Below are 115,343 nucleotides of genomic sequence, written 5' to 3' on the forward strand. Positions count from 1 at the left end.
TAGTTTGCTCGATAGATTGAATCGAAGGAGTAGAAGCAGCGTAGGAAGACAATGTATTGTTAACCAATGTTTTTAATATTTGTTACTTATCTTTATTTTATTTAAGATATCACAACATATATCCCCCCCTGGGGCATTTTGATTGTAACTTATTTTATTTTCAATTGAGTCATCTTTGAATTGGACAAATCGTGAAAACAGTATAAATTTTAAGATTTCAGTAAATTTACTTAGGTAATTTCAACAACTTAGGGTAAAAGCAGGGGATTCTTGCTATCATGAGCCGTTAGGTATTTTCAACAAAAAGTGAACAGGGAACAGGTAGGAAGCTTAATCTACGGGTTATCTTCAAACCGAGAACCTGAGGTGTTAATTTGGTATAACTTGGCATTGAGGGCGAAGATTCTGGGTGCAAATTGTCCGTAATTTCGTTCAAAGTACAGACGCTTCAAACAGTGCGTCTCTACAAAAAACCAGGTTTTCACTCCGAAATTACGCTAATAGGAGACTCCAAGCCCAACAAAAAGACTTTATTACCGGAAGGTTTGTGTAGGGAACTGTTTTTGAAATTGTTTGTAGAAGCAGAGATAGCGAAAAGCAGGTAAACTGATGGCTTTATCAAAACGTCAATTATTTTTCATTTTAAGTGTTGCATCTGCGACTCTTGCGGTTGTAGCAGCACCGATAAAAGCTCTAAGCACCCAAACTCCAGCCGCCAGTGGTGTACAACAAATGAATATTTTCCAAGCCTTTGTCTTGGGCTTTGTTCAAGGTGCTACAGAATTTTTACCTATTAGTAGCACGGCACACTTAAAAGTGGTTCCAGTGGTACTTGGTTGGGGAGATCCGGGAGTCGCTTTTACCGCTGTGATTCAGTTGGGTAGTATTGCCGCAGTACTGTGGTATTTCTGGGGCGATTTAACACAACTTATTACGGGCGCAGTCAAAGCAATTAGTCGTTCTGATTATCAAGACAAAGACTTTCGTGTCAGCTTGGGAATTATTATAGGAACTTTACCAATTGTCGTTTTCGGACTTTTAATTAAAAAATTTATTCCCGATTTTGATAATTCACCCCTACGGAGTATGACAGCAATTGCGATCGCTTCCATAGTCATGTCATTGTTGTTGGGTGTAGCGGAAAAGGTAGGCAAGCGGAAACGGGAATTTAGCCAATTGGAAATGTCAGATGGTATATCAATGGGATTTGCTCAAGCTATGGCTTTGCTTCCTGGGGTTTCTCGCTCTGGTTCGACTCTCACCGCAGGGCTTTTTATCGGTTTAGAGAGAGCAACAGCAGCAAGATTTTCCTTTCTACTGGGTATTCCCGCTATTACCCTCGCCGGGTTAGTCGAGTTAAAGGGCGTTTTGGAAGCCGGAGTAGGGGATATGCTTCCCTTAATTGTTGGAACCATTTCATCTGCAGTCTTTTCTTATCTTGCGATCGCAGGACTGTTACGCTTTCTTAAAACCCGAAGCACTTGGGTATTTATTTGGTACCGTTTGGTCTTTGGTATCGTGATTTTAAGTGCAATTGGTACGGGTTTATTAAAGAATATTTAAAAGAAGGCAACAGGGAACAGGGAACACTAAGTCAGTCGGTAAGAAAAAACGTAACTGGTAAGGGTCGTCCTTAGTCATTTGTCATTGGTAATTAGTAAGAGTTTCCAAGTTTTACAAACGAATCTTGGCTCCGTCAAAATTTCCCTGTTCCCTTCCTTGATAATAAATGACCAAGTACAAATAACTAAGGACAAATCACTACTGAACAGCCAAAGCTACTTTAAGTTGCTGACAAGCTTTTTCAATGGCATCTATACTACCAGGATTGACAAGCCCATAATAGTCAAACTCGTAAACTCGATTGTTTTTTGTAGCTTTAAGTTGATTCCAAAAAGGCTCTGATTTGAAAGATTGTAATAGACCTGGTTGCGGGCTAACAACAATAAGAACTTCAGGATTTGCTTCTAGAACTTTCTCAGCAGACAAAGTTATATAACCGGGTATGAGAATTTTTCCTTGCAAATCGGCTGCCACGTTTTTTGCCTGAAACTTTTCCAGCAAATTGCCCGCCCAACTTTTTCGATTTGGTGCCAAAATTGGTTGCCGACTAACTAACACTAAAGTAGAAGGATTTTGGCTGGGCTTGTCGGATAAAAAAGTTTGATAGCGATTTAAGAGTGGTGTTGGATCGGCATCAACTATTGTTGCCAAGGTCTTAGTTAATTCCTGCAAACCTTCCCAACTGTCAATTTTTGTAAGCAAAGTTTGAATACCCAACTCTTTCAGCTTGTTAGTTGTTTGATTGGAAAAACCCTCTGCACCAATAACTAAGTCTGGTTTTAAAGCTAAGATTTTCTCTAAATTAGGAGGTGCCTGACCTTCACTAACACGGGGAATGTCTTGAAAACGCGGGTCATTTTTAAATAAATTGCTACCAGCTATACCCACTAATTTTTTGCTATCCAATTTGGAGATAATATCAGTGGAAAGAGATGTAAGAGTGACGACTCTTTGTGCTGATTCTATGGGAGGTTTCTCTACTAAAGAACTAGCAGATGCTTCCGGATTATTTGCCTGTTCGTTTGCTGATTTTCCACAGGCAAATGTACTTAATGTTAAGAATATTAATAGCAAAATTAATATTAAGTACCGTCTCATATGAAGTGTAAAGGATGAAGGATGAAGGAAATTTTATCAAGAAATTGATGGGATTTTAACAATCTATTAATTTCTTTTTCATACTTTATTCTTCTTTCTTTTTACTTCCTTCCCAGGGAAACTAAACTTGACGCTCTTGGCGGTTTTTAATAGATGCTGGTGGGCAGTGCCCACCCTACTTCTTCTCTTGGCGGTTTTTAATAGATGCTGGTGGGCAGTGCCCACCCTACGTTTATCCTTCATCCTTTATCCTTCATCCTTCATCCTTTATCCTGATGAACGGGGAATAAGGGACAAATTTGCAAACCTACGGGAGTTTCCAATACAGCAATTTCTACACCCAAAACATCAGCTAAATTCTCCGCTGTTAATACTATTTTGGGTTCTCCTATTGCCCAAATTTTGCCTTGGCAAATGAGTGCAATGCGAGAACTATATCTTGCAGCTAAATTCACGTCATGCAACACAGTAATAATCGATAACTTTTGTTCGCGGTTAAGTTTTTGGAGTAAATTGAGTAACTGCAATTGGTAGCGTATATCTAAGTAAGTTGTTGGTTCGTCCAACAGCAACACTTGCGGATCTTGAGCTAATGCCAAAGCCAAAAAAGCTCTTTGTCGTTCACCACCAGATAATTGTTCTACAGCACGATCGCGAAAATCTTGCATTTGTGCCAGCACCAGAGCGTGTTCTACCTTCTCTCTATCCTCTGCATCTAATTCCCATTGCCACCAAGGCTGATGGGGCGTGCGTCCTAAAGATACCAATTGCCGGACTGTCAAGCCAGGGGGTATTGTTTGCTGCTGTGGCAAAAATGCCAGTTTTTGAGCAACATCGGTCGCTGTTTGAGTATGAATGGCTAAACCATCGAGAAGTACAGTTCCGGTTTGCGGTTTTAGCAAGCGACTGATTAGTTTGAGTAGGGTGGATTTTCCCGAACCGTTTGCACCAATTAAACTCAACCATTCACCGGCCTGTAATGCGAGGGAAATTTCTTGGACAATGGGTTTGCCTGCGTATCCACCAGTAAGATTTTTAGTTTCTAAGAGCATTATTTGCGGTTATACAGCAACCAAATAAAAAAAGGCGAACCAAGCAGTGAGGTAACTGCACCCACTGGTAACTCTACAGCGCCCAAGCGAGAAAGCAAATCGGCTCCTGTCAGAACTAAAGCACCACCTACAGCACTTAATGGCAAGACAAAGCGATAATCCGTGCCAACAAACAAGCGGATACCGTGGGGAACAATTAAGCCCACAAAGCCAATCAATCCAGCTACACTCACAGCACCTGCGGCTAATAATGTAGCAATAGCGCCTATTATAATGCGCGATCGCGCCAAGGAAACTCCCAACCCAACTGCCAAATCATCTCCCAAATTCAATAAATTGAGACTGCGACCAAGCAGAGATCCCAGTAACAAAGCTATACAGATATAGGGTCCTGCGATCGCAACAAGATTCCACCCTCTTCCGTTTAAACTTCCAATTAACCAACTTAACGCAGCTTGTATCTGCCCATCTTCTGCTAGTAACAACAACACCGATTGAATCGCTCCAAACAACGAGCTCACAGCCACTCCACCCAAAATTAACCTTTCAATGGAAATACCATCACCAGTGCGAGCGAGAATATAAACGAACAGAGTCGTTAACAAGCTACCAACCCATGCAGCAAACGGAATCCAACTTTGCACTACCCCAAGAGCGAAGATTGGTACAGCAACTAAGCCCGCGCCAGCAGAAATACCAAGCAAGAATGGATCTGCCAGTCCATTGCGGAGCATTCCCTGAAGCAGTGCGCCAGACATTCCTAAGGCTGCACCCACCAGCATTGCTGCTAGTGTTCGGGGCAACCGCAAATCCCAAATAATGGTTTGAGCCAGTGTATCGCCTTGACGAAGTACTGCTTGCCATAATTGGAAAGGGCTGATTGCGACTGCTCCAAAAGATAAGGAAACCGCCATCAAGAGCAGAAGTACTGCACACAGTAGTAAAGTTGCTATCAAAACACGGTTGTTTGGGATGATTTTTCTCACTCAAATTAGAATTTGTTATTTTTAATACTTAGACTTGATAATAAAAAGTGAATTTTCTTTTTATTTTATAAGCCGATGCTCATTCACTGTCCAGTCTTTTGCATGACGGGTGTCCGTATTTATGAGTACAATGCTCACCAGTCAAGCCATCCAACCACCAACCACTAACCACTAACCGTTCTGAATGTCCAATGGCTACTATTCATCCTGCTCGAATTACCAAAGTCTTACCCGATTCCATTGCCGCAGAAATTGGCTTTGAACCGGGAGATGCAATTGTTAGTATCAATGGTATACAACCGAGAGATTTGATAGATTATCAATTTTTATGTGCTGATGAAGTGCTAGAACTAGAGGTTTTAGATGCTGCAGGCAAAACCCATCATCTGGAAATTGAAAAAGACTATGACGATGATTTGGGGCTGGAGTTTGAAACAGCGCTATTTGATGGTTTAATTCAGTGCAATAATCACTGCCCTTTTTGCTTTATTGACCAGCAACCGCCAGGGAAGCGTTCTAGTTTATATCTAAAGGATGATGACTATCGATTGAGTTTTCTCTATGGCTCCTACTTGACCCTAACTAATCTGCCAGAAAGGGAATGGCAGCGAATTGAAAGTATGCGCCTGTCTCCCCTATACGTTTCTGTCCATGCAACAGAACCAGAAGTCAGAATCAGATTGCTGAAAAATCCACGTGCCGGTCAAATTTTGCAGCAGATAAAATGGTTCCAAAAAAGAAGACTGCAAATTCACGCTCAGGTTGTGGTTTGTCCTGGTATAAATGATGGCATTCACTTGGAACGGACATTGAGAGATTTAGCATCTTTTCACACTGGAGAGACACCTGCTGTTGCCTCTGTGGCAGTGGTACCCGTGGGTTTGACAAAGTTCCGCCCACAATTTGACGAACTGACACCCGTAACCAAAGAAAAAGCACGCTCCACGATCGACCAAGTGCGATCGCTGCAACAGGAATTTTCCCAGAAACTCGGTCAAAACTGTGTTTGGTTAGCCGATGAGTGGTTTCTCATTGCTGGTGAAGAATTGCCAAGTGAATCTGAATATCTTGACTATCCCCAAATAGATAACGGTGTTGGTTCGATCCGTCTGTTTCTCAAACAATTTTTAGACGCCGCCAACAAGTTGCTACCACCAAAAGTTCAACCCAGAAAATTTGCTTGGGTCGTTGGCAATGCAGTAGAACAGGCATTCAGTCCAATTCTTCAGCGGTTGAACTCGGTTGAGGGTTTACAAGTTAATATGTACGCTTTGTCAAGCGATTATTGGGGACAGAGTATTACCGTAACTGGCTTGCTGACAGGGCACGATTTGCTTTTGAAGTTAAAGGGGCAGGATTTAGGGGATGGAATTTTGCTACCAAGTGTCATGCTCAAACATGGCGAATTAGTATTTTTAGATGATATAAGTGTTGAGGATGTGGCTCGAGATCTGGATACAAAGATATTTCCAGTTTCCGGTATCGAACAATTAATTCAAACTTGTATCAACAATAGATAGTAGTTAGGAGTTAGGAGTTAGTAGACAGTAGTTAAAATTACGTCCACCAACTACCAAGCACTAACTACTAGCTAAATTATGCTGTGGGGGGCTTATAGTGATAGAACAGAAAAAGCAGGTAAAGAAATTTAAATTGGAAATTCAAAGAGCAGGATTTTTAATTTTAAATTTTAAGTTTTTACTATTAAATTTGCTAATCTTACCAGTAAGTGCAACAACTCCAGAACCAGTCATTACCATTGTGCAAAGCGCAGAAAATGCAAATCAGTGGGCGGGGATCACAAACCGATTGCAAGCTGCTGGAGTTAAATATTGTGCGATTTCACTGTCTAACGTAAAGAGTGCAGCAGATTGGGGCGATCGCGTCGTTTTATTTTTACCTAATGTTGAGTCAATAACGCCAGCACAAGCCATTGCCTTAGAAGAATGGATGAGCAAAGGAGGGCGCTTGATTGCCAGTGGTCCAGTAGGGACTGTTTCTGCACCGGGAGTTAGGCAGCTTTTGCGAACATTGCTGGGAGGTTATTGGGGATTTACCCTGAATAGCCCACAACAATTGCAATTGCCACCAAAACAGAAGATCCAGACTTGGGCAGACAAACAAGAGCTTTTTGGCAAAGTTCGGGGTGGTGTTGTCGTTCCTGACGATTTGGCGACCACTCAAACTCCTGCTGTTTGGGATTCTAAAGACAATCCAGTTGCAGTGGTAGCGACCGATCGTTCCACATTTTTGGGCTGGCGTTGGGGAGTAGATGCGGCTTCATCACCAGAGTTAGATACTGCGTGGTTGCAAACCAGCATCAAGCGTTTTCTGAAAAAGCCCTCGACAACACCAAGTCGAGTTCAAGGAGGTTCTCAAAGCTGTAGTACAACAATAGCAGTCGCTCCCTCAGTTCCCAAAACCCCCCCAATTTCTAAGGAAACGGGGACAAGGGAACAAGGGGCAACAGCCTCATCTCCCACACCCCCCCTTGCCCCTCAACCCCCGTCTACCCCGTCTACTCCTCCTCTCCAAACCGCCACAGCACCTCAACCGAGACCTCTTCCCAATATCGCACCACCAAAGTCAGACGAAGCTATTGACCAATTAGAGCAAGCGGTGCGATTTAATGTCGATCCCAACTCTCAAGCACCGATCGGTCAAAATGAAGTGAAGATGCTGCAGTACGAGTTAGAAAACCTGATTGGTAGAGTGGAAAGCGCTCGTTTATCAGCTTCAATCATTGGTAGAAGTTCTGATACAGCCCAGGGTGTAAAGGAACAAACACAAGTCGCATCAACAAGACCGGGTGTAGTGGTTGCCAATCCAGAGCAAGTCTTAGATAGTGCTCGTGCAGTTGCCCAAAACCTACCCCAATTGGTTGCACAGAGAAATTATGCGCTTGCTCGTCAGCAGTGGCTGATGGCAAGGGCGAATTTATGGAACCAATTTCCTTTTGACCAAAGACTAGCTCAACCAGAAATTCGAGCAGTATGGCTTGACCGGGGAACCATTGTTCGTGCTAGGAACGAGCAAGGGCTAGCTCTCATTTTTGATAGAATAGCTCAAGCCGGAATTAACACTGTATTTTTTGAAACTGTAAACGCCAGCTACACTATTTACCCCAGTAAGATTGCACCACAGCAAAACCCTCTGACTAAAGGATGGGACCCACTTGCAGCTGCAGTTAAGCTAGCTCGCCAACGAGGTATAGAATTACACGCTTGGGTGTGGGCATTTGCTGCGGGCAACAGAAAACACAATACACTGCTTAACATTAACCCTGATTATCCAGGACCAGTTCTTGCGGCTCATCCTGATTGGGCAGGGTACGATAATCGCGGTCAAATGATTCCCCCAGGACAGGGTAAGCCATTTTTCGACCCAGCTAATCCCGAGTTACGGCAGTATCTGCTTAATCTATACGAGGAAATTGTCACTCGCTATGACGTAGATGGTCTGCAACTAGACTACATTCGTTATCCCTTTCAAGACCCGAACGCAAATCGGACTTATGGTTATGGAAAGGCAGCTAGAGAGCAGTTTTTACAACTCACTGGTGTAGATCCGGCAACGATTTCCCCAAGAAACAGGGAAATTTGGCAAAAGTGGACGGAATTTCGCACCCAGCAAATTAACAACTTTGTTGCCCAATTGTCACAGACACTGCGACAAAAGCGCCCTAATTTGATATTATCAGCTGCTGTCTTTCCCCTTCCAGAACAAGAACGGATTCAAAAACTTCAACAACATTGGGAAGTTTGGGCAAAGAAGGGGGATATAGATCTAATTGTCCCAATGACTTATGCTCAAGATACTACTCGCTTTGAGCGATTGGCACAGCCTTGGATAAGGTCTTCGCAACTGGGCTCAGCTCTATTAGTACCGGGAATCCGCTTGCTTTCATTGCCTACAGCTGGGGCATTTGACCAAATTCAATTGCTTAGGGATTTGCCTGTTATCGGTTACGCCCTCTTTGCTGCAGAGAATTTTAACAATGACCTACAGAAAATTTTTACTGCTACTCAAGGCAACATTCAACCCACACTAAAAGAACCAATTCCTCACCGTCAACCGTTTAAAACGGCTGCCGCTCGTTACACTGCTTTACAAAAGGAATGGAAGTTTGTGTTGGAAAATAATAAGTTGCAAACGTCATCTACAAAGCTTTCAAATTTTCATTCTCAAGCAGAAATTGTGCAAAGTGCTTTAGATCGCCTTGCAAGAGAGCCAAATTCCAGTAATTTGCTAGCAGCAAAAGCCGTACTAACTCGCTTTTTGTCACAATTTAGGGCATTGATGCGCTCTCCATCTCAAGAAAATTTTTATCAAGTTAAAGTCTGGGAAAATCGTTTGACTGCAATAGAAAGATTGCTCCGTTACGGGGAACGCGTTCAAGCAACTAAATAGGTACGGTCATAGCACACAAATTTATCAACATTAGGCTTAAGCCTACCGACTATTTGCATCAATCCGATCGCAGTTGCACCCAAGAAGTTGTTCTTGGCTCGGGGAAAAATTATGGCAACTGCTTTAATAAACTACTATAATACGAAAATTTTGCTACCGAGGCTATTGCAATTCTCTATGCACGCTTTAGCTCAACATATTTCACTACCATGCTTAGATTCTGTCATTGATTATGCTCCGTTAACCATCGCAGCAGAGGAAACTTTATCAGATGCAGTTGCTCTCATCAATGAGTTTCAACCACGGACAGGCTGTCTCTTAGTTTTAGACAATAGGCAGGTAGTAGGCTTGCTTACAGAACAAGACATAGTGCAGATTGCCTTTTCTGACGTTAACTTCAAAACAGTTAAGATTTTTGAAGTTATGAAGACTACAGTAGTTCTTCGGAAGCCATCCGAAATTTTAAACAATATAGTATCTGTACTGACCTTTTTACGCCTGCATCATTTACCTGTCCTCCCAGTTGTAGATGAAGAGGAGCGATTAATTGGAGTCATTTCACACGAAAGTATCTGTCAATCTCTAGAAAGAGAAGGGCAGAAGACTTGTGAATTAGACGAAATTCAAGCACAACTGAGTTTGCTGATTTCTGCTGTTGTCAACGCTAATGACGCTATTATCATTATTAAAAAAGTTCATGTATCGGATAAACCATTATGTTTGCAAAAAAATTACGTTATAGATTATGTTAATGAAGCTTTTACCGACATGAGCGGCATTTTAGGCAGTAACGTCATTGGCAAAACACTGGGTATTTTATATGGAGAAAAAACCTCTGGTAGTGAGCTAGAGAAAATTGAGGCGGCACTTGTCAGTGAATCTTCAATTAAAACTAAATTAATCAACTATCATAACAACGGCTCCACATACTGGGTTGAGGTAAATATAGCACCAATTCCAGACGTAGGGGGCAAAATTACTCATTTTGTTTGCATACAACGAGATATTAGCGAACACAAACAAGCGGAGGAAAATCTTTTAGAGGCCAAACAACAACTACAAGCCGTGATAGACGCAGTACCGGGTTTTGTTTCCTGGGTGAGTGAAGATGGACGCTACTTGGGGGTAAACAGACGGTTGGCTGAAAGTTTGAATTTAACCACTGATGAATTTGTCGATCGACCAGTGGGCTTTATGCAAACAAATCCAGAAATAGCAAATTTTATAAGAAACTTTTCGGCAACCCCAAATGTAGCTGCATCTCATATCTTTGATATGCAAGTTTACGGCACAACTCGCAATTATCTGATTGCAGCACACAAATACCAGCAAGGAAAGGCTGCGGTTTTAGTAGGAATTGATGTTACTGAAACCAAGCAGGTAGAAATAGAACTGCAACAAGCACGAGCAGATCTTGTAAAAGCAAATCTAGAACTAGAAACGCGAGTTGAGGAGCGCACAAAAGCTCTACGCGAAATGAATCGCCAGTTGGTATATGAGATTGCCGACCGCCAATTAGTAGAAGAGCAACTGCGGCAATCTCAGGAAATGCTCCAGCTCATCATGGACAACATACCCCAATGTGTATTTTGGAAAGATACGGCATCTGTTTTCTTGGGTTGCAACCGCAATTTCGCTAAACTAGCAGGTTTTGACAATCCAGAAGATATTATTGGCAAGACTGACTACGATTTAGTGTCCGTTATGGAGGAGGCTAATTCTTCCCGTGAAGCTGACACTAAAGTGATGGAGACTAACAAACCGGAATATCACTCAGTCATACCCCATCTGCAAAAGGATGGCACACAAGTTTGGCTTGAGGTCAATAGAGTGCCATTTCATGATGCTGAAGGCAAAGTCATGGGTGTTTTGGGCACCTTTGAAGATATCACTCCTCGCAAGCAAGCACAGGAAGCACTCGAAGAAAGCAAAGAGCGTTTCCGCTTTTTAGCAGAATCGATTCCTCAACAAGTTTGGCTGGCAAAACCAGATGGTAACTTGGAGTACGTTAACCAACGCATGCTGAATTACTTTGGCTGCACTCAAGAGGAATTTTTGCTCTCGGGATGGCAGCAATTTTTACATCCTGAAGATTTGCCACGATGTCTGGCACTCTGGAATAAATCTGTGACAACAGGCGAACCCTACGAATTTGAATTTCGCCTCCTGTCTGCAACAGATTTAACCTACCGATGGCATCTCTCACGGGGTATACCCCTGCGGGATGAGGAAGGACAAATTTTAAATTGGTTTGGTACAAATACAGATATTCACGACTATAAGCAGGCAGAAGAAAGCTTGCAACTGCGCGATCGCGCGATCGCAGCTAGCCGCAATGGTATAGTGATTGCTGATGTTACAATGCCTGGGTTTCCAGTGATCTATGCAAATCAAGCATTTGAACAAATCACTGGTTACTCGGTCGATGAAGTCATTGGCAAAAATTGTCAGTTTCTTCAAGGTGCTGATACCAACCAAGTAGGTTTAGTTGAATTACGCAATGCCATCAGCCAAGGAAAAGGCTGCACCGTAGTTTTACGTAATTACCGTAAAGATGGCTCTTTATTTTGGAATGAATTAAGTATTTCTCCGGTACACGACTGCAATCATAAACTAACACACTATATTGGTATTCAAACTGATATTACAGAGCGTCAGCGGGCAGAGGTAGCGCTGTTAGTATCGCAGGAACGTTTACAGTATTTACTTTACTCTACCCCAGGAGTGATTTACAGCTGCAAACCTTCTGGAGATTTTGGGACGACGTTTATCAGCGAAAATGTTACATCCATACTGGGGTATGAAGCACGAGAATTCTTGGAAGATTCCAGTTTTTGGATAAACCATATCCATCCAGACGACTTACAACGAGTCCTTGCTGATGCAGAAAAAGTTGACGAGCAAGCGCAAATTATTTATGAGTACCGCTATTTACACAAGGATGGTACTTATCGGTGGATGTACGATCGAGGCAAGCTGGTGCTAGATGACACTGGTAATCCTTTAGAAATCGTTGGTTACTGGATAGATATTACAAAACGCAAACTACTTGAAGAAGAACTCAAAATTGCACTGGAAAAAGAAAAAGAACTCAACGACCTCAAAACACGCTTTATTGCTATGACCTCCCATGAATTCCGCACACCCTTGAGTACTATTCTTTCTTCGTCAGAATTGCTGGAACACTACCGCCACAAATGGACAGAGGAAAAACAACTTTCTCACCTGCATCGCATTCAAAATGCCGTTCACCATATGACTGAAATGTTAAACAATGTGCTGTTAATTGGGAAGACAGAGGCAGGAAAACTCAGTTTTGTCGGAGAAAATTTTGATTTAGTCGAGTATTGCCAGTATTTGGTAGAAGAATTACAACTGAATGTAAACAGTTCCCATATCATTCATTTTTCCAGTTCAAAAGAATCTATAAGATGTTGCATGGATAAAAAATTGCTGGGTCACATTCTGAGTAATTTACTATCAAATGCAATTAAGTACTCTCCATCTAGTGGCGTTGTTCAATTTACTCTTAAATTTGAAAATGACCGAGCAATATTTGAAATTCAAGACCGGGGAATTGGGATACCTCCAGAAGACCAACCCCATATATTTGAATCATTTCATCGGGCTACAAATGTAGGCAACATTCAAGGCACGGGCTTGGGATTAGCGATTGTGAAAAAGTGCGTGGAGCTTTACAAAGGAGATATTACCTTGAGCAGCAATGTTGGTGTTGGAACAACGTTTAGTGTCAGTTTACCAATAAATAATCAATCGTAAAAAATCAACTATCGACCAATTTTGAAAATAAATCGATAATTTTCTAATATGAAATGGAGAGACATATGACGAGAATTTTAGTTATTGAAGACGAAGAATCAGTTAGAGAAAATATTTTGGATTTGCTGGAAGCAGAAGATTTTGATACCATTTCTGCTGCTGATGGACAAATTGGGTTAAATCTAGCGATTTCTGAAATCCCTGATTTAATTTTGTGCGATTTGATGATGCCAGAAGTTGATGGTTATGGGGTACTCACGGCATTGCGTGAAGAACCTATGACAGCAGCAATTCCATTTATTTTTCTGACGGCTCGGTCTGCTAGGGCAGATTTTCGTCAAGGTATGAATCTAGGCGCTGATGACTATTTGACTAAACCATTTACACGGGCTGAATTGTTAAGTGCGATCGCCAGCCGTCTCAGCAAACAAGCGACTTTGGCAAAGCAGACAAACCACAACTCAGAAACCAAAACCGTCTCCCCAGAACTACAGGTGCTGGAAACGACCCTGCGTCTTACCGTAGAACGACGAGATTTTCAACAATTCCAAATCTATTACCAGCCAATAGTTGATATCAGTTCAGGTAGAATTATAGCCGCTGAAAGTTTGATGCGTTGGCAACATCCCGAGCTAGGAATGGTTTCTCCAACAAAAGTCATTCCCTTAGCAGAGTCTACTGGTTTGATTGTCCCTATTGGTGAATGGATACTGCGTAATGTTTGCAAGCAAACCAAAATTTGGCATGACGCAGGATTTCCTTCATTGCATATAGCTGTTAATTTATCGGTACGAGAACTAGTTCAACCTGAATTTAGTCAAAAGATAATTAAATTTTTAGCAACTAATAACCTAGTAGCCAATTCCATAGGGCTAGAATTAACGGAAAGCATGATTATGCAAAATGTGGATAGCGTAATTCATAACATAAAGGAAGTTCAATCTTATGGTGTACAAATTGCTATAGATGACTTTGGAACGGGTTATTCTTCCTTAATCTATTTAAAACAATTACCAATTAATACATTGAAAATAGATCGTTACTTTATTCAGGACCTTGCTACCGATATACAAAAAGCAGCAATTACCACGGCGTTGATTCAAATGGCACATAATCTTAATTTAAAAGTTATTGCTGAGGGTGTCGAGACAGAGCAAGAACTTGAATTTTTACGCAAACATAACTGTGATTCTATTCAAGGTTTCCTTTTCAGCCCGCCGATACCAGCAGTAGAATTTGAACAAATGTTAATAGCTGATAAACGTTTAGTTGTTAAGATTTAAGTAAGTCGGCGTAAATAAACACAAATATGTTACAAAATGTAAATGCATTGAAAACCCTTACTAATGACCAATGACAAATGACTAAGGACGACCCTTACCAGTTTCGTTTTTTTACCGACCTACTTAACCTTCTGTGCCTGTCAAAAACGAGAATTTTTGCACGGCTTTTACTAAATCATCCGGTGTCCCGATATCTAAATAAGTTCCATCGGGAAATGCTTCTGCTTCTACATGAAAACCTTTCTCAATAGCAGATTGAATAATATCACCAATAGGTATTTCTGGTAGTTGTGACAAGAGATTGCTCTTTGTCTTGAGAGGAATGAGGTACTCGTGCAAAAACTGCGTGAAGGCTGGTGTCCAAACTGCAATACCCCACATATAACGCAAATCAGAGTGGCGGGGTTTTTCGACTATGAGGTGGACTCTACCTGTGTCATCAAAGTCAACCATTCCCGCTTTCTGGGGTTGATGAGTTGGGAATAATCCTAGAACGATATCGGCGTTACTCGTTTCTAGGCGTGAGAGTACACGTGCAAAAGCGTCCTCAGGTTGAAACAAAATATCAGGAAAGCCCAAGGCGACTATAGCATCTTGAACAAAGGGATATGCCTGATCCAAGGTGAAAGGTACACCATAAGGTAAACCCATAATTAGGTAACCCAGGTTCACAGACAGCATTGCACCATCCCCGTAATATGCTGGAATATCCCATTTGCCGGGACGCAATATGAAATATGCCTTATCAATGCCTGCTAGTTGCATTTTTTCTAGCAAGTACTGAGAAACCACTTTTGGTCGCCAGTGATATTTGTTGCCAAAATCTTGGAAGCCCACAGGATATAACTCTTTACTCAGTGGTAGAGGAGAAATCCTTGTTGCTTGTCCACCGGCTGGCAACAGTCCGATGATTTGGCGCTTGTTCATAGGCGATCGCATTTGATGGAATAGATCTCTTGCATCATGGTATGCTGCACAATGCTTTGCAGTCCAATATAACGATGGTAAACTCTAGCAAAAAAATTTCCCCCTCTAGGAAACGCACTTGGCAGATGGCGTTCAAAGGAGGGGGTAAAAGACTTTGAATTATGTTACAGTTACTTGACGGACACAGCATCAACATCAACGGTTTTTGCACTAGCACCAATGTTTTCTGTCGTGCTATCAGTTTGAACACCATCACTATTCTTACGTGCTTTAAAACCTTCAATCACTAGCTGAGATACCTCAGTGACTAGTAGTGTTAAAAGCACGACATCGTCTAATTCTCCCAAAACTGGTAAGAAGTCTGGTGCAATGTCAAATGGGCTAATTACGTAAACTATTGTTCCTAAAATGACCCACCAGCGGTATTTAGGGTTGCGAAGTGTATTGCGATACCAGGTATAAAGCGATTGAATAGAAAAATTCATGTGTTTATCCTCCAGTTACCTTTAATTTTGACAAGAGGTGCTCTAAACTTCCTGTGGGAATAACCGCCCTCATAGGTCTGGTATGTGCTACCAACAAGTTAACGCTGAATCCTAACCTTTGAAGGTGAAACAAGTATAGAAGTTGTGCATTAGTCTCTAAAATTAAAGTGCTTTGGGATAGATGCACTGTCTTTGGATGGAGGAACTGAAAACCGTGGATATCTTAGATTTGTTGAGAAGGGGCGGACCAGCAATGTGGCCATTGCTTGCCCTGTCGATTTTATCTTTAAGTGTCATTTTCGAGCGTTTGTGGTTCTGGTTGCGAATATTAAACCAGGAACGGCAAATAGTGGAACGCGTACTGGATGCTGCCCAAACCGATTGGATAGCAGCTCGCGATATTGCCAGACAGAGAACCGACCAGCCCATCGGACGGTTTCTTTATGCCCCCTTACGTCTGCCGAAAAGCGATCCGGAATCTTTTCGACTGGCACTTGAAGCAACAGCAGAAGATGAATTAGCTGGGATGCGACAGGGAGAAAAACTCTTAGAAGCTGTGATAGCCCTTGCCCCGTTGTTAGGATTATTAGGTACCGTCTTGGGGTTGATTCAATCTCTTGGTGATTTGCGAATTGGTGATTTGGGCACTGAAGCTACGGCAAATGTGCCAGCTGGTATTGGTCAAGCCCTCATTAGCACGGCATTTGGTCTCATTGTTGCCATAGCAACTTTAGTTTTTTACCGTCTATTTCAGGGGCTTGTTGTCAACCAAGTCAAAGTTTTTCGCAAGGCAGGGAATGAATTGGAATTGCTGTATCGGCAGTCTCCGCCTGTCTATACAGATAGTACACCTGACAGACCGGCACTACCCTCGAGTGTCATCCGAGATTCTCAAGATAACTCCAATTCATCCCGGAAGAAAGGTAGAAGTAGGTTTTCTGAAACTCCCGAACCACCGCCAGAGTCGGATTTGCCAAAACCAAGCGATCGTTGAGAAAAGCCCTCAATAGGTGCGAGATTGAGAAAATGAAAATAAACTTACATAGCCCTGTAGAAGAAGCTCAAATTCAAATCCTTCCCTTAATTGATGTCATTTTTTGTATCCTGACATTTTTTATTTTGGCTGCTTTGCAATTTACTCGACAACAGGCGATTAATATCGATTTACCTAAAGCTAACACGGGTACATCTGCTGCCAATGTGGTTTCACAAGCAGGACGCGATATATTACCTGTAACAATTGATGCTGTTGGTCAAACCTACGTAGAAAAACAGCCTATCAATCGGGAGCAACTAAAGACCGTGCTAGAGGATTATATCAAAAAGAACCCTAAAGGTGTTTTGGTTCTAAACGCTTCCCGCTCCGCTACTTATAATGATGTCATAGAAATGTTAGATTTGTTACGTCAAGTGGGGGGCGATCGCGTTTCTTTGGGCATTACTCCCGGCTCTTCAAATGGGTCCACAAACTTCCCCCAGCCTGCTTCTCCCTCTTTTCCTAATAATCCCAATACCTCAGAAGGAGCACCTTTACCAAATACCGCACCTCTAGATCCCTTCAATATTCCTCCTGCACCCAATCAGATTCCTTCCGGACAAGGAGTTACACCCGTAAATCCGTCTGGTTCTTTTCCCGCCTTACCTAAAGTACCTGCTTCCCAAGCGCCTGCAGGTGGGAAAACGAATTCCTCTCCTAATAGATGAGCTGTGGCAGCGGATTGTGTAGCGGATATAACTTTTACAAATAAGATATCCGTTACATCCGTTGGTCATCCATTGGTCATCCGTTGCTCCAAACCTAAAAATATGCAGAATAAATCCCAGTCTCAGAACAAATCTCTGCTAATTTACTTGTAAATTAGTTAGAGAGTGCGTTGTCTCTAACACTAGATCGAGTCCTTCGCCAGTAGAGAAGATTTCTCCCATAATTCCCCTCGGTTTCTGCCAAAGGAGTTTTGCATGAATATTGGGGCACTATTACTTGTTTGGGTGGTAACAGCCATTGGTTTATTTATTATTAGCAAACTGCCTTTAGGAGTCGAAATTGACTCCCCACAGAAAGCTTTCATCTCCGCAGCTGTTCTGGGAATTGTAACCGCAGTCGTCAGACCATTGTTACGTCTTGTATTTGCCGTACCCAACTTTCTAACTTTTAACTTGTTATCCGGCTTCTTCACTTTTGCGATCGCTGTTGTCAGTTTTGGGCTAGCGGCTTGGTTAGTGCAAGGGTTTCGCTTGCGCTATGGTGCTTGGAGCGCTATTTTAGGGGCTTTTGCGCTCTCGCTTCTTAGTAGCTTAATATACCATTTACTGGGTCTTTAAAAGTTAGCCAAGAGCCGTTAGTCATTAGCTTTTTGGCTATTCACCAGTGACCAATGACCAATGACCAATGACCAATGACTAATGACTATTCATTAGTAGTTGGGGGAGTAACTGTTGTACTAGATTGCTGACTGCGTTGTTCCCGTCGTTTTCGATCTGCTGAGAGCAAATCTGACATCACTGCCAGTGCTTGGGATATCTTATCTAAGTTAGAACGATAGATCTCCAAATCTTTACCCAGTTTGTCGTCTGACAAGTGCAAGCCCTCGGCAATTGTTGTCAATGCCTCAGTACGTTTCTTTTCGTCTTTAACCAGTTCTGAGTTGGAGAATTCTAATAAGGAGAAGACACCAATCGCGAATAAGCGATTGTACTTAAATTTAGGATTGTTGGAAATTGCTTGCAGCGAGGATTGCAAATCAGCATCTCTATCTAAATGAGTTTGCTGGCTTAACCACGCTATTAATTCTGAAGCGGGTAAGCTTTCTGCTAGAGCTTGCAACCTTTGAGCATCTTGTCTGTAACGTTGTGGATCTTCCTCTAGTGCCTGAACAAGGGCGTTAAAAATCGCCTCCTTATCCCGTTCTGGCTGATAGCCTTGCATGAAACGGTCAAAGGCAGTAACGACGCCCAAGGCATAAATTGGATCGTAGCTAAAATCTACGTTAACTGACAGCAGATGCATTTCCACCATTAACTCTTCCACATACCACCCTTTCCATAAACTGCTAGTTTCACTGTTGTTTGCCTCTTATAGTTTCTTATCAAACTCTTGGCTCAAACACTTGCCTTCACCTTATCTGGAATGGCGATTTATCAAGTATGTGAGTGCCATTATTGTGCAAATTTTTTAGAAAAGAAAGGGGGTGTTTAATTGAATTATGGTTCTAGAACTTGCATTTGGTTTCAATAAAACGAATGGTTCTTTTTATGACTTTAAAACCCTTATGAGTATTTATAATAGCCAAAATATATTTTTTTTAATATTAAATTAGGTAAATTAGTTACAATAAGCAAAAAATAAAATGAGTAATATTCTCTTGCTTTTCTAAAACGAGCAATTTTTGTAGGTGTTGCTGTGGTGCAGGTTAGATGTTGGTGGGTGGTGCCCACCCTACCCCTGTGTGGTGCAGGTTGGATGTTGGTGGGTAGTGTTGCCATTTTGGACTGTCGGTGAATTTGTAGCGCTTAACGATGTGTCTAAAATTTTCTATCTGTCTGATAAGCGCCCCAAGGGCAACGCGTCACCCGTTATAAATGAAAGAAACACTTCCCTCACTCCCTCACTCCCTCACTCCCTCACTCCCCCACTCCCTCACTCCCTCACTCTCTCACTCCCTCACTCCCTCACTCCCCCACTCCCTCACTCCTTCCCTCAAGAGTGTTTCTTAAGAGCTGCGATCGCTTGAAGAAAGCGAAGAATTATTACAATTTAAATTTGGACTAAAGCTTTTCAAAATTTTGCCCAGAAAGCCCTTGAGAGTAGCAAAATTTTGCCCAGAAAGCCCTTGAGAGTAGCTTGGGTTCAAAAATTCCTTACGAAACTTGCTCCAAAGAATCCATTTCCTGTAAAGATTGCCAGCCTGCTTGCCATTGAGAGTCATCTTGTAGTAACTTGGCGTTTATCCAGAAACGGACATTAGGGTCACAAGCAGCAACCATTTCCGCATACACCCATTTACCCTGGTTTTTGCGGTTGACAACTTGGAAGTGTCGCCAGCCGTCTACTTTTTTCTGTGCGGTCCATTTAGAACCCACTAGGTAAGGAAATTTTTGCTTCTTAGCCATATGGTCTTGACACTCCGTTTACGCTAAGCTTAATGGCACACCTTGGATAATTTTGCGCCGCGCATTTTTTATAAATAGTTAACTATTAGTTTACTTCACTAGCAGACCCCACTTATCTACCTAATTATCTTTGAGCAGAACTCAACGAAGGAATTCCACAGATAATGACTACAGTAATAGCCCAGTGGCATTTCGAGCATTGGGGTTGAAAGGTCAATAAACTCTAAAATACGCAAAAAGCGGTCAGCTTTTCTGGGTTGGGAAGGTGGTATATGTGTTAAAGTCACTTAATATTTTTCCAGTTATGCCCTGGCCTGCCGATAGACAACAAAAGACCCTCGAAAACCATTGTGCAAACAAAGGGAATGAAAACTTTTGGGGTCTTGGTAGCAAGAAGGAGTTGTCTGGGAACTTTCACACCCTCTATTATCGTCATTATACAACATCAATGCAGATATATAGCAGTTTGCCATTGCACGCAGAGGAGAGTCGCTTGCAGAAGATTAACCGTAGAGCTTGGGGATCGGTTAACACGGTAATCATTCATGTCAGAGGAGAGTGTGAAAAATCACAGATAATCTGTAGCTAACAAGTCCAATAGGTGGACACTGATGTTATTTCTGGCACGTCATTTTTATCTTCTATCACAGAAAATAACTGCTCGGTGTCTGTCCAGTGAGTCAGAAGTTGGTGAGTGCTGGATTGGGTTTGCTTTGTTACTGATAGCTAATAAATTTGAAAGTTATCATGTCAACGAGCATAACGAATTCAGCAATCCCAACTTTTTGATTTAAGTAGTTACTTTTTAACCAACAATATTAAGCAAGTTAACAATACTCAATGGAGCTGCAATCATATGGACTTGTATGGAGATGCCTTAAATATCCTAAAGGAAACGAGTCGGACATTTTACATCCCAATAGTTCGTTTACCACTTGGTTTGCAAGAAGCAGTGGCATCAGCTTATTTGTGTTTGCGAGCTATTGATGAAATTGAAGACCATTCAGAACTAGATAACCCCACTAAAGCAAAATTACTGCGATCGATTAGTTTGACATTACAAGCCGGGGTGGATGGTTTTGCAGTTGACGCTTTCCAAAAAGGATTGAGCACCCATGAAAATGTATTACCAGAGGTTTCCATTCGCATTCGCGAATGGGCAATACTTGCTCCTGCAACTATTGCACCTCGAATTTGGGATGCAACTGCTGCAATGGCAGACAGAATGGCTTACTGGGCAGAACGCAATTGGAAGATTCAGACTGAGTCCGATCTAGATCGTTACACATTTGGAGTTGCTGGTGCAGTAGGCTTGATGCTTTCCGATCTTTGGGCGTGGTATGATGGAACCCAGACAAACCGTACCCATGCCATTGGTTTTGGTCGGGGGTTACAAGCGGTTAACATCCTCCGCAATCACACTGAGGATTTGTCTCGTGGGGTAAATTTTTATCCTGATGCCTGGACTGAGGAGAAGATGCACCAGTATGCTCGTCAAAATCTAGCACTGGCAGATGCCTACATCAGCTCTCTTCCTGTGGGTCCAGCTTTGGACTTTTGCAACATTCCGTTAACTCTGGCTTATGGAACCCTTGAAGCCCTAATGAATGGTAAACAAAAACTGAGCCGCAGCGATGTGCTTGCACTCATTGACCAATTGACAAAAACAAGCAGGTAAAGTATACAAATCTTGTTGTGCTATCCAAAAGGAAACTGCACTACAGCGGTTTACATCCTCACACACTACAAACTATGTTTGTTTTCGTTTATTGTTAGGGTCTAAAATTTTGCTAAAAATTGCTCCTCGCACGCACTCACACATTGTTAAAGTAGTTTTTATGTCAAGTTCAGATGAGTAAGTTCTTGTTTTTAAATTTGTGAAAACAACTCTTTTCCTCAATCCTCCTTCCTTTGATGGGTTTGACGGTGGTGCAGGTTCCCGTTACCAAGCCAAACGTGAAATTACTTCCTATTGGTACCCTACATGGTTGGCGCAGCCAGCTGCCCTCGTTCCAGGAAGCAAGCTTGTAGATGCTCCTCCGCACAACCAAACGGTAGAAGATGTGCTGAAAATCGCCAAGGATTATGAATTGGTTATCATGCATACCAGCACACCCTCCTTGGCTAATGATGTAAAGTGTGCTTTGGCAATTAAGGAGCAAAACCCTCAGGTACAAATTGGTTTCGTGGGAGCGCATACGGCAGTTTTACCAGAGGAAACACTGAGAGAAAACTCAGTTATTGACTTTGTATGTCGCAACGAATTCGACTATACCTGTAAGGAATTGGCAGAAGGGAAACCTTTGGAGCAAATTCAAGGTCTGAGTTTTCGCGAGAGTAACGGTAATATAAGACACAATCAAGAACGCGAATTAATTCACGATTGGGATGTCATGCCCAGCGTACTACCGATTTATGCACGTGACTTGGACATTACCAAGTATTTCATCGGTTATTTATTGCATCCTTATGTTTCTTTTTATACAGGTAGGGGTTGCCCTGCTAAATGCACCTTCTGTCTCTGGCCTCAAACAATTGGCGGTCATCAATATCGTAGCAAAAGCCCGGAAGCAGTTGGGCGGGAAATGGAAGAAGCCAAAGCTATTTTTGGTGACAAGGTGCAGGAATATATGTTTGATGATGACACCTTCACTATAGACAAGCATCGGGCGATCGCCATTAGCGAGCACATGAAACGATTGAAGCTCACTTGGAGCTGCAATGCACGTGCCAATTTAGACTACGATACTCTCAAGCAGCTACGTAATAATGGTTTGCGACTGTTATTGGTAGGATTTGAATCGGGTAATCAACAAATTCTAGATGGCATTAAGAAAGGCATTAAATTAGAAGTGGCGCGAAAGTTTATGGAGAACTGCCACAAACTTGGTATCACCGTACACGGTACATTCATCATCGGCTTACCAAACGAAACCCGCGAGACAATTGAGGAAACAATTCGCTTTGCATGCGAGATGAATCCCCACACCATCCAAGTTTCCATCGCCGCCCCCTATCCTGGTACTGAACTCTACCGACAAGCACAAACTAACGGTTGGTTTAATGACAGTACCTTAGTCGCCAACTCTGGTATTCAAATGTCCACACTGCAATATCCGAACCTCTCCGGTGCTGAGATTGAAGATGCAGTAGAACAAATGTACCGTCGTTTTTATTTTAGACCCAAAGCCATCATTCCAATAGTGGGTGAAATGCTAACCAATCCTCAAATGTTAGTGCGTCGCTTGCGAGAAGGACGCGAATTTTTCTCTTACCTAAAAGACCGTCGTACCCAAGCAGCTACTAAAACACCATCAGTGGTTAGTGGTTAGTTGTTAGTAGGAAAAAAACAACACTCGACACATAAGGTATTTACAAATGAAACTTGGAAGTGAAACTCACAAAGAGCTTTTCTGTCGCAGCTTTATTGAGAGCCATATCAAGTTTGAACCCGAGCAACTTTCTTGGCCAACTGTAGACAGTGTAACTCTCGATCGCTTGCGCGGTATTCCTTTTTGGAAAGAAGCCATCAGTACAGAACAACGGGCAGGGGCTATGGTTCATGCTTTTGCAGAAACAATTAGCGATCCACTACTGCGAGAAGCGATCGCCTTACAAGGAATGGAAGAAACCCGCCACTTCCGACTTATTCAGTTTTTAGTAAACCATTACGATATTAAGATTTCTCCACCTCCAGAACCAGTACTCCCTAGCAATATTAAAACAGCCTTCCTTGACTTTGGCTTTGGAGAATGTCTTGACTCGTTCTTAGCTTTTGGACTATTTGGAATTGCCCGCCTAGCTCGCTATATGCCCGAGTCATTGTTTGAGATTTTCCATCCAATTCTTAACGAAGAAGCACGTCATATTATGTTCTTTGTAAATTGGGTAACGTACTTACAAATCAATGAAGGTAAAAGTAACTGGATGCGAGGAATTGATGCTCTTTGGCATTACGGGAGAGCATTTCAAGACAAAATCCAAGCTTTTCATGGCTCAACTGAAGATAAACAGGTTGGTTTCACTGCCACTGGAGCTAGTAACTTTATGGATAATTTAACCCTCGAACTATTTTTGTCTACTTGCCTTAAAGAAAATGCCAAACGCATGAGTGCCTTTGACAAACAGCTCCTCCAACCGCAACTATTACCTACACTTGCCAAGATTTCTCTCCCCATTATCAAGCTAATATCTCGGCGTCAATCCAAGCCAATCGCACAGTTTTCCAAACAATAAGGGATGTCCAAGAAATAAATTATCTTGTGGTACGGGCGTCCTCGCCCGTCACTTACAATTGACTGCCCTTAATCCCCCACCACAAGAGAAAGTTGGATATTTTTTTATCTGGAAGTCCCTTAGCACGAAAAGTACCATCCAACGTAGGTTGGGTTGAGGAACGAAACCCAACAAAATCAGTCATATCAAGTCCGGTTAATTAGTTATGATTAAACAATCTGTACAAAAACCAGAAAACTCGCTCCCCCTCTCCCCCTCTGCCTTAATGATAAGTCTTTACCCGGACATGATATCATTTGTTAGGTTGGGCTACAGCGAGACCCAACCAACAATTTATCTTAACTGAACCGTATTGCTCACCGCTTCTACTTAAACTGTTCTGGTTCAAGACGCGAAAATTGCAATTCCTTGACGTTGTATTCTACTCATTGCCACGGTCAAACTCCACTTTACCGTAGTCCAATTTTATAATCCGGTCAGCTACATGAAAATAGCGATCGTCGTGGGTAATTGCCAGTACAGTTTTGCCCTTATCCCTAAGTTGTGGTAGAAGTTGAGTGTAAAACGTTTTTTTAAATACTGGGTCTTGGTCAGCTGCCCATTCATCAAAAAGATAGATGGGTCTGTCTTCCAAAAATGCAGTAAGCAAAGCCACTCTTTTACGCTGTCCTTGTGAAAGATTTGTGGTAGAAAGCTTGCCATTTTCAACTGTGACCTTATGGTCTAATTGGAGTATCTTCAAATACTCTTGGGCTTGAGTATCAAGGTCAACATTTTCTAATCCCAAAAGTTCATCAAATAAATAAAAGTCAGAGAACACTACGGAAAAATGCTGGCGATACCACTCTCGATTGTTTTCCGTAATAGATTCCCCATCAAATTGAATTTCTCCTGCCTCAGGGACGTAGAGCCCGGTGATGATTTTGGCTAAAGTAGATTTACCACTCCCATTTCCCCCCACAATAAACACCAGTTGTTGGGGGTGAAGCGTCAGATCGATAGGACCGAGAATAAAGGTGCTATCTTCGCGATCTGTGCGATAAGTATGGATAACATCTACCAGTTGTAAACACTGCCAGGAAGACTTGCTTTCAGGTGGAACAGTTAAGACTTCCGCTTGACTGGTTAGGGATAAGCCCAGTGCTTCGATTTTTTGTAAGGCAATGCCAGCTTTGCTAAGCCGAGGAAAACTCTCCACTATGTTGTTCATCGGCATCATTAAGTAGGCAAAGATTAAGATGTAGCCAGAACGGGTTTGGGAACTTATGGTCAGCAGATGGGGAAGCGCAAACAAGACAAAACCAATCGCGAAAAAAAATAAAAGTCTTCCCCAGCTAGTGGTGGATGTAAAAAGGGTTAGACCTTGAGTGTTGTGACGGCGGAAGGTAGCAGCTGCTGAGTCCAGATGGTTGGCAAGGAAAAATTGACGCCGTCTGTAGTGCAGCTTGAGTTCTTTAACCCCTTCTGTAATGGTGCGGAAATGCTTAAACAATACATCTTGATCCTCACGGGCAAGGGCAAGGAATTTCTCTCCCCTTCTCAATAACCATTGGGAACTGCCAATTGCTACCACTGCAAGCGCTACAACCATCAGAAGTACCAACCATGAGAGCCAAGTTATATACAACAGGCAGCCGACAACAATTGCAACATCAATGCAGAGGTAAGGAATGAGATGAACAGCGTCAGTAACCGCTTGCACATCCTCCGTAAGAGTTGCCAAGAGACGGGGGCTTCCTATTTGTTCTAAATGACTCAACCCAGAAGAGAGAATCTGGCGACTCAAACGCGTCCGCAATTGGAACACAGCATGCTGAGATAAGCGAATCAGCATGACCTGAGAAATGATACTCGTTATAAGAGCAACTAATGAGAGCCCCACAAAACTCCAAGCCAGGAGTGTGAGGCGGTCAGTTGTGCCTTGGCTGCCAGCAGTGCTAATGAGGGCAATGAGGCTAGCGCTACTGCTGCCGCTTAATAATCCAGTGACAATCGCAATCGCCACCATCCTCCAAGAAGAACGCAGGAGAAAGTAAATCAGGTTCATGACGGTAGACTGCAAACCAATTGAGATCGCACTTTTGGAAAAGACAAAAATTGTATATATAAAAGTCTCTTATAGTATCGCCTGAAAGTGGTAATTTTACATCCCAAAATTATAGGTTGTGTAGACATAAAATCGTACACTGGTTCCGGTAACTTATAAAACGCGCACGCTGTTTGCGCTCTAGGTAGTCAATGCATATTTCGGTGTTTTCAACGGCTTCCCTCAGTCAGGCGATCGCAATTTGCTTTTTATTCATCCTTTGTATATCAGCCGTATTGTTTTACTGCTACGGCATCTACGCGGCAATAGAGTTTTTTTCACATTCCATGAAGATAGACCCGGACTTCCACCCACCCATTACTATCTTGAAGCCAATATGCGGTTTAGACATTGATACCTATGAAAACTTTGTCTCGTTCTGCCAACAGGACTACCCGAAGTACCAAATTATTTTTAGTGTACGTGACGAAGGCGACCCCAGTGTGGAAGTCGTTAAGAAAATCATCAATGAGTTCCCAGAAGTTGATATTCGTCTGGTGGTAAGCAATCGCACGATTGGCACAAACCTAAAAGTCAGCAATTTAGCAAATGCACAAGCGGAAGCCAAGTATTCTATCCTGTTGCTTGCAGATAGCGACGTTCGTGTTGGTTCAGACTATTTGAGACGCGTTGTTCAGCCAATGAGAGACCCATCTGTGGGTGTCGTGACCTGTTTGTACCGTCCCCTAGTGCGGGGGTGGGTGGCGATGTTTGAAGCTGTGGGAATTTCGACAGAATACCATGCTGGCATTCTAGTCGCTCGAAAACTAGAGGGAATGAAGTTTGCCCTCGGCCCAACCATTGCTATCCGGAAAACAACTTTAGAAGCAGTTGGAGGATTTGTGGCAATTGCCGATTATCTGGCAGATGACTTTCAACTGGGCTACTTGCCTGCCCGAGCTGGTTATAAAGTCGTGCTTTCTGACTATATAATTGACCATGCGATCGCAACAGAAAGCTGGAGCGATCTTATCGACCGTCAAACACGGTGGAATTGTTGTACGCGAGTTTCCCGTCCTTGGGGTTATCTAGGGCTAATCTTTACCCACGGCACATCGACTAGCTTATTATTTTTGATTGCAACATCCGGGTCAATGTTTGGCTGGGCTGTGCTGTTGTTAACTTGGAGTACAAGATTGCTCTTGGCTTGGGTCGTTGGAGTTAATAGCCTCAAAGATTCAGTTGCCAAAAATTGTTTGTGGCTGGTACCTTTACGCGACCTCATCAGCTTTGGATTGTGGTGCTACAGCTTTGTTGGTGACACCTTCGAGTGGCGCGGTCAGCGACTGCGGTTGACAAGAGGTGGCAAACTCGTCCCACTGACACCGGACTCGTAAGCCAAAAACAGCAACCGTGGCTTGTGAAAAACGGTAAGCTAGTGGCAATACCATCTGAATCTAATAATCTACTGTTCAATTAGGTACTCAGTTTTCTGGAGAGAACTTTGGGGATGAGTGTTAATCTAAATTCTTTAGAAAATCCGACAGATTTGGTAACTGCTCCTGCCACTACAAAAACTCGCTACATTCCGCGCCATCATCGTCGCATTCTCTGCATTTTTCCTAAGTACAGTCGCTCGTTTGGTACCCTCCACCATGCTTACCCTTTGATAAGCCGTGTCAAGGCTTTTATGCCACCCCAAGGGATTTTAGTTGTAGCGTCCTATTTACCTAAAGAGTGGGAAATCCGGTTTATTGATGAGAATGTGTGTCCTTGCAAAAGGAGTGATTACCAATGGGCTGATGTGGTGATTGCGAGTGGAATGCACATCCAAAGACCACAAATCAATCAAATTAACGAACTAGCCCATAGAGAAGGCAAAATTACAGTTGTCGGTGGTCCCTCAGTCTCTGGTTGCCCGGAGTATTACCCTGAGTTTGATATTTTACATTTAGGTGAATTAGGGGATGCAACTGATAAGATGATTGAGTATTTGGATGCAAATCACACGCGCCCCCAAAAGCAAATTCGCTTTGAAACAAAAGAACGGTTACCTCTTAATGAGTTCCCGATTCCGGCATATCACCTGATTAATCTCAAACAATATTTTCTGGCAAACGTTCAGTTTTCCAGTGGTTGCCCTTACAATTGTGAGTTTTGTGATATACCCGAACTCTACGGGCGCAACCCCCGCCTGAAAGAACCAAAGCAAGTTCTGGCTGAACTTGATGCCATGCTGGAATCTGGGAATCCGGGGGCAGTGTACTTTGTTGATGATAACTTTGTGGGCGATCGCCGTGCCGTCATGAAGTTGCTTCCTCATCTCATTGAATGGCAAAAAAGCAACGGCTACCCCATTCAATTTGCCTGTGAAGCCACGCTAAATTTGGCTCAAAGCCCAAAATTGTTGGAAATGATGCGAGAAGCTTATTTTTGTACGGTTTTTTGCGGTATTGAAACACCGGAAACGAATGCTCTTCAAGCCATTTCCAAAACCCACAACCTAAGTATGCCGATTCTGGAAGCGGTTAAAGTTTTGAACAGTTATGGCATGGAGGTGGTATCGGGAATAATTATCGGGTTGGATACGGATACACCAGACACCGCAGATAGAATTCTGGAATTTATTCGTTTATCCCAAATTCCCATGTTGACAATTAACCTGCTTCATGCATTGCCAAAAACTCCACTATGGCGCAGGTTAGAACAAGAAGGGCGACTCGTGTTGGATGAAAATCGGGAGTCAAATATCGAATTTTTAATGCCTTACGAACAAGTTATTCAGATGTGGCGACGCTGCATTACAACTGCGTATGAACCGGAATTTTTATACCAACGATATGCTTACAATATGGAGCACACATACCCCAACCGCATTAAGGTTCCCAATAGCCCAGCCCGTACTTCTTGGGCAAATATCAAAAAAGGTTTGACGATTTTAAGTAATATCATGCTCAGGGTAGGTGTCTTCGGCAACTACCGCGAAACCTTTTGGAATATGGCACTACCCGCACTAAAAGCTGGCAGAATAGAAAGTTTAATTCATGTGGGACTTGTGGGGCACCATCTGATTAAGTTTGCACACGAGTGTGCCCAGGGAGATGAATCTGCTTCCTTCTACTCGCAGAAGTTGCGCGATCGCAAACTGATTACTCCCTTCCCGCTAGAAGATTACCAAAAACGTAACATAAAAAATACATTGTGATTACAAAACAAGCTCTGGTTTCTACAACGCTTGAGTGGGTCAAAGGGCTGGAAATTGCGTGCTCGCTGATTTACGGGCCAAATATTTCTTGCTTATTGGTACGCAATTACGTACTATAATAGCTATAAGATCGTTTATCTAAGGTGGAAATGTTATGAATTGCTTATTAGCTTCTGAAGCTCGTGAAAATTTATACAAATTAATCGATCAGGTCGCTGAGACACACGACCCAGTAATGATAAAAGGCAAAAGAACTGAAGCTATCTTAGTCTCTAGAGAAGATTGGGAGGCCATACAAGAAACCCTTTATCTAGCCTCCCTTCCTAGCTTTGTCGAATCAGTAAAAGGTATCGAAAACAATCCTATTGAAGAATGGACAAATGCTAAAGATCTCGGACTGCTATAAGTGCTATGTGGGAGATTTTTCTTAGTAAAAAAGCGGTAGCAGATTTAGAGAAAATTAAGAACGCTGGATTGGAAGAAAAGGTAATATCTCTTCTGAAAATATTGCAAGAGAACCCTTTTACCAACCCTCCACCTTATGAAAAGTTGGTAGGAGACTTATCAGGTTACTATTCACGTAGAATTAATATCAAGCATCGCCTTGTATACAAAGTAATGAAAGAAGAACAAATCGTACAGGTGTTTAGAATGTGGACGCACTATGAGTAGTTTGTTGCCGAATCTTGAGTAGTGCAGTTTAAAACGGCGATAAGTAAAGGTTTTGAAGGAATTGAGCATAGTACATATAAATTAGTTGCTTGAAGTAACCGATTATTTGGAGTCATGTTAACTGGATGTAGAATTTTATTTGGCTCTCGGTAGTCTTTGAAACATGCCGCCTAATCTCTATGCTTTCTGTCATTCTTCCCCAAAGATTTGGGGAAGAATGACAAGCAGAAGAACAAGTTCAAAAGTTGTTACTGCATATTGGGATAAAAATGTGATACAATGCTAATTTAAACGTTAAGTACCAGTAATGCGAGTTCTAAGGCTGTAAATCAGGGTCAAAATATTTACATCAATAGCTATGTCAACAAGAACGCTCGATCTTCAACAATTACAAATCAGTGTTAGTGAGTTGCTCTCCTTGATTCAAGATGATAAAGAAATAGTCATTACTAATGGTAGTACTCCTGTTGCTAAATTGACTCTACTTAATCCTGTTGCTCAAGCCATCAGTGAATCAGAAAAAAACCTCTACCCGGATTAAATTTAGGTGCAATGGAAATGAGCAATGATTTCGATCAACCTTTATCCGATGAATTTTGGTTGCAAAATTCATGAATTTACTATTAGATACACATACCTTTATTTGGTGGGATAGCGAGCCAACAAAACTTTCTAAGTGAGCATTAGACTTATTAGCAGATAAGAATAATATTAGGTTATTAAGTGTTGTAAGTCTCTGGGAAATCCAAATTAAAGACCAGTTAGGTAAACTAACACTAAATAAACCTTTAGGCGAAATTATTGCTAGTCAACAAAAAAAATTATATCGAAATCTTACCAATAACCGTTGCTCATGTTTTAGCTTTAGACGGTTTGCCTCTTTATCATAAAGATCCTTTTGACCGATTACTAATTGCTCAAGCTAATATAGAAAATGCTGTGCTAATTAGTTGTGATGCTGTTTTTACTAATTATTCAGTTCAGGTAAAATGGTAGCTCATGCTATACAATGAGAAGATTTCTGAGAAGGCAATCATGAATACTAGCCTTGGCGATGTGGTTATTTATAGTCGATGATGACATTTCTCATAGAACTGTTTTGCTTCTTCAGAAATCGCGTTGCGCCCGATGTACCCGGATATTAATTGTTACATCCCGAATTTGATTTTCGGTTGCCGCAGAATGAGGTTTCATCAATAGAAATCCTTTAACGTTTACACATTGAGTCTACAAATATTGTATACTCAAGCCCACCAAATCTAAGCTGTAGTGGACAGTACCAATCCTACGTGTATTTCAAAAATTAAATAGTAATCCTATATTAGAGTAAAAACAAAATGAGTAACAGTAGAGACAAAAAGGCATTTCATTTGTCGTATTCATAGTTCCAAAAATTATTAAAACCTTTTGCCATAATCTTCTTGTCCCTTCTCTCAAGGACAATCAATGGGACAGGCAGAAGTATCATCTGTAGCACAGTTATGCAGTTTTTCCATAGTGTTAGAAACGGAAAACTTAGCTGATGCTAACCTCAACGCATTTTTTGATTCCTTAGCTTCTCTAGAAAACCAAGATATCTCACCCACCTTTGCCAACGAAGTTTTACTGATAGATAGCGGCGATGTTCCCCCGGCAAATCTTGAAAAACTTCAAGGAAAATATCCTTGGATTACAGTTCATCAAGCAGCCTTAGGAACAAGTTATTACAAAGCCAAGATGGTAGGCGCGGCATTGGCTACAGGAGATATCGTTGTCTATTGCGATTCAGATTGTATTTATGAAAAACACTGGCTGAGAAATCTCCTGACCCCCTTTACTCAAGACAATAACATCCAAATCGTAGCTGGAGAAACGACAACAAGAGGTCGAGGTTCATACGGTACTGCAATGGCATTGACCTACATATTTCCCCAATTTTCAGGGCAAAAAAACTTAACAAAAACCTGTCAATATTTTCTAAATAACGTAGCTTTTCGACGGGATTTTCTCCTAAAATACCCTATTTCTACCGACCTTCCCCTTTACCGAGGTAACTGCGTCATTCATGCCCAAAATATACGCTCTTTAGGTTACTCTATTTGGAGACAACCACAGGCTAGGGCAACCCATGCTCCACCTAATGGATTATCCCACTTTTTCTGGCGCTTTCTACTCATTGGTCATGATTATTACTGGCAAAAATGTCTTTTAGAACAGGCTAAATCCAAAGGAAACTATCAAGAACCCATATCTGGATTCAAAGGGAAATTACAAATTTTCTGTGAAAGATTGGGGAAAATGTTATCTTATAACCTCAGTCACTTAATTTACTTGCCCTTTGCAATTCCAATCATTATAACTGCAGCGTTTCTCATTTTTGTGGGGTATGCCGTGACTCGCTTTCAACCACAATATTTGCTAACTACATATAACAAAAAACTCTTTGAACGCTCCTGATGACCCTTCAACGCCACCACCGCGCTACATCTTGAATGGCAGTAATGACTTCTGTAACTGCTTCCAAGTTACCTAATTTAAAAATTATTGGAGCCAAAGGACTTATGTCTTATAGCAAATTTTTGCGATTGTGTAAAGCTAGCTTGTGGAGCGTAGCTTGCCAGAGAGGGAAAAGTTGAGTGACTGGCATTTCTAATAGACGAAAAACTAAAGCACTTAGGGCATTGGCACGAGCACCAAAGCAATCAGGGCTCCTTCCTCTGCGCGTCGTTGATAAAGTTCAAGCAAGGTAGTATGAGCCTCTGCCATGTTTAAGCCCAATCCAGGCAAATCGTCTTTCCGTTCCGGCTTAACTGGAGATGTTAACAGACGACGAGAAAGGTCGTGAACTAGGTCATGTAGACGATAAGTGCAAGTGTCATTGGCAAAAGAAACACTCTCTGACAGCAAAGCATAGTCCCGTAAGTAACGTAGAATTTCCCGTGCCTTCCGTGCATCAGTTTCCCACAGTGTTGCCACCATCTCTTGAGTCAATATCGCATCCTCAGGCACAACACCCAGCCATGCAAATTGTTGAAGTCTCTCTGGAGGTAATCGTTGTAAGCTCAGGTTGAATGAAGCTAATAAACTTAAGTGTTTGCGAGCTGCTTCATCTCCTACTTCTTCTGCCCCAGGTAAGTCTAATATCTCTAGTCGGGCTATTTCATTCTGTAAATCAGTAAGCAACTCGGTCCAAGAAATACCGTCTATAATTTGAGATGCTGCCAATTCCAGTGCTAATGGTAAATATTCTACCGCTTTAGCTAATGCTAGAACCTTCTCTTCTTCTATGCCCTTAAAGTTAAATTGGTTGTTATTACGCTTTTTAATATAATCTGCCAATAATTTCAATGCTTGCTCTTCCGTCATTACCTTTAAGGGGTAAAGAGTTGCATCCAAGTATCTTGCTATTTCAGCGTTACGAGTTGTGATTAAGACTCGACACTCAGAACCACCGACTCGGAAGGGCAGGGCATGAGTATAATCCCAAACATCATCCACGACTAGCAACGCCGCCTTTTTATGCAACAAACTACGCAAGTGATGGGAAACTGCATGAAGATTAGTACAGGGGAAGTCATAGTCACCAAGAGCTTGCACCCAGCTTGTAAGTAGAGAAAGCACATTAGGCTCTTGACCTAAGGTAGCCCAGAGAACACCATCTGGAAAACGCTCCAATACATCAGGAGCGTGGGCTAGAGCTGCTGCTAGGGTTGATTTACCAATACCTCCCAAGCCATGAATCGCACTTACTACCAGCCCACTTGTACTTGCAGTTGCATCGAGAAGACACTTTTTAAGGTCTCTGGTGACTTCTGGGCGTTCGACAAAGTAAGAAGGCAATGATGGTGCGTGGAAGGGAGCCAATGACTTTTGCTGTCTTAGTTCCACTGAAACCTTATTAACCCATTTCTGGTTAAAAACAGAGGCATAAAGATTGTTATAAATTTTTAATTTTCCCTGGTTTTTTAGTACTAATCCCGATAGCTGCAGTTCTATTTGTTCAAGACTGTTATCAGCAGAAATTTCATCTTGCTGCAAAATTTTCTGGTACAGTTGTAGCAATTGCCTAGCACGTTCCTGATTGCTCAAGATGCGATCGCGTATTGTTCTCAAATGCTCTGGTTCATCCTGACCTTCCCAATTTTCGATAATACGTGAACTGACTAAGTTTTCTATGCACTGTGCTTCTTCGCCAGCAGGAATACAATCTCTAGAATCACAAATTAATTGACAAAGTTTTTGAGTAAGAAATGGTTGTCCCGCAGTCCAAGTCAATATTTCTTTGATTACTGTTTCACAATCACTAACTTTTCCTTCTAAACCTTGTGCTAAAGGTTCAACCTCATTTAATTTAAAACCCTCTAGTTGTATCGCTTTACCAATATTAAAAGGAGTACGTTTTTTATCACGAATCAAATCAGAAGGTGTTGCTACTCCCAAAAGAACAAAAGTCAAGCGATTGTAAGCAGAATTATCAGATCTTCGGTTATAGCAAGCTCGGATAAAAGCTAAAAAATCTTCTTTGAAATCTAATTGTAAAATACTATCAATTTCATCAATAAAAATTACAATTTGCTGAGAAATTTCTTGCAGCAAAACCTTTTCTATAAAAATCTGCAACCATGTTACTGGAGACAGATGACCATGCTGATTCAACCAGGTCGAGACGTCAAAGTTTTCTTCTAGCTCACAGTTATTGACCAAATTCTGGATAAAGCTACCATACCACTGCTCAGGTGTTACCTGCTGAGTACCGAGCAAGGTAATATCAATAGCCGCACAAACAATACCAGCCTTTTGCAGTTTTTTCATGGTTTGTACCCGCAAGCTGGATTTTCCCATTTGTCGAGAATTTAATACATAACAGTAATTTCCAGCGATCGCGGACTCGTACAATTCTTTGTCTGCCCGTCGCTCTACATAAGTTGATGCCTCTGGTGGTAGAGATCCCCCAACCTGGTAAGTACTTATACTCATCAGTTCATCCCAAGAGATTCGCCAAAATACTGTCTGTATAAATTACAGCGTAGCGTCACCTTGGCGATCGCGTTGATGAAGGATTTTTTGGAATCGTTTCAATCCCGCGAACGGGTTTCATTGATTTGAAAGTTACATCAGTTTCGATATCGATATCCAATCCATACTGTTTCAATCCCGCGAACGGGTTTCATTGATTTGAAAGCCGATTCGTCCTCACTTGCGTTGAGGTCAGCGCCGTTTCAATCCCGCGAACGGGTTTCATTGATTTGAAAGCTGGTATCAACCCATAATTCCTATACCAGTTAATAAAAAGTTTCAATCCCGCGAACGGGTTTCATTGATTTGAAAGGGCGAGGTTGTGACGGAGAACACTATAAACTTGGTTTCAATCCCGCGAACGGGTTTCATTGATTTGAAAGTAATTGCCGCCCGTCCCTGCCGCGCCCCCTCCTGTAAGTTTCAATCCCGCGAACGGGTTTCATTGATTTGAAAGGCCCCGACTGCACGCTTGAGGTGGTTGGTACATTCGTTTCAATCCCGCGAACGGGTTTCATTGATTTGAAAGATAAAGGCAGCTAATCGTGCAGGTGACGAGTGGAAGTTTCAATCCCGCGAACGGGTTTCATTGATTTGAAAGTCTGTAATTTTTCCCCAGCCATCGGGACGACCCGCTTGCGTTTCAATCCCGCGAACGGGTTTCATTGATTTGAAAGGATTGCTAGGGTCGCTACAGATTTCAACGATCTGGTTTCAATCCCGCGAACGGGTTTCATTGATTTGAAAGTTTCCTTGGGGTGACTTTGCGGATTTGTGCGACTTTGGTTTCAATCCCGCGAACGGGTTTCATTGATTTGAAAGTGAGTGACGAAAATTTAAGTGATTTTCAAAAGAAAGTTTCAATCCCGCGAACGGGTTTCATTGATTTGAAAGCTTATAAACGAGTCGGGTTTGTACTCCCTCATACTGTTTCAATCCCGCGAACGGGTTTCATTGATTTGAAAGTAAGCTGGAGGTTTACAATGGCATGGGATACAGGCTTGTTTCAATCCCGCGAACGGGTTTCATTGATTTGAAAGCTATTAACTGTATATGGAGTTAATAAAAGAGATGTTTCAATCCCGCGAACGGGTTTCATTGATTTGAAAGTTATTTCAAATTGTTGGTGAGATGCTGTAGACCCGTTTCAATCCCGCGAACGGGTTTCATTGATTTGAAAGTACTTGAGAAACGTCAAGACCCATGTAAATACGACTACGGTTTCAATCCCGCGAACGGGTTTCATTGATTTGAAAGACAACAGAACCTGGCAAGACTTACAGCGATGAGGAAATGTTTCAATCCCGCGAACGGGTTTCATTGATTTGAAAGAATTTTATCAAGGCGTTTCCGACCTCTCAGAAACATGTTTCAATCCCGCGAACGGGTTTCATTGATTTGAAAGGTCGCGTTCGCTCCGCTACTGCCTTGATTGCGCTGCAGTTTCAATCCCGCGAACGGGTTTCATTGATTTGAAAGCAGAAGAGAACATTGCCTATCTTTGGTGCCTTGTTTCAATCCCGCGAACGGGTTTCATTGATTTGAAAGTGGTCTCAGAATCCGAGCTCGGTTGCTGACGCGAATCGTTTCAATCCCGCGAACGGGTTTCATTGATTTGAAAGAAGCTTGTACTGGTATGACTACAGCGACAGTTAGTACTGGTTTCAATCCCGCGAACGGGTTTCATTGATTTGAAAGACAGATAAATTTATTAGAAAAATTATGCTTACTACGTTTCAATCCCGCGAACGGGTTTCATTGATTTGAAAGTCGAAAATTTCTCAACTCTTTATGACCCACAAGTCTGTTTCAATCCCGCGAACGGGTTTCATTGATTTGAAAGACTTGCTCATAAAGCTGTTCCTAAATAAACTAGACTGAGTTTCAATCCCGCGAACGGGTTTCATTGATTTGAAAGTCGATGTGGTCGTTCGCTCCCACTCTAATTGATTGATGTTTCAATCCCGCGAACGGGTTTCATTGATTTGAAAGGCTTGCTGTCTCAACAGTCCAGATTGCTCTGAAATGTTTCAATCCCGCGAACGGGTTTCATTGATTTGAAAGCGATGATAATCCTTGCATGGAGCCAGTGAAAGCTGGGTTTCAATCCCGCGAACGGGTTTCATTGATTTGAAAGTCTCCGTAAACAAAACCGAATTTCTCTGTCGTAGTTTCAATCCCGCGAACGGGTTTCATTGATTTGAAAGCTTGAGCGTGCTGCAGTCGTGTAACGAGTTGTGAGTCGTTTCAATCCCGCGAACGGGTTTCATTGATTTGAAAGTTCCTTCAGCCTCAACCTTCTTCCGAAGTGCATCTTTGGGTTTCAATCCCGCGAACGGGTTTCATTGATTTGAAAGTAGTTATACATTATCTAATATATCGCAAGTAATAAAACGTTTCAATCCCGCGAACGGGTTTCATTGATTTGAAAGCAAAGAAATATTCCATCCAGTCCCTCAGAGTTGTTCGTTTCAATCCCGCGAACGGGTTTCATTGATTTGAAAGCGTAGAACTGACTCGCGATTTGATAGACCTTGGGTGTTTCAATCCCGCGAACGGGTTTCATTGATTTGAAAGCGCCCCCAAAATGACACTCGTGTTACTTCGGAGCCTGTTTCAATCCCGCGAACGGGTTTCATTGATTTGAAAGGCGTCGGGCAATCGTCTTTGGATTTGAGCCAATTGCCTGTTTCAATCCCGCGAACGGGTTTCATTGATTTGAAAGATTAGAAAAAATAATTGGCAGCGCGACAATAAGTGGTGTTTCAATCCCGCGAACGGGTTTCATTGATTTGAAAGCACCGATGGTCGCAATGGGTTGAACGGTCGCAACGGGTTTCAATCCCGCGAACGGGTTTCATTGATTTGAAAGGGCGGTCAACAGAAGCTAACTCTAGAGCCATTTCCATGAGCATTTTTGGCGGGACTGTTCTAAAAGTCCATTTCAGGCTTTGGCAAACAGGCTCGTGCTCATACCAAAATCGCTGTAAGTATTGTATTGTCTAGGTTCTGGAGATTTGGCGGGAGGTGGGGGGTTTTCGCCTAGCATGCGTGCTAGCGCATAGACGCTAAGGACACAAAGAAAGAGGAAAAGAAGATTGGTAATCTTACACCGAAAAGGGAGTAGTTAAAAAGATTTTTCTCAAAAATAGGCATTTTCAAAGCAAAAGTTCAAAATTCGTCTATTTAACAGTTAATTCTTGACTAAAGGTTGTTTTTTTTACTGGTAGAAGAGGAACGCGTAGCCTTGCTTTAAAAAGTAGAAGAGTGAGAAACAAAAGATTTTATTTTGCGAAATTTTACCAAAATTGCAATATCAACTTTGCAAGCGCTAGGATTAAGGAGTCATTCAGATTGGAAGCAATTCCACAATTATTTCTTAACAAGAGGTTATGATATGGAACAAGTTTCTCAACGCAAACTTTTTTCAGTCTTATGTCATGGAGCAATATTTTTTAGCTCCACTATCGTGTCTGTAGGTGTACCTATTGGAATTTTATTGACTACTGAAGATTCTATTGTCAAAGAAAATGCTAAGGAATCGCTCAACTTTCATATAAATCTTTATATTTATGCCTTTATCTTTACATTACTCATTTTTCTGGTGATTGGTATTCCACTTTTAGTGATATTGGGAATTATTAGTATTGTCATGCCAATTATTGCTATTATTCGAGTGCTTGATAACCCTGATACCCCATATCGTTACCCGTTTATTCTTCGCTTAGTCTGATATATCTAAATAATAGTTATTATTCTTATTGCATTAATTTTTACCTTGAAAAAAAACAATTAAGAAAAAATACTGAATTAAGCTAATATTAACTTTTTCTTTATAGGGAATTAATGTTCAAGAGGTAAGTTTAACTCGGCAAAGCAACAGTTGATTCCTGGGATGTAGCAGTCAAATCAAGGGGTTTTCATATTTCGTGTAGTCAGCATGTTTTTTCCCTTGTTTATTGCCGTAGAATAGCTCAATAATTACCTTGAATGACAAAATTTCAAGGTAACAAAGCACTATTTCAGTCAAGTCTGAGCTATCACTTAGTCGCCGAGTAATGTTTGCCTCTTATCACCTGCTCTCTTTGGATTACCTGTTGCTCTACTTATTATTCACCTGCTATTCAGGGGCTTAGGATGATAGATTACAGGGCTTTTGAGCGGTTCCTATACAGCCGAATTAAGCGACGCAACTTAATCATTGGGGCAGGGGCATTAACTGGCTTGGCGATCGCCAACCAATTTTCCCATCAACGAGTACTCGCCCAAGTTCCATTTTCTAATTATCCTTTTACACTTGGTGTGGCTTCTGGAGAACCTTATCCACATAGTGTAGTTCTCTGGACTCGTCTAGCTCCCGATCCTTTAAATGGAGGTGGGATGCCACAAGTCAATGTACCAATTCGCTGGCAAGTGGCAACCGATCCCAATATGAGAAACATTGTGGCAAAAGGCACTGAGATTGCGATTCCAGAATTGGCTCACTCAGTTCGCGCAGTCGTTAACGGGCTAAAACCCGACACTGTATATTGGTATCGATTTATTTCAGGTACGGAAGAAAGCCCAATTGGTCGCACTCGTACAGCGCCCAAAGCAGAAAGTAACATAAGCAAACTTGCCTTTGCATTTGTCTCTTGCCAGCACTACGAGCAAGGATACTACACGGCATACAAATACTTGGCAGAGGAAGACCTCAACCTAGTCGTTCACACTGGTGATTACATCTATGAAGGGGGAATCACACCCGATCGCCCAAGACAGCATAATGGGCCTGAGATTAAAACTCTAGAAGATTATCGCAATCGTCACGCTCTCTACAAAACCGATAAAAACTTACAAGCAGCCCACGCGGCATTTCCTTGGATTGTCACTTGGGATGACCACGAAGTAGAAAACAACTATGCCAATGCTACCTCGCAAATCGATGATGATGACCAAGATCCTGCTGAGTTTTTAATCAGGCGAGCGATTGCATATCAAGCTTACTACGAGCATATGCCTTTACGACCCTTTTCAAAGCCTGAAGGTCCGGATATGCAACTTTTCCGTCGTCTTTCCTTCGGTAAACTGGCAACTTTCCACGTGCTCGATACCCGTCAATATCGCACGGATCAGCCTTGTGAAGATGGTACCAAAGAACGTTGTGCGGAGGCGTTTGACCCAGAAGCGACAATCCTGGGCCCTCGCCAGGAAGAATGGTTATTCAAGGGTTTAGATCGCTCTCAGGCTACCTGGAACATACTAGCTCAACAAGTTCCGGTTGCTCAACGAGACTTTACACCAGGAGAAGGTCAAACTTTCAGCATGGATAAGTGGGATGCATACGTCGTTTCGCAAAAGCGACTGCTGAATTTTCTAGAACAACGCAAACCATCCAATCCAGTTGTTTTGACTGGTGATGTCCATTCCAATTGGGCAATGGAGTTAAAGGCTAATTTTGATAACCCAGATTCCGCAACAGTTGGCAGCGAGTTTGTTTGCACCTCAATTAGTTCTGGTGGAGATGGTTCAGACTCCAGCCCTAACGTTGAGGCTTATTTACCAGACAACCCTCACATTAAGTTTTACAACGGTCAACGGGGATACGTCCGTTGTGTGGTCACTCCAGCCAGTTGGACAACAGACTATAAAGTCCTGTCAGAAGTGACAACTCCATTTGGTACGATTAGCGATCGTGCTTCATTTGTAGTTGAAAATGGTCGTCCGGGAATAGAAAAAGCTTAATGATTTCATAAGTTAAAAGATATCAATTTATTTGATATTTTTTAATTTATGAACAGTACCACTCGCCTTCAGACAATTTTAGCTAGTTCCCCTGTGGGCACTGTACTGCCTGCGATCGCGCAAATTGACCTTCCTAACTGGTGGTTAGCAGGCGGTGCAGTCCGAAATACGGTGTGGAGAACGGTTTTCGGGAATAATTGTCAGTTAGTTATCAAAGATTTTGATATTGCATTTTTTGATGCACAAGGCGATCGCTCACAAGAATTAGCAGCCAAAGCAATTCTTACGGAACAATTTCCCAATTACTTGTTTGATGTTAAAAATCAAGCAAGTTTTGCGCGTTGGCGTTTCGGTCGTAGAACCTATGAAAGTACAGAAGATGGCATCAAAGATTGGCTGCACACTGCTACTGCTGTAGGAGTTCGGCTAAATACCAAAGGGCAATGGCTATTTTTCACACCTTACGGTTTAAATGACTTGTTTGATGGTACTATACGACCTACACCAGCACACATTAATAACCAAGACGCGGAACGCAAAGCAGCTAACTTTTTGCAAAAATGTCCTTGCTTGCAGTTAGCATAAAAATTGAATCACTCCAGATTTTTTAAATACATTCTATGAAATGGTACAACGAACCAACTTCTTGGAACGAGGAAAATGGCATAATCACCGTCACCTCTGGAGCAAACACAGATTTTTGGCGCATCACTAATTACGGTTTCATTCGTGACAGTGGGAATTTTTATTACCAAGAGGTCACGGGAGATTTTATTGCGAGCGTGAAAATCACCGGACAGTATCAAATTTTGTACGACCAAGCAGGGCTGATGGTCAGATTAGATGAAACAACTTGGATAAAAACTGGTATTGAATTCGTGGAAGGAGTGCAACATGTGAGCGCTGTTGTCACAAGAGATTACTCGGATTGGTCAGTTGTACCATTACGGCAAAACCCTGGTTCTTTATGGCTGCGTTTGCATAGAAGAAGCGCCACCATTGAGGTGCAATATTCCTTTGATGGTCAAAATTACACCATGCTGAGATTAGCTTATCTGACTGAAGCAGAGACACTGCAAGTCGGTCTTATGTGTGCGTCACCAGAAAGAGAGGGATTTCAAGCCACTTTCGAGAATTTTAAGATTGAAACTGTATAACTGATACTTTTAATCTAGACAAGCTTAGACATCTGAGATATCTTCCGACAGACTCTATAGCTTTTAAGAGACTGAAAAGCCCTTTTGATACCTCTTGACCGCAGAATGCTTTTATAGTATATTTGTACCATTAGATAATTCCCATTACACAAACAATACCACATACACTTATAGGAGAGTGAATTGAATGAAGCTGTCTAAGCTTGATTTAGGCAATCTGATTGCAGTTGGTCACTCTGACGGATACTTGCAATTATTAATCGATCGCGGCAATGAGTTTGAGTGTGTAGCAATTCCTGCACCAATACAAGCTTACGAAGGGCTACAACAACTTAACGAAATTGTCACTGACTCTCCTGCGCTTTCCCCCTATGAAGAACCAATTGCCATGCTACCAGTAAGTTCCTCAATGGCTAACGCAGTGGGATATGACCGTGATGAACAAATTTTACAAGTTGAATTCCACAATGGAGCAGTCTATCAGTATTCTGGGGTAGAGCCTGAGACATGGGAAGAGTTCCACGAGGCTGATTCTATTGGCAGATTTTTTAATGAAAACATCAGAGGTAGATATTCGTCCGAGCGTATTGATGACATATACGATACAGATGATTATTGCCATTGACCGGAAAAAGAATACCAAAACATCCGAGTGTAGGCGCTCCTTGTATCGCTAACTGCTGATTGCTCTTCATGAAATTAGCAATTAGCGATTTTCTTAACGTAGTATTTTATATTTTATCCTTCATCCTTTATATTTTATACTTCATTCTTTAGCCCGACGTCTTAACCCTTTAGAGAAGTAAGCTAATAAAAATGCTGTCATCCCCATCATACCCCAATTCCAATTTGCCGTAATTAGAACAGTTGTACCGATAATTAACAAGAAAATTAAGCTATATTTAACTTTCATTCTTACTGTTTAAAAACCGTAAAGATACCAAGATAAAGACAAATTATTTCACTCTGAGAGAAAGTAAATTTTTTACTCTTCATCCCTCTGAGACTTGAGTTCCCGCACACATTCTTGTGCGATACCTACAACAAGTCCTACGGTGCCACCAATTAGGGCATACCTGTTGTTCAAGTCTTGGTAGTACTGACCTTGGAATTTGAGTTGGTTAAAGTTACGCTGACCAATTTGAGCAGCAGCTAAGCCAATAACTGTGCCAATAAGAGCAGTCATAAAACCTGACAAAATGATTAGCCTAATATTCATAATTTTTCTCGCTCAGATTGTTGTTAGATATACAAAAAAATACTATCGATCTAGGGAGAAATTGTTCGATCAATTGATGGGCGATAAAATTACTCCTTTTCTGCTCTAAAATTACCGATTTGCGTAGGTTAGGCTATGCCGTGTAGCAGTTAACGGTAGGCAGTGCTTACATATTCCTATACTCATATCTTACACCATCACCTTATTGCAAAAATCAAAGCCCAAAAAGTTTATTCCGATCGTAGGGTGAGCAGTGCCCACCACCCCCTCCCACAAAGAAGGTGCAAAATGTCAGTATAAATAGCTAAAGCAATTGTTATAACTAATGGTGCAAAAAGAAATTATAAAACAAATATCCAACAGTGACTGTGAACAATATGTGGTTTATCCAATCGTCTGCATTCCATTTTTTAAACATTTCTGTTACTTTATTAACTAAATTGTAATTTTCTAATGACTATATTATACCTGAAAAACTTCCTTTGTTAATGCCAACTTTACAAGCAAAAATATCACTGATTTTCAGTTGAAATTAACAGCTTGAATATATAACTCAAGCCGTCTAACTCAACAGATTAATCTTCTTTTGAAGCCGTTTGAAATGTAGAAACTGCAGGTTCCATTTGTGATTGAGATTGGTCTGGACGCTGTAATGAGCTTGTGGGCTTACCAGGCTTACCAGGTTTTAGGAACTGCTCTTCTAAGTTTTTGATAACAACGTACAAGACAGGAACTAAAAACAAACTTAAAACTGTTGAAATCAAATAACCACCAAAGAGTGCTGTTCCTAAAGCCCATCGACTCATTGCTCCTGCACCAGAAGCTATGACTAATGGCCAAAAACCGACTAAGCCAGCAAAGGCAGTCATGAGAATTGGTCGCAAGCGTTCTTCACAAGCGCGAATTGCAGCTTTGGTATAGTTCATTCCTAGCGCTGCTGACTGGTTAGCAAACTCCACAATCAGAATTGCATTCTTACTTGCCAGACCAATCAGCATGACCAGCGCTACTTGGGCATACATATTATTGTTAAGCGCAGGCCAAACACCACCTTGCTGGAAAATATTAGCGCGGAACAAGACTGCACCAAGTGCGCCCAATATAGCCAAAGGTACGGTAATCATGATGATAGTTGGATCGACGTAGCTTTCGTACTGTGCGGCTAAAACTAAGAAAACCATGACAAAAGCTAAGCCAAAAATGATTGGTGCTGCACCACTAGAGGATCTCTCTTGAAAGGCAGTTCCAGTCCAGGCAAAGCCAAATCCTGGTTGCAAAACTTGGTTGGCAACTTCTTCCATTGCTTGGATTGCCTGTCCCGTGCTGTAGCCCGGTGCTGGAGCTCCTTGAATTTTGATTGACGGGTAAACGTTAAAGTGCGTGATGACAGGTGGATAGGTGAATCTTTCCATTTGCACCAACGTGCTCAGTTGGACAAGATTGCCATCCTGAGAACGTACATACAGGCGACTGACATCATCAGGATTGGAGCGAACTGTACCGTCTGCCTGAGCATAAACTCGATACAAGCGCCCACCGAGTATATATTGGTTAACATAACTTGCACCCAGATAGGTTTGCATGGTGCTGAAAATATCGCTAACTCGCACATTCTGTGCTTTTGCTTGAACGCGATCGATTGAGATCTGCATCATTGGAGTATTGAAGGTGAATTGGGTAAAGACACGTCCAAGCTCTGGTCTCTTCTGTGCTGCTTGTATCACCTTTTGTGTATTGTCGATTAGGGCTTCCATTGGCAGCGCTTGTCTGTTTTGGATATACATCTCGAAGCCGCCCGTACTTCCCAAACCATCCACGGGTGGAGCATTGACAGCGATCGCGACCGCTCCAGGGATTTTTTCGCGCAACGCTTTGTTAATTTTTTGTAAAATACCAAAGACGGAATGCTCTGCACCGTGACGTTCCTCCCAATCTTTAAGCTTGACGAAAAACAGCGTTTTGTTACTGGCGTTTCCCTCAAAACCAAAGCCCGCATTCCCGACAACGTGCTCAACTTCAGGCAGTGGTAGCACGACTTCCTCTGTAATCTTCCTGACTATATCGACACTGTAATTGAGAGATACCCCTGGTGGGGCTTCCACAATCGTAAAGAAATAGCCCTGATCTTCTTCAGGGATAAATCCTTGGGGAGTTGTCTGGTAAATCCAACCTGTTGCTATTAAACCCGCAACAAATACTGGAATCACGAGCCACCAAATCCGGATCAGAAATTCTACGATTTTGACGTACCCCGATTTGAACCAATCAAACACCTGGTTAAACCAGCGGAAAAAAACGCCTAACGGTCCGTGGACTTCCTGCTGTCGCCGCATGATGATTGCAGACATACTGGGAGAGAAACTCAGGGCGTTGAAGGTAGAAATAGCAATGGAGAAAGCGATAATCAGCGCAAATTGCCTGTAAACGATGCCCGTTGTACCTGGAAAGAAGGTCACGGGGATAAATACTGCCATCAGTACTACTGATGTTGCGATAATTGCCCCGGTAAGTTCTTCCATTGCATCTAAGGCTGCTTGCAACGGTTTCATGCCTTGCTCGAGTTTAGCAGCGATCGCCTCTACAACAACGATACCATCATCCACCACTAAACCTGTTGCTAGGATAATACCAAATATAGTTAACTGATTTAAGGTAAACCCAAGCACATAGGTCATCGCCAGTGCTCCGATCAGTGATACGGGGATGGCAAGAGCAGGAATAATTGTGGTGCGCCAGTCTTGTAGAAAGATAAAAATGACAAGGAACACCAGGGCGATTGCTTCCAAAAGGGTTTTAAAGGCTTCATCAAGGGACGCGGCTACGAATAAAGTATTATCCAAGCCGATTGTCGCCTTTAATCCTGGTGGAAAATTAGTTTGCAGCTCTGCCATTTTTGCTTTGATGGTGTTGGCTGTGTTCCAGGCATTTGTGCCCGGTAGTTGGTAAGCTAACAAAATAACTGCTGGTGAGCCATCAAACAGCGTTGTAGCGCTGTAGTTCTCTGCCCCAACTTCAGCTCGACCTACATCTTTTAACCGAATGAGCGTCCCATCCTGACCGACTTGTACCACAATGTCTTCCGCTTCTGCGGGAGTGGTAAATCGACCGTTAGCTCGCAAAGCGATTTCATATTGCTGCTCGGTTGGGGTTGGCTGCTGACCAATTCTCCCCGCTCCCACCTGGATATTCTGTTCGGCAATAGCGCTAATGACATCCTGCGATGTCAAATTTCTTGCAGCAAGGGCATCGGGATCGAGCCAGATACGCATGGCGTATTTACGTTCCCCCACTATTCTGACCGAACCTACACCCTCAATCCGTTTGATTTCATCAAATATTTGTCTGTCAACGTAGTTGCTCAAAAAGACGTTATCGTATATGAAGTTTCCGTTCTGGTCCTTTTCAGAAGAGAAGGCATAGGCAAGAGTAATGGTTGGAGACTGCTTCTGTGTAGTCACACCAATACGGTTGACTTCTTCTGGTAAATTTGGTTCAGCGATCGCTACATTATTTTGAACGAGGACTTGTGCAGTGTTTCTATCCATCTCCGTGGGAAAGGAGACGTTAATAATGGCATTGCCATCATTGGTCGTTTGCGAGGACATATAAACGACACGCTCTGTACCGTTGATTTCCCGCTCTAGCACGGTGGTAACGTTGTCTTCTGCCGTTTTAGCATCAGTACCCAGATAGTTAGCAGTAACAGTCACCTGCTTGAGAGCCATTTCTGGTAGTTTATCTAATGGAAGTAGCGGAATGCAGATTCCTCCGACTAAGAGAATAAGTACAGTGCAAACTGTAGTAAAAACCGGTCGCCTAATGAAAATATCTGCAATACTCATAGCCTAAGAATGATAATGGTCGAGTTGATACCAGGAAGATGAATGCCAATTTTGAGAATGATATTCATAAACAATTTTTCATCATCTTAGTTGGGTTGAATTGGAGAACCATCCCTTAAGGTGAGAATTTGGCTGACTGCAATTTGGTCACCTGGCTTGACTCCATCGATCACCTGGTAGCTTTGACCTTGAATGGCTCCCAATTTAACGGGTTGACGCCGCACAGTTCGTTTTGAACCCGTTCTCTGAGCTACAAACACAAAGCTCTGTGCCCCGATATTAGATACAGCCACTGTGGGCAGCAAAACACCTGAACGTTTGCTCCATATGACTCTTGCGCGGACAAACTGTCCTTCTCGTAGGTTGCCGCCAGAGTTGGAAAAGCGAGCTTTGGTTAAAATAGCTTGAGCACCTGTTTCTACCTCTGGAGATATAAAGCTGATATTTCCACTGCTCAAGGGTTTTCTTGTTTTGGCATCTACAAGCTCCACTGGTAAACCCCGGCGTAGTTCTGAAGAGCGGTTGCTGGGAATTGAGATTCGCAAGTAGAGATTGTCATTTTGAGTAATAGTTGTTAGGGTTTGACCAGTGCTAACGTAGTCTCCAACCTTAACTGGGAAGTCACCTACCTCTCCAGTAATCGGTGCCAGCACCTGTTTAAACTGGAGAGACACGCGAGCGGTTGCTGCATCTGCCTCAGCTTGTCGAACGTTAGCTTCCGCTTGATTCACGCTGGCTTTAGCGGCTCCTACTTGCTCCTCAGTAGCGAGGAGGCTAGCTTGGGCTGTGTTCAGGTTTCTCTGGGCGATGTCTAACTGTTGTTTTGCTTGTGCTCCTTCAGAAACCAACTGCTGTGCCCGCCGGAATTCCACCTTTTGAAGCTCTACATCTGCTGCATCCCTGAGTCGTTGTGCCTCTGCTGCCTTCAGTTGTGCTCGGGCTGTCATATAGGCGGATTTGGCTGAGTTAACTCTGGCTATGGCGCTCATCAATTCTGGCTGTGCTCGATCCGGACGCAGTAGCACAATTGGCGTTCCCTGCTCGACTCGATCGCCTGACGAGATGGGAATCGATTCTATTCGACCTTGAATCTCAGGTCGCAACGAAACCCTCTGCTGAGCTTCTAGCCTACCCACAAACTCTGAGACCTCTTGCAGTGTGGTGGTCTGCAATGACTGCAATTGAACTGGAATTGGTTGTGGTTCGCTGGCTGTGGCAGAAGGTTTATCCTGACTGCAGGCGCTGGTGAAGACGGAGGCAAAAAGAACTGGAAATAAAACTTTACACGCGAATAGAGTATTGTCTTTTTTAGACATGTTCTAACCTCAAAGGAATTTCAACTGAGGTGAAGGCAAACAGGGTGTTTCACAGAGACTATTTGCATCCCGAATGAGTTAAATACTACAGACTAGCAGGCGATTGAAAAAGTAATTCGTCATTTTCGATCCAAAGGGAGAGTTCCACCACCGTGAAGGATGACAGCCAATTGGTGCAGCTAACGTGTAGTCCAAATCATCGCACTTTGTCCATTTACCGCCCGCACGCCATCCCACGCGCTCGCCGAATTGCTCAATCACTTTGGTATCTTGATTAATGGTGGTATCAAGCGAACCCCCAACGCTTTGGTAAATTTGTATTTGCACGCTGAAACCGAAACGGCCCTGACTATATCTCTTCCACAGGGTGTCTATCACTTGTAGCTCGTCACAAGGAAACTGCCTCATATCATCTGGAGTGATGTCTCCCAAGTCAGGCTCTCCCGTTATTGCCTGAATAACCCGAATCGTCTCCCAGTCTGCGTCTCTCAAATTTCCTGCCACTAAAAGTTCTTGCAGTTTTTTGTACTTATACAGATCTGCTACTAGTAGGAAATTCTCTTCTGACCTTACAATACGATCGCTGAGATTTGATAAGAGCTGATTGAATTGCTGTAGTTGCACTTCTATCGCAGTTAAACGCTTGCTCAGATCCGATTCATGCAATTCATTAGACATTGAATTCCTCTCAGAAAAGGGGGATTTTCAACTTGACGTATCAATAGCCGTGTGATTCTTTGTGATGGAAAACTAGTTTGCGCCCCTTTAAGCGCTCAGGTTAATTGCGAACGAAAAATCAAGCCTTGCTAAGAAAGCTGTATTATGCTCATTATCATTTATTTATAGATACCAAATCAAGCTACCAATAAACTTTAGAGTTGCTGTTGTGCAGCTGACACCTTGTTATTTCAGGAAAATGCGGCATAGCCCTACCTGGAAATTCCCTGTGTTCCTAGCATTTTCAGTCGTCTAGTTTGTCATTATTCTATGACATATCCGGTTTGTCTATACGTCATTCTGCCTGTTGGTATATAGTTTGGGCTGAAACGCAAAATCTAGGCAACTGATGAGGTGAGCGCGATGAACACACAGTCAAACAAAAAATACGCACTTGTCACGGGAGGCAATAAAGGTATTGGGTTTGCTATTTGTAAGGGATTGCTCAATGCTGGATTTGAAGTGGTTCTAGCAGCGCGATCTCCTGACAAAGCGAATGCTGCTGTTGAACAATTATCTTCACCTCACGTGAAACCTGTTGTTCTTGAGGTTACAGATGATGCTTCCATTCATCTCACAACTCGAGAGTTATCTCAACAAATTAACCATTTAGACGTACTTATCAATAATGCCGCTATCTATCCTGATGAAGGTGTGAATATTCTCACCATTTCGCGTGAATTGCTGGAGCGCACGATGAACACTAACGCCTTTGCTCCCATTCGCATCGTTCAAGCATTCTTACCGTTGTTGGAAACAGCACCCACTGCGAAAATCATTAATGTATCAAGTGGATACGGTGAGTTAAGTGGTCTTTCGGCAGAGGTACCTAGTTATTGTCTATCCAAATTAACACTCAATGGTGCTACGATTATGCTTGCCGAAGCTTTAAGACCGAAAAGAATTGCGGTTTACTCAATGTGCCCCGGTTGGGTACGCACCGATATGGGTGGTAGTTCTGCTCCGCGATCTCCAGAACAAGGGGCTGACACTGCTATTTGGCTGGCTACAGAAGCTCCAATGAGTTTAAGTGGGAAGTATTTCCGCGATCGCAAAGAAATTTCTTATTGTTAGAGTCAATTCAAAACCTCAAACATTAACTAAACTCATTTGTTGGGTAGGATAGAAATCGCTTGCAGCAAATCATTTCGATGCGACCTCTTCTATCCGACACTCAGTAAATTCACTGAATTTTGTACTGGATTTACTAAACTTAAGTAATAGGTTAAATAGTATTACGGTTTAAATTGGATATCTTCACAAGTTCCTCACATTAATTATCTACAGTGGAAACATAAAACTAGAGCCTGTAGATTAATTTCCAGTTAAGGGCTTCGAGGGTAGGAGACATGGGATTATGACTAAAACAATTGTTAACTTAACGATGCCAGCTGTTGTTGCGGAGATTAATGATGTTCTGGAAAATTGTTCCCACCATTACCAGCGGGCTTTCTCCATTCCTGAGTTACGTCAAGAACTGATGGCTCATATTCTCAGCCGCATCTCAAATTGCTATGTAGTTGTTGACCACACTCAAAAACCGTCGATTACCTTCGACTCCTTGCCTTGTTCTTTGGAAGAAAAGGTGTGTATTAAAGCCTTAATTCGTAGGGAGATGGAGAATATTTTTTGCAAAAATGAAAAAGAGCTTAGCCATCAAATTTCTGAAGAAATCGATCCTAACCTTGCTCCTTCCCATTGGTTTGGTTAATTTTGTCTTTTGTCCTTAGTCATTAGTCCTTGGTGCTTATTTACACAAATGATTAATGACCATCAACTACAAAAGAATTTCCGCTTTTACAACAGAAGCCTCAGAACTGTGATAGATTCGGAAGCCGAGTTTTTCACAAACTTGTTGCATTCCGTGATTTTCTGACAGAATTTCTGCAGAAATGCGCTCTAGATTTTCATCCCGACCAATTTGTATCAGTCGTTGCAGTAATTCAGTACCTAATCCGCGACGCTGATACGGGTCACTGACTAACATCGCAAATTCTGCCTCATTCTTACCATGTAATTTGCTCAAGCGAGCAACTGCTAAAACCTCCTGTTCCCCAGTTTGAGGGTTGGTGTAGTTCGCAACTAATGCCATCTCGCGATCGTAGTCAATAAAACAGATGCGTGTCAGCCTTTCGTGGGCAACTCTCGTTTTTAACTTAATCATATGGAAGTAGCGCAAATAAACGCTTTCTTCTGATAAGGTTTTGTGAAACTGCACCAACAAAGGCTCGTCTTCTGGTTGAATTGGGCGAATGATGAGGGACGTCCCATCTTTCAGTGTCCAGGGAGTAACATACTGAGTGGGATAAGGACGAATTGCAAGTTTGGGCAGTTCGTCAAAGTCAGTATCTGTATCATGTAAGACGATGCGAGCATCTAAAGCAATCAATCCCAATCCCCTGGAACCATCTTGAGTGGAAGGCTTAGCTAATAGGGGATTAATGTCAATTTCTTTAATCCAAGGTTGCTCAACAACAAGTTGGCTAAATCTGACTAGCAGTTGTTCCAATGCAGACATATCGATTGAATGGCGTCCCCGAACTCCTTTGAGTGCTCGATAAATTCGGGTTTGTTCCATCATGCGCCGTGCTAAGGTGCTGTTAAGTGGAGGAAGAGCGATCGCACGATCGCTAAATACCTCTACCAATTGCCCACCTGTACCAAATAGTAAAACTGGACCAAATTGCGGATCTATACTGCTACCGATAATTAACTCATAGCCATCTAGTTTAACCATCGGTTGCACGGTCACACCCTCAAAGAGAGAGGAGGTGTTTTCCTCGTCCGTGTATCCTCGATCCCCTGTATCTTCTCGCTGCTGTTCCCACTTTTCAATAGAGATTTTAATTGAGCGGTAAGCATCTCGAACTTCCTCTGCATTGCTCAGATTCAACTTCACGCCACCCACATCTGTTTTGTGAGTAATTCTTTTTGACAGCAGTTTCACAACAACAGGGTAACCAATTGCGTCTGCTGCTGCAACTGCTTCCTCTTCAGAGGTAGCAATGGATGTTTGCACGGTAGGAATACCGTAAGCTGCTAGCAACTGTTTTGATTCAAACTCAGTGAGGAGACTGCGGTGCTCCTGTTGGGCATTGTGAATAATTCGCTCAACGTGGGTGCGATTTAGGATACCTTCCCCAAAAGCATCTGGTAAAACGGGAGTTTCGTAAATACCTCGCAAGTTATAGCTATATTTCCACATATAACTAAATGTGCGAGCTGCTGCATCTGGGTAATTATAAGTAGGAATACCTGCTTGATTGAGAATCGCTTCACCTTCTGCTACATCACTTCCACCCATCCAACTTGCAAGAATCGGCTTACCGCGCAGAGATGTTCCTTGCAAAGTCTCAACACACGATTGGAACTGTTTTGCTGTTTGACTTGGGTCTGTCATTGCTTGAGGTGTTAGAATGACCAACAACCCGTCACTATTGCGATCGCCTGCAGCAATTTCAAGTGCTTTAATATACCGTTCTGGGTCGGCATCACCCAAAATGTCTATTGGATTGCTATGACTGCCGTGTGCTGGCAGAATTTTCTCTAAAGCAATATGTGTTTCGGTAGATAACTCTGCTAATTCTCCACCACCACCAATAAGTGCATCTGTTGCTAAAACACCCGGTCCTCCAGCGTTGGTAATAATTGTCAGACGCGGTCCTTTAGGACGGGGCTGCTTTGCAAGCACTTCTGCCATATCAAACAGATCGGAGATGCTATTGACTCGCAGTACGCCACAACGACGAAAAGCTGCGTCCAAAACTGCATCACTCCCTGCCAACGCTCCTGTATGGGAGGCGGCTGCTTTTGCTGCTGCTTCAGTACGACCTGCTTTAATCACAATAATTGGCTTAGTCAGGGCAACTTCCCGCGCTGCTGAAAGGAAGGAACGGGCATCACCAATTGATTCCATGTAAATAACTATGCTTTTCGTCTGCGGATCGTCACCGAGATAGTAAATCAAATCACCCCAGTTCACATCAAGCATGGAACCAATGGAAACGAAGGTACTGAAGCCTACATTTTCACGTCTGCTCCAATCTAAGATAGATGTACAAAGCGCCCCGCTTTGACTGATAAAACCAACTGTACCAGGACGAGCTATACCATTAGCGAAGGTAGCATTTAAACCTGTAACGGGGTTCATTACACCCAAGCAGTTGGGACCGATTAATCGCATCTTACCCCGACGCACCTGCTCGAGTACTTGTTTTTCTAATTCAACCCCAGCTGCTCCTGTTTCCTTGAAACCAGCAGACAAAATTATTGCACCTTTGACTCCAACGTCCACACAATCACTAATAATGCCTGGAACTGTTGGAGCAGGTGTTGCAATGACGACTAAATCGACTTGTTCCGGTACAGCAGCGATGTTGGGATATGCTTTGATACCAAGAACACTGCGTCGCTGTGGATTTACGGGATAGACAGTACCGCCAAAAGAATTACTGATTAGGTTCCACAGTACAGTGCGTCCAACACTACCGGGTCTTTCTGTTGCTCCAATGACTGCGATCGCTTTAGGTGCAAATATGGCGTCTAGAGGACGGTACTCTGAGCGGAGAATATCGTAGGCGCGGTCTTGTGTGCGTGCCATTAACTGTTGCATGATGGAAGATTCCTCATTTAGGAGTTGTACAGACGCACTATAGTAGGTCTGTACGGGAATTTTCATTCCTCAATTTCTAGTTTGTTGCTAATTCAGTTGTCGGTGTTGCAATTGATTCTTCATGGAATGGAGCCGCACTTTTCTTACAACCTAAGTAAGCTAAAATATATAACTCTTTAAGGTCACCAATTAAAGGATAGCGTGGATTTGCCCCAGTGCATTGATCGTCAAAAGCCCGTTCTGCCATCTCTTCCACCCTGGCATAAAACTCTTGTTCGGGTTGGCTCAAAGTTTCTTTGATTGTGGTAGGAACTTCCAGTTCTCGCTTCAAATTTTCCACAGCTTCAACGAGTTTCTCTACCTTTTCTTCTGGAGTGTTGCCACCCAATTTTAGATAATCAGCAATCTCTCCATACCGTTCTTTGGCATGAGGATACTTATATTGTGGAAAGATAGCTTGCTTGAACGGCATATCTGTTGCGTTGTAGCGGATGACATGAGAAATGAGCAGCGCATTCGCCAAACCGTGAGGAACGTGGAAAGTCGATCCCAACTTGTGAGCCATTGAGTGACAAACACCCAAGAAAGCATTTGCAAATGCCATACCAGCAAGTGTTGCTGCGTAGTGGACTTTTTCTTTTGCCTCTAGGTCTTTAGCACCGCCCCTATAGGAACGTGGCAAATACTTAAACAGTAGCCCGATTGCCTCAAGTGCCAATCCTTCTGTAAACTCCGTTGCTAAAACAGATACATAAGCTTCAAGGGCGTGAGTTAAAGCATCCAAACCACCATAAGCTGTTAGCTTTTTAGGCATACTCAGCACTAACTCAGGGTCCACAATCGCTATGTTTGGCGTCAAGGCATAATCGGCAAGAGGATACTTCACTCCTATTCGGTCATCAGTTACCACTGCAAAAGGTGTGACTTCCGAACCAGTTCCAGAAGTGGTGGGGATCGCTACCATCGTCGCTTTTTGACCAAGTGGTGGTAGTTCGTAAACCCGCTTGCGGATATCCATAAACCGCATAGCCAAGCCTTCAAATTCTACCTCTGGATGTTCGTACATCAGCCACATCACCTTAGCAGCATCCATTGGTGAACCACCACCAATTGCAATAATCACATCGGGTTGATAATTTCTTAGTAAAGCAAGACCTTGATTGACGTTTGAGAGGGTGGGATCTGGTTCAACATCGTGGAAGACATCGTAGCTAATTCCAAGTTCATCCAGAACCTTAGTCACTTTATCTAAGATTCCTAAATTAAACAGTGGCTTATCAGTAACAATGAAAGCCCGTTTTTTATCTGCTAGGTCGCGCAACGCAACAGGTAAGCACCCATACTTAAAGTAAATCTTGGGTGGTACGCGGAACCAAAGCATATTTTCCCGTCGTTCTAACACTGTTTTAATGTTCAGTAAGTGATGGGGCGCTACGTTTTCTGAAACTGTGTTTCCACCCCAAGTACCGCAACCCAGAGTTAAGGAGGGGTCAAGTTTAAAGTTGTAAAGGTCGCCTATGGCACCTTGAGAAGAAGGAGTGTTGATGAGCAGTCGTGCTGTCTTTAAGGTATTTTCAAAATAGACAATATCGTCCAAATTTGCTGGATTTGTGTAGAGTGCAGCCGTGTGCCCCGGACCACCAAAAGCAACCAATTGTTGAGCTTTTTGGACTGCCTCATGGTAATTACTTGCCCGATACATTGCAAGGATGGGCGATAGCTTCTCATGGGCAAAGGGTTCATCATGACTAATTTCTTCCACTTCAGCAATTAAAACTTTATAACTGCTCGGCAGTGGACAGTAAACTTTCTCGCCATCATTGGTGATGGTTACCTGCTTCAGGTCAAGCCCTGCTAGAGTTGCCAGAGTCTCAACAGACTGTCCAACAATTGCTGGATTCAAACGACCATCTTTGAGAATCAGGTTGCCTAACTTTTCTTTTTCTTCAACAGTGAGAAGATATGCCCCACGACGGATAAATTCTTGTTTAACCTGCTCGTATACTGAGTTTACTACAACAACGGACTGCTCGGAAGCACAGATCGTACCATTGTCGAAAGTCTTACTAAGAATAATAGAACTAACTGCTGTTTGAATATCTGCGGAGGGGTCAATCACGGCAGGCGTATTTCCAGCGCCAACACCTAAAGATGGATGCCCCGAAGAGTAGGCAGCACGTACCATTGCGGGACCACCTGTTGCCAATATCAATTTGACTTCAGGATGTTGCATCAAAGCTTTGGAAAGTTCCACTGTTGGTTCATCAATCCAACCGATGATGCCTTCTGGGGCACCTGCAGCTACAGCGGCCTCTAGCACTATCTTTGCTGCTTCCATAGTGCTGCGAGGAGCACGAGGGTGGGGAGAAAAAATAATACCGTTGCGTGTTTTCAGACAGATTAAAGATTTGAAGATAGTGGTTGATGTGGGATTGGTGACAGGAACAATACCAGCAATAATTCCCACAGGTTCAGCAATTTTTTGTACGCCAAAAGATTTATCGTCTTCAATAACGCCGCAAGTACGTTCTTGCTTGTATTTGTTGTAAATATACTCAGAGGCAAAGTGGTTTTTAATAACCTTATCTTCTACGATACCCATACCCGTTTCTGCAACTGCCATTTTTGCCAGAGGTATTCGCTGAGCATTGGCGGCTTGAGCAGCTTTTTTGAAAATCTGGTCTACCTGCTGCTGAGTGTAAGTTGCAAAGACTTCTTGAGCTTCTTTGACTCGTTGGATGAGTTGTTCTAGTTCTTGGACTGTTGTGACTCTCATGGCTTGTCTGTATGTCCTTGGTGAAATATTTGTGGAATATTCACTTGCTTTACTTGTAAAGTTAAAAGCTAAAGATGAGGAAGTTGTGAAGAGAGTCAATTCAGTCCATTTCACCCTGCAGCTAAAGCCCTTCCTTCAAAACATTGCAGAAACTACTGGGGGTCTGATAAAAATGCTTGTTTACTTTAACCGCCCCTGAAGGGTATCGCTCTGCACTCGTGCATTACTTGAAAGTACACCTGAAACACAACTTCTTGCTCCGTGTTTCAGGTGGGCGTGGTTTTGCGCCGCTCACGTCTTATAGGTTTTAGCCAAACTAATTATCCAGGGAATAAAGTTTAGTGTTTCCCCTGGCAGTACAGTTAACTCTCACTACTTTGCCAACTACTATGAAAATTTTCTTGGTACAAAATAATGTTAGTTTGCTCGACATAAGTTCAGTTGGTAACAATTGTCCTCAACTGCGGAAACGGTACTTACGCTGTTTTTGTACAGAAACTGCTTTGCGCTTGCGTTTTTCAAGAGGTGTTTCAAAATGACGGTGCTTCCTAAGATCTGGAAGAATTCCCGCCTTGGACACCTGCCGCTTAAATCGACGCAGGGCTGACTCAATTCCTTCATTTTCACCCACAATTATTTGGGTCATTCCTTCTCCTCCTTAACGTTAGTCATACATAATATAGCGATCCTAAACCATTCTTGAAAAATTTCTAAATCAATGTAGAGCGGGCAATCCTACAAAAATTAAGATACGTAGGGCATAGTTGGTGGCACCTCCTAACCTAGATGTGTTTCAAATCACTTGGGTATGGAGTAGCGAAGTTCCGTTTGAGCACCCCATAGATTGCTTTGTAGTGCATTGCGATCGCAGCCATCAAACAAATAAGGAAAACTAATAAGCACTATAAAACTTACAAAAGTTAACCTTATTGCTGAATTCAGTTAAGTTCTGTAAAGTATATGAGTGTAGGTAACAAGTTTACCTGACTAGTACATAACTTAGTCATCACAATACATAAGTCTATATCATCGTAATGCTGTTCTACAGTTGGCAACTCACCCTAGTTGGTTTGGCAACAATTCCGGTGTTTGTCGTCATCACTTTAATAGCATCTCCTACAGTCAGCAAACAACTGCGTAACAAAGCCGAACGCAATTCCGACACACAATCTTACTTAGTTGAGGTGATGTCCGGAATTCAAACAGTGAAGGCACAGAATATCGAGTTACGCGCTCGCTTTTCCTGGCAAGAGCGTTACGCCCGTTATGTAGCAGCTGGATTTAAAACTGTCGTCACCTCCACCCTTGCAAGTTCCACCAGTAATTTCCTCAACAAACTCAGCAGTTTGCTGGTGTTGTGGGTGGGAGCTTATTTAGTTCTCCAAGGAGAATTAACCCTAGGTGAATTAATCGCTTTCCGGATTATTTCAGGCTATGTAACCAGCCCCATATTGCGCTTAGCTCAACTGTGGCAAAACTTCCAAGAAACTGCTTTGTCATTGGAACGCTTGAGCGATATTGTTGACACACCACAAGAAGCAGAGCAAGACCGTGGTAACATTCCTTTACCCCCAATTGAGGGCTCTGTAAAATACGATAATGTGTCCTTCAGATTTGCAAGCAGTGGGCCATTGCAACTGAGCAACGTCAATTTAGAGATCCCCGCAGGCAAATTTGTTGGGATTGTGGGACAAAGCGGTTCTGGTAAAAGTACGATGATGAAGTTGCTCCTGAGATTGTACGAACCAGAAGCAGGCAGAATTTTAGTTGATGGTTACGATATTTCTAAAGTGGAACTGTATTCGCTGCGGCGACAGATTGGTGTTGTTCCACAAGAGACATTGTTGTTTGATGGTACGGTTCAAGAAAACATTGCCTTAACGAACCCCGACGCAACAACCGAGGAAATTATTGAAGCTGCAAGAGTTGCCGCCGCCCACGATTTCATCATGAGCTTGCCCAATGGCTACAACACGCGAGTGGGTGAAAGAGGTGCTGGGCTGTCAGGGGGACAAAGGCAGAGAATTGCCATTGCTCGTTCGGTTTTACAAAGACCAAAGTTACTGGTTCTAGACGAAGCCACAAGTGCTCTGGATTACCCAACGGAACGCCAAGTCTGTCTGAATCTCGCGGAGGAATTTAAGGGAAGTACGGTATTTTTTATTACTCACCGTCTTAACACAGTAAGGAATGCAGACATTATTATTGTGATGGATAGCGCCAAGCTTATCGAGTTTGGCACCCATGACGAACTGATGGCTGCACGAGGTCATTATTTCTACCTCTACAACCAGCAAGACGTAAAACTCTAATTAGTCATTAGTCATTTGTCACTAATCATTAGTCATTTGACGAACAAAGGACATATGACAAATGACCAAGGACAAAGGACACATAACAAATGACCAAGGACAAAGGACAAAATCATCATGACTCAATTAAATGGGAATCATCTCAACGGCAATAGCCCTAACGGTCACTTAAAAAATGGGACTAAACTTCAAGATTCGCGGGTGTTGACTGCTGATTTAAAAAAACCGAAAGCAGCGGAAACGGATTTAAAGAGACACTATATTGAGGAATTTGACCAATCCGTTGTCCTGCGTCAATCCCCACTTTGGTCGCGTACTATCATGCTGACATTGATGGGATTGGCTGCTGTTGGTATTGCTTGGGCGTGCGTTGCTAAAATCGAGCAAGTCGTCCCTGCAACAGGTCAATTAAAGCCTGAGGGCACAGTTAAAGAAATTCAAGCTCCAGTCAGTGGAGTCGTGAAGGCAGTTTACGTTAAGAACGGACAAAAAGTCAATCCTGGGGATTTGCTGCTGCTTTTTGATTCTGTTACCTCCAACGCTGAATTAAATTCCCTGAAAAAGATTCGTGCTTCCTTAGTTCAAGAGAACCAGATTTACCGCCGTTTGATAGCATTGGGTTCTGGTGTAGCAGCAGAGATGGAATTTTTACGAGGGAATTTGCCCAAAGAAACTGCTTTTCTGCTGAAAAACCGGGCGGGTTTGATAGCAGAAAATGAACTGTTGCGGAATGAGTTTAAAAATACTGGTGCAGTCGCGGGTTTGGAAAACGACGAACAACAACGTTTGGCAACTGCCAAAAGGGAGTTAGAATCTCGGGCGGCTGCGTCATTGCTGAAAGTTGAACAAAGCCGGAGAAAATTAGCTCAAAATCAAGTTCAATTGCAGGATGCTAGAGCAAGTTTGGCAATTGAACAGCAGATTTACCAGAGAATTAAAACTTTGGCTGAAGAAGGCGCGATCGCTCAGCTACAGTATTTCCAACAAGAAAGGAAAGTGCAAAATAATAAAGCACAAATAGAAGAACTTTTGCAAGAACAGAAACGGCTGCAATACGAGATTGCTCAAGGACAACAAGAGACAAAAAATACAGTAGCCGCTTCTAATAAAAACGTTTTGGAAAAAATAGCCGATAATAAAAAACGTATTGCTGAAATTGATAGCCAATTATCTAGAGTTTTACTAGAAAATGAAAAGCAATTGGCTGAAATTAATAGCAAAATCATGCAAGCTCAAACGAACATTAAATATCAAGAGTTGCGTGCCCCTGTATCGGGAGTCGTTTTTGATTTACAAGCAAAAAATCCAGGCTTTGTGGCAAACACAACTCAAAAACTGCTCACAATCGTACCAAATGATAACTTTGTAGCTGAGGCTTATATCACTAACAAAGATATTGGTTTTGTCCGTGAAGGAATGAAAGTTGATGTCAGAATTGACTCCTTCCCTTACAATGAATTTGGCGATATCAAGGGAGAACTGATGTGGGTTGGTTCAGACGCATTACCACCCGACCAAACATACCAATACTATCGTTTCCCAGCCAAAGTTCGTTTGGCAAAACAACAGTTAGAGATCAAGGGTAGAAAGATTTCCTTGCAATCGGGTATGTCCGTGACTGCTAACATCAAAGTACGTGAAGAACGGACAGTTATGAGCCTATTAACTGATATGTTCACTAATGAGTTTGAGAGCCTTAAACAAGTTCGCTAATTAAATTAAATTCCCTCCCCTTTATAAGGGAAGGGCTAGGGAGGGGTATTATCCATGTGTTGTATTCTTTTTTCAAATAGACACTATTTTCCCGACTTCTCCACCCACGGGCGATAACATCGCCAAGCTTGCAGCAGTTTATTGTTGTGGTGGTGGACTTCCCCCGTTGCGATCTGCCCTGCGGGCAGGAGCGAAGCTATCGCGTAAGTAATCTAAAATCCGATTTACTGAAGTTCTGAATTCTTGGCGATCGATTAAAATTGTACCCACTAGAAATACTCTAGTGGGTCTTTTGTTAAGGTTTAAGGTGTTTTAACCCAGTTAAGTTAATCGATTGTGGATTATCTAAGATAAAGAACTTTGAGTTTTCAATATCCAAGCACACATAACGTTCAATACTTGTCCAATACAGTATCCAGACAACTGCTATTGACTATTGATCTAACCAGTTAAACAGCCCCAATGCAGTCACACTCCCTACCAAGTGAGCACCAATCATATTGACGTTTGCCAAAACTACAAAAATATCTAACGGACGAATGAAATTTATAGAGGTATACAATGCTGCCCCTGGAGGTAGTGCTAGAGCTTTTGCTGCTACAACAGTAATGGTCACTTCAGATGCTAAAAAAGCTAACAATAGACCTATCAAACTGACAATTAATCCTGTGTTTAATACTCGAAGTACGTCTTCTTTACTTGGATGTAATTCGCTATTAGGCGTCTGTAAAAGTTTGTCTAAACGCCTGTAATGGGAAGACAAATAAAGTCTGAAGCATAGCACTAAAAATCCAATAATACCTAAAAATACTCCAACTTGCATGACCAGATTCGTCGTTGTTTGCTCAGTGACATTACGGCTAAATATAGCCAACAACAAAGCCAAGCAAGAAACAGCGCCCAATGCTAACTGTACTCCGAAGCTAATCTGCCTTACTACGTGGAAAGTAGCTGCAAATCGTTTTTTAGTCGGTGCAGGTAAGTAGGAATTTAAGACATTTGACATATTCGTTCTTCTTAAGCCTGATAAACTATCTTGTGATTTTTGAAAATAGTCTTAATTTAGTTGGTAAAAATGGAAAACTAGACGTAGGGTGGGCACTGCCCACCAGTAGCCAACGTGCGGCATAGCCCTACCTACAAAAATCGGTAATTTTTGAGCAGGAAAGGAGTAGTCTTAATTCAGTTGGCAAAAGTGGAAAGCTACTATTTATTCTTTGTATATATCCGTACCATTTCAATCATCAAGCCAGGAGAGCCAAAAATATGGATTAAAAACTTGATATATATATGCTGAGCTAACAGCCAATGCAGTGCATTCTGCCTGAGTATCAAATATTAATCTCAATCAACCAATCTTGAGAACGATGTTGCGATCTGCCGCTATGCTGTAGTGAAGCTATCGCTTACGCCAATTAATCTAGGACTTACGCACTGTACATATTGACCATCATATGCATCTACGAATAATGGTCGTTTCAGACTTGTAGGGGCGCTCTTGCATTGCGCCCCTACGCTAGGTAATGATGGTTCGCGTTCGTTAACAAATCAAAAGTTGAGGCGCTAAAAATAGCTAATACATATCTGACGTTTTCTGTCAATGCGTAAGTCCTATAATCGTCGCAGTTGAGACCTCGATGCCCGCGCAGATACTTGTCGAGGAATGCCTTCACTCTATCGTCTCTTAACACTAAACCAAGATAACATTATGGAAAATACCTGTAAATATCTTTTCTTGGTAAGGCTCTCACAAAAACAATCACTCCATTGAAAATGGTAATACCTATTCTATAATCTCCCAATCGAATGCGATAATAATCATCATTAGAGATCAACTTTTTTATATTGCTGACTTCACTAAGATTTTCCGCATTTTCTACTTCTTCAATTACCGCTTTAATTCTTTGTAGTAATGCATCATCTCGTATCTTGCCTAAATCTTTTTCAAAACTTTTTCTGAACTGTAGGTTCATTCTTTATTATCCAAAATTTTAAAAATTGCTTCTCGACTAACGATTTCTGTTTCTTCACCCTCTTTAATAGCTTTTTCGAGAGCTATATCTTCAATAATCTCTGTAAAAAAATTAGAAAATAATTCTTTTTTTTCTTCCATTAATTCAATGATTGCTGTCTTGAAGATTTCTTTCAGTTGATTTTCATCAAAATTAATATTAATCATATATTTTATAGAGGTAGTTTTGATTTGATGATAACATATTCTTAGCAGCATGGAGTTTCCCAGAGCACGCAGAGAATCTGATGAATTGCTTTAGTTTATTTCGCTGAGAGGCATATCACAACATACAATAGATGTAGTGCTGAGGGTAATTGCAGGCGAATCTGTAAATTTACTCATTGATTGGACGCCCCCCTCTGGCATCCAAAAAGCAGTAGATGTGTTTGTTGGCTATCTTCTGCTAGATGCATGGATTGGGAACGGAGACCGCCACCATGAAAACTGGGGGATTGTCCGAATGAAAACAGCATCTACTTCAGAAGAAACGGAACACCTCGCACCTACTTACGACCATGCTTCAAGTTTAGGACGTGACCTCTCGGACTCTCAAAGGCAAAAACGCTCAGTTCCGGCTTACGCAAACAAATGTTTCTCAGCATTTTATGGCAGTGTTGATGATAGAAAGACCCTTAAAACTTTTGATGTGTTTTCATTTGTTGCTCATCGCTATTCCGAAGCAGCTTGTGTATGGTTGGCGCGACTTGAAAATATCTCGGAAGCAAATATATTAGATATTTTTAATCGCATTAATTGCTCGCGCATCTCCCCCGATGCGAGTCGTTTTGCTCAATCCATTCTTGAAATAAACAAACAGAGGCTACTTAGCTTGAGGGAAAAACTACCTTGAAAACACCAAAAACACTATTTTTAGCTTGGCAAGACCCCATTAGTCGCCGTTGGTTCCCTATTGGTCGGTTAACATTTGATGAGGGGATCTATCAATTTATCTACACGCAAGGTGTAAAAGAAGCTGAAGAGAAATGTGCTTTTAAGCCTTTGTCTTCGTTTCCATGCTTAGAAAAAATTTATACGTCTACTCACTTATTTCCAGTGTTCGCGAATCGGTTAATGTCGCGATCGCGCCCTGATTATTCAAGTTTTATTGAATGGCTCAATATTCCGAATGATAACAATGACCCAATTGCAATTTTAGCCCGCAGTGGTGGGGAAAGAGAAACAGATACGCTCGCCGTTTTTCCTTGTCCAGAGGTTGATGAACAAGGACAGTACCATCTTTACTTTTTCTCGCATGGGCTGCGGCATTTGCCAAACAGTGCGATTGAGCGGATTAATCAATTTGAGCCTGGGGAAGAGTTATGGTTAGCTCACGAATTTCAAAATCCCTACGATTCTCAGGCTTTAATTTTAAACACTAAAGACCACTACATTATCGGTTATTGTCCGCGATATTTGCAAGCAGAAATCTTTGAATTGCTTCGACAAAATTCTAACTTAGAGGTGCGGGTAGAGCGTGTCAATAAATCTCCAACACCTCTCCAGTTTCGCCTGCTGTGTAAAATGAGTGCGATCGCGACCAATGGTTTTCATCCCTTCTCAAGTCATCAGTATCAACCTCTCATTGCTGAAGTTGCTACTGCTGCTATATCTTCGTGAATTGTAATTGCTTAATTTTAGGAAAACAGGGTTAATGGGAAATGCTCTAAAAGTTCACTACGTCTTTAAGTAATCTTCTGGCGGGAAGGGAGTAGCTTTGTTTGTATCCTTATGCTCCGTCTCTCTAAGAAGAAGTGTTCAGACACAATTTGCCATATTTGGTGAAATGACTCTAGGAGGAACTATTAATCCAGTCAGCAATTTAGCTGGTAGTTTGCAAGTTGCAAATTTCCAACGGCTTTGGAGATTTTTGAGCGCTAAACAAGCTTTTATGAACTACACTTATATACTATTGCGGCAGGGTCTAATGCATCTGTACTATTAAAGCAAAGCAATCAATTGATGAAAACATCAAAATATACTTTAATACGGCTACAAGAACGGAATGTCACAGTCTGGACTGCTTGAATTAGCACACGAAAAACTTCACTGGCCAACGCCCAAACAAATTTTAGACCCATCAGGTGCTGGACCTAGTATCTATGCACGGATGGCTATGCAACCTCTACTCTGCTTGGGAAACCCTGGTTGAGCAAGTGGCGACGTAGAGTGTAGAATCCCCGTGCGTTTACGCCGGGGAGTGTCAAGACTGTGGAAAATGCACTTTATACAGGTCAAACAACTCCCCTGGCAACTGCTTATCTACCTTAACCCCACCGGCTGCAAGCAGTTTTTTCCAAGCATCTAAAGGTTCTAAAAATACCTCTGCACCGAGATAGGTTTCCAGAAGAGCCCAGTCCACAGCTAAGGGTTTTTCTGAGTTGAGGATATCAAAAACAAAATGCCCCTTTGGCTTCAGGACTCGCTTGACTTCCTCCATCACGGGTAGCCAGTAATCCAGGGGGTAGTAGCAACTCCAGCCTGTTGCGATCGCAATATCGAATTGGGCGTTATCATATTGCAATTTGCGGGCACTTCCCAAGGCAACACCCTTAAACAGCTTGGAGTTGAGTTGAGGACCGCGACTATTTAACGCATCCTGTGCTACCGTGCTGATTTCTTGACCCGAGAATAAAGCTTCCCACTCCCGCCAAGGATAAATTAAAAAACTTACCCCACAACCAATATCCAAACAGCGTTGATTCTTTTGAGGTCGGTGTATTTCCCAAAAGGGAGAAGTTAATTTTGCGTTCAGAGTCCCCGCCACCCAGTCAAAGTAAATCGGCATGGCTTTCAATTCTTCGGGGAGTTCTAAGGCTTCATTTCGGTACTGGCGATCGAAGCGATTGGCAACAAGTGTTTCAGTTTGAGTATAATCCTTTTGCTCTGTCGGGAAAAGCTCGGAAAATTTAGATGATTTCATTTCCATAAGTTCTTTATTTCCACTTATTGATGCTCGGTTTCTACTCCAGCAGTCCCACAAATTTTATTATATTTGCAAAGAAAAAATATAAAGTTTAAGTCACAACCATGTATTTTGCCCGCTCTAGTTGTGCAAGTTAAAAGCACATTAGCTATTTAGTGTCCATTTTACATTATAATTTGGCTCCAGTACTCTGAAAGAGCACGGGAACCGCGTTTCATAACTTACTTTAAAATACTGTACCGACACTCTAGTACACCTTAGCGTAAATAAGGCTCACAAATGCACGCTCGTTGTAAAGCTTGCAGTATAACTCTGTTACTTTCATCCTTTAGCCTTTATACTTTAACCTTTTTGTACTAGTCGTTCTTGTCTTCATTCAATACAGTCTTATCCAAATTCGCCCTCTCCAAATTAGCTCCACTGAGGTTAGCATCATGAAGGTCTGCCTCGGTTAAAGAAGCGTTAGTAAGATTTGCTACAACAAGATCTGCTCCAGACAAATCTGCCTCATTCAACTCAGCCCCACTTAAGTTAGCTTCATTCAGCATTGCTTCACTTAAAGAAGCTTGGTTTAACTCTGCTACAACTAAGTCAGCTTGGCTGAGGTTTGCGTCATTCAATATAGCCCCATCTAAAACTGCGCCATCTAAAATCGCTTCACTCAAATCGGCTCCACTCAAATCTGCATCTGTTAAAGAAGCTCGATTCAAGTCTGTGTGACTTAGACTTGCCTGATTTAGCATTGCTCTGTCTAGGGTTGCTCCTTCTAAAATTGCTCCATCTAGAACGGCGGCACTTAAATCTGCTTCAAGTAAGTTGGCTTCACACAAATAAGCACCAGTCAAGTAAACACCTTGCATCTTGGCATGATTCAAGTTAGCTTGGCTCAAATCGGCTCGGCTTAAGTCAGTTGAGCTTAAGTTGACTCCGCTTAAATTCGCTTTTCGTAATTTAATTCCTTGTAAACTTTTTCCACTCAAGTCCACTCCACTTAAGTCAACTTCATGAAAATCCCGCTCTCCTGAAGCATAACGTTCGAGAAATTCATCGGCATTTATTTGCATAGTCTCTGTTAAATAAAATTTGTATAGTGATTACTCTCTATCTTGCTTGTTAAAACTAATAACCGTGTGAGCTAGAAGGCGTATCTGTGGGAGGGAAAATTACTCTTTGCTTTCTCTACCTTTGGAGCGATCGCTTTTGGGTAATGGACAATTATTTTCACACCTAGGTCTATTAAAGAGAATAATCACAAATAAGTAAGTGGACAGAAATAAATAGAACTGTGTGACGAAATGTTAACAGACCCGAAATCCTTACCAATGACCCTCCGGGTTCGCCAGTCCACTCTTGTTGGGAAACCCGCCTACTTTCTCTGGACTCACCAATGACAAAGGACTAAGGACGGTTCTCATGAGTTAACTTTATTTATATCATCCTACTTAGTAGCTACCAATTCCAAAATCCAAAATGTTCAGACCTCAACGCATTGAACCCGGTTCCGGACAAGAATCAGTATGGGATTATCCCCGTCCGCCCCGCCTTGAGGATGTCAACAAACACATCCAAGTTATTTTTAACGGCGTTACTATTGCAGATACTCACAGTGCAAAACGGGTTTTAGAAACCAGCCATCCCCCTGTCTATTACATTCCACCTACCGATATCAAAATGGAATACCTACTACCCGTTCCCCAATCCAGCTTTTGCGAGTGGAAGGGTAGTGCTGGTTACTACACAGTTCGAGTTGGAGACAAAGAAGCCCCAAAGGCTGCATGGTTTTATCCCAACCCTACACCCTCCTTTGTATCAATGAAAGATTATGTAGCTTTTTACGCTCATCTTATGGATGCTTGCTACGTAAATGGGGAGAAGGTGGAACCTCAACCAGGAAACTTCTACGGCGGTTGGATTACCACCGATATCGTTGGTCCGTTCAAAGGTATTCCTGGTAGTTGGGGATGGTAGAGCATTCAGCTCTTCCTACGATGCACCTTAACCCGCTTAATCGGGTCTTGCTTCCTCACCCAAGCAAGGAACTTTTGCATTTGCGGTTCCTGCTTCAGTTTCTCAAGAGAGTTCAACTCCTGTGCTAAGCGTGTGTTGTCAAACAATGTGTGAATTTGCCGATGACAAGCAGAACAAATATTGATTTTTGGACCGTGGTGACCTTTTTTCTGTCTGGGAATGAGGTGATGAACCGTCAATTTGTCCAATTCTCTGTCACACAACTCGCAAGTCATGCTTTAAACCTAGTGTTGGATCTTTTATCTGTATTATGACGTACTACTAGTGAGTTTGCGGTATCCCCTCATGGATATCCGGCTCATTTACTGACCTAAGAGCTGATTTATAAATATTGCAACAAAACCGAGCTCAAATGGGAAAAATGTGTAAATATAAAAAAAACCTTAAGAAGTCGAAGACTTATGATTACTCCCAAAATGATGCAACAGGTATGGGCTGTCATCGAGTCTACTCACGTCAGCACCCTACTCCAATTTGACGATGCTGCCCTAGTACAATTGCTACTCAAGCAGTTCAAAGCCGATCAGGTGCTTGATGCCCAGACAACTCGCAGCCTTAACACTTACATCAAATCTAAACTGCCCTTAATTCGCGACACTGCTGAAAACAGGCTCTCTATTAAAGAAGGCAGTCTTTAACGCAAGAGAGCGAACAATTGCACTCGTAGGAACTATCTCCTCGGATTTCAATTAACACAACATTATGAATTACTGGCTAAGCATTGCCCTGGTAGCTTATCTTATTGGAGCGGCAATTGAAGGGGTGACTACAGCCAGCCAGCTATCTCATTCGGTGCCTGAGATTACCAAAGGCACACAAGACAACCCCTTGAACTCTCCCCCTTCACCAACCGGGAGTTGGCAGATTTTTGCAGCTATTGCATCGGTAAGTATCTGTGGAGCTTTTTTCTGGCCCTGTCGCTTGCTCCACCGTTCCATTAAAGGGAAGCAAACGAATCGAAAGGATTGACAGGTATTAGATTTAGGTAGAAAGAAGAGGAAATGTTGGGTTTTGTTCCTCAAACACCACTTCACTCAACGGGGGACACCCCCGCACGTGAGATGAAATGTTGGGTAGAGTTCCTCAAACGCCACTTGCTTCAATGGGGGGAACCCCCACAACGCAGTGGCTCCCCAACCTACGCTCTATTTGATAATTGGCTCGAATATCAGATATGTTCCTCCCAAACCTTCTACAATTGTGCGCGTGTTAGCAACCATCATTTTTTGGTAAGTATCTGCCTCGCTACCCGGTTGACCTAAGCTGTCAATAAACAGTTTCCTTTCTGAAATTTTGACCTTTGCCTGTTGAGCTACATTGGCGATCGCATTACTGTTATTTGTTGTTTCTCCAAAAATTGTTGGAATTTCATTTTTTTTGATATATTTAGCTAATGCTTTTGTTCTTTTCAGAGAAGGTTGTCCCTCAGGGCTTGTATCTTTGACAGCACTTGCATAGGAAAGATTATAAGCTTTGGCGTAATAAGCCATTCCATGATGATGTGTAATTAATTTACGCTTATCTTCGGGAATACTATCAATTCGTCCCTCGATCCAACTATCGATTTGAGCAATCTCTTGTTTGATTTTCTGCGCGTTGCTGTCATACAACGACGCATTTTCGGGAATGGTTTTAGCTAAATTACGACTAACCACATCTACCATGTTGGCAGCATTTTTAGCATTCTGCCAAATATAAGGATCGGCGATTGCTTTACCATCTACCTTGAATTTTAGTGGTTTGGAAACAGCACGTTGAGCAACTGCAACTTTCAGCCCATTGTTGTTTGCTGTTTTAATAAGCTTAATAAAAGCAGGTTCAAAATTATATCCGCTATAGAGAATAAGTTGAGCTTGCTCAACAGCTTGGCTGTCTTCTGGTTTTGGTTCATAATTGCGGGGGTTCGTATCAGGAGGAATCAAGCAAGTCAGATTTATTGTTTCTTGTGCAATTTGTCTGGTTAGGTCGCACAAAATACTTGTCGTCGCTACAACTTTGGGAAGATTGTTGGTGAGTTCAGCAGAAGTGACAGTGTTAGTCGAAGAGATGTTTGTCACATTACTTGGATTATTACACCCAACAAGTCCTATAGTAAGAGCGATTAGAGTAGCGTGTAGGGATTGGGTTAATCGTAATTTTTTTGACATAACAACTTCTATTTGCGCTAACACAATAATAATGGCTCGGATTTTTTCTAGAAGTTGTTTTCACAAGTTATCTTTTCACGGTATTTGCCGTTGTGGAATAACGATGACAAACTCCGTACCCTGACCTCAGTAAATCATATACACCATAAGTTCGTACTTGGAAAACATCCGTGGCTCAGCGTGGTGAGAGACTAGTAATAAACGTTAAAGTAAAACCCCTCCCTAACCCTCCCCTTGTAAAAGGGGAAGATACCCGATAGGGCAGGTGGGGTTATCTGTCGCCAACATTTTTTAAATTGATTTCTAAATATGAGAAAATGGCAACTTACCTTGGAGTTCCTGTCCGGTTTTGACACAAACAGCACATCGGCAACCCAGTTGGTCTAAAATAGGATTCGATTCTTGAGAAGAATGTGGCGTCATCGATTCAAAATCCGGTCGGGCAGACGCCAAGGTAATATGGGATTGCTCTGGTCTCATCTTTACCATCGTTGCTTCTGCATTATTGGCTACCAGTACCATAGAAGCTATGTATAGGGGAGAAGCTAACAAAATCAGTTTGGCTGCTTTCATAAATTCCGTTATGTGGTCATCTTTTGAATAGCATAGCCAATTTAGACTTGATAGTCATTTTCGTGATTAGTTTCTTCCAAAGCCTTGAGCGCGAGTCGTTTTTGACCAAACAAACAGTTCTCCATTGTTACCACCCCCAGCTAATTGCTTACCTTTGGGATGCCAAGCTAAGCAAGAAAACTCAGATGAGGCACCTGTTAAAATTTGCGAAAGTTGCTTGGCTTTTTTCCAAAGACAAATCCATCCATCTGCACCAGCTGAGGCAAGAAGAAAGCTCTCGGGTGCAAAGGCAATAGCTTTAATGACATCAACATGATTGGTTAAAACACTTGCTTCCCAACCCAAAGAGTCATCTGCTTGCTTTTCCCAAACCACTATACCGTCAACACTACAGCACGCCAAAAGAGGTGCATTTTGTGGCGTGGTTATTTCTGACCATGCAAGTTGGCGAATTTTTCCAGGAAAACCTTGCATTACCCAAGGTTCGGGGGGATTGCCAGAGGTTAATTGATTCGATTCTACAACGGTGATAGTGCGATCCATATTACCAGAGGCAAGGAATTTGCCATCGGGTGACCATGCCATAGCTAGGCTGGCAGAGGGAATTTCCAGGATACATGGTTCATCATCCCAGTTTTGACAATTCCAGACTTTAACTCCGTGATAACCGCTAATAGCAAGGTACTTTCCATCACAACGCCAATCGATCGCCAATACTGAGGAATTCTCGAAATTAAGGGTAACAACGATTTCTTGAGTTTCAGCATCCCACACTTGGACGTAACGCCCCAAGCTGAAAGCTAGTTGATGGTTAGTGGGGCTCCAAGCAAGTCTATCAACCCAAGCAGGGGCATTTTCTAAAGTAGCGATAAGTTCATTGTCTCGCCAAATGCTCACCTTTCCATCCTGTCCCCCAACAGCTAAAAAATCACCATCCTTGGAAAAGGCAACGCAATCTACAGATTCACTTTGCCCAGTCTGTAAGGTTGTTAAGTCACCATCTTGCCACAGCACAACTTCTCCCGCAGCAGAGGTTGCAGCGAAATTTTTACCTTGTGGAGACCATGCGATCGCTGTGACGTAATCTGAAAGTGTTCCCGAATATTGTTCTGTAAAATCCTTGTTCAGAGTTGAGGAGCTCATGGTTGTGTTTAAGAAGAGTGAGGGAGGGAGGGGGGAGTACCCCCTTATAATTTACGCCTTACAAGCAAGAAAGTCCTGTCTGAGTTGTGCTTCATCAAGGTTGCGACCAATGAAGACCAGTTCGTTTTTGCGGGTTTCGCCCGGTCTCCAAGGACGATCTGGTTTGCCTTCAAACAACATGTGTACCCCTTGGAACACAAAGCGGTTATCTTCACCTGCAATATTCAAAATGCCTTTCATACGGAAGATATCCGGTCCTTGAGTACGCAATAATTCTCCCAGCCAATTGTTTAACTTATCGCCATCAAGTGCGCCTTGTTCCACCAACGCTATGGAGTATACGCTTTCATCATGCTCGTGGGCGTCTTCACCTAGGAAATTTGGGTCAATTTCCAAAGCGCGATCGAGGTCAAAGGCTTTTACACCCAACAGGGCATCCATTGATACCTCTGAGTTCTGCGTCCGGTAGATTTTTGCCATAGCATTCATCCCCCGAATCCGCTTTTCTAGCTCCTCAAGCTGTTCTGGTGTTACCAAATCAACTTTATTCAAGAGAATTACGTCAGCAAAAGCAATCTGCTCTTGTGCTTCGTCTGCATCCCAATGTTGCCAAATATGCTTGGCGTCTACCACCGTTACCACAGCGTCTAACGCTAGCTTTTCCTGCATGTCCTCATCCACAAAGAATGTTTGAATAACTGGTGCAGGATCGGCTAGACCAGTGGTTTCAATGACCAAGTGGTCAAATTTATTACGCCGTTTCATCAAGTTACTGATGATGCGAATTAAGTCACCACGCACCGTACAACAGATGCAGCCATTGTTCATTTCAAAAATTTCTTCATCTGCATCAATAACCAATTGGTTGTCAATGCCCACTTCTCCAAATTCGTTCACAATCACGGCTACTTTCTTGCCGTGTTCGTGGGTCAGGATGCGATTGAGAAGTGTTGTTTTCCCCGCTCCTAAATAGCCAGTCAGAACTGTAACGGGAACTGAATCTGTTATTGCATCTGCTACCATGCCTTAAACGCCTCTTACTGCACGATTAAGATAATCATTATTAATTATTTTCATTCTTTTCTATTGTATGTTTTCTTCGAGCTAACAATATTTCAGGAAGAGACCTTATTGACCCCCACTAACTACTGTAGGGGCGAACAGCCGAGAGCCCCTACTAACTCCTGAATTAAGCGCTACGCAAAAAATCTCCAATTGCTTCCACTACAGCTGATGAGTACTCCTCGTGCATTCCGAGAGAACCGGGTAGAACAGTTGATTGCACTCCGGGTAACTTTGCTAAAGCATCCATCTCAGCACGGGATTTAGAGGGGCTGGATTCTCCAATAACCACCATGAGTGGAACAGACAAATTAAGAGCCAGCCTCAGAAAATCATTTTGATTGTTCACTGCATCAAGATTCCCAGTGACAAAAGCTGCAGGTGCGAATCTTGCACCTGGTTTCTGAGTATTGTCCCACTTGTACTGGATGAAACTTGGTGTGAGTTTTGCTTTATCAACATAGACGTGGCGACGATACATTAAACTCAGAAAAGATGGAGCGGTATTCAGCTTATAAAGAAGTTGACCGAGAATAGGAGAGCGTACCATTGCTCTGACTGTTCCAGCTATTTGGGACGTGGCACCCATAGTAGGTAGAGGACCGCGCCAAGTCGGAGCTACTAAAACAATGCGCGAAAATGCAGTTGGGATTTGGTTTGCCAATTGTAGAACGTAGGCTGCACTGTGACCTGCTGCAACTACAGCCACAGGTGTTTTGAATATAGTTGTTACAAAATTTTGTAAAAATTGCTGATACAAAGCGGGTTGGTAATCAACCGGAAGGCGCGATGATTGACCAAATCCCGGCCAATCTACAGCGATCGCTTGATAGTATGAAGATAGTATTTTGCCTATTTCGCCCATTTCCGATCGCATAGAAACTGTGCTGAAAGCTGGAAGAAGCAGGATGGGCGAACCTGTTCCCAGAGTTTCATAGACAACGCGAATTTGTTGGTTTTCCCACTGCCAAAGAAATTCTTGAACCTCTCCACCAATCTCACTATTGGTAGATGCAGATAGTAAATTGCTTGACATAACAAAGCCTTTAACTTTTAACTGTTCGCTAATAGCTGACATTCCAATGCCTTTTTTTGCATTGTCTTAAAAATATTGTAGAAGCCGTTAGCACGAGAGGGGGTCAAGCTCACGTTTAAACCAGTTTCTTGAATAAAATCAGGAGACAGTTTTACAACTTCATCCGGAGTGCTCCCATTTAATCCTTCAACTAAAAGCCCTACCAAACCTTTGGTTAATTGAGAATCCGAATCCCCTTGAAATACAACTTTGCCATCATTTAGTGTAGCTGTGATGTAAACTTGAGAAACGCAACCGGGGACTTTATTTTCTGGGACTTTATCAGATTCTGGAAATTCATTAAGTCGCTGACCATACCAGATGAGCTGTTCGTAACGTCGCTTTTGGTCGGAAGACCTTTGGAAGCGCTGCACGATTTTAGCAAGATTTGGTGGTAAAGAATCGCTAGTCGAGGACATAACAAAGGCAAGAGAAATAATATATATCTTTACTAGGGTATCAGCTTGCTATTACAATTGGCATTTAGCCTGTGTTATCAAACCGGATAACGGAGGCGCTCAACTAGATATCACAACATTTAAGCTGAGTAAGTCAAGTGACGCCCCACCCCTAACTTGGAATGTAAAAAAAACGTATGAGTTTTGGCAAGTCTGTTTTTGCTGGTTCACCGTTCTGTATTTTTTGCAATGCAGCTTGTGGGGTTAGCCAAAAAGCCTCCATGTAATCATCACGGTTATACATCGGTGTTGTATCCGTGTATATTTCATACACTTTCATAAATGCTGATACGTTATTTTTATAGGGGGTTAAATATCCTATCTGTTGAAAATTTACCTGCTTTAGTTCGAGATTGAGTTCTTCTTTGAGTTCTCGTTGTAAAGTATCTTCGTAAGTTTCGCCTGTACCCACATGTCCTCCCATGCTTATATCAAGACATAAAGGAAATAATTTTTTATGTGCTGTACGGCGAGGAATCCAAATTTCTCCCTGAGAATTTTTCAAAAATACATTAACTACTCGGAAATTTACCAGACCTTTTTGATAAATTTCAGACTTTTTTCTCTGCCCAATAACGATGTCTTGTTCATCGACAATGTCTAAAATTTCATCTTCTTCACTCATAAGCGTTCGCATTCAAGAAGAGTGTGTATTTATGAGTAGGTTGGGGAGCCACTGCGTTGTGGGGGTTCCCCCCATTGAAGCAAGTGGCGTTTGAGGAACAAAACCCAACATTTAATCAAATTGTTGCATTTCACTCACCACCAACCACCATCAATTCTGACACACTTGATTCTAAGAGTAGTATTTTCCGAAGATAAGCAGTAGCAGAAGTTCATATTAAGTAATAACAACAAATGTAAAATAAATATGCAAAATCAAACCTTAGATAGATTTTTTTGATAATTAAATTCACATGGGAATTTCAATCCTTTATTAACAAGTTTAAGGAGAAAGCCAATTGTTGACATCTACTTTGCTAGCCACATTCGCTACAGCGCCCCTGGCATGGAGTCCAACTGTTGCGCTGATCATGATTATCAGCAATATCGTTGCGATTGCCTTTGGTAAATCTAGCATTAAGTATCCCAGTGCAGGTCCTGCGCTACCCGCATCCAATTTCTTTGGTGGTTTTGGTCTTCCTGGGCTCTTAGCAACAACTGCCTTTGGTCATATCTTGGGAGTCGGCGTTATCTTAGGGCTGCACAGTCTTGGGAAGCTTTAGCTACTCCCTTCCAGCCTAAAGACATAGGGTAGGCACTGCTCACCACTCCCTAAAGACGTAGCTAGGGCTATTCCCAAAGCTAGATGACACCAGGCATAGCCCTAGCTAAAGGTCTGTTGTCTGGATGACAATCTTTGACAAATAGAGAAGAGCTAGAGCACAAGCCCTAGCTCTTTTCTCTACACAGCAAACAGGCTTAACTTATACAGCTGGAGGTAAACCCCTCATTTGACGAACAGCGTTGAGACAAGCTGGACAATCACAGCCAAACATAGCGACCGCCGTATCGCTCTCTTCTTCAGTGAAGTTATACTCAGCAGTGGGATTATCCTGGCTTTGTTCAGCTTGTGGCGCGGCAAATTCCACTGTAGATGGGGTAGATGGAGCTAGAGCTACCTTGCTCACCTTCACACATACCAGCTTGGGGGTTGGTGCATGAGGATTTTTTACACAAGTTTGGGTTCCTGCAGGATTAACTGTTTCATTTGCTCTAGCCGGTTGGGTCATCATGACCAATGACAGCACAGAGGAAAACAGTAAGGGGCTCGAAAGTAATGTAAGGACAAATTTCTTGTTCATTTACTTAAAAATGTATTTGGCTATGTGCGGTCTGGCATTTATCTTTTCACATTCATATGGTTGTTTCAGTAATTTTTGTGCAAAGTTGCCCAACCTATTATGGATAGTACTAATAAAGTAGGCTTTATTCTAGCAGAGGCAATTCGTAGCGTCTATAGCAAAAATCAAGGAGAAAGAAAAAGATTGAGATGCACAAAGAGGGATACACCTGAAAGAAAAAAGCCAAAATGCCTCTGTTTTTTTACTTACCCTGCCTTCAAAGGAGCTATCTATAATTGCGAATTTCTACTGAACAGATCGGAGCGAACTACCCCAGACTCAACCAACCATTAATGCCAGACATTGGTGATGTAAACAGAGATATTTAAAAAATTGACTTAGTTAGCATTAGCTAAGTTCCCAAATGAGCCTTTTGTGAGTTATTGCTCAGTCATTACCAGCAGCTCGGTAGGCGCTATTGCTAGGGATTCAAGATTTGCTGAATAGCAAGCTGATAAAATAGCTTCTCATCTACTGAATGTAAAAAGCGTAACGAGAACTATGTCAAATCAAGCTCCTATCCCAGTCGTTGTTATCGGTGCTGCTGGCAAAATGGGTCGTGAGGTGGTGAAAGCAGTAGCACAAGCACCTGATATGAATCTTGTCGGTGCTATTGATACAAGCCCAGAATACCAAGAAAAAGATGCTGGGGAACTGGCGGGTTTAAGCGAACCGTTGGAAATCCCAATTACAAATCAATTGGAACCGATGCTGGCTTTTGCGTCTCAGGAAAAACAGCCAGGAGTCATGGTAGATTTTACCCATCCCAAATCAGTGTATGACAATATTCGCAGCGCGATCGCCTATGGTGTTCGTCCTGTAGTTGGGACGACTGGGTTAACTCCATCCCAAATCGGTGAGTTAGCAGAATTTGCTGATAAAGCCAGCACTGGTTGCTTGATTGTTCCCAACTTTTCCATTGGCATGGTTCTGCTGCAACAGGCTGCAATAGCCGCATCCCAGTATTTCGACAACGTTGAAATTATAGAACTGCATCACAACCAAAAAGCTGATGCTCCCAGTGGTACGGCGATTCAAACGGCTCAAATGTTGGCAGAAATGGGTAAAATTTTTAACCAGCCTCTTGTGGAAGAAACGGAGAAAATACCGGGAGCAAGGGGCAGTCAAGCAGATGAAGGTATTAGAATTCACAGCGTGCGCTTACCGGGATTGATTGCCCATCAGGCCAATGACCAATGACCAATGACCAATGACCAATGACTATTCGCGCAGTATTTCTGGATAAAGATGGCACTCTAATTGAGGATGTGCCTTACAATGTTGACCCAAAGCATATTAAACTGACAACAGGTGCGATTGAGGGGTTACTCCTTCTTCAGAAACTAAGGTACAAGTTAATTGTGATTACCAATCAGTCGGGTGTGGCGCGTGGTTATTTTCCAGAATCTGCACTTGTAGGAGTGGAGAAGCAATTGCGTCAACTTCTGGGTGAAGCAGGTATCAACCTCGCCGGCTTTTATTACTGTCCCCATCATCCAAATGGTGTGGTACCAGAATTTGCTATTGATTGTGACTGTCGCAAACCCGCACCAGGGCTGCTGCTGCGTGCAGCACGCAGTGGCAATATTGATATGGATTCATCTTGGTTTATCGGTGACATACTCAATGATGTGGAAGCCGGAAACCGTGCAGGTTGTAAAACAATGTTAATTAACAATGGCAATGAAACTGAGTGGGAATTGTCGCCCCTGCGTTCTCCAGATTTTATTGTTAATAACCTTGCAGAAGCAGCACACATGATTTTCTCTGTTGATAGCAATTCTGAATGTGAAAAACAATTGCCTGAGTACGCAGCACTGACGGAGGTTCTTCGTGAAGCCTGAGTTGGTAAAGTTGCTGGATGAGATTGCTAACCTTCATGTCATTGTCATTGGTGAGGCAATGTTGGATGGCTATTTAGAAGGAATTAGCGATCGCTTGTGCCCGGAGGCACCAGTGCCGATTGTGACTGTTAATAAGTGCGTGTATGCTCCTGGCGGTGCAGCCAATACTGCTGTGAATGTTCGCAGTCTTGGTGGAATTGTGACATTTTTATCCGTCATTGGTGACGATACACAAGGCTTCCAATTAAAGCAAGCACTCTCAGAACATGGCGTTTGTACAACAAACCTGATTGTCCATCCGGGGAGACAGACACTGACCAAGCAACGGGTGATGGCAGCTTCACAAATACTAGTAAGAATAGACACGGGTACCACAAATGCTATTGACATTGATACAGAAGAAGCACTGATTGAAAAACTGCAACTTCTATTTCCAAAATGTGATGCCGCAATTATTTCTGATTACGATTATGGGATTTTAACACCAAGAATCGTTGATGCGATCGCCAAATTGCAACAAACTTATTCCAGGATTCTAGTAGTTGACTCCAAAAACTTAACTGCCTACCGTCATTTGAGTGTCACTGCAGTAAAACCAAACTACGAACAGACAGTGCAGTTGCTACAAATACCCCCTAGTCTCCCCATACAAAACAATGAGGGGATTAAGCGTGCTGAAAAAATTGCACCACATGGAGAAAAACTACTTGCTCTAACAGGTGCAAAAATTGTTGCTGTCACATTAGATGCTGAAGGTTCAATCGTCTTTCAGCAGAATTCTCCACCACACCGCACTCACGCCCAACCTACTACCCAATCCCGCACGGCAGGCGCAGGTGATACCTTTAGCTGCGCCCTAACCCTTGCCCTAGCAGCTGGTGCGACAACACCATTAGCCGCAGATTTTGCCGCGAGTGCTGCGGCTGTGGTTGTCCAAAACGAAGGAACAACAACCTGTACTGTAGAAGAACTACGGCTGTTTCTCTCTCAAGTAGAGGAAGCAGGGAAAGCAGGAGAAGCAGCAAAGCAAGAGAATAAGGGAGAAAAAGCTACCTTGTCCTGTCTCTCATCCACAATACCCAATACCCAATACCCAATACCCACTTCTGGCAAACACATATTTAACAACAATCAACTCATCAACCTTGTTACCAACTACCGCAATGCAGGAAGCAAAATAGTTTTCACCAATGGCTGCTTCGACATTCTCCATGCTGGGCATGTTTCTTATCTCAATCGCGCCAAAGCATTAGGCGACATTCTTATTATTGGAGTAAACTCCGATAGCAGCATTCGCCGTATCAAAGGGTCAACTCGCCCCATTAACTCTTTGGAAGACCGCATCCAGGTTTTAAGCGGACTGGGTTGTGTTGACCATCTTGTTGCTTTTGATGAAGACACTCCTATCAACCTAATTCATCTCGTGCGACCTGATGTCTATGTCAAAGGAGGTGACTACACTATAGAAACACTTCCAGAAGCACGCGTAGTAGAACAATTCGGTGGTGTCGTAAAACTTCTAACCTTTTTAGACAATCGTTCTACAACCCGTATCATTGAACGCATTATCAACGGATATGGGGGATGAGGAGGAGGGAGGGAGTGAGGGAGTGAGGGAGACAGGGGGATTAGCAACTACCAACCACTAACTACTAACTACCAACCACTAACTACTAACCAATGACAACTTGGAATTCTGCTGACAATATTCTGTGCATCAGACTTGACACAATTGGCGATGTGTTAATGACTACACCAGCCATTCGCGCTTTAAAAGTCTCACATCCCAATCGTCGCATTACACTGCTAACATCCTCTGCAGGTGTAACAACTGCTGCAATGGTTCCAGAAATTGATGATGTGATTGTCTATGATGCACCCTGGTTAAAAGCAACAGCACCCCGGCAAAATAGCTGTCCCGAATATGAAATGGCAGAATATTTGCGGAGCCTAAAATTTGATGGTGCAGTAATTTTTACAGTTTACAGTCAAAACCCCCTTCCTTCGGCATTTTTGTGTTATTTGGCAGATATTCCCTTACGACTGGCTCATTGTCATGAAAACCCTTATCAACTGCTAACAGATTGGGTAAAAGATCCAGAACCAGAGCACTTTGTGCGTCATGAAGTTCGCCGTCAACTAGACTTGGTTGCCACTATTGGTTGCCGTGCTGACGCTGAAAGAATGTCTTTACAGGTTCCAGAAAAGGCTTTAGCAACTGTTCGGGATACCTTACAAGAATTTGGTATCGATCGACAACGTCCCTGGGTAGTCATTCATCCTGGTGCGACAGCGTCTTCACGACGTTATCCACCTGAGAAATATGCTCTTGTTGCCAAGAGTTTAGTTCGCGACTTCAATATCCCTGTCGTCTTTACTGGTACAAAACCAGAGCGAGAGTTAGTTGAAAGCATCATGATGATGGCATCTGTTACCAACGTGACTTCCCTTGTAGGTTGTCTCGATCTAACCGAACTAGCAGCACTGTTATCACTTACTCCTCTATTGATTTCTAATAACACTGGTCCGGTTCACATTGCCGCTGCTATTGGTACACCAGTTGTCGATTTGTATGCTCTCACCAATCCCCAGCACACTCCTTGGGGTGTTCCAAATCGCGTTCTTTTCCACGATGTTCCCTGTAAAAATTGCTATAAAAGCATTTGTCCGGAGGGACACCAGAATTGCCTAAGTTTGGTTACTCCAGAGTCGGTGGTAAGTGCAGCCCGCGAACTGTTAAGCGAGACATGGGAACGCCCAACACAGATTTGGAACCAGAATTCACTCATGGAAAAGGCACTTACAGCTATTGACCAATAACTATTAACTAACGATCGATGACCAATGACTGTCGATATCCTCATACCTACCTATCGTCGCCCTGGTGCTTTAGCTATCACCTTGACTAGCCTCATAGCCCAAACTTACCGTGACTTTCGCGTCGTCATTTCTGACCAAACTGAAGATAGTAACCCAGTAGAAACTGGAGAGGTACAAGCAGTACTGCGTGTGCTTCAGTCCCACGGTCATGTGGTGGAAGTCTATAAAAATTTACCGCGTCGGGGGATCGCGCAACAGCGACAATTTTTACTGGAACAGGCAAAAGCCACTTACGCTCTTTTCCTTGATGATGATTTAATTCTAGAACCCTATGTGGTTGAAAGATTGCTTGTTGCCTTACAGGAGGAAAACTGTGGTTTTGTTGGTAGTGCGGTTATTGGACTTAGCTTTATTAATGATATCCGTCCTCACGAACAAAAAATTGAGTTTTGGGATGGCCCAGTTCAACCAGAAATTGTTAAACCCGATACACCCCAATGGGAAAGGTGGCGTTTGCATAACGCTGCTAATCTGTATCACATTCAGCAAAATTTGGGTTTAACCCCAGATCGGCAATGTAAATACCATGTTGCTTGGGTTGGCGCTTGCGTAATGTATGATACAGAAAAACTTCGCAGCATAGGCGGCTATTCATTCTGGCAGCAGTTACCATCAGAACACTGTGGCGAAGATGTTTTAGTTCAACTGCGATTGATGGAAGTTTACGGTGGTTGTGGAATTATTCCTTCAGGTGTTTATCACCAAGAGTTACCCACCACTATTGTCGATCGCAGTTGTCCTGCAAATAAATATGTAGTTAGTGGATAGATGTAACACCTAATTCAATGTTGGGTTTGGTTCGGATGATTGATTGTGGATGTAACACCTGATTCAATGTTGGGCTTGGTTTCGATGATTGATTGTGGATGTAACACCTGATTCAATGTTGGGCTTGGTTTCGATGATTGATTGTGGATGTAATACCTGATTCAATGTTGGGTTTGGTTCGGATGATTGATTGTGGATGCAATACCTGATTCAATGTTGGGTTTGGTTTCGATGATTGATTGTGGATGTAACACCTGATTCAATGTTGGGTTTCGTTCCTCAACCCAACCTACGCACAATTCTTATGCAAAAAATTCTATTTATCGAGTTACTGGGTGGTATTGGAGATGTTTTAATTGCGTTAAATGCGATTCATGCTTTGGCGCAAACCTACCCAACCGCTGAACTAACAGTTTTAACTTTTCCTCCAGGTGATGAACTGCTTAAAAGCGATCCCCGGATTAAAAGAGTTATTTGTGCTGAACGTGGTAAAGTTAAACAATCGGTCATTCAATTGCTAACTAATGAAAATTTTGATTTGATTGTTTCTGATACTAATTACGACAATATTGATTTAGAAATTCGAGAGCTTGCTTCTTTACACGGTACTCGGTTAGTCACAAATTTATGGCGACAACCTCCACCAGATGAAAAAGTTGGGGATCGCTTTATCAAAATCCTGCAAGCGGAAGGCTTAATCAGTTCAAATACAATTAAATCTACACAACTTCATCTTACTAACGAAGAACTTAATAGAGCACAAGAGCAATTTAGCAATATCCATCGTCCCTTAGTATTTCTCTGCCCGGATGCAGGAATGGCAATTAAGCGTTGGTCTGAAGGCAATTTTATAACTTTAGGTCAAATCTTGCAGCAGCGATGGAAAGCAACTGTAGTGGTTCCAGTTGGGTCTGATGAACAGCAGGCATTATCTATTACTCAAGGTATTGGCAGTGAAGCACAAATTTTGCCTCGAAGAAAATTGCGGGATTTTGCAGCTGCTTTATCCTGTGCTGATTTGGTCATTGCTTCCGATACTGGTCCAGCACGTATAGCTGCAGCATTAAATGTGTTAACTATTACTTTATTTGGTCCCTCGTGGTATGGACGTTATGGTCAACCATCGCCCCATATTAATTTGCAAGGTTACCCAGAGTGCCCCGAGCGCAATATTAGTAATTTTACGGTACAAAAATGTTGGTACGGTGGCTTGTGTCCCTTAGATAAGGGTTGGCAGAGTTGTATGGAAGGTATTTCGGTTGATGAGGTGTTGGCAGTAGTGGAAGAAATTTTACACAAACCCCAAAGATGCTGAGGAAGAGCGAGAAGGATTAAGTTTAGAAAAATGAAATCTAAAGTAATTTTACACAATCAAGAAGATAAAATTTTAACTTTAAATTCTGGTAAATACACAGATACAGAACAGACAAACATTTGCGTTGGTCTGCATCCATCTGCGGTTCAAAACCCACAATTACAAGGGTTACGCAACATTTTAGTGATGCGCCTGGACAACATTGGCGATGTCATTATGACCAGCCCAGCTTTACGGGCTATTAAGGAGAATTTGCCAGAATGCCATCTGACTTTAATGGCTAGTCCGGGTGGAGCACAGGCAGCAAAATTACTGCCTTGGATAGATGAAGTTTTATCATGTCGTGTGGTATGGCAGGATTTGGGCAAGTTAAATTTCGATCCAATGCGAGAATGGGAATTAGTGAAGAAGCTGCAAAATGGCAAGTTTGATGCAGCGATTATTTTCACCAGTTTTAGTCAAAGCCCTCATCCTGCAGGATTTTTATGTTATTTGGCTGGGATTCCATTACGAATAGGTGAATCTAAGGAAGTGGGAAATGGTGTACTGACAACGGAAGTCCCTTCTGCACCAGATGAGATTCATCAAGTTGAACGCAATTTAGGATTAATTGAACAAGCCGGGTTTGAGGTACAAGATCGCAGTCTTTGCATTCACATTCCAGAAACTGCACAACAAGAAGCTTTCTCTGTTTTACTGGAAACCAGTTTTGAAGATGTAAAAGAATATTGTCTCTCCGCATCCTCTTTGTCGTTATTTCCTCCCTATCTTCTACTTAATCCCTGGACAAGTTGTCAATCGCGTAATTATGACTCTCAACGCTTTGCGATTGCTGCACGTCAGCTGGCAGAAGCGACACAAATGCCCGTTGTGGTGACTGGTGTAGAGAAAGATCGTCCTAAAAGCACTGCGTTACTGGAAACACTGGGTGGTTGGGCAATTGACTTGATTGGCAAAACAAATTTGCCTCAACTAGCAGCACTGATTGCCAAGGCAAGGTTAGTACTTACTAACAATACTTCAACGATGCATATAGCTGATGCTACACGCACACCAACTGTTGTGATGTTTGCCGGGACTGAACTGGAATCCCAGTGGGAACCGCGTAACGGTAAGTCCCGCTTGCTTCGCCGTCCAACTTCGTGTAGTCCTTGCTATGCTTTTACCTGTCCCTACAATCTGGAATGCCTGGATATCTCACCAAAGGAGGTAGTTGCTACAGGGCTGGAATTGATAAATACGGCAAGTGGTTAGGGATTTCCAAATTAAAAAATATCCAATCTACTACCACTAACTACTAACGACTCACTACTAACCACTAACAAATGATTCGTATTGCCGTGATTGCTGGTACTTACAAACCCGAACGTTGTGGTGTAGCCCATTATACTGCTCGTTTGCGGGATGCTTTGGACAAGCTAGACATTCAATCTGTTGTCCTTACCACCCATGTAGCTGCTAAAGAAGTGAACAACCCTGGTGTTCAGGGCGCTGTACATGATTGGCAATTAGCTGATTTATTACCTTTAGTACGATCGCTACACGCTACAAATGCTGACATTTTACACATTCAACATGCAGCAGGCACTTATGGTTTTGAACGCTCTATTTTTCTGCTACCGTTACTTCTTAAAGCTACGGGCTACCGCCAGCCAATTGTGACAACTGTACATGAATACGGTTGGTGGGAATGGCAACCCAAAGGCATACCACCACAATTTATGGAATGGTTAAAAATCTGGGGACAGCAACGGGGTTTGTGGGATAGAGAAGATGGATTTTTATTAACTTTAAGTGATGCTCTAATTGTTACCAATGCAGAAGCAGAAGCAGTTATTCACGCAAGACTACCAAAATTAAATAACCGTGTTTCGAGTATTCCCATTGCTGCTAATGTTGATGTTAGCTCTATCGATCGCAATACGGCAAAGCAGCAATTACGTGAAAAATATAATTTTGCTTCGGATGATATTATCATCGCCTTTTTTGGTTTTCTTCATCCAGTCAAAGGATTAGAAACACTTTTACCAGCATTTCAGAAAGTTGTTGCTACTTATTCACAAGCAAAACTCTTGCTAATGGGTGGTGTGGAAAGTTTAGCTTTGCGAGGAGAAGAAGCAAAACGCTATTGGGATAAACTCCACACTCTTGTTACAGAAATGAATTTACAGACTGCTGTCCATCTTACAGGGTATCTAAATGCTGAAACGGCTTCCCAATACCTTTCTGGATGTGATATTGGCGTGCTTCCTTTCTATCCTGGAATAACCATGAAAAGCGGCTCACTTCTCACTTTATTAGCTCATGGGTTGCCAGTTATTGCCACTCACCATCCCACCCCATTACCTGATGGACATCCCGTACAGCTTGTCCCTCCACGTAATATTGATGCTTTGGCAGATGCACTTTGTCAATTATTAAATGACCCAGATAAACGGAACTCTTTAAGTCATATTGGTCGTGCTTTTATCCAAAATTTTACTTGGTCTAATATTGCGCGATCGCATCAAAGCATTTACCAAAAACTGCTAAGTGCTCGTTTGTAGGTAGGATCTCAATGCAACTCCACAATGTCAAAAAAATTGCCGTTCTCCGCGCCAACGCTGTTGGAGATTTTATCTTTGCCCTACCAGCCTTAGAAGCCCTACGGCAAACCTATCCCGAAGCAGAAATTGTTTTATTGGGTTTAGAGTGGCATGCTGCTTTCTTAAAAAATAGACCATCCCCCATTAATAGAGTCGTTGTCGTACCCCGAAGCCGTGGAGTTCGTGGTGATGCCAACACACAGGAAGACCCAGCAGAACTCGCTGAGTTTTTTGCCAAAATGGTTGAAGAAAAGTTTGATATTGCCATTCAAATGCATGGCGGTGGGCGCTACTCTAACCCTTTCGTACTGCGTTTGGGCGCTCAAACGACGGCAGGCTTGAAAACCCCAGATGCTGTACCGCTAGATCTTTGGGTGCCCTATGTATACTATCAACCCGAAATTCTGCGCTATTTGGAAGTTGTTTCGCTTTTAGGTGCAAAAACAACTCAAATTGAGCCTCAGCTTACTGTTACCGCAGAAGATTTAGCTGAAGCTCAAAGTGTTGTCAGTGTATCTAATAAACCTTTAGTTGCTCTCCACCCCGGCGCAACGGATTCCCGACGTTGGTGGTCGGTGGAAAAATTTGCTGCAGTAGGGGATGCTGTGGCTGATGCTGGTGCTGAGGTTGTGGTGACTGGAACTAAATCAGAACAAGAAATTGTTGTTGCTGTCATCAATTCCATGAAAACCAAAGCACATAATTTATGCGATCGCCTCTCTCTTGGGGGTCTTGCAGGTTTATTTAAATTGTGCTCTGTGGTTGTTTCTAATGACTCCGGTCCACTACACATCGCGGCGGCTGTTCGATGTGCAACTGTTGGCATTTACTGGTGTGGCAACTTAATCACTGCCGGACCCATGACCCGCACTCGTCACCGACCCGCTATTTCTTGGCGTCTTCATTGTCCAGTTTGTGGTGTTGACTGTACGCGTGAGAGCTGTAACCATCGCGACTCCTTTGTTGCTGATGTGCCCGTACAAGAAGTTGTTCAATCAGCTCTCGAATTACTAAGTACATCTACTTAAATAGATGAATTCTATCTCTCGGGTACTAGACCAATGCCCCGAGGAAGATGCAGTACATACAAGAGATTGAGTATCAATTAATTCTGGAGGAAAGCACATCACTGCATAAGGAGACTGTTAATGAATTTCAAGACGATTTGGGGGCTGCTCCAGGAAACATTTAACGAATGGAGTAACGATAAAGCGTCTAGGTTAGCGGCTGCGTTATCTTATTACACAATTTTTTCTATTGCCCCAATGCTGATTATTGTTATTGCCATCGCTGGGGCTGTCTTTGGAGAAGAGGCAGCTAGGGGTGCAATTAGGGAGCAACTTCAAGGTTTAATTGGCCCTTCTGGTGCAGAAGTTATTCAAACAGCAATAGAAAATGCCAGTCAACCCAAAGCCGGGACTATCGCCTCTATTATTAGTATTGCTGTCCTCCTATTTGGTGCTACTGGCTTGTTTAACGAATTGCAAGATTCTCTAAATACTATTTGGGAAGTGCAGCCAAAACCGGGACGCGCTGTAAAAACTATGGTTCGCCAACGCTTTGCATCCTTTGCTATGGTGGTAGCTATTGGATTTTTACTGCTTGTTTCACTTGTCATCAGTGCTGTGCTATCAGCGTTTGTCAGTTATTTTACCCATTTGGTACCGGGAATTGATGTTATTTGGCAGATAATTAACTTTATACTTGGTTTCGTAATTACGACGGTGCTATTTGGACTCATTTTTAAAGTTTTGCCAGATGTTAAAATAACGTGGAATGATGTTTTGATTGGAGCCGCCCTGACTTCACTGCTGTTTTCTATTGGTAGATTTTTATTAGGGCAATATTTGGGTAATGGCAGTTTTGGCTCAACTTACGGTGCTGCTGGTTCGTTAGTCGTTATCTTAGCTTGGGTTAACTATGCTGCTCAGATTCTCTTTTTTGGTGCTGAGTTTACACAGGTTTATGCCAGAAAATATGGTTCGCGCATTGTTCCGGCTAAGAACGCTATTCCTCTGACTGAAGGCGATCGTCTCAATCAAGGATTAAAATCTAATAGCACGACTCAGGTACTTACTAGAAAACAATCTAGCAATAAACAGTCTGTTTCTAAACTAGTTAATCAATTATTGCGCCGCATTACACCTTCCAAGCGTTTAAAACGCAGAAAAAACCACAAGCAATTCTAACTGCTTCCGTGCAAAGGCGAAGTGCAGCTACTAGCGGGAAGCAAAATTTACTGCGACTAGCTAAATTTGCGGCTGCTAACCAGGAACACAAAACTGAAGGGGCACGTCAATTCCTGATGTACCTGTCTTAATTACCAGCAGTACGGAACGGGAACACGGAGGAACGCGATCGCCCCTCAATCCAATTCTGGGATGGACAAAGCTGTTGCGAACTCGTAAGTTGGATGAGCAAGCAACCCATTAGGCGTTAGAAACGATTGAGCGGAATGCCAAGTTACAAACCGAATTGATTGGAAACCTCTTGGATGTGTCTCGTATTCTACGGGGTAAGATGCTCTTAAATTTATCTTAAGTTCCCAATTGACTTCCCAATGTTCACTTGTTTAGGGTTTTACTTTTGTCTTAATTGTAAGTTCATGTTAATTTTGGTAAAAATATGTACTAAAAAGGTAAAAAAAATTTTAGTTGTAGGAGAATAACAGAACCTTCGCCTTTCTCAATTGTTTGATCGCTTTAGTCATCTAGTAGCCTGATATACGCCTAGGTAAGTGAAGTGAGCCATAACACAAGAGGGTTGCGGTTCAACCTTTGTGCATTTACTTTGCCCGCTATGAATGCTAAATCTGAGAATATAAAACCAAATAACGCTGAACAATCCCATTTACTTAAACGAACATCTCATAGAGAAGCACATACACCTTCAAGTACCTCTTAAGGGTAAGACAGGGGATGGTCAAAAAGCTAGAAGGTATGGAAGCAAAATGATACGTTTGATTTTTAAGAGGAGCGATAATATCCAGGTGGGGGCTTGGCGATTGCACCTTCCTACTAGTATTTAGACAAAGTCAAGTCAGGAATTGTTCCACGAGTTACTTTCCCTCGTTTTTTTTCCCTCATTTTATAGTAACAGCAAATGAGGAAACATATCATGCGTAATGACGTTTTAATTGATGCAGAATGGGTACGTGTTGCGCCTGATAAAGTGGTAGTGGCAACTGCCGAACGCGTTTGGTTACATCGACTTGATTCTATAGAAGCTGACACTCCCTTTGCTCAAACAACGGTTAAAGCAGGCAGTATATCAAGGACTCGAAAACTCTTGGATGGAGCCATAGCATCCGCGAAGGGCGCTGTATCATCAAGCATTAAACCGCCTGCTTTAACACCCGTACAATGGTTATGGCGGCTCGCAGGTTCCTACCATTTAACCCACTCCTATCCTCCACTGCTTGAGGAAGCCGCAAGGCGTTTTGAAAAGATGGGTCGTAAAAATTTCTCACAATGGGCAGCACAGAAAGCCAGAGAAGAAAGAGGTCACGATCGGCTAGCCTTGCTTGACATTCAGTCGATGGGCTATAAAGCTGAGGCTGTAGTGGCAGCACTTATTCCTCCTTATGCAATCGCTTTGGTAAATTATTTAACTCAAAGCGTAAGGGCTCCAGATCCGATTGCTTGTGTTGGCTATTCCTATGCGATGGAACGTCTGGCAACAGGTGTTCAAGAAAAGCACATCCAGATGGTTGAGGCTTTGCTGCCATCAGGTATTCATGCTACCCGATGTCTTCGGGTACACAGTAGTGTAGGTGATGATCTGGAACACGTGGAGGAAACCATTAAGATGATTGTAGAGCTTACTCCTGATGAGCGTGTCCGCGTTGCTACTGCCTGTTACGAAACTGCATTGCTGCAGTTCAACTCTTCTAAGGAAGATTACATTTCAGACGAGGAACTGGAATGTGTGTTGCGCCCATTAGCGTTATACAAAAACTAACAAGCGAGAGCTATCGATGACCCAGGAACCGAAAATGTTCTTTCCAACATCGGTTGCGTGAGATGACTTAACCGATGCTCTAGTTGATTTGCTTTAATAATTGCACTAACAATACGCTCATGTTAAGAAACAAATTGCATACTTACATTGCCTCTACTCTGTTAGCAAATGTCCTGATTGCTACTGGATTATTGCCACCAGCATATGCTACATCAACACAAACTGCTGAATCTGGAAATTATGAAGAGAAGTTAGCCCTCAATCCATCACGTAAAACTAATGTAAATGGGACTTTGCGCCAAGGTAATGATACGAAAATTGACGCAGAGCAGTCCAATGAAGGAGAAGTGATTTCATGTCCCTTTACTTCTAATGCTCAAGATTTAAGAACATCGACAACTACAAATACCGATTTGCAATCCTTGATTCAATATTTCGATAGTCAATTTATTGAGAATGAGATTGGAATTTCAGGGGGCATCGAACTTAATTTAGATAGTATTTTGGCTGATGAGTACGATCGCGAAGGAGTTCTTCTGGCAAGATGTTGTCTGTAGAGTAAGCAACTTGTCTAACCAAAATTCAGTTTGTTTGAAAACTTTCAGCCTGATACTTCCATCTTGCTCGAATAATACGTAAATAAACTAAAAGTTTTTTAGCGTGCGTTAACAATATGTAACGCACCATTTTTATATGGTACGCTTTTTCAAGCAACTGCACCAAGCACTTTGAGTGTACCAATAGTCACTGGCGATAAACCTGTAACTCCCGTAATATTCATGCGCTCATAAGGTTTGTCTGCTTTGAGCGTTGTTAAACAATTGCCTGTTATTGTATCCCATATAATAATTGTTTCATCTTCACCACTGCTAGCTAGAGTTTGACTATCAGGATGAAAAGCAACTGACCAAACCCTGCCTGTATGCCCCTGTAAGGTTTTCAGGCATCGTCCCATACTAACATCCCACAACTGAACTGTAAAATCCTGGCTGCAACAAGCTAATATCCGGCTATCTGGACTAAAAATAACTAATTGTAACCAACCAGTATTGACCTGTAAAACTTTAAGGCATTCATGAGTATAAACACTCCACAATCTCATTGTGCCATCAGGACTCGTAGTCACGAGTAGCTTGCCATCTGGGCTAAAGGCAACTGACCAAACCCAAGCTGTATGACCTTCTAAAGTCCTTTTACACTCACCTGTTTTGACATCCCATAACTTTATCGTTTGGTCATGACTGCCACTGGCTAGAAGATTGCCATCAGGACTAAAGGCAACTGACCAAACTGCTGCACGATGTTCCTGGAAAGTTTTTAAGATTTGACCTGTTCTGACATCCCACAACTTCACCGTTTGATCCTCACTGCTGCTTGCTAGTGTTTGACCGTCAGGACTGCAGGCAACTGACCAGACTAAACCACGATGTCCCTGAAAAGTTTTGAGACATTCACCCGTGCTGATATCCCATAGCTTCACCGTTCGATCTTCACTACCACTTACTAGTGTTTGACCGTCAGGACTAAAGGCAACTGACCAGACGGCAGCACAATGGCTCTGAAGTGTTCTCAATATTTGTCCTGTGCTGACACTCCACAACCGCACTGAAGAACCGTGACTGCCACTAGCGAGTGTCTTCCCATCTGGGCTAAAAGTGACTGAAATAACTTGATCGCTATATCCTTGAAATGTTCTAAGGCATTGACCACTGCTCACACTCCATAGCTTTGCCGTCTGATCGTAACTGCCACTAGCCAGGATTTCGCCTTGTGAACTAAAAGCAACTGAATATACCCAACTCGAATGTCCCTCAAAGGTTTTGAGGCATTCACCTGTACCGACATCCCATAACTTCACCATCTGATCGTGACTGCTGGTTGCTAGGACATTACCCTTTGGATTAAAGGTAACTGAATATATTTCATTTGAATGTCCCCTGAGAGTTGCGAGGCACTCACCTGTTTTGATATCCCACAACTTGACAGTCTTATCTTCACTGCTAGAAGCCATTATCTGTCCATCAGGACTAACAGCAATTGACCGTATCCCATCAGTGTGCCCTTGAAAAGTTTTCAGGCATTCGCCCGTGTTTATATCCCACAAATTCACAGTCTTATCGTCACTGCCACTCATGAGCATCTGCCCATCTAAACTAAAAGCAACTGAGTGTACCCAACTTGTGTGTCCCAGGAATGTCCGCAAGCATTCACCAGTGCTAAAATTCCATAGCTTAAGAGTCCGGTCATCACTGCCACTCGCTAGCATACTACCATCTGAACTAAAGGTCACTGACCATACCTCATTATCGTGCCCTTGGAGGGTTTGCAGGCATTGACCTGTTTGAACATCCCAAAGTTTTACTGTATAATCGCCACTACTACTAGCTAAAATTCTACCATTTGGACTGAAGGCAAGTGATAGAACCCAACTAGTATGACCCCTGCAAATCAAAGCTTGCCTGCCATTTATCACTTGCCGTAATTGAATCTCTCCATTAGTATCCCCCATAGCCAAAAATTTGTCATCAGGGCTAAAGGCTACTGACACAACACCACCGAAGGTTTCCGCAAAAACGGATTGAGCTAGATTGGCATTTTGGAAATTCACATCATGCAATTTTGCATTTCGCAAGTCTGCTTGGGAAATTGTTAGACTAGAGAAATCATAGGTGCTTAAATCTGTCTGTAGTTGACAAAGTAGATTAATTACATTTCCTGCTGTATACCCTGGTTCTAGCGGAAATTCTTGCTGTAGCTTTGCAAGAATTTGGGTCAGATATTTGACTAAATTTGTTTTATTTTTAAAAGCATCAAGTAAACCATCTATAACTGGTTTGAGGATGAGGCGAATTTGAATGTCTCTAATGTAATCTTTCGCCGTTGCCTTGATTAAAGCATGGTACCTGAATAAATTGATATTTTGAGTAACAATTTCCTCACAAACTCGGTCTATCAATTGGTTGGTAACATACTCCATAACAACCGGTTGTAGTGTGAAGACTACTGCACTGTTCTCAAATACCGTAGGCGAAGCCTTCTCAATTAGAGACCGACGGACTAAAGATTCCAGAGATTCCAGTAATTTTTGTGGTAGCACTGGTGATACCACATCTTCTCTCAGATCTGATAGTGAAACTGGTTCACGGTCGATCGCCAGCCAGTACATTATGTCTTTTTCTAAACCTGATAAGCGCTCAAACTGCTGGTTTAAAATGTCATGAATGTCTCCAAAAACCGCTACATTTTGTTGCAAAAATTCACTGACATCTCCATCAAATACGTCTTGAATAGTCGTAGCAACTATCTTTAAAGCCAATGGATTACCAGCATACAGTTCAATTATTGCTTTTTCTTCTTCCTCTACTGCAGATAGACCCTTAATTTTCAATATTTCCTGCCCTTCCACCACTTTTAAACCAGTCAATCGTAATGACTGAACGGGTAATGCTTGTCCTTCGAGTAATGCCACCTCTTTGGGTTTTTCCCGACTAGTCACTATTAAACAACTTTGGTGAGTGGATTCTCCTATCCTTCTAAAAAGCTCACTATATCCATCATATCCTTCTCGATAAACTCCTGCTCGACTACCACTAGACAGGATAGATTCTGCATTATCAAGTATTAACAAACAGCGATGATTTCGTAAATAATTAAGCAGTAATGATATTCTGCTCGTTAAATTTTCTGGTAAATTAGTTTCTGTTTCTTTTTGGTCAGATAAAACTTGGATCAGATTAGCTAGGATAGCTTGAACGGGTGGAGCTTCTCGTAGCGATCTCCAAATAACGTATTCAAAGTTTTCCTGAATTTTTTGCGCTAATCTCACAGACAGAGACGTTTTACCTATGCCCCCTATGCCCAATAGTGCTACCAAGCGGCAACGCTCATCTATAATCCATTGCTCTAACGTGGTGAGTTCTTCTACGCGCCCATAAAAAACTGAGGTTCCCGTAGCTTCTCCCCAATCAACATAGGTATTTGAGTTTATATAGTCATTTTTGTCTAGCTTTACGTTAAAAGTTGAAAATAGCTTTTCTAGTGTTGTTTTATCTACTCCTCCCTCACTATTGAGTACTTTTGAAATGGTACTGGTATACAAACCCGTCCGCATACTCATTTCTTCAAGAGTATACCTATTTCCATAATTATCCTTTGCTTCTGACTCACGCTTTGCTTCCTGGAGTTTTTGTAAACCCTTAGTAGTCAGTGTAACGCCACGCTTGCGTTTCGAGCTTTGTAAAGTCATGTATAAAAAATATAATAATAAACTGACCCTTACTTAGTTAGCTTTTCAACCAAATCAAAGCTTTACTCTTGCTTTTCATTTGCTTGAATCAGACAGATAAGTTTCATGAATTCAACATGGGTTTCTTTATTACCTCTGAGTATTTTACCAAAGTCAAAGTGTGGAAGTCAGTAGATACGTCGGTTGGTATGGCTTAAGACGTTAATGCAGATCGGGGGAAAATCCATGTTGTTCTTTTAGTCTCAACAGGTATAAACCTGCCACTATCGACTAGAAGATCCTGACGAGATTAGTCCCTAGTTGCACGCTCATTTTTGTGTTACCTTCCGTACCCACTTGATGCTCCCGCACTAATTATCTCACACTACTCAGATTCTTGTTGGCTTTCCTCCAACAAATTTTGTTCTAAGAGCTTTAGCACTCCCACTTCTTCCGGTCGTAAAGAGTAGGGTGAATTTGTCTTGATATCTGATGCTTCTTCCAAAAACTGGAATAAAGAATTTGCCATATAAGCATCAAGAATTGCAGGATGTACATAATATTTGCGGCAGGTTGCCGGACGGTTCCCAAGATATTCTGCTACATTTTTGACAGCTTGAGTTACATTCTTCTTGGCTTGTGTTTGGGATTTAAATTCCCCTAGCTCGTACAATTCCTGTGCAGCTAAAACAGTACCCGCCCAAGTACGAAAGTCTTTGGCAGTAAAGTCTAAACCAGTCACTTCGCGTAAATATTCATTCACCGTTCCAGAGTCGATAGGTTGGCGGTGCCCTTCTTCGTCTATATACTGAAATAATTCTTGACCTGGAATATCTTGACAGCTTTTGACAATCTTTGCCAAACGGCGATCGCTTAATTCAATATCATGATCTACACCACTTTTCCCTCGAAACTTAAATCGGATTTTTGAGCCGGAAATATCTACATGGCGATCGCGCATTGTAGTCAAGCCAAAGGATTTATTAGTTTGAGCATACTCTTCATTTCCGACACGAATTCTTGTGATTTCTAAAAGTTTTACCACTGTTGCTACTACCTTTTGTTTTGGGATACCCTTCAGTCCCATATCCTCCTCAACTCGCTTGCGGATATTGGGCAGTGCTTCCCCAAAGACAATCATGCGATTAAACTTTGTTTGACTGCGTGTTTGTCGCCAATCCTTGTGATAGCGGTACTGCTTTCGTCCTTTAGCATCACGTCCCGTAGCTTGTAGGTGTCCATGAGGTGATGGACAAATCCAGACATCAGTCCAAGCAGGTGGTATAACTAGAGATTTAATGCGGCTCAACGCTTCCTCATCACAAATCTCATTGCCATTGACGTCAATGTAACAAAAATCTTCGCCTGCAGCTTGACGCTGAATTCCTGGAATGTTATCTGTCACATAGTGTAACCCTACTATCTTTGCTGATTCTATAGGGTCAATGAGGAGCGCTGTTTCAACAACATTGCCAATAACTTCTTTTTGAAGCACAGATTCCATATTTGGAAAATAAATTATGTATGATGTATACTACTCAGAAATTTCTAACTCAGAATGCTTTACCACAGATAAAAATTTTTTAGACAAAATGTGTGGCATCAAGAAAACTAAATCTTCTTATTCTAATTTAATAAATCCCTATCATGCTTAAATCTATAAAAATGCATAGTTATTACATCCATAAGTCAACTAAAGGATGAAGCATGAACCTCACTGGGCAACAGGGGAATTGCATACCTATTTGTAACTCAAAAGACTTTTTATCCTTTACCCTTCATCCTTGATACACATGCAGCGATCTCGGTGTTCAGGAGAACTTGTTTTAAGAAGAAGCCCCTAGTTTAACCTAGAGGCTCGGATTCTTATTGAGAAGAGAAATGCTGGAGAAGCTTTGCAGTTTTATTCTGACTCAAGGTTAATTATGCACCCACAATCAAAAGGAGTAGAATTGTTTTTGTAAGTGTCTATACTTAGATAGAAAAAGACCCCGAGATAATCGGGGTTCAACTCTACGCAGATGATATTCCACAAATACCAATTTTTATTTTCCTTAAGAGTAAAGAATGACACCACATCCAAAAGATACAGAATCTCAATATAGAATTATGTAAATTTATAACACATAGAATATTAGTGTTAAAAAAACAGCAGGTACAATAAGGCTGCCATTGCAAGCTTGATCACAAGCTTGCAATGGCAGCCTTATTTGTGCCGACGTGTACTAGTAACATAAGAGAAAAGTAGAATTTAATATAAATTTAATTTAGTAAATTAAATTTAATTTTTTAAAATTAGATTGATTTATTTCAGACGCAAGTAGGTAGTTCAGTTAATAAAGCTTTTGAGACAGCCTGCGTTATTTGTAAAATATGACAGTTGTATGTAAACTGTGGCGGCTCGTGATTGAACGTTATACCTTGCCTGAGATGGGCAATCTTTGGACAGAGACTTATAAGTTTAAAACCTGGTTGCAAGTAGAAATTGCTGTTTGCGAAGCCCAGGCTGTGTTGGGTTATATTCCAACTGAAGCGGTTGAGCAAATCAAGGCAAAGGCAAATTTTGACCCAAAGCGGGTGCTAGAGATTGAAACTGAAGTCCGCCACGATATGATTGCCTTCTTAACAAATGTTAATGAATACGTGGGTGATGCAGGGCGCTACATTCACCTGGGGTTAACTAGTTCCGATGTACTGGATACAGCTTTAGCATTGCAGTTAGTTGCGAGTCTTGATATTCTGTTACAACGTTTGACAGATTTGATTGATGTCATTCGACAAAAAGCAAAAGAACATCGAAATACAGTCATGATTGGGCGATCTCACGGTGTTCACGCTGAACCCATCACTTTTGGTTTTAAACTAGCAGGATGGTTGGCAGAAGTTTTGCGGCACCAAGAACGCCTGAGAAATGTACGTGAAACCATTGCAGTTGGGAAGATTTCTGGTGCTGTGGGAACTTATGCCAATGTTGAACCCAGCATAGAAGCGATCGCTTGTCAAAAACTTGGACTCAAACCAGATACGGCTTCCACTCAAGTGGTTTCACGCGATCGTCATGCGGACTTTGTACAGCAATTGGCTTTACTAGCTGCCTCTATTGAACGGTTTTCTGTTGAAATTCGCAATTTGCAAAGAACAGACGTTTTAGAAGTTGAAGAATTCTTTTCCAAAGGGCAAAAAGGCTCCTCCGCAATGCCTCACAAACGAAACCCCATCCGTTCATACTCCTCTCTTTATTAGAAGTGATTTGAAATATAAGCTTGAGTTATGATTCGCGATCGGGCGATTGCTTGAAGGGGGCGCTTTGAGCGATCGCACCCAAAGACTGCTTAAAATTTTGCAATCTCCGTGCTTTCATACATAATATTGAGTAAAAAAATACTAATTACTGGGTAGTGTAGGGGGTGATACGGTTTAGCCCAAGCGATCGCAGAAGTTAATATCAAAACTGTATACCTTAAGTCATCTATTTTGATATGTTTGATACTTAGTTTGCAAGAGATTGTGGAGAGGGATAGGGGGTGTCTGATAGTACATCCAAGGTGAATAACACCTTTGTTCTATCGTGAAAATGATAAAAAAGGTGTTGCTTAAACCCAGGTGTAGTAGTCTGCCTATATTTGACGATGTAAACTGGAACTATACTGCAATACCACACCTAGCTATCTAGGCTTTGTAAGCTTGTACACCTTTATTGACAAATTTTAAGGTAAATGCATCCTTATATTTAGCACTTGGTTGAAAGAGTTGAGCCTTAACCATTTCTTGGAACATTGTATCCCAGTGTTCCTCGGTCATTGCGCCAATACCATCTTTTTGAGCTGTTCCAGACACTAGCAAACCATATTCCTGAAGTTTCTGAATACTATAAGCTAGCTGCTCATCTGTCATTTCTGGATTATCTTTTTTGATCAGTTCATTTCCAGGGCTGGGGTTTTCCAGGTAGCTATACCATCCCTTGATTGTTGCATCCACAAAACGCTGTACCAAATCTGGGTTTTTCTCTACCAGTTCTTTTTTTGTCTCAATCGTCGTTGCGTAAGGTGTATAGCCAAAATCTGCCAGTAGAAACACGAGTGGTTTGAACCCACCTTGTTTTTCAATCGCAAAAGGTTCTGAGGTGACATATCCCTGCTGGGCAGAATTTTTATCAGTCAGAAAGGGTCCGGGATTAAAATTGTAGGGTCGTTTTTGGGCATCGGTAAAACCGTACTTTGCTTTGAGAAACGGCCAAAATGTCACGTTAGCAGCCGCAGACAGGTAAATAGGCTTGCCTTTGAGATCGCTAAGGCTCTTAACTCCCGTGTTAGGATGGGCAATCAAACACTGGGGGTCTTTTTGAAAGATACCTGCTACGGTGATTTTGGGAATTCCCTGTACTACGGCATTCACTGCATCAATACCGTATCCCATAAAGAAATCAACCCCACCTCCCATTAACAGTTGAGTCCCGGTGGGAACTTGAGGTCCTCCCATCTTAATAGTGACATCCAGACCGTGGTTTTTGTAAATGCCAGTTGCGATCGCCTGATAAAATCCTCCGTGTTCTGCTTGCGCCAGCCAGTTTGTGCCAAAAGTGACTTTATTTAGACCAGAATTTGTTGATGGTGCTGTTGTGTTATTGCCACAGGCTGCGATTATGCTGCTGCCAATCGCAATTGAACTATATTGAATAAACTGGCGGCGACTCAGCCTATGGGTTGTTATTGATAAATTTGGTAGCGCCTCGTTCATCGAACAGTCCTTAGATATCAATTTTATGGATGACCCCTTAGGCAATGTAGAGACGCGCCATGGCGCGTCTGTACGTAATGGCGCGTCTCTACGTAAGTTTGTAGTGCAATGGGGATGTAAGCCCCTATTTGCCTGCAGTATCCTTTTAGAGAGTTGGGGGATTGTACTTAACGGATACTATCGGTTTAGCTCAATCGAAGCGTACATTCTAAAATCAATTTTTGATTGACTTGAGAATAAGGCTGAATTTCCAAAGCACGGCGAAAAGCTCTAATAGCTTCAGGATACTGCCCCATAGCGGCATAACACAAGCCCATCCCGTGAAGTGCTCCAAAATGCACCGGGTTAAGTTGAACAACCATCTGACAATCTGCTAGAGATTTTTCGTAGTGGCTGTTAGTGTAGTAAAGGAAAGCACGACGGTTCCAGGCTTCGGCAAAATCTGGTTGGTCGTGAATGAGTTCCGTAAGAACGGCTTCAGCTTGAGATGTCTCTCCGGAGTCCAGTAACTGTTGGCTGCGTTCGATTGTTTCCAGCCCGTGAATCCCCTTTTGGTGAAACCAGATGCGCCAGAGTTTCTTAGTTGACTCCTCGCGGACTGTCTCATCGGGATTTTTCAAGTCTTCAAGTAGACAATTGATAAATAAAGAATCCATGAATTCGCGGTCAGTGATAGTAGCTTTGGATCAAATTTCGCACATTATTATCTAATTAGTCACCCTTGAAGCCACCGGAAGGATAAAGTGTAAAATGAAGTTCCTCTGAAGAAACTCGGAGAATCGTACCAAATTCTACATAAACTAGAAGTTTTTTCTCCTTTACCCTTTATTCTTCGTGCTTTTCTGTAGTCTCCAATACGATTAATGCCGAATTCGATCTTTAGAGTTGTTTAGCGATTTGTCAATAGTATCCCACATTTTACAAATTAAAACGTGTTGCTAGTTGTTGATAAATCGCTAATAGCTAAAAATTGATAAAAAAGACACAAAAACAAACGACTATGCCAAAGCAAAAAAGCATTTTCAGGCATATTGTTCTCACTTCGCATCCCAGTCGCTTTGGTCCCAAACCAATCGCTATCAATTGGGGAGAAGCCGATCCCTGGAAACGGGGTCCGGTGATAGCTACTCTAACCAATCAGGCACACCGTAACGTTATTGGTACCCACTCTGGTAGTTATGCGGTTTATCGGGCATTGGCGGTGGCAAGCGGGGTACTTCAATCAGATCACAGGGCAGATCTCACCAACACATCCCCAGTTGAGCACATTGGACCACATCCAAGCTGGTATGACCCAGATAAGATTGTGTCCCTTGACCCATTTGGAGGCATGGTTAATGAGGTCTTTGCATCATACTACGAACAGGGATATGATATACGTCCGACAATAGCGGTTACAAAGGCTCACATCAACATACCCGAACTACAATCTTGTGTGGCAAATGGACGCTTGCAAGTTGATGGCAAAATTATGAAATCCAATGGCGATTTAGTTGTCACTAAAGCCGCTATTGAGCCGGTTTGGTATCTACCGGGAATTGCCAAGCGCTTCCAAATTTCAGAGGGGGACTTGCGACGTGCCTTATTTGAACAAACTGGGGGTATGTTCCCAGAATTGGTCACGCGTTCCGACCTTGAGGTGTTTCTGCCGCCGATTGGAGGTGTTACTATATACATCGTAGGAGATGTAGCAGCCATTACTGACCCAAATAAACCTTTGGCAGTACGAGTACACGACGAATGCAATGGCTCTGATGTATTCGGGTCAGATATTTGCACCTGTCGCCCCTATTTGGTACACGGAATTGAAGTCTGTATACAAACAGCACAAGAAGGGGGTGCAGGTGTTATTGTTTACTGCCGAAAGGAAGGACGTGCTTTGGGCGAGGTAACGAAATTCTTAGTGTACAACGCCCGCAAGCGTCAAGAAGGAGGCGATCGCGCTGATGCCTACTTCTCAAGGACTGAATGTGTGGCTGGGGTGCAAGATATGCGATTCCAAGAATTAATGCCAGATGTGTTACACTGGTTGGGCATTACCCGCATTGACCGCATGGTATCGATGAGTAATATGAAATACAATGCAATTACTCAATCAGGAATTGAAATTGTGGAACGAGTGCCAATTCCAGAAGAACTGATTCCCCAAGATGCGCGAGTGGAAATAGAAGCAAAGAAAGCTGCAGGATACTATACCACATCAGAGGTGTTAGCTCCAACTGATTTGGCATCTGTTAAAGGACGCTCTTTAATGGATTGAATGAGCCATCCATAGTTAATAGTTCACACTCAAGAGTCAACGGTTATTTGCTGTTGGCTCTTGATTCAGTAAAAGGGTGTATCGTCTTAGGAGTTGGAAAGAATGGAAATGCAAGCCGCGCAAGCAAACCAGGAAGATGCAAGAGAGTTAATTGCTTATTTACGATCGCCCACTGCTATTCGGGAACGCTGTCAACAAATATACGCAATGACAATTGAAGGGAATTCGCGTCACTTCTACTGCGATTTGAACGCCTTAGAGCAAGTAGCAGATTATACAATAGAAGTCCTGCGGGAAGAATACCCAAATTTGGCAATTCCCTTTCACAGCCGTTGGCGACATTTTGAAGCAGGAGGTGTACCCCGCCTTTCAAGATTAGACAAGCAATTGGCAGGGTTAATTTCTTTAGAAAAAGCTATTACCAAATTTGATTTGGTTATTACCAGTGTTTTACTAGATGCAGGCGCGGGGGATAAATGGTACTATGATGAGAAAGAAACTCAACTGCGCTTTAAGCGAACCGAAGGATTAGCAGTCGCTAGCTTTCAAATGTTTTGTGAAGGAACTTTTTCTAGCGCTCGCCATAAAGCACCCCTGCAAGTAAATGCCGAAAGATTACAGGCATTAACTGAAAAAGAACTGGCAGATGGGTTTGGTGTAAATGCAGAAAATCCTCTCGTGGGATTGTCCGGGCGCTTGAAGTTATTGCAAAAACTAGGTGAATCCCTAGTCTCTTTACCCCAAATATTTGGAGAAAAAAACCCTCGTGTGGGTAATATAGTCAACTACTTAATAACAAAAAGTTGCAATAATCAGCTGGCAGCGGCAACAGTATTAGGTGCAGTTTTAGAAGGACTGAGTGATATCTGGTCTGGACGAATAGAAATAGCTGGAATTAACTTGGGGGATGTTTGGTATCACCCCAATGTTGCCCAGGATGGTTTAGTGCCATTTCACAAACTTTCCCAATGGTTAACCTATTCCCTGCTAGAACCCCTAGAGGAATTAGGTCTAGAAATAACTGGTTTGGATGCTCTCACGGGATTAGCAGAATATCGCAACGGAGGGTTATTCCTCGACTTAGGGCTGATAAACGTTAAAAACCCAGATATTTTGCTCAAGCCTCACCCAGTAGCATCAGAAGCGATCGTAGAATGGCGTGCCCTAACAGTAATACTTTTAGATTGCATTGCCGCCACAATTCGCGAAAAGTTAGGCACGAATGCCGAAGAACTGCCACTTGTAAAAATCTTACAAGGTGGAACTTGGACAGCAGGACGCAAAATTGCTGCTGAACGTAGGAAGGGTGGCACACCTCCCATCCAAATAGAAAGTGATGGCACAGTATTTTAAGGGTCATTTGTCATTTATCCTTTGTCAAAAGTCCTTTGTCAAAAGTCCTTTGTCAAAAGTCCTTTGACCAATGACCTCTTGACCTATGACTAATGACCTGTTGACCAATGACCTCTTGACCAATGACCAATGACCTCTTGACCTATGACTAATATGCACAATCAAGTCACAGTAATCAACCATCCATTGATTCAGCACAAACTTACGTTAATGCGTAAAGCCGAAACAAGCACGGCAAAATTTCGCGCTCTCCTGAAAGAAATTAGCTTGTTGTTAGCATATGAAGTCACTCGCGATCTGCCTTTAAAATACGAATCGATTGAAACACCACTAGGGACGATGAACGCTCCAGTACTTGCTCCTGAAAAAAAACTGGTGATTGTTTCCATCCAACGGGCAGGACAGGGAATTTTAGATGGAATGTTAGAACTGATACCGACAGCAAGAGTAGGGCACATTGGGCTCTACCGTGACCCCAAAACCCTCATTCCTGTTGAGTACTATTTTAAGGTTCCTCAAGATGTGGACAAGCGAGACGTGTTAGTCGTTGACCCCATGCTAGCCACGGGTAACTCAGCAGTAGCAGCTGTTGAACGGCTGAAATCAACTGCTCCAGAATCAATTAAGTTTGTCTGCATACTTGCTGCACCAGAAGGTCTTGAGCATTTTGTCGAGGCTCATCCAGATGTCCCTATTTATACTGCCGCCGTCGATGAGTACTTGGATGAAAATGGTTACATCATCCCTGGCTTGGGAGATGCAGGAGATAGGTTATTTGGAACCAAGTAAGACCATTAACCACTAATAGCCCATAGCAATTAGCCATTAGCATAGATAATTTTTCATCTCACGCAAAGACGCAAAGCCGCTAAGAATTTCTTGGCATTTTAGCGACGAGTGTGAGAGTTTTATTATTTAAATCAGTGACAGTTGTATTGACACACTTACAAAAATAATAAATCATCTTTTATGTCATGACAAGTGAGTTCGGTTAATAGACTCCTAAGGGAGTTCATTAAAATTTAGTCATTTTAGTAAAATTACGACTACCTTAAATAAAAAAAAACAGCTACTCTATTAATATTTAAGCGGCTGTAAAACACGAAAGCTGCTGTGCTACGGGAAGCGATAAGGATGAGATACTGGCTGGCAAGATTGATAATCTGTTTTGTGCTATCGTATAGCTTGTTATTAGGAGGTAATTGCGCGAAGGCAGACCAACTGTCAGATGGTTATGGGCAGCAATTCAATTCAATACCAGTTTTAGAAGCGTTAGCAAGTGCTGACAATACGGTGAAAGATGGTAAAAGGGAAGATTTTCGACGGTACCGGGAGATAATTAAGAGCGCAGAAAAGTTAGAAGGGCTCTTCACTATTTACCGCGATGAAGGTTCTCTTAATCTTTATTTAGAACTAAAGCCAGAACAGCTAAACAAAGACTTTTTAAGTATAGTAACACTAGAATCAGGCATTGGAGAAAGAGGTATTTACAGTGGGTTACCTCTACAAGATTTCCTGTTTTATTTCCGTCAAGTTAATAACAATTTGCACTTTATTATTCGGAATGTCAAGTTCCGTATAGAACCAGGCGAACCAGAAGAGCGATCGCTAGCTCGTTCATTTAGTGACTCAGTTCTTTATGCAATCCCAATATTCTGTATCGATCCATACAGTAAAAATATTCTTATTAATCTGAACGACCTGCTCATGCAGGATTTTCCTGGATTAAGTTCCTTACTAAAGTATTCATTGCAAACGGAATACCACTTGGAAGACAGCAGGTCATATTTTGGGAATGTCAAAACCTTTCCAGAGAATGTAGAGATTGATTCAATTTACGGTTTTTCATCACCAGAGGGAGCAGATTTAATCACCTTACCAGATAGCAGGGCACTTACCCTAAAAGTACACTACAGTTTTTCCCAGATTCCTGACAATAACGGCTATGTTCCAAGACTTGCTGATGATAGAGTAGGATATTTCATCACAGCTTTCCAAGACTTTTCTAAAAATAATGGGAAAGAGCCATTTGTACGTTATATCAATCGCTGGCATTTGGAACCAACCGATAAAACGGCTCAAATCTCTCCACCCAAAAAGCCGATTGTGTTTTGGATTGAAAATGCGGTGCCCTTAGAGTATCGTGATGCGATTGCAGAAGGCATCTTGATGTGGAACAAAGCATTTGAAAAATTAGGATTCCAAAACGCAATTGAAGTACGGCAAATGCCTGATGATGCTGATTGGCATCCGGCAGATGTACGCTACAACACCATTCGCTGGTTTAATTCGCTGGATGCAGGATTTGCAAGGGGACCAGTGCGCGTTAATCCATTCACTGGAGAAATTTTGGATGCAGACATCATTGTCGATGCCAATATGGTACGTTCCATTCAGCAAGAATATCGTGCATTGATGGATGCAAATTCATCCGATGGCTTTGCAGAGTCACAGGCCAACATTCAATCGTTATGTACTCATGAAGATTCACTTTGGACTGCTAACTCTAAACTCTGGACTTCCCAAAGGAGTTTGGATGACCTGTGCTATGGTATGGAGTCATCTTTTCAAGCATCTATGGGTGCTCTAGTGCTGTCACTCGTACAAAACACGACACCTAATAGCGACAAGATGAAAAACTACGTGCATCAATATGTGCGTTCTGTGATAGCTCATGAAGTGGGACACACTCTTGGTTTGCGCCACAATTTCCACGGCAGCACTATGTTATCTCCTCAAGAATTGAATAACACTGAGATTACTCGTACTAAGGGTTTAGTGGGTTCAGTGATGGATTATTTGCCTGTAAATATAGCACCGCAGGGAATAGAACAAGGCGATTATTTTCCAGCAGTTATTGGTCCTTATGATGAATGGGCTATTGAGTACGGTTATAAAAAATATCCAGATTCGACGTTGGAAGCAATGACTCCTTTTGCTGAAAAAGCTTTTTTGGAGCAAATTGCTATGGCTTCTCCCCAACCAGAATTTTCTTATGCGACTGATGAAGATATCTGGGACATCAATCCTCTTGCTAATGTCTGGGACATGAGTAACAATACGCTACTTTATTCTGAGTGGCAGATGGATAATGCCCGTGTTATGTTTCAGCGGCTTGACAAGCATTACCCATTGCACGGGGAAAGTTACAGTGACTTGCGGTTATTGTTTAATAAAGTACTTAAATACTATTTTCGGAATGCTGCCTTACTGACTCAATACATTGGTGGGCAATCTTTTCGGCGTCACCATGCAACCAACGATGATACGGAATGGACATTTGTACCAGTTTCTTTAGAAAAACAACGGGAAGTATTGACAAAATTGCAAGAGTATGTTTTTTCTGAAGATGCTTTCTATTTTTCCCCACAGCTGCTAAACCATCTTGCACCATCCCGGTGGCAACATTGGGGTCACCCCATTCCTGTCTCTCGCCTTGATTATCCAATTCACGAACGTATTCTGCATTTCCAAAGTGGCGTGTTGCGATCGCTGTTAAATGGGGATCGTCTAAATCGCTTGCGAGATATAGAACTGAAAACGCAGCCCGGTTTGGCTTTAACAATACCAGAAATGTTTGATACTCTGCAACAAGGCATTTGGACAGAAGTGTTACATCAAAAGGAGACAAAACCAATTTCTAGCATCCGTCGTTCATTACAACGAGAACACTTGAATATCTTGGTGGGAATGGTGTTGCGAACTGGTGCTGTTCCTGAAGATGGTCGTACAATCGCTTGGTATCAATTGCGCCAATTACAAAAAGCTATTGAAGCAAGCCTCACCTATGGTGAAAAGCTTGATATCTATACCCTTGCTCACTTGGAAGAAACTAGCGATCGCATTCATAAGGTATTAAACGCAAAATTGCTTTCCTATTAATTGGAAGCCTTACCATAAAACCCGGTATATTTGTGTAGCCTAATTTTAGATAAAAAACCTACTAAACACACTTGCAATATCTAGCAAACTGCTATATTGTTTAAACTGACTTGTCTCTAAAGGGGTGGAATAAAACAAACATTCCAGCAACCATTAGAAACATTTTCAACAGAATCTGTTGAGGTTAGTGCAAGCAGTGTAAATGTGTTCCTAACTGCTGACATTATCGAGCATCATCAGGGAGTCATGGTTAAACACTATATAGTTGTCAATAACCAAGAAAAGTAATCTATGTCACGTCGCATACTTAATAGCATCAATTGGTGCGATCTGCCGAAGGCAGTAGCGAAGCTATCGCAGGCTAGAGGGATTACTTTATTTAAGACAGCATCTTTCTGAAATCTTTGTAAAGATAGGAGAAAGTATCTCTATGGCTTCATTAGCATCTTTTATCGCTTGTGTAATCCGCTGAAACACCCCTCAATAGAGCTCACCACAATTATTTCCCTATGCGAAGCACATTAACTTCGCTACTATTCCCTATTGCAACTCACACATTAATTTATGAATGTCAGCGTTTCTTTGACGAGCACATTTGCGATCTCTATATCTGCATTTGCTAATATTTGCAACATTGCAACAGCACAACAGGCTCCTATCGATACCCAACAGACAACACAGACAAGAGCGCAGAAAATTTGTGCTTTCGATGCTGTAGAAAACTTGTTACCTCCTTTAAGCGAGCAAACCAACTCCCTGTTTTCGTACCTCGCACAACAAGGTTTTACACAGAATCCGGATGGTTCTTGGGTATGTTACACCAGTACTTCCAGTAAGCCGGGACGCTATTACACCCTCTTCAAAGTTCAGGAGATAGATGGAAAGGTGGTAGCAAGCTCCTTTTTAGAAAATGGGCAGTTGATTGAAGGACAAGATAAACGCACTTTGGACTTGTTTATGATGCTTATCCAAAATCACACAAATACGAATCAAGGGAATGTTAAAAGTATACTTCGATACTTAGAAGCCTTTATGACACTCCTGAAGCAAGGGAAGATACTACCATCAGAACGTGGCTATCTTTTTGACCAACCAAGCCGTGGGTTCGTCATTTACAACCGTCTTCTCCAGGGTCAAATAAAGGGTACAGCAATCACAATAAATATCGACAACGCCCAGAAATTACTGAAATAATTTGTCATGCATAGTTGTACTTTGAATTACGAATTAGCACTAGTACACGTCGGCGCAAATAAGGCTCGGGTAACTCACCAAGAGGCTGGCTCATTGGAGGTGGAGGTCTTGTTCTATTACTTCTTCTTTTGTCTTTGGGTGGCGGTGGTGGAGACAGTTCTTCCAGTCAACCATCCGTTCCCGTAGGTAATGCTGTGGGGACAATACCCCCCGATGTTATTTCTCCACCAGGCGTTGGTGGATGCGGTTTGCCTTCTGACTCCACGATAGTGACAGAGATTTCGTGCATTCCCCCTGTGATTTATCCACCAGGGGGGAAAGTGGATCGGGTGCCGGAACCATCTACAATAACGCCCTTCGTGTTGCTAATGGCTTTAGTTGCGATCCAATATCGTAGTTTAAAATAGGGCTCTCAACCGTTCGCCCCTACCACTAACACTCTTCGTATCACTCCTTTGGCTGTGCAATCAACAAACGAGGGGCTTGAGGCTTTGCCATCAACTCATGCCACAGACGCTCATAACTCTTCACCATATTTTCTACAGTAAAGTTGCATCTTGCCACATCCCTACCGCGTTGACCAAAGCGAACACGTAGTTCGGGATCGTCTTTCAAGCGTCGTAATGCAGAGGCTAGCCCTTCAACATCGTCTTTGTCAACAAGTAACCCAGTTTCACCATCGGTGACTGCTTCTGGAATACTACCCACACGAGTTGCAACCACAGGAAGGGAGGCAAGCATTGCTTCAACAATTGCTAATGGAAAGCCCTCAGATCGGGAAGGCATAGCAAAAATGTCAAATTGCGGTAAGTAGGCACGAGGGTTATCTATCCATCCAGGAAATTCAACGCGGGAAGCTACTTCCAACTCAACTGCAAGCTTCTCTAGCGCTGTACGTTGTCCACCTTCACCCAGAATCACCACGCGCACCCCTTCTAGTTGGGCAATAGCCCGCAACAGGATGTCATGACCCTTCATTGCATCCAGCCTGCCAATGCTACCGATAACTATTTCTCTATTTGTTCTCCTGTCCGTATCTGGGGAGGGGGTTGGATTTTTTGTAATATCAGGTACGCAATTTGGGATAGAAATCACTGTACGGCGACCTAAAGCGTAGAAGTCTTCCATTCGTCTTGCACTCGCCTCACCAACTGCGACATGGGCATCAACTCGCAGTGACAGGGCTCTAGTACGCCACAGCTTGACAGCATCAGTAGTACGTAGTGGCAGCTGATCGACACGCACTACACGAGTATTTGGCAATGTCAATGCTGCAAAAAGACCTATTGCACACTCCCAAGGAGTGCAAATATTGATATGCACTATGTCAGGTTGCAGACGATGCAGTGTTTGAAGGTGTACTGCTAGGGAATGAACTCCTTTATGTGGTAATACGACCTGAGGCACTTGCGGTCTAAACTGTGCAATTGCATTCACGACTATCTGGCTAGTACCGACAACGGTCATATTAATGTCTGTGGATACATTGCTGACTAAGTGTTTGAGGCTAATCTCCGCACCTCCAATACCAGCAGAGTCAGTATAAGCAACTACGTGCATCATTTTTGATAGATCTTCTAAAGTATTGTTCATAAATCTATCGCAAGGTGATTTAGACTGAAAGCGATCGCAAATAAACTTTCATTGCACCCCCCTATTTTTTATGTAAATTTCAATGGTAGATATTTACATTATTGACCTTTTTGTTATTGGTCTACTGCTGTTAGTCGTTACCTTACTATCTGGTTGGATTTCGCGCTTACCACTTTCCTTTGCCCTTATCTATCTATTGGTTGGTCTTCTTTTAGGACCCTATGGCTTTAAGCTGATTCAATTGCGACGTGAAGGAGTATTTAACGCCGAGGTATTGGAAAGGATAACAGAATTTGTAGTCATTGTATCTGTCTTTAGTTGTGGTTTAAAAATTGTACGTCCCTTACAAATAGGAGCTTGGGATATTACAGCACGCCTAATTGGATTTTTAATGCCGATTTCAATTTTTGGCATTGCTATTGTGGGTAAATTTCTTCTTGGTATGGATTGGGGAGCAGCAATTTTACTAGGAGCAATTCTCGCACCCACCGATCCAGTGTTAGCTTCAGAAGTTCAATTGACAGATACTAATGACCAAGACGAGTTACGCTTTGGTTTAACATCAGAAGGCGGTTTAAATGATGCTTTAGCCTTTCCCTTTGTTTATTTTGGTCTTCATGCATTAAAAGATAACAACTGGGACAACTGGTTTAAACAATGGGTTGCTGTTGATTTAATCTGGGCGATCGCGGCTGGTATAGTGATGGGAATTATCGTTGCTAAATGTATCGTTTGGATTGATAAAAAAGTTCAAAAACGCCGACCAACAGATGCGTTAATGGAAGACTTTATTGCTCTTGGAACAATTTTAGTCACTTATTCCCTAACAGAATTTGTTAATGGGTATGGATTTCTTGCAGTGTTTGTTGCAGGTCTGGTTTGTCAAAAAAGCTACAAGGATTCAGACAAGCCAGTAGAACAATTGGAATTTATAGAGAGATTTGAAAAGCTTTTAGAAGTTGGAACAATTTTAATACTAGGTTCAATTTTGTTGTTTAAACCAATGCTCGCTTATGCCGGTCAATCTCTCATAGTGATAGTATCGCTATTGTTGGTGATTCGACCGATTGGAGCGTGGATAAGCACTATAGGTAGACCCTCTGGCTACCTGCATCACAGGGCACTACATCCGGGAACGCGCTGGCTATTTGGTTGGTTTGGTATTCGGGGTGTTGGTTCTCTATACTATCTTGCCTACGCCTTTGGTAATGGTTTGAAAGGCACTCTTGGCGAGCAAATTGCCTGGATTACTTACACAACCATAGTTGTGTCTGTGATTGTACACGGCATTAGTTCGACTCCACTCATGAATTGGTATGAACGACACCTTTCTCCCAAGCAGGGCAATGCTTCTCCCCGAGCTACAGTAAAGGAATTTGAATAGACCACTCCAAAAATTAACGTTGTCTACAATCGTTGTAGAGACGCGCTGTTTGAAGCGTCTCTACTTGTACGGAACGGGCGGGGACGCCCGCACCACATTTCTTACCACATTCTGGGGAATTTATTTCTTGGAAATCCCTAAGAGACGACTTGCTCCCTTATTTTCCCGATTTCTCTAATCCTCCCTAATTTTATTTACCCGTGGTTTGTTCGACTAATTCTTTTGCTTGTTCAACTGCTTGTTTAACAAGATTGGGACTGGGATTTTCTTGCTTGTAAGCTTTTAAATTTCTTTCGTAAGTCTTTTGTACGGTGTTTGGCTTATCAGCATCTTCTACGGCTTTTTCGTAAGCCTGTTGCCTGTCTTCTTCTCGAATCCCAGCAGCTCCACTATATTCGTAAGCGCGATCGATTTTCTCATCTGGTGTCAGCTGACGAGAAGCAGCGGTTACTGCATAGCTAGGCTGCTGAGTAAAAAAAAATAACCCAGACAGGCTGATTAAAAGCATCAACCCTAAAACAACAATGCTTTGACGTAATACTTTACTCAAAATAGCTGCGATCGTGTGCATGCGAATTCCCTCCTGGTTGTATACTATAGGGCTTAATTTGGTTGATAGTAGAGATAAATACTTACAAACCCTAAGTCCCATCGGAATAGTACGTGTCTGGATGCAGCTTTGACTTCTGCCAGAGGGTACAAAAGGTTCAAATAAGGGTAAGTCTTTTAATGCCTTACCCCTACTCCTTACAACCAATCATGATGTATTTTAATTCCTCGGCTTTGCATTGCTAGCTCAAATAAATCTGTTGGCAATGCTTCTTCAACAGGTGTCACACCAGGTTTTTTCAGTTTGCCATCTAGTAACAATTGGGCAATACTACCCGTACCGCAACCAGAAGCGACTGCTGTATTTTCATGCACTAAAGTAGAGCAAAAAACAGCTTCTTTACCATCTTTTTGCCCAGTAATTTCCGATCGCACTGCTACACCAATACCGCTAAAATGATTGGTAACATCAGTCATAAAGTGACTGACATGAGCTAAAAACTCAATTGCGCCTTGCTGCTTCATGAGCCATTTAGGAAAAATATGAGCAGCTATCCAAGTGAGATGATTGTAAAAATCGGGAACTGAGCCAAATTTAGTGATAACAGTTTTGACAGATGGATAAGCATGGGGCAATGTATAAGTTTCTGGCATATCAAACCAGTAAGCTCCAGTGCGACCATATGGGGGTGGAAAATTAATGACTTCCCGCTGGCTATAAGGCTTGATTTTTTGCCATTTTCCATCTATCCAAGCGTCAAAAGATTGTTGCAAACCTAGAAAAGTAGTTCGCATCACGGTGACACCAGCACCACCAGAACCAGATACTAAGTAACTCAAATGAATCTTTTCTGGTTCATCAAATTGTTCAACACCCTGACGAACCATACTATTAGAAATACCGGGAAAAATACCCGTATTAACTATAGCGGTGACACCCGCCTTGACAGCTGCATCATGATACTTTAGAGCTTTGTTGGTAAAAGAACGGTGGTCGCTGACATCTACATAGTTAACGCCCTTTTCAATACACATTTCAAGTACACGGGCATCCCTATAATGAAATGGTCCCGCACAGTGGATAACTATATCAGAAGATGCGATCGCCTCCTTAAGTTTCCCTGCGTCTGCTAAATCCAAAACCAAATAATGTACTCGCGGATTGTGTTTTTCACTATCTGGGGTACGTCCAGTAATAGTAACTTCTACCTGTGTATGGTTGAGAAGATCCTGGGCAACACTACTGCCAATCCGTCCCCGCCCTCCAAGAATCAAAACCCGATGTGTCATGTCTCCAGTATTGACCATAGCAGCTTCATTACATCAATTTTCAGATATTTTTGTCATCGGTAGTGAGTATGACATTGCTTGATTGAAAGGAATAATTTTCCATGACTGGAAATTATGTTTGTAGTTGCGCTTCAGCGCCAGCCATAAAACCAAAATAAAGCCCAACTTGGTAAGCCAGTACAAATAAAGTTAACTACTGAAGCTCTCCCTATCTGACATCTTGCACCTTCTCTATGGGAGGGCTATGCCCCACGTTCGCTGTGAGTGGGCTGGCAGTGCCCACCCTACTACAAAAATCGGTAATTTGAGAGTGGAAAGGGAGTAGTTTTGAGCCCAGAACCAATGACTTAGAACCAAACTTATGACTTAGAACCAAAAACCGATGCAACAGTAGATTTTATCGAATCTCCTGCATCTTTTAAGGTTTGCGTTATTGGGTGGCGATCGTGCAAGAAAATACGCGCACAGTTACGTCCCGGTAGCCCAGAAATAGAACCACCTGGATGAGTTCCTGCCCCAGTAAGATACAAATTCTCAATAGGAGTTTTGTAATTGGCTATTTCTGGTAGCGGACGGAAACACAGCATCTGGTCTAGAGTCATGTCGAGGTGGTAATAATTACCCTTGTAAAATCCCAAACGCTGTGATAGTTCTGCTGGGCTTTCCACATGACGGGCAATGATGGAATGTTTGAGATTAGGTGAATACTCTGCCAGTTTTTCAATCACCCGATCGGCAACTTTGTTCTTGAGTTCATCCGTCCAACCTGTACCCTTCAACCCCATGCCTTCTGCACCTGAAATTTGGTAGGGAGCAAAAAACTCAATCCATGCCGTGTGCTTACCAGGAGGTGCCATTGAGGGATCGCGTCCTGTAGGCATAACTAAATACATTGATGGATCTTCATCGGGAATCTTTCCTTGGGTACAGTCGCTATGAGCTTTTTCAACGTGGTTGACAGAGTCTGCAATTAGGATAGAGCCAATGAGATACTCATCCCTGTGTTCGTGGTGTTCAAACCGCAGTGGTTCATTTAAAGCCAAATCAATTTTGAGAATGCTTTCGTTATTGTCAACGATACGGCGGGCTAATCTTTCCCGTAAATTTGAGTCAGCGCTATCCACATCGCTGGCTTCCATATGTTGTAAGAACAACCGTTTAGCATCAATATTTGAGATAACGCCTTTGTTTGCCCGGTATTCTTTGCCACCTGCCAATCGAACGCCCACCGCTTTGCCATCATCAACTAAAACTTTTTCAACTCTTTGGTCGGTGAGGATAACACCACCTTTACTTGTGACTAAATTGACTAAAGCATCAGTTAATGCCCCAGTACCACCCTTTGGTCTTGCCTGACCTGGGTTGTGACGCATCACCATCATCATCGCTCCAAAAGACATTGCTTTTTGGGAGGGTGGCGAACTCAGTTCTGCAGATAATCGGGCGAGGGGTGCTTTGAGAAATTCGGAATCAAAATACTCGTTAATATTGTCTTGGGGGCTGGTTAGCATTGTGCGAATTAAATCCAGCGTTTGATTGGACCCTCCCAAGAGTGAAAACAGGTCTTGCAGTTTTTTCAGGTCGTAATTACCAAGAAGGTCAACGATAGATTTAGGTGGTGCGTTGAAGTAAGGAGTAGCGGTGCTAATGAAGCGCTGCCAGTAGTCAGCATATTCCGCGTATTTTTGGGCATCGCGCTCGCTCCAACGGGCAATTTCCGCACAAGTCTTTTCAACAGACTTATGTCCTAAAAAATACTTTCCATCGGGATGGGGGCAAAAAACAACTGGGTCACACCAAAGGTATTCCAAGCCGTATTTGTGTAGCTCTAATTCCTCAATGACTGGTCCGAGGAAAATAAATAGGTGGTCGATGGCGCAGGGATTGAATTTAAAACCAGGCGCTTCTTGCGGTAACAGTTCTTCAGTTGTACAACCACCTCCAGGAATTGAACGTGCTTCCAAAAGCAAAACACTGTAACCAGCTTTAAGTAGGTATGCGGCACAGACTAAACCGTTGTGACCTGCACCGATAATAACTACATCATACGCTTCCATAAGTATAACTTTGTTGATAAGGTCTCTTCCCAGATGTTAGAAAGCAGGTAAGAAAGATGACTCTTTCGGCGGTTTTGACTTCTTTAAGCCTGAAGGAAGAGGATTGTTTGGTTTTGCGAATCGCGCACCCCAAACTTTACTGCAACAAGTTGCAGGGTTAAACATTGACAATTTAGACAAAATGTGATTTAAAATGAACGAGTAAAGACGCGATTGACACTATTATTCAATCTAAAGTTACTAATTGCAAGGCAAAATAAGAGTAAATTGTTGCTGCCGTGGTAGGTGATGGTTTATGCCCTACAGTCAAATTACCCTCAGACAACTGGTTCAAGAATTTAACTTAACTTTGGAAGAAAATACCAGATTATTTCCAAATGTTAACCCCATATCACCTACTGAGCTATTATCAATGACTTTGCAGGAGACTTTACCTTTAGCAACAGCAATTAACAGCGAAAAAGCTCGGGCAGAACTCATCATTGCTCCTGTCTTGTTGGAAGTCAAACGGAAAATGAATTACCAAATTGGGTTATTTTCAGGGAATGATTTTACGGTTGATGCTTCACGAGGATTGAACGGTTCTCCAGATTTCTTGATTACCCGTAGCCCCGAGCAGTATTATATTAGTGCGCCAGTGATGACAATAGTCGAAGCCAAAAACGAAAATATTAATCTTGGTTTAGGTCAATGTGGTGCTGAGATGTTGGCTGCCCAAATCTTTAATGAAAGAGAAAATACTCAGGTGAGTGCTATTTACGGTTGTGTAACAACGGGCATCTTGTGGAAATTCTTACGTTTAGAAAACCAAATCCTGTCCATCGATCTAGTGGAAATATCTATTGAACCGGTGGAACGATTGTTAGGTATTTTTGTACAAATTATTTCTTAAAAAGATGTTTGAAAAGTATATTGTTAAACCTTACTTTTCACAGTATCTGGAAGACCTCTCTCTAAATCTCTCTCCTATAAGGAGAGAGACTTTGAATTTTGGGTTTGGAAGTGAGGTTTTTTGCGGACAACTTTATGGCTTTCCAAATATCCTCTAAGACTGAGCGGCTTTTATCTGGGGCCATATCTGAATTGTGCTAAATCGCCATGTGAGAACTACTGCTGCCACGCCAAGACCGATAACAAATCCCCACCACAGCCCAACACCACCAAATCCCAATACAAAACCCAGAGTGTAGCCACCAATCAAGCCAATACCCCAGTATGCCAGAATACCAATCAGCAAGGGAACTCGGGTATCTTTCAATCCTCGCAACGCACCAGCTGCACTCACCTGAATGCCATCCGCAATTTGGAACATTGCTGCCACTCCTAAAAGTTGCTTTGCCAAACTAACGACAGCTGCATTCTTTGGATCGGCGGTATTGATGTAAAGCGACACAATCTTGCCTGGAATTGTCCAGAACACAATGCCCATCGTTGCCATAAATACCGCAGCAATGCCAATACTCACAAATCCTGCCAGTCTTGCCCCTTTCTCATTTTCTTGTCCTATAAGCTGCCCAACTCGTACAGTTGCCGCGATCGACAAACCGACTGGAATCATAAAGGTAAGAATTGCTGTCTGCAAAGCAATTTGGTGCGCTGCCAATGTCACTGTTCCCAACTGCCCCATCACAAAAGTAATGTATGTGAAGAATCCACCTTCTACTCCTGCTAGTACGCCAATTGGCACACCAACTCTTACTAGTTCTCTAAAGACTTTGTTCTCAAAGTGATGCAAATTGGAAAACACATTGTACATCCGAAGCTGAGATTGACTGAGGATGTAAATTGCCAAAGCAGCAAACATGACCCAAAAGGACAAAGCACTTGCCCAACCGATTCCCGCTAATCCCAATGCGGGAAAGCCAAACTTACCGAACATTAGGATATAGTTACCCACTACGTTGAACAACGTACCACCTATGACGACAACAATCACAGGACGGGGTTTTGAAAGAGCAGAAACAAAACTTTTCAACACGGCAAA

General features: G+C 42.4%; 96 protein-coding genes, 5 pseudogenes and 1 CRISPR repeat array (2 of these 102 cut by a window edge). Of the genes and pseudogenes, 59 read left to right on the forward strand and 42 right to left on the reverse strand.

Features of this window, described 5'->3' with window-relative positions:
* Nucleotides 1-67 carry the 5' end (the start) of a DUF3120 domain-containing protein gene (locus tag ACYRY3_RS27625; protein ID WP_460204854.1) on the reverse strand. It extends 689 nt beyond the left edge of the window, so only the first 67 of its 756 coding nucleotides appear in the window; it begins with the start codon at nt 65-67; its stop codon lies beyond the left edge, outside the window.
* Nucleotides 68-609: 542 nt separating this feature from the next.
* On the opposite strand from ACYRY3_RS27625, the gene ACYRY3_RS27630 reads away from it, so the two are divergent.
* Nucleotides 610-1,563, forward strand: a complete 954-nt coding sequence (locus ACYRY3_RS27630) for an undecaprenyl-diphosphate phosphatase (protein ID WP_460204855.1) — start codon at nt 610-612, stop codon at nt 1,561-1,563.
* 198 nt (nt 1,564-1,761) lie between these two features.
* Here ACYRY3_RS27630 and ACYRY3_RS27635 read toward each other — a convergent pair whose 3' ends face one another.
* From ACYRY3_RS27635 to ACYRY3_RS27645, 3 genes are all read right to left on the reverse strand, one after another.
* Nucleotides 1,762-2,661 carry an ABC transporter substrate-binding protein gene (locus tag ACYRY3_RS27635; protein ID WP_460204856.1) on the reverse strand — a complete coding sequence of 300 codons (900 nt, stop codon included), beginning with the start codon at nt 2,659-2,661 and terminating at the stop codon, nt 1,762-1,764.
* Between the two features lie 260 nt (nt 2,662-2,921).
* Nucleotides 2,922-3,713, reverse strand: coding sequence for an ABC transporter ATP-binding protein (locus ACYRY3_RS27640; protein WP_460204857.1), 792 nt, complete (start codon nt 3,711-3,713; stop codon nt 2,922-2,924).
* Nucleotides 3,713-4,699 carry a FecCD family ABC transporter permease gene (locus ACYRY3_RS27645; RefSeq protein WP_460204858.1) on the reverse strand — a complete coding sequence of 329 codons (987 nt, stop codon included), beginning with the start codon at nt 4,697-4,699 and terminating at the stop codon, nt 3,713-3,715. The genes ACYRY3_RS27640 and ACYRY3_RS27645 overlap by 1 nt, the downstream gene beginning before the upstream one ends.
* A 191-nt stretch (nt 4,700-4,890) precedes the next feature.
* Here ACYRY3_RS27645 and ACYRY3_RS27650 point away from each other — a divergent pair, with 191 nt between their 5' ends.
* The 4 genes from ACYRY3_RS27650 (at nt 4,891) to ACYRY3_RS27665 (ending at nt 14,172) form a co-directional block, all read left to right on the forward strand.
* The gene (locus ACYRY3_RS27650; RefSeq protein WP_460204859.1) at nt 4,891-6,219 is read left to right on the forward strand and encodes a TIGR03279 family radical SAM protein; all 1,329 of its coding nucleotides are present in this window, start codon (nt 4,891-4,893) and stop codon (nt 6,217-6,219) included.
* A gap of 97 nt (nt 6,220-6,316) precedes the next feature.
* A complete protein-coding gene (locus ACYRY3_RS27655) occupies nt 6,317-9,109 on the forward strand; it encodes a family 10 glycosylhydrolase (protein ID WP_460204860.1) in 2,793 nt (930 codons plus the stop codon).
* Nucleotides 9,110-9,286: 177 nt separating this feature from the next.
* A complete protein-coding gene (locus ACYRY3_RS27660) occupies nt 9,287-12,889 on the forward strand; it encodes a PAS domain S-box protein (RefSeq protein ID WP_460204862.1) in 3,603 nt (1,200 codons plus the stop codon).
* A 65-nt stretch (nt 12,890-12,954) separates the two neighbouring features.
* Nucleotides 12,955-14,172: an EAL domain-containing response regulator gene (locus ACYRY3_RS27665; RefSeq protein WP_460204863.1), complete on the forward strand. Its 1,218-nt coding sequence runs from the start codon at nt 12,955-12,957 to the stop codon at nt 14,170-14,172.
* Between the two features lie 123 nt (nt 14,173-14,295).
* On the opposite strand, the gene ACYRY3_RS27670 is transcribed toward ACYRY3_RS27665, so the two are convergent.
* Complete coding sequence (locus tag ACYRY3_RS27670; RefSeq protein ID WP_460204864.1) at nt 14,296-15,099, reverse strand: sugar phosphate nucleotidyltransferase; 804 nt, start codon at nt 15,097-15,099, stop codon at nt 14,296-14,298.
* A 170-nt stretch (nt 15,100-15,269) separates the two neighbouring features.
* Complete coding sequence (locus ACYRY3_RS27675) at nt 15,270-15,584, reverse strand: YkvA family protein (protein ID WP_460204866.1); 315 nt, start codon at nt 15,582-15,584, stop codon at nt 15,270-15,272.
* Between the two features lie 214 nt (nt 15,585-15,798).
* Here ACYRY3_RS27675 and ACYRY3_RS27680 point away from each other — a divergent pair, with 214 nt between their 5' ends.
* The 3 genes from ACYRY3_RS27680 (at nt 15,799) to ACYRY3_RS27690 (ending at nt 17,906) form a co-directional block, all read left to right on the forward strand.
* Complete coding sequence (locus tag ACYRY3_RS27680; RefSeq protein ID WP_460204867.1) at nt 15,799-16,578, forward strand: MotA/TolQ/ExbB proton channel family protein; 780 nt, start codon at nt 15,799-15,801, stop codon at nt 16,576-16,578.
* A 32-nt stretch (nt 16,579-16,610) separates the two neighbouring features.
* Nucleotides 16,611-17,288, forward strand: a complete 678-nt coding sequence (locus tag ACYRY3_RS27685; protein ID WP_460204868.1) for an ExbD/TolR family protein — start codon at nt 16,611-16,613, stop codon at nt 17,286-17,288.
* Nucleotides 17,289-17,543: 255 nt separating this feature from the next.
* Nucleotides 17,544-17,906, forward strand: coding sequence for a phage holin family protein (locus ACYRY3_RS27690; protein WP_460204869.1), 363 nt, complete (start codon nt 17,544-17,546; stop codon nt 17,904-17,906).
* Between the two features lie 85 nt (nt 17,907-17,991).
* Here ACYRY3_RS27690 and psb29 read toward each other — a convergent pair.
* A pseudogene (gene psb29, locus ACYRY3_RS27695) lies at nt 17,992-18,612 on the reverse strand (photosystem II biogenesis protein Psp29); the annotation flags it as partial.
* 364 nt (nt 18,613-18,976) lie between these two features.
* On the opposite strand from psb29, the gene ACYRY3_RS27700 reads away from it, so the two are divergent.
* Nucleotides 18,977-19,315 carry a hypothetical protein gene (locus tag ACYRY3_RS27700; protein WP_460204871.1) on the forward strand — a complete coding sequence of 113 codons (339 nt, stop codon included), beginning with the start codon at nt 18,977-18,979 and terminating at the stop codon, nt 19,313-19,315.
* Between the two features lie 127 nt (nt 19,316-19,442).
* On the opposite strand, the gene ACYRY3_RS27705 is transcribed toward ACYRY3_RS27700, so the two are convergent.
* Nucleotides 19,443-19,694, reverse strand: coding sequence for a TIGR02450 family Trp-rich protein (locus ACYRY3_RS27705; RefSeq protein ID WP_460204873.1), 252 nt, complete (start codon nt 19,692-19,694; stop codon nt 19,443-19,445).
* A 304-nt stretch (nt 19,695-19,998) separates the two neighbouring features.
* Between ACYRY3_RS27705 and ACYRY3_RS27710 the strand changes: the two genes are divergently transcribed.
* From ACYRY3_RS27710 to ACYRY3_RS27730, 5 genes are all read left to right on the forward strand, one after another.
* Nucleotides 19,999-20,283 (forward strand): hypothetical protein, encoded by a 285-nt coding sequence (locus ACYRY3_RS27710; RefSeq protein ID WP_460204874.1) that lies wholly within the window; start codon nt 19,999-20,001, stop codon nt 20,281-20,283.
* A gap of 22 nt (nt 20,284-20,305) precedes the next feature.
* Entirely contained in the window at nt 20,306-20,488 is a 183-nt protein-coding gene (locus ACYRY3_RS27715) for a hypothetical protein (RefSeq protein ID WP_460204875.1), read from the forward strand.
* A gap of 62 nt (nt 20,489-20,550) precedes the next feature.
* The gene (locus ACYRY3_RS27720) at nt 20,551-21,372 is read left to right on the forward strand and encodes a squalene/phytoene synthase family protein (protein ID WP_460204877.1); all 822 of its coding nucleotides are present in this window, start codon (nt 20,551-20,553) and stop codon (nt 21,370-21,372) included.
* Between the two features lie 199 nt (nt 21,373-21,571).
* Nucleotides 21,572-23,026 (forward strand): hopanoid biosynthesis associated radical SAM protein HpnJ, encoded by a 1,455-nt coding sequence (hpnJ, locus tag ACYRY3_RS27725; protein ID WP_460204878.1) that lies wholly within the window; start codon nt 21,572-21,574, stop codon nt 23,024-23,026.
* Nucleotides 23,027-23,072: 46 nt separating this feature from the next.
* Entirely contained in the window at nt 23,073-23,930 is an 858-nt protein-coding gene (locus ACYRY3_RS27730; protein WP_460204879.1) for a ferritin-like domain-containing protein, read from the forward strand.
* A gap of 52 nt (nt 23,931-23,982) precedes the next feature.
* Here the strand turns inward: ACYRY3_RS27730 and ACYRY3_RS27735 are convergent, their stop codons facing one another.
* Nucleotides 23,983-24,114, reverse strand: a complete 132-nt coding sequence (locus ACYRY3_RS27735) for a hypothetical protein (protein WP_460204881.1) — start codon at nt 24,112-24,114, stop codon at nt 23,983-23,985.
* A 237-nt stretch (nt 24,115-24,351) separates the two neighbouring features.
* A complete protein-coding gene (locus ACYRY3_RS27740; protein ID WP_460204882.1) occupies nt 24,352-25,977 on the reverse strand; it encodes a cyclic peptide export ABC transporter in 1,626 nt (541 codons plus the stop codon).
* Between the two features lie 191 nt (nt 25,978-26,168).
* Here ACYRY3_RS27740 and hpnI point away from each other — a divergent pair, with 191 nt between their 5' ends.
* From hpnI to ACYRY3_RS27775, 7 genes are all read left to right on the forward strand, one after another.
* The gene (gene hpnI / locus ACYRY3_RS27745) at nt 26,169-27,353 is read left to right on the forward strand and encodes a bacteriohopanetetrol glucosamine biosynthesis glycosyltransferase HpnI (protein ID WP_460204883.1); all 1,185 of its coding nucleotides are present in this window, start codon (nt 26,169-26,171) and stop codon (nt 27,351-27,353) included.
* A gap of 113 nt (nt 27,354-27,466) precedes the next feature.
* Nucleotides 27,467-29,161, forward strand: a complete 1,695-nt coding sequence (locus tag ACYRY3_RS27750) for a B12-binding domain-containing radical SAM protein (RefSeq protein ID WP_460204884.1) — start codon at nt 27,467-27,469, stop codon at nt 29,159-29,161.
* Nucleotides 29,162-29,315: 154 nt separating this feature from the next.
* Nucleotides 29,316-29,567, forward strand: a complete 252-nt coding sequence (locus ACYRY3_RS27755; protein WP_460204885.1) for a type II toxin-antitoxin system Phd/YefM family antitoxin — start codon at nt 29,316-29,318, stop codon at nt 29,565-29,567.
* 5 nt (nt 29,568-29,572) lie between these two features.
* Complete coding sequence (locus ACYRY3_RS27760; RefSeq protein WP_460204886.1) at nt 29,573-29,833, forward strand: Txe/YoeB family addiction module toxin; 261 nt, start codon at nt 29,573-29,575, stop codon at nt 29,831-29,833.
* A gap of 358 nt (nt 29,834-30,191) precedes the next feature.
* Complete coding sequence (locus tag ACYRY3_RS27765; RefSeq protein ID WP_460204887.1) at nt 30,192-30,374, forward strand: type II toxin-antitoxin system Phd/YefM family antitoxin; 183 nt, start codon at nt 30,192-30,194, stop codon at nt 30,372-30,374.
* Nucleotides 30,375-30,706: 332 nt separating this feature from the next.
* Nucleotides 30,707-30,829, forward strand: a complete 123-nt coding sequence (locus tag ACYRY3_RS27770; protein WP_460204984.1) for a hypothetical protein — start codon at nt 30,707-30,709, stop codon at nt 30,827-30,829.
* Nucleotides 30,830-31,279: 450 nt separating this feature from the next.
* On the forward strand, nt 31,280-32,269 hold the full coding sequence (locus ACYRY3_RS27775) for a glycosyltransferase family 2 protein (RefSeq protein ID WP_460204888.1): 990 nt from the start codon (nt 31,280-31,282) through the stop codon (nt 32,267-32,269).
* Between the two features lie 216 nt (nt 32,270-32,485).
* Here the strand turns inward: ACYRY3_RS27775 and ACYRY3_RS27780 are convergent, their stop codons facing one another.
* Nucleotides 32,486-34,789 carry an AAA-like domain-containing protein gene (locus ACYRY3_RS27780; RefSeq protein ID WP_460204889.1) on the reverse strand — a complete coding sequence of 768 codons (2,304 nt, stop codon included), beginning with the start codon at nt 34,787-34,789 and terminating at the stop codon, nt 32,486-32,488.
* Between the two features lie 95 nt (nt 34,790-34,884).
* A CRISPR array of direct repeats spans nt 34,885-37,700; the repeat unit is 37 nt; unit sequence GTTTCAATCCCGCGAACGGGTTTCATTGATTTGAAAG.
* Nucleotides 37,701-38,225: 525 nt separating this feature from the next.
* Between ACYRY3_RS27780 and ACYRY3_RS27785 the strand changes: the two genes are divergently transcribed.
* The 5 genes from ACYRY3_RS27785 to ACYRY3_RS27805 all read left to right on the forward strand — a co-directional run bounded on the left by ACYRY3_RS27785 (nt 38,226) and on the right by ACYRY3_RS27805 (nt 42,334).
* On the forward strand, nt 38,226-38,561 hold the full coding sequence (locus tag ACYRY3_RS27785; protein ID WP_460204890.1) for a DUF4870 domain-containing protein: 336 nt from the start codon (nt 38,226-38,228) through the stop codon (nt 38,559-38,561).
* Nucleotides 38,562-38,965: 404 nt separating this feature from the next.
* Complete coding sequence (locus tag ACYRY3_RS27790) at nt 38,966-40,552, forward strand: alkaline phosphatase D family protein (protein WP_460204892.1); 1,587 nt, start codon at nt 38,966-38,968, stop codon at nt 40,550-40,552.
* A gap of 48 nt (nt 40,553-40,600) precedes the next feature.
* Nucleotides 40,601-41,137 carry a nucleotidyltransferase family protein gene (locus ACYRY3_RS27795; RefSeq protein ID WP_460204894.1) on the forward strand — a complete coding sequence of 179 codons (537 nt, stop codon included), beginning with the start codon at nt 40,601-40,603 and terminating at the stop codon, nt 41,135-41,137.
* A 35-nt stretch (nt 41,138-41,172) separates the two neighbouring features.
* Nucleotides 41,173-41,709, forward strand: a complete 537-nt coding sequence (locus ACYRY3_RS27800; protein ID WP_460204895.1) for a DUF1349 domain-containing protein — start codon at nt 41,173-41,175, stop codon at nt 41,707-41,709.
* Nucleotides 41,710-41,896: 187 nt separating this feature from the next.
* A complete protein-coding gene (locus ACYRY3_RS27805) occupies nt 41,897-42,334 on the forward strand; it encodes a KTSC domain-containing protein (protein WP_460204896.1) in 438 nt (145 codons plus the stop codon).
* 360 nt (nt 42,335-42,694) lie between these two features.
* Here ACYRY3_RS27805 and ACYRY3_RS27810 read toward each other — a convergent pair whose 3' ends face one another.
* The 4 genes from ACYRY3_RS27810 to ACYRY3_RS27825 all read right to left on the reverse strand — a co-directional run bounded on the left by ACYRY3_RS27810 (nt 42,695) and on the right by ACYRY3_RS27825 (nt 48,764).
* The gene (locus ACYRY3_RS27810) at nt 42,695-42,928 is read right to left on the reverse strand and encodes a hypothetical protein (protein ID WP_460204897.1); all 234 of its coding nucleotides are present in this window, start codon (nt 42,926-42,928) and stop codon (nt 42,695-42,697) included.
* Nucleotides 42,929-43,503: 575 nt separating this feature from the next.
* Entirely contained in the window at nt 43,504-46,770 is a 3,267-nt protein-coding gene (locus tag ACYRY3_RS27815) for an efflux RND transporter permease subunit (RefSeq protein ID WP_460204898.1), read from the reverse strand.
* A gap of 86 nt (nt 46,771-46,856) precedes the next feature.
* Nucleotides 46,857-48,086 (reverse strand): efflux RND transporter periplasmic adaptor subunit, encoded by a 1,230-nt coding sequence (locus tag ACYRY3_RS27820; RefSeq protein ID WP_460204899.1) that lies wholly within the window; start codon nt 48,084-48,086, stop codon nt 46,857-46,859.
* A gap of 78 nt (nt 48,087-48,164) precedes the next feature.
* Nucleotides 48,165-48,764, reverse strand: a complete 600-nt coding sequence (locus ACYRY3_RS27825; protein ID WP_460204900.1) for a GUN4 domain-containing protein — start codon at nt 48,762-48,764, stop codon at nt 48,165-48,167.
* A 402-nt stretch (nt 48,765-49,166) separates the two neighbouring features.
* On the opposite strand from ACYRY3_RS27825, the gene ACYRY3_RS27830 reads away from it, so the two are divergent.
* Both ACYRY3_RS27830 and ACYRY3_RS27835 read left to right on the forward strand, forming a co-directional pair.
* Complete coding sequence (locus ACYRY3_RS27830; protein ID WP_460204901.1) at nt 49,167-49,877, forward strand: SDR family NAD(P)-dependent oxidoreductase; 711 nt, start codon at nt 49,167-49,169, stop codon at nt 49,875-49,877.
* 283 nt (nt 49,878-50,160) lie between these two features.
* Nucleotides 50,161-50,514, forward strand: a complete 354-nt coding sequence (locus ACYRY3_RS27835) for a hypothetical protein (RefSeq protein WP_460204902.1) — start codon at nt 50,161-50,163, stop codon at nt 50,512-50,514.
* A gap of 66 nt (nt 50,515-50,580) precedes the next feature.
* Here the strand turns inward: ACYRY3_RS27835 and ACYRY3_RS27840 are convergent, their stop codons facing one another.
* The 3 genes from ACYRY3_RS27840 to rpsU all read right to left on the reverse strand — a co-directional run bounded on the left by ACYRY3_RS27840 (nt 50,581) and on the right by rpsU (nt 56,837).
* On the reverse strand, nt 50,581-53,415 hold the full coding sequence (locus tag ACYRY3_RS27840; RefSeq protein WP_460204986.1) for a bifunctional acetate--CoA ligase family protein/GNAT family N-acetyltransferase: 2,835 nt from the start codon (nt 53,413-53,415) through the stop codon (nt 50,581-50,583).
* Nucleotides 53,416-53,491: 76 nt separating this feature from the next.
* On the reverse strand, nt 53,492-56,305 hold the full coding sequence (adhE, locus tag ACYRY3_RS27845) for a bifunctional acetaldehyde-CoA/alcohol dehydrogenase (RefSeq protein WP_460204903.1): 2,814 nt from the start codon (nt 56,303-56,305) through the stop codon (nt 53,492-53,494).
* 343 nt (nt 56,306-56,648) lie between these two features.
* Nucleotides 56,649-56,837: a 30S ribosomal protein S21 gene (rpsU, locus tag ACYRY3_RS27850; protein WP_460204904.1), complete on the reverse strand. Its 189-nt coding sequence runs from the start codon at nt 56,835-56,837 to the stop codon at nt 56,649-56,651.
* Nucleotides 56,838-57,210: 373 nt separating this feature from the next.
* Between rpsU and ACYRY3_RS27855 the strand changes: the two are divergent.
* A pseudogene (locus ACYRY3_RS27855) lies at nt 57,211-58,503 on the forward strand (peptidase domain-containing ABC transporter); the annotation flags it as partial.
* A 117-nt stretch (nt 58,504-58,620) separates the two neighbouring features.
* Complete coding sequence (locus ACYRY3_RS27860; protein ID WP_460204905.1) at nt 58,621-60,216, forward strand: HlyD family efflux transporter periplasmic adaptor subunit; 1,596 nt, start codon at nt 58,621-58,623, stop codon at nt 60,214-60,216.
* Between the two features lie 138 nt (nt 60,217-60,354).
* On the opposite strand, the gene ACYRY3_RS27865 is transcribed toward ACYRY3_RS27860, so the two are convergent.
* The 4 genes from ACYRY3_RS27865 to ACYRY3_RS27880 all read right to left on the reverse strand — a co-directional run bounded on the left by ACYRY3_RS27865 (nt 60,355) and on the right by ACYRY3_RS27880 (nt 62,395).
* On the reverse strand, nt 60,355-60,486 hold the full coding sequence (locus ACYRY3_RS27865; RefSeq protein ID WP_460204906.1) for a hypothetical protein: 132 nt from the start codon (nt 60,484-60,486) through the stop codon (nt 60,355-60,357).
* 163 nt (nt 60,487-60,649) lie between these two features.
* Entirely contained in the window at nt 60,650-61,222 is a 573-nt protein-coding gene (locus ACYRY3_RS27870; RefSeq protein WP_460204907.1) for a DUF3611 family protein, read from the reverse strand.
* A gap of 700 nt (nt 61,223-61,922) precedes the next feature.
* A complete protein-coding gene (locus ACYRY3_RS27875) occupies nt 61,923-62,189 on the reverse strand; it encodes a type II toxin-antitoxin system RelE family toxin (RefSeq protein WP_460204908.1) in 267 nt (88 codons plus the stop codon).
* Entirely contained in the window at nt 62,186-62,395 is a 210-nt protein-coding gene (locus ACYRY3_RS27880; protein ID WP_460204909.1) for a hypothetical protein, read from the reverse strand. Before ACYRY3_RS27880 ends, ACYRY3_RS27875 begins: the two co-directional genes overlap by 4 nt.
* A 136-nt stretch (nt 62,396-62,531) precedes the next feature.
* Here ACYRY3_RS27880 and ACYRY3_RS27885 point away from each other — a divergent pair, with 136 nt between their 5' ends.
* From ACYRY3_RS27885 to ACYRY3_RS27895, 3 genes are all read left to right on the forward strand, one after another.
* Complete coding sequence (locus tag ACYRY3_RS27885) at nt 62,532-63,080, forward strand: HipA domain-containing protein (RefSeq protein WP_460204910.1); 549 nt, start codon at nt 62,532-62,534, stop codon at nt 63,078-63,080.
* Nucleotides 63,077-63,847 (forward strand): HIRAN domain-containing protein, encoded by a 771-nt coding sequence (locus tag ACYRY3_RS27890; RefSeq protein WP_460204912.1) that lies wholly within the window; start codon nt 63,077-63,079, stop codon nt 63,845-63,847. The genes ACYRY3_RS27885 and ACYRY3_RS27890 overlap by 4 nt, the downstream gene beginning before the upstream one ends.
* A 385-nt stretch (nt 63,848-64,232) precedes the next feature.
* The gene (locus ACYRY3_RS27895) at nt 64,233-64,379 is read left to right on the forward strand and encodes a hypothetical protein (protein WP_460204914.1); all 147 of its coding nucleotides are present in this window, start codon (nt 64,233-64,235) and stop codon (nt 64,377-64,379) included.
* Between the two features lie 51 nt (nt 64,380-64,430).
* On the opposite strand, the gene ACYRY3_RS27900 is transcribed toward ACYRY3_RS27895, so the two are convergent.
* Both ACYRY3_RS27900 and ACYRY3_RS27905 read right to left on the reverse strand, forming a co-directional pair.
* On the reverse strand, nt 64,431-65,156 hold the full coding sequence (locus ACYRY3_RS27900) for a class I SAM-dependent methyltransferase (protein ID WP_460204916.1): 726 nt from the start codon (nt 65,154-65,156) through the stop codon (nt 64,431-64,433).
* A 353-nt stretch (nt 65,157-65,509) separates the two neighbouring features.
* On the reverse strand, nt 65,510-66,217 hold the full coding sequence (locus ACYRY3_RS27905) for a pentapeptide repeat-containing protein (RefSeq protein ID WP_460204917.1): 708 nt from the start codon (nt 66,215-66,217) through the stop codon (nt 65,510-65,512).
* A gap of 406 nt (nt 66,218-66,623) precedes the next feature.
* Between ACYRY3_RS27905 and ACYRY3_RS27910 the strand changes: the two genes are divergently transcribed.
* Nucleotides 66,624-67,121 carry a DUF427 domain-containing protein gene (locus tag ACYRY3_RS27910; protein ID WP_460204918.1) on the forward strand — a complete coding sequence of 166 codons (498 nt, stop codon included), beginning with the start codon at nt 66,624-66,626 and terminating at the stop codon, nt 67,119-67,121.
* Nucleotides 67,122-67,126: 5 nt separating this feature from the next.
* Here the strand turns inward: ACYRY3_RS27910 and ACYRY3_RS27915 are convergent, their stop codons facing one another.
* Entirely contained in the window at nt 67,127-67,396 is a 270-nt protein-coding gene (locus ACYRY3_RS27915; RefSeq protein WP_460204919.1) for an HNH endonuclease, read from the reverse strand.
* A gap of 186 nt (nt 67,397-67,582) precedes the next feature.
* Between ACYRY3_RS27915 and ACYRY3_RS27920 the strand changes: the two genes are divergently transcribed.
* Together ACYRY3_RS27920 and ACYRY3_RS27925 are read left to right on the forward strand one after the other, a co-directional pair.
* Nucleotides 67,583-67,819, forward strand: a complete 237-nt coding sequence (locus tag ACYRY3_RS27920) for a hypothetical protein (protein WP_460204920.1) — start codon at nt 67,583-67,585, stop codon at nt 67,817-67,819.
* A gap of 64 nt (nt 67,820-67,883) precedes the next feature.
* The gene (locus ACYRY3_RS27925) at nt 67,884-68,150 is read left to right on the forward strand and encodes a hypothetical protein (protein WP_460204921.1); all 267 of its coding nucleotides are present in this window, start codon (nt 67,884-67,886) and stop codon (nt 68,148-68,150) included.
* 176 nt (nt 68,151-68,326) lie between these two features.
* On the opposite strand, the gene ACYRY3_RS27930 is transcribed toward ACYRY3_RS27925, so the two are convergent.
* From ACYRY3_RS27930 to ACYRY3_RS27960, 7 genes are all read right to left on the reverse strand, one after another.
* Complete coding sequence (locus ACYRY3_RS27930; protein ID WP_460204923.1) at nt 68,327-69,328, reverse strand: metal ABC transporter solute-binding protein, Zn/Mn family; 1,002 nt, start codon at nt 69,326-69,328, stop codon at nt 68,327-68,329.
* A 303-nt stretch (nt 69,329-69,631) separates the two neighbouring features.
* A complete protein-coding gene (locus ACYRY3_RS27935) occupies nt 69,632-69,901 on the reverse strand; it encodes a hypothetical protein (protein WP_460204924.1) in 270 nt (89 codons plus the stop codon).
* 66 nt (nt 69,902-69,967) lie between these two features.
* Complete coding sequence (locus ACYRY3_RS27940; protein ID WP_460204925.1) at nt 69,968-71,044, reverse strand: WD40 repeat domain-containing protein; 1,077 nt, start codon at nt 71,042-71,044, stop codon at nt 69,968-69,970.
* Between the two features lie 51 nt (nt 71,045-71,095).
* The gene (locus tag ACYRY3_RS27945) at nt 71,096-72,067 is read right to left on the reverse strand and encodes a CobW family GTP-binding protein (protein ID WP_460204927.1); all 972 of its coding nucleotides are present in this window, start codon (nt 72,065-72,067) and stop codon (nt 71,096-71,098) included.
* A gap of 166 nt (nt 72,068-72,233) precedes the next feature.
* Nucleotides 72,234-73,142 carry an alpha/beta fold hydrolase gene (locus ACYRY3_RS27950; protein ID WP_460204929.1) on the reverse strand — a complete coding sequence of 303 codons (909 nt, stop codon included), beginning with the start codon at nt 73,140-73,142 and terminating at the stop codon, nt 72,234-72,236.
* A gap of 17 nt (nt 73,143-73,159) precedes the next feature.
* Nucleotides 73,160-73,600 carry a SufE family protein gene (locus tag ACYRY3_RS27955; RefSeq protein WP_460204931.1) on the reverse strand — a complete coding sequence of 147 codons (441 nt, stop codon included), beginning with the start codon at nt 73,598-73,600 and terminating at the stop codon, nt 73,160-73,162.
* Nucleotides 73,601-73,751: 151 nt separating this feature from the next.
* Nucleotides 73,752-74,264: an NUDIX hydrolase gene (locus tag ACYRY3_RS27960; protein ID WP_460204932.1), complete on the reverse strand. Its 513-nt coding sequence runs from the start codon at nt 74,262-74,264 to the stop codon at nt 73,752-73,754.
* A gap of 337 nt (nt 74,265-74,601) precedes the next feature.
* On the opposite strand from ACYRY3_RS27960, the gene psaK reads away from it, so the two are divergent.
* Nucleotides 74,602-74,865 (forward strand): photosystem I reaction center subunit PsaK, encoded by a 264-nt coding sequence (gene psaK / locus ACYRY3_RS27965; RefSeq protein WP_460204933.1) that lies wholly within the window; start codon nt 74,602-74,604, stop codon nt 74,863-74,865.
* A gap of 201 nt (nt 74,866-75,066) precedes the next feature.
* Here the strand turns inward: psaK and ACYRY3_RS27970 are convergent, their stop codons facing one another.
* Nucleotides 75,067-75,375 (reverse strand): hypothetical protein, encoded by a 309-nt coding sequence (locus ACYRY3_RS27970; RefSeq protein ID WP_460204934.1) that lies wholly within the window; start codon nt 75,373-75,375, stop codon nt 75,067-75,069.
* A 609-nt stretch (nt 75,376-75,984) separates the two neighbouring features.
* Between ACYRY3_RS27970 and dapB the strand changes: the two are divergent.
* From dapB to ACYRY3_RS28035, 13 genes and pseudogenes are all read left to right on the forward strand, one after another.
* Nucleotides 75,985-76,668: pseudogene (dapB, locus tag ACYRY3_RS27975) on the forward strand (4-hydroxy-tetrahydrodipicolinate reductase); the annotation flags it as partial.
* Nucleotides 76,669-76,700: 32 nt separating this feature from the next.
* Entirely contained in the window at nt 76,701-77,327 is a 627-nt protein-coding gene (locus tag ACYRY3_RS27980) for a D-glycero-alpha-D-manno-heptose-1,7-bisphosphate 7-phosphatase (protein ID WP_460204935.1), read from the forward strand.
* On the forward strand, nt 77,317-78,915 hold the full coding sequence (gene rfaE2, locus ACYRY3_RS27985; protein ID WP_460204937.1) for a D-glycero-beta-D-manno-heptose 1-phosphate adenylyltransferase: 1,599 nt from the start codon (nt 77,317-77,319) through the stop codon (nt 78,913-78,915). The genes ACYRY3_RS27980 and rfaE2 overlap by 11 nt, the downstream gene beginning before the upstream one ends.
* A gap of 92 nt (nt 78,916-79,007) precedes the next feature.
* Nucleotides 79,008-80,147, forward strand: a complete 1,140-nt coding sequence (gene waaF / locus ACYRY3_RS27990; protein WP_460204938.1) for a lipopolysaccharide heptosyltransferase II — start codon at nt 79,008-79,010, stop codon at nt 80,145-80,147.
* Between the two features lie 24 nt (nt 80,148-80,171).
* Nucleotides 80,172-80,975 carry a glycosyltransferase family 2 protein gene (locus tag ACYRY3_RS27995; RefSeq protein WP_460204939.1) on the forward strand — a complete coding sequence of 268 codons (804 nt, stop codon included), beginning with the start codon at nt 80,172-80,174 and terminating at the stop codon, nt 80,973-80,975.
* A gap of 304 nt (nt 80,976-81,279) precedes the next feature.
* Nucleotides 81,280-82,290: a glycosyltransferase family 9 protein gene (locus tag ACYRY3_RS28000; protein WP_460204940.1), complete on the forward strand. Its 1,011-nt coding sequence runs from the start codon at nt 81,280-81,282 to the stop codon at nt 82,288-82,290.
* Nucleotides 82,291-82,320: 30 nt separating this feature from the next.
* Nucleotides 82,321-83,544: a glycosyltransferase family 9 protein gene (locus ACYRY3_RS28005; RefSeq protein ID WP_460204941.1), complete on the forward strand. Its 1,224-nt coding sequence runs from the start codon at nt 82,321-82,323 to the stop codon at nt 83,542-83,544.
* A 71-nt stretch (nt 83,545-83,615) separates the two neighbouring features.
* Nucleotides 83,616-84,836, forward strand: coding sequence for a glycosyltransferase (locus ACYRY3_RS28010; RefSeq protein WP_460204942.1), 1,221 nt, complete (start codon nt 83,616-83,618; stop codon nt 84,834-84,836).
* A gap of 11 nt (nt 84,837-84,847) precedes the next feature.
* Nucleotides 84,848-85,903 (forward strand): glycosyltransferase family 9 protein, encoded by a 1,056-nt coding sequence (locus tag ACYRY3_RS28015; RefSeq protein ID WP_460204943.1) that lies wholly within the window; start codon nt 84,848-84,850, stop codon nt 85,901-85,903.
* A gap of 120 nt (nt 85,904-86,023) precedes the next feature.
* A complete protein-coding gene (locus ACYRY3_RS28020; RefSeq protein WP_460204945.1) occupies nt 86,024-87,064 on the forward strand; it encodes a YihY/virulence factor BrkB family protein in 1,041 nt (346 codons plus the stop codon).
* Between the two features lie 166 nt (nt 87,065-87,230).
* Nucleotides 87,231-87,410, forward strand: a pseudogene (locus ACYRY3_RS28025) (histidine kinase dimerization/phospho-acceptor domain-containing protein); the annotation flags it as partial.
* 582 nt (nt 87,411-87,992) lie between these two features.
* The gene (locus ACYRY3_RS28030) at nt 87,993-88,835 is read left to right on the forward strand and encodes a hypothetical protein (RefSeq protein WP_460204946.1); all 843 of its coding nucleotides are present in this window, start codon (nt 87,993-87,995) and stop codon (nt 88,833-88,835) included.
* A 119-nt stretch (nt 88,836-88,954) separates the two neighbouring features.
* The gene (locus tag ACYRY3_RS28035) at nt 88,955-89,392 is read left to right on the forward strand and encodes a hypothetical protein (protein WP_460204947.1); all 438 of its coding nucleotides are present in this window, start codon (nt 88,955-88,957) and stop codon (nt 89,390-89,392) included.
* Between the two features lie 149 nt (nt 89,393-89,541).
* Here ACYRY3_RS28035 and ACYRY3_RS28040 read toward each other — a convergent pair whose 3' ends face one another.
* Together ACYRY3_RS28040 and ACYRY3_RS28045 are read right to left on the reverse strand one after the other, a co-directional pair.
* Nucleotides 89,542-93,081, reverse strand: a complete 3,540-nt coding sequence (locus ACYRY3_RS28040; RefSeq protein ID WP_460204948.1) for a WD40 repeat domain-containing protein — start codon at nt 93,079-93,081, stop codon at nt 89,542-89,544.
* A 364-nt stretch (nt 93,082-93,445) separates the two neighbouring features.
* On the reverse strand, nt 93,446-94,564 hold the full coding sequence (locus ACYRY3_RS28045) for a DNA topoisomerase IB (RefSeq protein WP_460204950.1): 1,119 nt from the start codon (nt 94,562-94,564) through the stop codon (nt 93,446-93,448).
* An 899-nt stretch (nt 94,565-95,463) separates the two neighbouring features.
* Between ACYRY3_RS28045 and purB the strand changes: the two are divergent.
* A pseudogene (gene purB / locus ACYRY3_RS28050) lies at nt 95,464-96,285 on the forward strand (adenylosuccinate lyase); the annotation flags it as partial.
* Nucleotides 96,286-96,729: 444 nt separating this feature from the next.
* Here the strand turns inward: purB and ACYRY3_RS28055 are convergent.
* Entirely contained in the window at nt 96,730-97,797 is a 1,068-nt protein-coding gene (locus ACYRY3_RS28055) for an ABC transporter substrate-binding protein (protein ID WP_460204952.1), read from the reverse strand.
* A 185-nt stretch (nt 97,798-97,982) separates the two neighbouring features.
* Complete coding sequence (locus ACYRY3_RS28060; protein ID WP_460204953.1) at nt 97,983-98,453, reverse strand: tetratricopeptide repeat protein; 471 nt, start codon at nt 98,451-98,453, stop codon at nt 97,983-97,985.
* A gap of 344 nt (nt 98,454-98,797) precedes the next feature.
* On the opposite strand from ACYRY3_RS28060, the gene ACYRY3_RS28065 reads away from it, so the two are divergent.
* The 6 genes from ACYRY3_RS28065 to ACYRY3_RS28090 all read left to right on the forward strand — a co-directional run bounded on the left by ACYRY3_RS28065 (nt 98,798) and on the right by ACYRY3_RS28090 (nt 106,893).
* Complete coding sequence (locus ACYRY3_RS28065) at nt 98,798-100,057, forward strand: GTP cyclohydrolase II (protein ID WP_460204954.1); 1,260 nt, start codon at nt 98,798-98,800, stop codon at nt 100,055-100,057.
* Nucleotides 100,058-100,159: 102 nt separating this feature from the next.
* The gene (locus ACYRY3_RS28070) at nt 100,160-101,410 is read left to right on the forward strand and encodes a URC4/urg3 family protein (RefSeq protein WP_460204955.1); all 1,251 of its coding nucleotides are present in this window, start codon (nt 100,160-100,162) and stop codon (nt 101,408-101,410) included.
* A gap of 153 nt (nt 101,411-101,563) precedes the next feature.
* Nucleotides 101,564-102,199: a uracil phosphoribosyltransferase gene (upp, locus tag ACYRY3_RS28075; protein WP_460204987.1), complete on the forward strand. Its 636-nt coding sequence runs from the start codon at nt 101,564-101,566 to the stop codon at nt 102,197-102,199.
* A gap of 345 nt (nt 102,200-102,544) precedes the next feature.
* The gene (locus ACYRY3_RS28080; protein WP_460204958.1) at nt 102,545-105,292 is read left to right on the forward strand and encodes a zinc-dependent metalloprotease; all 2,748 of its coding nucleotides are present in this window, start codon (nt 102,545-102,547) and stop codon (nt 105,290-105,292) included.
* A 564-nt stretch (nt 105,293-105,856) separates the two neighbouring features.
* Entirely contained in the window at nt 105,857-106,486 is a 630-nt protein-coding gene (locus ACYRY3_RS28085) for a hypothetical protein (protein WP_460204959.1), read from the forward strand.
* 128 nt (nt 106,487-106,614) lie between these two features.
* Nucleotides 106,615-106,893: a hypothetical protein gene (locus tag ACYRY3_RS28090; protein ID WP_460204960.1), complete on the forward strand. Its 279-nt coding sequence runs from the start codon at nt 106,615-106,617 to the stop codon at nt 106,891-106,893.
* Nucleotides 106,894-106,933: 40 nt separating this feature from the next.
* Here ACYRY3_RS28090 and ACYRY3_RS28095 read toward each other — a convergent pair whose 3' ends face one another.
* On the reverse strand, nt 106,934-108,079 hold the full coding sequence (locus tag ACYRY3_RS28095; RefSeq protein ID WP_460204961.1) for a glycosyltransferase family 4 protein: 1,146 nt from the start codon (nt 108,077-108,079) through the stop codon (nt 106,934-106,936).
* A gap of 82 nt (nt 108,080-108,161) precedes the next feature.
* Here ACYRY3_RS28095 and ACYRY3_RS28100 point away from each other — a divergent pair, with 82 nt between their 5' ends.
* On the forward strand, nt 108,162-109,463 hold the full coding sequence (locus ACYRY3_RS28100; RefSeq protein ID WP_460204962.1) for a cation:proton antiporter: 1,302 nt from the start codon (nt 108,162-108,164) through the stop codon (nt 109,461-109,463).
* A 190-nt stretch (nt 109,464-109,653) separates the two neighbouring features.
* On the opposite strand, the gene ACYRY3_RS28105 is transcribed toward ACYRY3_RS28100, so the two are convergent.
* The 3 genes from ACYRY3_RS28105 to crtO all read right to left on the reverse strand — a co-directional run bounded on the left by ACYRY3_RS28105 (nt 109,654) and on the right by crtO (nt 113,359).
* Nucleotides 109,654-110,034: a hypothetical protein gene (locus tag ACYRY3_RS28105; RefSeq protein ID WP_460204963.1), complete on the reverse strand. Its 381-nt coding sequence runs from the start codon at nt 110,032-110,034 to the stop codon at nt 109,654-109,656.
* Nucleotides 110,035-110,210: 176 nt separating this feature from the next.
* Complete coding sequence (locus ACYRY3_RS28110) at nt 110,211-111,302, reverse strand: saccharopine dehydrogenase family protein (RefSeq protein ID WP_460204988.1); 1,092 nt, start codon at nt 111,300-111,302, stop codon at nt 110,211-110,213.
* A 359-nt stretch (nt 111,303-111,661) separates the two neighbouring features.
* Nucleotides 111,662-113,359, reverse strand: coding sequence for a beta-carotene ketolase CrtO (gene crtO, locus ACYRY3_RS28115; RefSeq protein ID WP_460204964.1), 1,698 nt, complete (start codon nt 113,357-113,359; stop codon nt 111,662-111,664).
* Between the two features lie 295 nt (nt 113,360-113,654).
* Here crtO and ACYRY3_RS28120 point away from each other — a divergent pair, with 295 nt between their 5' ends.
* Nucleotides 113,655-114,251 (forward strand): hypothetical protein, encoded by a 597-nt coding sequence (locus ACYRY3_RS28120; protein WP_460204965.1) that lies wholly within the window; start codon nt 113,655-113,657, stop codon nt 114,249-114,251.
* A 153-nt stretch (nt 114,252-114,404) separates the two neighbouring features.
* Here ACYRY3_RS28120 and ACYRY3_RS28125 read toward each other — a convergent pair whose 3' ends face one another.
* Nucleotides 114,405-115,343: the 3' portion of an MATE family efflux transporter gene (locus ACYRY3_RS28125; RefSeq protein WP_460204966.1), read on the reverse strand. Its footprint extends 444 nt past the window's final position; only the last 939 of its 1,383 coding nucleotides appear in the window; its start codon lies beyond the right edge, outside the window — the gene reads right to left on this strand; it ends in the stop codon at nt 114,405-114,407.

It is taken from the genome of Scytonema sp. NUACC21, assembly GCF_054684315.1.

Coding starts and splice junctions, on each gene's coding strand:
- rpsU (WP_460204904.1), bottom strand. CDS start 56,837: ATGACCCAAATAATTGTGGGTGAAAATGAAGGAATTGAGTCAGCCCTG.
- ACYRY3_RS27805 (WP_460204896.1), top strand. CDS start 41,897: ATGAAGCTGTCTAAGCTTGATTTAGGCAATCTGATTGCAGTTGGTCAC.
- ACYRY3_RS27755 (WP_460204885.1), top strand. CDS start 29,316: ATGAATTGCTTATTAGCTTCTGAAGCTCGTGAAAATTTATACAAATTA.
- ACYRY3_RS27795 (WP_460204894.1), top strand. CDS start 40,601: ATGAACAGTACCACTCGCCTTCAGACAATTTTAGCTAGTTCCCCTGTG.
- ACYRY3_RS28065 (WP_460204954.1), top strand. CDS start 98,798: ATGCCAAAGCAAAAAAGCATTTTCAGGCATATTGTTCTCACTTCGCAT.
- ACYRY3_RS28045 (WP_460204950.1), bottom strand. CDS start 94,564: ATGGAATCTGTGCTTCAAAAAGAAGTTATTGGCAATGTTGTTGAAACA.
- ACYRY3_RS27765 (WP_460204887.1), top strand. CDS start 30,192: ATGTCAACAAGAACGCTCGATCTTCAACAATTACAAATCAGTGTTAGT.
- ACYRY3_RS28030 (WP_460204946.1), top strand. CDS start 87,993: ATGCGTAATGACGTTTTAATTGATGCAGAATGGGTACGTGTTGCGCCT.
- ACYRY3_RS27740 (WP_460204882.1), bottom strand. CDS start 25,977: ATGAACCTGATTTACTTTCTCCTGCGTTCTTCTTGGAGGATGGTGGCG.
- ACYRY3_RS27830 (WP_460204901.1), top strand. CDS start 49,167: ATGAACACACAGTCAAACAAAAAATACGCACTTGTCACGGGAGGCAAT.
- ACYRY3_RS28055 (WP_460204952.1), bottom strand. CDS start 97,797: ATGAACGAGGCGCTACCAAATTTATCAATAACAACCCATAGGCTGAGT.
- ACYRY3_RS27775 (WP_460204888.1), top strand. CDS start 31,280: ATGGGACAGGCAGAAGTATCATCTGTAGCACAGTTATGCAGTTTTTCC.
- ACYRY3_RS27895 (WP_460204914.1), top strand. CDS start 64,233: ATGTCACAGTCTGGACTGCTTGAATTAGCACACGAAAAACTTCACTGG.
- ACYRY3_RS27925 (WP_460204921.1), top strand. CDS start 67,884: ATGAATTACTGGCTAAGCATTGCCCTGGTAGCTTATCTTATTGGAGCG.
- ACYRY3_RS27785 (WP_460204890.1), top strand. CDS start 38,226: ATGGAACAAGTTTCTCAACGCAAACTTTTTTCAGTCTTATGTCATGGA.
- ACYRY3_RS27635 (WP_460204856.1), bottom strand. CDS start 2,661: ATGAGACGGTACTTAATATTAATTTTGCTATTAATATTCTTAACATTA.
- ACYRY3_RS27790 (WP_460204892.1), top strand. CDS start 38,966: ATGATAGATTACAGGGCTTTTGAGCGGTTCCTATACAGCCGAATTAAG.
- ACYRY3_RS28100 (WP_460204962.1), top strand. CDS start 108,162: ATGGTAGATATTTACATTATTGACCTTTTTGTTATTGGTCTACTGCTG.
- ACYRY3_RS27760 (WP_460204886.1), top strand. CDS start 29,573: ATGTGGGAGATTTTTCTTAGTAAAAAAGCGGTAGCAGATTTAGAGAAA.
- ACYRY3_RS27780 (WP_460204889.1), bottom strand. CDS start 34,789: ATGAGTATAAGTACTTACCAGGTTGGGGGATCTCTACCACCAGAGGCA.
- ACYRY3_RS27825 (WP_460204900.1), bottom strand. CDS start 48,764: ATGTCTAATGAATTGCATGAATCGGATCTGAGCAAGCGTTTAACTGCG.
- ACYRY3_RS27750 (WP_460204884.1), top strand. CDS start 27,467: ATGAGTGTTAATCTAAATTCTTTAGAAAATCCGACAGATTTGGTAACT.
- ACYRY3_RS27705 (WP_460204873.1), bottom strand. CDS start 19,694: ATGGCTAAGAAGCAAAAATTTCCTTACCTAGTGGGTTCTAAATGGACC.
- ACYRY3_RS28005 (WP_460204941.1), top strand. CDS start 82,321: ATGAAATCTAAAGTAATTTTACACAATCAAGAAGATAAAATTTTAACT.
- ACYRY3_RS27945 (WP_460204927.1), bottom strand. CDS start 72,067: ATGGTAGCAGATGCAATAACAGATTCAGTTCCCGTTACAGTTCTGACT.
- ACYRY3_RS28070 (WP_460204955.1), top strand. CDS start 100,160: ATGGAAATGCAAGCCGCGCAAGCAAACCAGGAAGATGCAAGAGAGTTA.
- ACYRY3_RS28040 (WP_460204948.1), bottom strand. CDS start 93,081: ATGACTTTACAAAGCTCGAAACGCAAGCGTGGCGTTACACTGACTACT.
- ACYRY3_RS28080 (WP_460204958.1), top strand. CDS start 102,545: ATGAGATACTGGCTGGCAAGATTGATAATCTGTTTTGTGCTATCGTAT.
- ACYRY3_RS27940 (WP_460204925.1), bottom strand. CDS start 71,044: ATGAGCTCCTCAACTCTGAACAAGGATTTTACAGAACAATATTCGGGA.
- ACYRY3_RS27690 (WP_460204869.1), top strand. CDS start 17,544: ATGAATATTGGGGCACTATTACTTGTTTGGGTGGTAACAGCCATTGGT.
- ACYRY3_RS27875 (WP_460204908.1), bottom strand. CDS start 62,189: ATGAACCTACAGTTCAGAAAAAGTTTTGAAAAAGATTTAGGCAAGATA.
- ACYRY3_RS27650 (WP_460204859.1), top strand. CDS start 4,891: ATGGCTACTATTCATCCTGCTCGAATTACCAAAGTCTTACCCGATTCC.
- ACYRY3_RS27955 (WP_460204931.1), bottom strand. CDS start 73,600: ATGTCCTCGACTAGCGATTCTTTACCACCAAATCTTGCTAAAATCGTG.
- ACYRY3_RS28095 (WP_460204961.1), bottom strand. CDS start 108,079: ATGAACAATACTTTAGAAGATCTATCAAAAATGATGCACGTAGTTGCT.
- ACYRY3_RS27910 (WP_460204918.1), top strand. CDS start 66,624: ATGTTCAGACCTCAACGCATTGAACCCGGTTCCGGACAAGAATCAGTA.
- ACYRY3_RS27685 (WP_460204868.1), top strand. CDS start 16,611: ATGAAAATAAACTTACATAGCCCTGTAGAAGAAGCTCAAATTCAAATC.
- ACYRY3_RS28060 (WP_460204953.1), bottom strand. CDS start 98,453: ATGGATTCTTTATTTATCAATTGTCTACTTGAAGACTTGAAAAATCCC.
- ACYRY3_RS28085 (WP_460204959.1), top strand. CDS start 105,857: ATGAATGTCAGCGTTTCTTTGACGAGCACATTTGCGATCTCTATATCT.
- ACYRY3_RS28000 (WP_460204940.1), top strand. CDS start 81,280: ATGCAAAAAATTCTATTTATCGAGTTACTGGGTGGTATTGGAGATGTT.
- ACYRY3_RS27880 (WP_460204909.1), bottom strand. CDS start 62,395: ATGATTAATATTAATTTTGATGAAAATCAACTGAAAGAAATCTTCAAG.
- ACYRY3_RS27980 (WP_460204935.1), top strand. CDS start 76,701: ATGACTATTCGCGCAGTATTTCTGGATAAAGATGGCACTCTAATTGAG.
- upp (WP_460204987.1), top strand. CDS start 101,564: ATGCACAATCAAGTCACAGTAATCAACCATCCATTGATTCAGCACAAA.
- ACYRY3_RS27920 (WP_460204920.1), top strand. CDS start 67,583: ATGATTACTCCCAAAATGATGCAACAGGTATGGGCTGTCATCGAGTCT.
- ACYRY3_RS28015 (WP_460204943.1), top strand. CDS start 84,848: ATGCAACTCCACAATGTCAAAAAAATTGCCGTTCTCCGCGCCAACGCT.
- ACYRY3_RS27710 (WP_460204874.1), top strand. CDS start 19,999: ATGCCCTGGCCTGCCGATAGACAACAAAAGACCCTCGAAAACCATTGT.
- ACYRY3_RS27860 (WP_460204905.1), top strand. CDS start 58,621: ATGACTCAATTAAATGGGAATCATCTCAACGGCAATAGCCCTAACGGT.
- ACYRY3_RS27675 (WP_460204866.1), bottom strand. CDS start 15,584: ATGAATTTTTCTATTCAATCGCTTTATACCTGGTATCGCAATACACTT.
- ACYRY3_RS27640 (WP_460204857.1), bottom strand. CDS start 3,713: ATGCTCTTAGAAACTAAAAATCTTACTGGTGGATACGCAGGCAAACCC.
- ACYRY3_RS28020 (WP_460204945.1), top strand. CDS start 86,024: ATGAATTTCAAGACGATTTGGGGGCTGCTCCAGGAAACATTTAACGAA.
- ACYRY3_RS28120 (WP_460204965.1), top strand. CDS start 113,655: ATGCCCTACAGTCAAATTACCCTCAGACAACTGGTTCAAGAATTTAAC.
- ACYRY3_RS28105 (WP_460204963.1), bottom strand. CDS start 110,034: ATGCACACGATCGCAGCTATTTTGAGTAAAGTATTACGTCAAAGCATT.
- ACYRY3_RS27800 (WP_460204895.1), top strand. CDS start 41,173: ATGAAATGGTACAACGAACCAACTTCTTGGAACGAGGAAAATGGCATA.
- waaF (WP_460204938.1), top strand. CDS start 79,008: ATGACAACTTGGAATTCTGCTGACAATATTCTGTGCATCAGACTTGAC.
- ACYRY3_RS27810 (WP_460204897.1), bottom strand. CDS start 42,928: ATGAATATTAGGCTAATCATTTTGTCAGGTTTTATGACTGCTCTTATT.
- ACYRY3_RS28035 (WP_460204947.1), top strand. CDS start 88,955: ATGTTAAGAAACAAATTGCATACTTACATTGCCTCTACTCTGTTAGCA.
- ACYRY3_RS27835 (WP_460204902.1), top strand. CDS start 50,161: ATGACTAAAACAATTGTTAACTTAACGATGCCAGCTGTTGTTGCGGAG.
- ACYRY3_RS27995 (WP_460204939.1), top strand. CDS start 80,172: ATGACTGTCGATATCCTCATACCTACCTATCGTCGCCCTGGTGCTTTA.
- ACYRY3_RS27735 (WP_460204881.1), bottom strand. CDS start 24,114: ATGACTGATTTTGTTGGGTTTCGTTCCTCAACCCAACCTACGTTGGAT.
- ACYRY3_RS27935 (WP_460204924.1), bottom strand. CDS start 69,901: ATGAAAGCAGCCAAACTGATTTTGTTAGCTTCTCCCCTATACATAGCT.
- hpnI (WP_460204883.1), top strand. CDS start 26,169: ATGCATATTTCGGTGTTTTCAACGGCTTCCCTCAGTCAGGCGATCGCA.
- ACYRY3_RS27630 (WP_460204855.1), top strand. CDS start 610: ATGGCTTTATCAAAACGTCAATTATTTTTCATTTTAAGTGTTGCATCT.
- ACYRY3_RS27730 (WP_460204879.1), top strand. CDS start 23,073: ATGAAACTTGGAAGTGAAACTCACAAAGAGCTTTTCTGTCGCAGCTTT.
- ACYRY3_RS27970 (WP_460204934.1), bottom strand. CDS start 75,375: ATGATGACCCAACCGGCTAGAGCAAATGAAACAGTTAATCCTGCAGGA.
- ACYRY3_RS27720 (WP_460204877.1), top strand. CDS start 20,551: ATGGACTTGTATGGAGATGCCTTAAATATCCTAAAGGAAACGAGTCGG.
- ACYRY3_RS27715 (WP_460204875.1), top strand. CDS start 20,306: ATGTTATTTCTGGCACGTCATTTTTATCTTCTATCACAGAAAATAACT.
- ACYRY3_RS27900 (WP_460204916.1), bottom strand. CDS start 65,156: ATGGAAATGAAATCATCTAAATTTTCCGAGCTTTTCCCGACAGAGCAA.
- ACYRY3_RS27840 (WP_460204986.1), bottom strand. CDS start 53,415: ATGCAACAGTTAATGGCACGCACACAAGACCGCGCCTACGATATTCTC.
- crtO (WP_460204964.1), bottom strand. CDS start 113,359: ATGGAAGCGTATGATGTAGTTATTATCGGTGCAGGTCACAACGGTTTA.
- ACYRY3_RS27670 (WP_460204864.1), bottom strand. CDS start 15,099: ATGAACAAGCGCCAAATCATCGGACTGTTGCCAGCCGGTGGACAAGCA.
- ACYRY3_RS27665 (WP_460204863.1), top strand. CDS start 12,955: ATGACGAGAATTTTAGTTATTGAAGACGAAGAATCAGTTAGAGAAAAT.
- ACYRY3_RS27950 (WP_460204929.1), bottom strand. CDS start 73,142: ATGTCAAGCAATTTACTATCTGCATCTACCAATAGTGAGATTGGTGGA.
- ACYRY3_RS27960 (WP_460204932.1), bottom strand. CDS start 74,264: ATGAGTGAAGAAGATGAAATTTTAGACATTGTCGATGAACAAGACATC.
- ACYRY3_RS27660 (WP_460204862.1), top strand. CDS start 9,287: ATGCACGCTTTAGCTCAACATATTTCACTACCATGCTTAGATTCTGTC.
- ACYRY3_RS27930 (WP_460204923.1), bottom strand. CDS start 69,328: ATGTCAAAAAAATTACGATTAACCCAATCCCTACACGCTACTCTAATC.
- ACYRY3_RS27870 (WP_460204907.1), bottom strand. CDS start 61,222: ATGTCAAATGTCTTAAATTCCTACTTACCTGCACCGACTAAAAAACGA.
- ACYRY3_RS28010 (WP_460204942.1), top strand. CDS start 83,616: ATGATTCGTATTGCCGTGATTGCTGGTACTTACAAACCCGAACGTTGT.
- ACYRY3_RS28110 (WP_460204988.1), bottom strand. CDS start 111,302: ATGACACATCGGGTTTTGATTCTTGGAGGGCGGGGACGGATTGGCAGT.
- ACYRY3_RS27815 (WP_460204898.1), bottom strand. CDS start 46,770: ATGAGTATTGCAGATATTTTCATTAGGCGACCGGTTTTTACTACAGTT.
- ACYRY3_RS27915 (WP_460204919.1), bottom strand. CDS start 67,396: ATGACTTGCGAGTTGTGTGACAGAGAATTGGACAAATTGACGGTTCAT.
- ACYRY3_RS27820 (WP_460204899.1), bottom strand. CDS start 48,086: ATGTCTAAAAAAGACAATACTCTATTCGCGTGTAAAGTTTTATTTCCA.
- ACYRY3_RS27905 (WP_460204917.1), bottom strand. CDS start 66,217: ATGCAAATAAATGCCGATGAATTTCTCGAACGTTATGCTTCAGGAGAG.